At 31.2% G+C, this 107,412-nt stretch carries 111 protein-coding genes, 2 tRNA genes and 1 other RNA gene; 63 read left to right on the top strand and 51 right to left on the bottom strand.

The window, feature by feature from the left end:
- Positions 1–219 precede the first annotated feature (219 nt).
- Positions 220–663 (top strand): hypothetical protein, encoded by a 444-nt coding sequence (locus tag V7P59_RS10965; RefSeq protein ID WP_333810202.1) that lies wholly within the window; start codon positions 220–222, stop codon positions 661–663.
- Between the two features lie 227 nt (positions 664–890).
- On the opposite strand, the gene V7P59_RS10960 is transcribed toward V7P59_RS10965, so the two are convergent.
- Positions 891–1,199 carry a rhodanese-like domain-containing protein gene (locus V7P59_RS10960; protein ID WP_333810201.1) on the bottom strand — a complete coding sequence of 103 codons (309 nt, stop codon included), beginning with the start codon at positions 1,197–1,199 and terminating at the stop codon, positions 891–893.
- A 128-nt stretch (positions 1,200–1,327) separates the two neighbouring features.
- Here V7P59_RS10960 and V7P59_RS10955 point away from each other — a divergent pair, with 128 nt between their 5' ends.
- From V7P59_RS10955 to V7P59_RS10945, 3 genes are read left to right on the top strand one after another with little or no spacing between them, the layout of a single operon-like run.
- The gene (locus V7P59_RS10955; protein WP_333810200.1) at positions 1,328–1,780 is read left to right on the top strand and encodes a MarR family winged helix-turn-helix transcriptional regulator; all 453 of its coding nucleotides are present in this window, start codon (positions 1,328–1,330) and stop codon (positions 1,778–1,780) included.
- A gap of 15 nt (positions 1,781–1,795) precedes the next feature.
- Positions 1,796–2,428, top strand: a complete 633-nt coding sequence (locus tag V7P59_RS10950) for an NAD(P)H-dependent oxidoreductase (protein WP_333810199.1) — start codon at positions 1,796–1,798, stop codon at positions 2,426–2,428.
- Between the two features lie 32 nt (positions 2,429–2,460).
- On the top strand, positions 2,461–3,027 hold the full coding sequence (locus V7P59_RS10945; protein WP_333810198.1) for a YceI family protein: 567 nt from the start codon (positions 2,461–2,463) through the stop codon (positions 3,025–3,027).
- A gap of 69 nt (positions 3,028–3,096) precedes the next feature.
- On the opposite strand, the gene V7P59_RS10940 is transcribed toward V7P59_RS10945, so the two are convergent.
- Both V7P59_RS10940 and V7P59_RS10935 read right to left on the bottom strand, forming a co-directional pair.
- Positions 3,097–3,639, bottom strand: coding sequence for a hypothetical protein (locus V7P59_RS10940; RefSeq protein WP_333810197.1), 543 nt, complete (start codon positions 3,637–3,639; stop codon positions 3,097–3,099).
- Between the two features lie 86 nt (positions 3,640–3,725).
- Entirely contained in the window at positions 3,726–4,625 is a 900-nt protein-coding gene (locus V7P59_RS10935) for a hypothetical protein (RefSeq protein ID WP_333810196.1), read from the bottom strand.
- A 159-nt stretch (positions 4,626–4,784) separates the two neighbouring features.
- Between V7P59_RS10935 and V7P59_RS10930 the strand changes: the two genes are divergently transcribed.
- The gene (locus V7P59_RS10930) at positions 4,785–5,711 is read left to right on the top strand and encodes an SIMPL domain-containing protein (RefSeq protein ID WP_333810195.1); all 927 of its coding nucleotides are present in this window, start codon (positions 4,785–4,787) and stop codon (positions 5,709–5,711) included.
- Between the two features lie 56 nt (positions 5,712–5,767).
- On the opposite strand, the gene V7P59_RS10925 is transcribed toward V7P59_RS10930, so the two are convergent.
- The 4 genes from V7P59_RS10925 to V7P59_RS10910 form a co-directional block, all read right to left on the bottom strand.
- Positions 5,768–5,843, bottom strand: a tRNA-His gene (locus V7P59_RS10925).
- A gap of 98 nt (positions 5,844–5,941) precedes the next feature.
- Entirely contained in the window at positions 5,942–6,658 is a 717-nt protein-coding gene (gene bshB1, locus V7P59_RS10920) for a bacillithiol biosynthesis deacetylase BshB1 (protein ID WP_333810194.1), read from the bottom strand.
- A gap of 30 nt (positions 6,659–6,688) precedes the next feature.
- Entirely contained in the window at positions 6,689–7,723 is a 1,035-nt protein-coding gene (locus V7P59_RS10915; RefSeq protein ID WP_333810193.1) for an isochorismate synthase, read from the bottom strand.
- Positions 7,723–8,148, bottom strand: a complete 426-nt coding sequence (locus V7P59_RS10910; RefSeq protein ID WP_333810192.1) for a hotdog fold thioesterase — start codon at positions 8,146–8,148, stop codon at positions 7,723–7,725. Before V7P59_RS10910 ends, V7P59_RS10915 begins: the two co-directional genes overlap by 1 nt.
- A 191-nt stretch (positions 8,149–8,339) precedes the next feature.
- Here V7P59_RS10910 and V7P59_RS10905 point away from each other — a divergent pair, with 191 nt between their 5' ends.
- The 8 genes from V7P59_RS10905 (at position 8,340) to V7P59_RS10870 (ending at position 22,417) form a co-directional block, all read left to right on the top strand.
- Complete coding sequence (locus V7P59_RS10905; protein WP_333810191.1) at positions 8,340–9,899, top strand: hypothetical protein; 1,560 nt, start codon at positions 8,340–8,342, stop codon at positions 9,897–9,899.
- A gap of 20 nt (positions 9,900–9,919) precedes the next feature.
- Positions 9,920–10,552, top strand: coding sequence for a DUF1579 domain-containing protein (locus V7P59_RS10900; protein WP_333810190.1), 633 nt, complete (start codon positions 9,920–9,922; stop codon positions 10,550–10,552).
- Between the two features lie 137 nt (positions 10,553–10,689).
- The gene (gene purL, locus V7P59_RS10895) at positions 10,690–14,355 is read left to right on the top strand and encodes a phosphoribosylformylglycinamidine synthase (protein WP_333810189.1); all 3,666 of its coding nucleotides are present in this window, start codon (positions 10,690–10,692) and stop codon (positions 14,353–14,355) included.
- A 155-nt stretch (positions 14,356–14,510) separates the two neighbouring features.
- Positions 14,511–16,280, top strand: coding sequence for an AMP-dependent synthetase/ligase (locus V7P59_RS10890; RefSeq protein WP_333810188.1), 1,770 nt, complete (start codon positions 14,511–14,513; stop codon positions 16,278–16,280).
- 126 nt (positions 16,281–16,406) lie between these two features.
- Positions 16,407–16,847: a MarR family winged helix-turn-helix transcriptional regulator gene (locus V7P59_RS10885; RefSeq protein ID WP_333810187.1), complete on the top strand. Its 441-nt coding sequence runs from the start codon at positions 16,407–16,409 to the stop codon at positions 16,845–16,847.
- 18 nt (positions 16,848–16,865) lie between these two features.
- Positions 16,866–19,256 carry a 3-hydroxyacyl-CoA dehydrogenase/enoyl-CoA hydratase family protein gene (locus V7P59_RS10880; protein ID WP_333810186.1) on the top strand — a complete coding sequence of 797 codons (2,391 nt, stop codon included), beginning with the start codon at positions 16,866–16,868 and terminating at the stop codon, positions 19,254–19,256.
- Between the two features lie 43 nt (positions 19,257–19,299).
- A complete protein-coding gene (locus tag V7P59_RS10875) occupies positions 19,300–20,490 on the top strand; it encodes an acetyl-CoA C-acyltransferase (protein ID WP_333810185.1) in 1,191 nt (396 codons plus the stop codon).
- Positions 20,491–20,626: 136 nt separating this feature from the next.
- Positions 20,627–22,417 (top strand): acyl-CoA dehydrogenase family protein, encoded by a 1,791-nt coding sequence (locus V7P59_RS10870; protein ID WP_333810184.1) that lies wholly within the window; start codon positions 20,627–20,629, stop codon positions 22,415–22,417.
- Positions 22,418–22,479: 62 nt separating this feature from the next.
- Here the strand turns inward: V7P59_RS10870 and bcp are convergent, their stop codons facing one another.
- A complete protein-coding gene (bcp, locus tag V7P59_RS10865) occupies positions 22,480–22,932 on the bottom strand; it encodes a thioredoxin-dependent thiol peroxidase (RefSeq protein WP_333810183.1) in 453 nt (150 codons plus the stop codon).
- Positions 22,933–23,042: 110 nt separating this feature from the next.
- Between bcp and V7P59_RS10860 the strand changes: the two genes are divergently transcribed.
- Both V7P59_RS10860 and V7P59_RS10855 read left to right on the top strand, forming a co-directional pair.
- Positions 23,043–23,690 carry an endonuclease III domain-containing protein gene (locus V7P59_RS10860; RefSeq protein ID WP_333810182.1) on the top strand — a complete coding sequence of 216 codons (648 nt, stop codon included), beginning with the start codon at positions 23,043–23,045 and terminating at the stop codon, positions 23,688–23,690.
- The gene (locus V7P59_RS10855; protein ID WP_333810181.1) at positions 23,691–24,041 is read left to right on the top strand and encodes a DUF2200 domain-containing protein; all 351 of its coding nucleotides are present in this window, start codon (positions 23,691–23,693) and stop codon (positions 24,039–24,041) included.
- 32 nt (positions 24,042–24,073) lie between these two features.
- On the opposite strand, the gene V7P59_RS10850 is transcribed toward V7P59_RS10855, so the two are convergent.
- Both V7P59_RS10850 and V7P59_RS10845 read right to left on the bottom strand, forming a co-directional pair.
- Positions 24,074–24,217, bottom strand: a complete 144-nt coding sequence (locus tag V7P59_RS10850; protein ID WP_333810180.1) for a hypothetical protein — start codon at positions 24,215–24,217, stop codon at positions 24,074–24,076.
- A 51-nt stretch (positions 24,218–24,268) separates the two neighbouring features.
- Entirely contained in the window at positions 24,269–24,853 is a 585-nt protein-coding gene (locus V7P59_RS10845) for an RNA polymerase sigma factor (protein WP_333810179.1), read from the bottom strand.
- Between the two features lie 312 nt (positions 24,854–25,165).
- On the opposite strand from V7P59_RS10845, the gene uvrA reads away from it, so the two are divergent.
- Together uvrA and V7P59_RS10835 are read left to right on the top strand one after the other, a co-directional pair.
- Positions 25,166–27,955 (top strand): excinuclease ABC subunit UvrA, encoded by a 2,790-nt coding sequence (gene uvrA / locus V7P59_RS10840; RefSeq protein WP_333810203.1) that lies wholly within the window; start codon positions 25,166–25,168, stop codon positions 27,953–27,955.
- A gap of 3 nt (positions 27,956–27,958) precedes the next feature.
- Positions 27,959–29,155: an LETM1-related biofilm-associated protein gene (locus V7P59_RS10835; protein ID WP_333810178.1), complete on the top strand. Its 1,197-nt coding sequence runs from the start codon at positions 27,959–27,961 to the stop codon at positions 29,153–29,155.
- On the opposite strand, the gene can is transcribed toward V7P59_RS10835, so the two are convergent.
- The 5 genes from can to V7P59_RS10810 form a co-directional block, all read right to left on the bottom strand.
- Positions 29,152–29,787 (bottom strand): carbonate dehydratase, encoded by a 636-nt coding sequence (gene can, locus V7P59_RS10830; RefSeq protein WP_333810177.1) that lies wholly within the window; start codon positions 29,785–29,787, stop codon positions 29,152–29,154. The genes V7P59_RS10835 and can overlap by 4 nt on opposite strands.
- A 103-nt stretch (positions 29,788–29,890) precedes the next feature.
- The gene (locus V7P59_RS10825; protein ID WP_333810176.1) at positions 29,891–30,574 is read right to left on the bottom strand and encodes a carbonic anhydrase family protein; all 684 of its coding nucleotides are present in this window, start codon (positions 30,572–30,574) and stop codon (positions 29,891–29,893) included.
- An 11-nt stretch (positions 30,575–30,585) separates the two neighbouring features.
- Positions 30,586–32,181 (bottom strand): SulP family inorganic anion transporter, encoded by a 1,596-nt coding sequence (locus V7P59_RS10820; RefSeq protein WP_333810175.1) that lies wholly within the window; start codon positions 32,179–32,181, stop codon positions 30,586–30,588.
- Between the two features lie 64 nt (positions 32,182–32,245).
- Positions 32,246–32,527, bottom strand: coding sequence for a hypothetical protein (locus tag V7P59_RS10815; RefSeq protein ID WP_333810174.1), 282 nt, complete (start codon positions 32,525–32,527; stop codon positions 32,246–32,248).
- A gap of 89 nt (positions 32,528–32,616) precedes the next feature.
- Positions 32,617–33,096: a Dps family protein gene (locus V7P59_RS10810; protein WP_333810173.1), complete on the bottom strand. Its 480-nt coding sequence runs from the start codon at positions 33,094–33,096 to the stop codon at positions 32,617–32,619.
- Positions 33,097–33,192: 96 nt separating this feature from the next.
- Here V7P59_RS10810 and V7P59_RS10805 point away from each other — a divergent pair, with 96 nt between their 5' ends.
- Positions 33,193–34,131, top strand: coding sequence for a LysR substrate-binding domain-containing protein (locus V7P59_RS10805; protein WP_333810172.1), 939 nt, complete (start codon positions 33,193–33,195; stop codon positions 34,129–34,131).
- Positions 34,132–34,178: 47 nt separating this feature from the next.
- Here the strand turns inward: V7P59_RS10805 and V7P59_RS10800 are convergent, their stop codons facing one another.
- From V7P59_RS10800 to V7P59_RS10785, 4 genes are all read right to left on the bottom strand, one after another.
- Positions 34,179–34,373: a hypothetical protein gene (locus V7P59_RS10800; protein ID WP_333810171.1), complete on the bottom strand. Its 195-nt coding sequence runs from the start codon at positions 34,371–34,373 to the stop codon at positions 34,179–34,181.
- A 133-nt stretch (positions 34,374–34,506) separates the two neighbouring features.
- Positions 34,507–35,172: a tRNA (5-methylaminomethyl-2-thiouridine)(34)-methyltransferase MnmD gene (gene mnmD, locus V7P59_RS10795; RefSeq protein ID WP_333810170.1), complete on the bottom strand. Its 666-nt coding sequence runs from the start codon at positions 35,170–35,172 to the stop codon at positions 34,507–34,509.
- 38 nt (positions 35,173–35,210) lie between these two features.
- Positions 35,211–35,672, bottom strand: coding sequence for a hypothetical protein (locus V7P59_RS10790; RefSeq protein ID WP_333810169.1), 462 nt, complete (start codon positions 35,670–35,672; stop codon positions 35,211–35,213).
- 3 nt (positions 35,673–35,675) lie between these two features.
- Positions 35,676–36,176: a DUF4920 domain-containing protein gene (locus V7P59_RS10785; RefSeq protein ID WP_333810168.1), complete on the bottom strand. Its 501-nt coding sequence runs from the start codon at positions 36,174–36,176 to the stop codon at positions 35,676–35,678.
- 273 nt (positions 36,177–36,449) lie between these two features.
- Here V7P59_RS10785 and V7P59_RS10780 point away from each other — a divergent pair, with 273 nt between their 5' ends.
- On the top strand, positions 36,450–37,517 hold the full coding sequence (locus V7P59_RS10780) for a branched-chain amino acid aminotransferase (RefSeq protein ID WP_333810167.1): 1,068 nt from the start codon (positions 36,450–36,452) through the stop codon (positions 37,515–37,517).
- A 64-nt stretch (positions 37,518–37,581) separates the two neighbouring features.
- Here V7P59_RS10780 and V7P59_RS10775 read toward each other — a convergent pair whose 3' ends face one another.
- Positions 37,582–37,965, bottom strand: a complete 384-nt coding sequence (locus V7P59_RS10775) for a nucleoside triphosphate pyrophosphohydrolase family protein (RefSeq protein ID WP_333810166.1) — start codon at positions 37,963–37,965, stop codon at positions 37,582–37,584.
- A gap of 298 nt (positions 37,966–38,263) precedes the next feature.
- Between V7P59_RS10775 and V7P59_RS10770 the strand changes: the two genes are divergently transcribed.
- Positions 38,264–39,289 (top strand): GyrI-like domain-containing protein, encoded by a 1,026-nt coding sequence (locus V7P59_RS10770; protein ID WP_333810165.1) that lies wholly within the window; start codon positions 38,264–38,266, stop codon positions 39,287–39,289.
- A gap of 31 nt (positions 39,290–39,320) precedes the next feature.
- Here the strand turns inward: V7P59_RS10770 and V7P59_RS10765 are convergent, their stop codons facing one another.
- From V7P59_RS10765 to V7P59_RS10755, 3 genes are read right to left on the bottom strand one after another with little or no spacing between them, the layout of a single operon-like run.
- Positions 39,321–40,043: a tRNA threonylcarbamoyladenosine dehydratase gene (locus tag V7P59_RS10765; RefSeq protein WP_333810164.1), complete on the bottom strand. Its 723-nt coding sequence runs from the start codon at positions 40,041–40,043 to the stop codon at positions 39,321–39,323.
- A 22-nt stretch (positions 40,044–40,065) separates the two neighbouring features.
- A complete protein-coding gene (locus tag V7P59_RS10760) occupies positions 40,066–40,731 on the bottom strand; it encodes a TatD family hydrolase (protein WP_333810163.1) in 666 nt (221 codons plus the stop codon).
- Positions 40,724–41,314, bottom strand: coding sequence for a DUF1684 domain-containing protein (locus V7P59_RS10755; protein ID WP_333810162.1), 591 nt, complete (start codon positions 41,312–41,314; stop codon positions 40,724–40,726). Before V7P59_RS10755 ends, V7P59_RS10760 begins: the two co-directional genes overlap by 8 nt.
- Positions 41,315–41,492: 178 nt before the next feature.
- Here V7P59_RS10755 and V7P59_RS10750 point away from each other — a divergent pair, with 178 nt between their 5' ends.
- The 5 genes from V7P59_RS10750 (at position 41,493) to V7P59_RS10730 (ending at position 45,686) form a co-directional block, all read left to right on the top strand.
- Positions 41,493–42,719, top strand: coding sequence for an MDR family MFS transporter (locus V7P59_RS10750; protein WP_333810161.1), 1,227 nt, complete (start codon positions 41,493–41,495; stop codon positions 42,717–42,719).
- Between the two features lie 36 nt (positions 42,720–42,755).
- Positions 42,756–43,082, top strand: a complete 327-nt coding sequence (locus V7P59_RS10745) for a hypothetical protein (RefSeq protein WP_333810160.1) — start codon at positions 42,756–42,758, stop codon at positions 43,080–43,082.
- Between the two features lie 97 nt (positions 43,083–43,179).
- Positions 43,180–43,539, top strand: coding sequence for a BlaI/MecI/CopY family transcriptional regulator (locus tag V7P59_RS10740; RefSeq protein ID WP_333810159.1), 360 nt, complete (start codon positions 43,180–43,182; stop codon positions 43,537–43,539).
- Position 43,540: 1 nt separating this feature from the next.
- The gene (locus V7P59_RS10735) at positions 43,541–45,484 is read left to right on the top strand and encodes a M56 family metallopeptidase (RefSeq protein WP_333810158.1); all 1,944 of its coding nucleotides are present in this window, start codon (positions 43,541–43,543) and stop codon (positions 45,482–45,484) included.
- Positions 45,485–45,545: 61 nt separating this feature from the next.
- Positions 45,546–45,686: an SsrA-binding protein gene (locus V7P59_RS10730; RefSeq protein WP_333810157.1), complete on the top strand. Its 141-nt coding sequence runs from the start codon at positions 45,546–45,548 to the stop codon at positions 45,684–45,686.
- Here V7P59_RS10730 and V7P59_RS10725 read toward each other — a convergent pair.
- Complete coding sequence (locus V7P59_RS10725; RefSeq protein ID WP_333810156.1) at positions 45,683–46,195, bottom strand: adenine phosphoribosyltransferase; 513 nt, start codon at positions 46,193–46,195, stop codon at positions 45,683–45,685. The genes V7P59_RS10730 and V7P59_RS10725 overlap by 4 nt on opposite strands.
- A 71-nt stretch (positions 46,196–46,266) precedes the next feature.
- Here V7P59_RS10725 and V7P59_RS10720 point away from each other — a divergent pair.
- Positions 46,267–46,340 (top strand) — tRNA-Arg (locus V7P59_RS10720).
- 27 nt (positions 46,341–46,367) lie between these two features.
- Here V7P59_RS10720 and V7P59_RS10715 read toward each other — a convergent pair.
- Positions 46,368–46,880: an NUDIX hydrolase gene (locus tag V7P59_RS10715; protein ID WP_333810155.1), complete on the bottom strand. Its 513-nt coding sequence runs from the start codon at positions 46,878–46,880 to the stop codon at positions 46,368–46,370.
- 101 nt (positions 46,881–46,981) lie between these two features.
- On the opposite strand from V7P59_RS10715, the gene V7P59_RS10710 reads away from it, so the two are divergent.
- Positions 46,982–48,193 (top strand): glycosyltransferase family 4 protein, encoded by a 1,212-nt coding sequence (locus tag V7P59_RS10710; RefSeq protein ID WP_333810154.1) that lies wholly within the window; start codon positions 46,982–46,984, stop codon positions 48,191–48,193.
- A gap of 59 nt (positions 48,194–48,252) precedes the next feature.
- Here V7P59_RS10710 and V7P59_RS10705 read toward each other — a convergent pair whose 3' ends face one another.
- From V7P59_RS10705 to V7P59_RS10660, 10 genes are all read right to left on the bottom strand, one after another.
- Entirely contained in the window at positions 48,253–48,834 is a 582-nt protein-coding gene (locus V7P59_RS10705) for a tRNA-(ms[2]io[6]A)-hydroxylase (RefSeq protein ID WP_333810153.1), read from the bottom strand.
- 98 nt (positions 48,835–48,932) lie between these two features.
- Entirely contained in the window at positions 48,933–49,982 is a 1,050-nt protein-coding gene (locus V7P59_RS10700; RefSeq protein ID WP_333810152.1) for an o-succinylbenzoate synthase, read from the bottom strand.
- A gap of 50 nt (positions 49,983–50,032) precedes the next feature.
- Positions 50,033–51,229, bottom strand: a complete 1,197-nt coding sequence (locus V7P59_RS10695) for a tetratricopeptide repeat protein (protein WP_333810151.1) — start codon at positions 51,227–51,229, stop codon at positions 50,033–50,035.
- Between the two features lie 140 nt (positions 51,230–51,369).
- On the bottom strand, positions 51,370–52,047 hold the full coding sequence (locus tag V7P59_RS10690; protein ID WP_333810150.1) for a metal-dependent hydrolase: 678 nt from the start codon (positions 52,045–52,047) through the stop codon (positions 51,370–51,372).
- 38 nt (positions 52,048–52,085) lie between these two features.
- On the bottom strand, positions 52,086–52,976 hold the full coding sequence (gene menA, locus V7P59_RS10685) for a 1,4-dihydroxy-2-naphthoate octaprenyltransferase (protein ID WP_333810149.1): 891 nt from the start codon (positions 52,974–52,976) through the stop codon (positions 52,086–52,088).
- A 15-nt stretch (positions 52,977–52,991) separates the two neighbouring features.
- The gene (locus V7P59_RS10680) at positions 52,992–53,402 is read right to left on the bottom strand and encodes a hypothetical protein (protein ID WP_333810148.1); all 411 of its coding nucleotides are present in this window, start codon (positions 53,400–53,402) and stop codon (positions 52,992–52,994) included.
- Positions 53,381–54,883 carry a PH domain-containing protein gene (locus V7P59_RS10675; protein ID WP_333810147.1) on the bottom strand — a complete coding sequence of 501 codons (1,503 nt, stop codon included), beginning with the start codon at positions 54,881–54,883 and terminating at the stop codon, positions 53,381–53,383. Before V7P59_RS10675 ends, V7P59_RS10680 begins: the two co-directional genes overlap by 22 nt.
- Positions 54,876–55,454 (bottom strand): PH domain-containing protein, encoded by a 579-nt coding sequence (locus V7P59_RS10670; protein WP_333810146.1) that lies wholly within the window; start codon positions 55,452–55,454, stop codon positions 54,876–54,878. The genes V7P59_RS10675 and V7P59_RS10670 overlap by 8 nt, the downstream gene beginning before the upstream one ends.
- A 3-nt stretch (positions 55,455–55,457) precedes the next feature.
- Positions 55,458–56,048, bottom strand: coding sequence for an outer membrane beta-barrel protein (locus V7P59_RS10665; protein WP_333810145.1), 591 nt, complete (start codon positions 56,046–56,048; stop codon positions 55,458–55,460).
- Between the two features lie 23 nt (positions 56,049–56,071).
- Positions 56,072–56,911, bottom strand: coding sequence for a 1,4-dihydroxy-2-naphthoyl-CoA synthase (locus V7P59_RS10660; protein ID WP_333810144.1), 840 nt, complete (start codon positions 56,909–56,911; stop codon positions 56,072–56,074).
- A 95-nt stretch (positions 56,912–57,006) separates the two neighbouring features.
- On the opposite strand from V7P59_RS10660, the gene V7P59_RS10655 reads away from it, so the two are divergent.
- The 3 genes from V7P59_RS10655 to V7P59_RS10645 are packed head-to-tail and all read left to right on the top strand — an operon-like array spanning position 57,007 to position 59,744.
- Positions 57,007–58,125, top strand: coding sequence for a C1 family peptidase (locus V7P59_RS10655; protein ID WP_333810143.1), 1,119 nt, complete (start codon positions 57,007–57,009; stop codon positions 58,123–58,125).
- A 1-nt stretch (position 58,126) separates the two neighbouring features.
- On the top strand, positions 58,127–58,573 hold the full coding sequence (locus tag V7P59_RS10650; protein ID WP_333810142.1) for a PH domain-containing protein: 447 nt from the start codon (positions 58,127–58,129) through the stop codon (positions 58,571–58,573).
- Positions 58,563–59,744: a serine hydrolase domain-containing protein gene (locus V7P59_RS10645; RefSeq protein WP_333810141.1), complete on the top strand. Its 1,182-nt coding sequence runs from the start codon at positions 58,563–58,565 to the stop codon at positions 59,742–59,744. Before V7P59_RS10650 ends, V7P59_RS10645 begins: the two co-directional genes overlap by 11 nt.
- Here V7P59_RS10645 and ygiD read toward each other — a convergent pair whose 3' ends face one another.
- From ygiD to V7P59_RS10625, 4 genes are all read right to left on the bottom strand, one after another.
- The gene (gene ygiD / locus V7P59_RS10640; RefSeq protein ID WP_333810140.1) at positions 59,745–60,623 is read right to left on the bottom strand and encodes a 4,5-DOPA dioxygenase extradiol; all 879 of its coding nucleotides are present in this window, start codon (positions 60,621–60,623) and stop codon (positions 59,745–59,747) included.
- Between the two features lie 66 nt (positions 60,624–60,689).
- Positions 60,690–60,974 carry a hypothetical protein gene (locus V7P59_RS10635; protein ID WP_333810139.1) on the bottom strand — a complete coding sequence of 95 codons (285 nt, stop codon included), beginning with the start codon at positions 60,972–60,974 and terminating at the stop codon, positions 60,690–60,692.
- A 1-nt stretch (position 60,975) separates the two neighbouring features.
- Positions 60,976–61,803, bottom strand: coding sequence for a CvfB family protein (locus V7P59_RS10630; RefSeq protein WP_333810138.1), 828 nt, complete (start codon positions 61,801–61,803; stop codon positions 60,976–60,978).
- A 123-nt stretch (positions 61,804–61,926) separates the two neighbouring features.
- Positions 61,927–63,144, bottom strand: coding sequence for a porin (locus tag V7P59_RS10625; RefSeq protein WP_333810137.1), 1,218 nt, complete (start codon positions 63,142–63,144; stop codon positions 61,927–61,929).
- A gap of 91 nt (positions 63,145–63,235) precedes the next feature.
- Between V7P59_RS10625 and prmA the strand changes: the two genes are divergently transcribed.
- Together prmA and V7P59_RS10615 are read left to right on the top strand one after the other, a co-directional pair.
- Positions 63,236–64,069: a 50S ribosomal protein L11 methyltransferase gene (gene prmA / locus V7P59_RS10620; protein WP_333810136.1), complete on the top strand. Its 834-nt coding sequence runs from the start codon at positions 63,236–63,238 to the stop codon at positions 64,067–64,069.
- A 58-nt stretch (positions 64,070–64,127) separates the two neighbouring features.
- The gene (locus tag V7P59_RS10615) at positions 64,128–64,403 is read left to right on the top strand and encodes an ATP-dependent Clp protease adaptor ClpS (protein WP_333810135.1); all 276 of its coding nucleotides are present in this window, start codon (positions 64,128–64,130) and stop codon (positions 64,401–64,403) included.
- 32 nt (positions 64,404–64,435) lie between these two features.
- Here the strand turns inward: V7P59_RS10615 and V7P59_RS10610 are convergent, their stop codons facing one another.
- From V7P59_RS10610 to V7P59_RS10600, 3 genes are all read right to left on the bottom strand, one after another.
- Positions 64,436–64,702 carry a heavy-metal-associated domain-containing protein gene (locus tag V7P59_RS10610; protein ID WP_333810134.1) on the bottom strand — a complete coding sequence of 89 codons (267 nt, stop codon included), beginning with the start codon at positions 64,700–64,702 and terminating at the stop codon, positions 64,436–64,438.
- Positions 64,703–64,778: 76 nt separating this feature from the next.
- On the bottom strand, positions 64,779–65,192 hold the full coding sequence (locus V7P59_RS10605; RefSeq protein ID WP_333810133.1) for a DUF6691 family protein: 414 nt from the start codon (positions 65,190–65,192) through the stop codon (positions 64,779–64,781).
- Between the two features lie 2 nt (positions 65,193–65,194).
- Positions 65,195–65,761: a YeeE/YedE family protein gene (locus tag V7P59_RS10600; protein ID WP_333810132.1), complete on the bottom strand. Its 567-nt coding sequence runs from the start codon at positions 65,759–65,761 to the stop codon at positions 65,195–65,197.
- A 101-nt stretch (positions 65,762–65,862) separates the two neighbouring features.
- Between V7P59_RS10600 and V7P59_RS10595 the strand changes: the two genes are divergently transcribed.
- The 4 genes from V7P59_RS10595 (at position 65,863) to V7P59_RS10580 (ending at position 68,581) form a co-directional block, all read left to right on the top strand.
- A complete protein-coding gene (locus V7P59_RS10595) occupies positions 65,863–66,345 on the top strand; it encodes a DUF4199 domain-containing protein (RefSeq protein ID WP_333810131.1) in 483 nt (160 codons plus the stop codon).
- Position 66,346: 1 nt separating this feature from the next.
- The gene (locus tag V7P59_RS10590) at positions 66,347–66,808 is read left to right on the top strand and encodes a 2-dehydro-3-deoxyphosphooctonate aldolase (protein ID WP_333810130.1); all 462 of its coding nucleotides are present in this window, start codon (positions 66,347–66,349) and stop codon (positions 66,806–66,808) included.
- A gap of 90 nt (positions 66,809–66,898) precedes the next feature.
- Positions 66,899–67,717, top strand: a complete 819-nt coding sequence (kdsA, locus tag V7P59_RS10585; RefSeq protein ID WP_333810129.1) for a 3-deoxy-8-phosphooctulonate synthase — start codon at positions 66,899–66,901, stop codon at positions 67,715–67,717.
- An 18-nt stretch (positions 67,718–67,735) separates the two neighbouring features.
- Positions 67,736–68,581: a hypothetical protein gene (locus V7P59_RS10580; RefSeq protein WP_333810128.1), complete on the top strand. Its 846-nt coding sequence runs from the start codon at positions 67,736–67,738 to the stop codon at positions 68,579–68,581.
- 35 nt (positions 68,582–68,616) lie between these two features.
- Here the strand turns inward: V7P59_RS10580 and V7P59_RS10575 are convergent, their stop codons facing one another.
- Positions 68,617–68,967 carry a DUF1801 domain-containing protein gene (locus V7P59_RS10575; protein ID WP_333810127.1) on the bottom strand — a complete coding sequence of 117 codons (351 nt, stop codon included), beginning with the start codon at positions 68,965–68,967 and terminating at the stop codon, positions 68,617–68,619.
- A gap of 87 nt (positions 68,968–69,054) precedes the next feature.
- Between V7P59_RS10575 and V7P59_RS10570 the strand changes: the two genes are divergently transcribed.
- From V7P59_RS10570 to creD, 6 genes are all read left to right on the top strand, one after another.
- The gene (locus tag V7P59_RS10570; RefSeq protein WP_333810126.1) at positions 69,055–69,678 is read left to right on the top strand and encodes a hypothetical protein; all 624 of its coding nucleotides are present in this window, start codon (positions 69,055–69,057) and stop codon (positions 69,676–69,678) included.
- Positions 69,679–69,768: 90 nt separating this feature from the next.
- Positions 69,769–70,065, top strand: a complete 297-nt coding sequence (locus V7P59_RS10565; RefSeq protein ID WP_026726800.1) for a winged helix-turn-helix domain-containing protein — start codon at positions 69,769–69,771, stop codon at positions 70,063–70,065.
- Between the two features lie 53 nt (positions 70,066–70,118).
- The gene (locus tag V7P59_RS10560; RefSeq protein WP_333810125.1) at positions 70,119–70,574 is read left to right on the top strand and encodes a hypothetical protein; all 456 of its coding nucleotides are present in this window, start codon (positions 70,119–70,121) and stop codon (positions 70,572–70,574) included.
- A gap of 1 nt (position 70,575) precedes the next feature.
- Positions 70,576–70,701 (top strand): hypothetical protein, encoded by a 126-nt coding sequence (locus V7P59_RS10555; RefSeq protein ID WP_333810124.1) that lies wholly within the window; start codon positions 70,576–70,578, stop codon positions 70,699–70,701.
- On the top strand, positions 70,683–70,982 hold the full coding sequence (locus V7P59_RS10550) for a hypothetical protein (RefSeq protein WP_333810123.1): 300 nt from the start codon (positions 70,683–70,685) through the stop codon (positions 70,980–70,982). Before V7P59_RS10555 ends, V7P59_RS10550 begins: the two co-directional genes overlap by 19 nt.
- A 35-nt stretch (positions 70,983–71,017) precedes the next feature.
- Positions 71,018–72,313 carry a cell envelope integrity protein CreD gene (gene creD, locus V7P59_RS10545; protein ID WP_333810122.1) on the top strand — a complete coding sequence of 432 codons (1,296 nt, stop codon included), beginning with the start codon at positions 71,018–71,020 and terminating at the stop codon, positions 72,311–72,313.
- 25 nt (positions 72,314–72,338) lie between these two features.
- On the opposite strand, the gene V7P59_RS10540 is transcribed toward creD, so the two are convergent.
- From V7P59_RS10540 to V7P59_RS10530, 3 genes are all read right to left on the bottom strand, one after another.
- Positions 72,339–73,169, bottom strand: a complete 831-nt coding sequence (locus V7P59_RS10540; RefSeq protein ID WP_333810121.1) for a hypothetical protein — start codon at positions 73,167–73,169, stop codon at positions 72,339–72,341.
- An 84-nt stretch (positions 73,170–73,253) separates the two neighbouring features.
- Positions 73,254–75,032 carry an MFS transporter gene (locus V7P59_RS10535; protein WP_333810120.1) on the bottom strand — a complete coding sequence of 593 codons (1,779 nt, stop codon included), beginning with the start codon at positions 75,030–75,032 and terminating at the stop codon, positions 73,254–73,256.
- A 78-nt stretch (positions 75,033–75,110) separates the two neighbouring features.
- Positions 75,111–76,334, bottom strand: coding sequence for an NAD(P)-dependent oxidoreductase (locus V7P59_RS10530; RefSeq protein ID WP_333810119.1), 1,224 nt, complete (start codon positions 76,332–76,334; stop codon positions 75,111–75,113).
- Between the two features lie 168 nt (positions 76,335–76,502).
- Between V7P59_RS10530 and ssrA the strand changes: the two genes are divergently transcribed.
- From ssrA to V7P59_RS10505, 5 genes are all read left to right on the top strand, one after another.
- Positions 76,503–76,900, top strand: a transfer-messenger RNA (tmRNA) gene (gene ssrA, locus V7P59_RS10525).
- 246 nt (positions 76,901–77,146) lie between these two features.
- Positions 77,147–78,382, top strand: a complete 1,236-nt coding sequence (locus tag V7P59_RS10520) for a site-specific integrase (protein WP_333810118.1) — start codon at positions 77,147–77,149, stop codon at positions 78,380–78,382.
- 108 nt (positions 78,383–78,490) lie between these two features.
- A complete protein-coding gene (locus V7P59_RS10515; protein ID WP_333810117.1) occupies positions 78,491–79,399 on the top strand; it encodes a helix-turn-helix domain-containing protein in 909 nt (302 codons plus the stop codon).
- Positions 79,400–79,496: 97 nt separating this feature from the next.
- Positions 79,497–80,984, top strand: a complete 1,488-nt coding sequence (locus V7P59_RS10510; RefSeq protein ID WP_333810116.1) for a DoxX family protein — start codon at positions 79,497–79,499, stop codon at positions 80,982–80,984.
- Between the two features lie 79 nt (positions 80,985–81,063).
- On the top strand, positions 81,064–81,336 hold the full coding sequence (locus V7P59_RS10505; RefSeq protein ID WP_231843888.1) for a DUF6520 family protein: 273 nt from the start codon (positions 81,064–81,066) through the stop codon (positions 81,334–81,336).
- A 60-nt stretch (positions 81,337–81,396) separates the two neighbouring features.
- Here V7P59_RS10505 and V7P59_RS10500 read toward each other — a convergent pair whose 3' ends face one another.
- The 3 genes from V7P59_RS10500 to V7P59_RS10490 form a co-directional block, all read right to left on the bottom strand.
- Positions 81,397–83,871 (bottom strand): S9 family peptidase, encoded by a 2,475-nt coding sequence (locus V7P59_RS10500; protein ID WP_333810115.1) that lies wholly within the window; start codon positions 83,869–83,871, stop codon positions 81,397–81,399.
- A gap of 198 nt (positions 83,872–84,069) precedes the next feature.
- Positions 84,070–85,461 (bottom strand): RagB/SusD family nutrient uptake outer membrane protein, encoded by a 1,392-nt coding sequence (locus V7P59_RS10495; protein WP_333810114.1) that lies wholly within the window; start codon positions 85,459–85,461, stop codon positions 84,070–84,072.
- Positions 85,462–85,476: 15 nt separating this feature from the next.
- On the bottom strand, positions 85,477–88,488 hold the full coding sequence (locus V7P59_RS10490; RefSeq protein WP_333810113.1) for a SusC/RagA family TonB-linked outer membrane protein: 3,012 nt from the start codon (positions 88,486–88,488) through the stop codon (positions 85,477–85,479).
- Positions 88,489–89,103: 615 nt separating this feature from the next.
- Here V7P59_RS10490 and V7P59_RS10485 point away from each other — a divergent pair.
- From V7P59_RS10485 to V7P59_RS10425, 13 genes are all read left to right on the top strand, one after another.
- On the top strand, positions 89,104–89,343 hold the full coding sequence (locus tag V7P59_RS10485; protein ID WP_333810112.1) for a helix-turn-helix domain-containing protein: 240 nt from the start codon (positions 89,104–89,106) through the stop codon (positions 89,341–89,343).
- 687 nt (positions 89,344–90,030) lie between these two features.
- Positions 90,031–90,810 carry a hypothetical protein gene (locus V7P59_RS10480; protein WP_333810111.1) on the top strand — a complete coding sequence of 260 codons (780 nt, stop codon included), beginning with the start codon at positions 90,031–90,033 and terminating at the stop codon, positions 90,808–90,810.
- Positions 90,811–90,817: 7 nt separating this feature from the next.
- Positions 90,818–91,084, top strand: a complete 267-nt coding sequence (locus tag V7P59_RS10475) for a hypothetical protein (protein ID WP_333810110.1) — start codon at positions 90,818–90,820, stop codon at positions 91,082–91,084.
- 157 nt (positions 91,085–91,241) lie between these two features.
- A complete protein-coding gene (locus V7P59_RS10470; protein ID WP_333810109.1) occupies positions 91,242–91,583 on the top strand; it encodes a hypothetical protein in 342 nt (113 codons plus the stop codon).
- Between the two features lie 148 nt (positions 91,584–91,731).
- Positions 91,732–91,869, top strand: coding sequence for a hypothetical protein (locus V7P59_RS10465; RefSeq protein ID WP_333810108.1), 138 nt, complete (start codon positions 91,732–91,734; stop codon positions 91,867–91,869).
- A gap of 344 nt (positions 91,870–92,213) precedes the next feature.
- On the top strand, positions 92,214–93,029 hold the full coding sequence (locus V7P59_RS10460) for a glycosyltransferase family 32 protein (RefSeq protein ID WP_333810107.1): 816 nt from the start codon (positions 92,214–92,216) through the stop codon (positions 93,027–93,029).
- 5 nt (positions 93,030–93,034) lie between these two features.
- Positions 93,035–95,173: a family 16 glycosylhydrolase gene (locus V7P59_RS10455; RefSeq protein WP_333810106.1), complete on the top strand. Its 2,139-nt coding sequence runs from the start codon at positions 93,035–93,037 to the stop codon at positions 95,171–95,173.
- Positions 95,174–95,434: 261 nt separating this feature from the next.
- The gene (locus tag V7P59_RS10450; protein ID WP_255674417.1) at positions 95,435–95,563 is read left to right on the top strand and encodes a hypothetical protein; all 129 of its coding nucleotides are present in this window, start codon (positions 95,435–95,437) and stop codon (positions 95,561–95,563) included.
- Positions 95,564–95,677: 114 nt separating this feature from the next.
- Complete coding sequence (locus V7P59_RS10445) at positions 95,678–97,699, top strand: PHP domain-containing protein (protein ID WP_333810105.1); 2,022 nt, start codon at positions 95,678–95,680, stop codon at positions 97,697–97,699.
- Entirely contained in the window at positions 97,680–97,988 is a 309-nt protein-coding gene (locus V7P59_RS10440) for a hypothetical protein (protein ID WP_333810104.1), read from the top strand. The genes V7P59_RS10445 and V7P59_RS10440 overlap by 20 nt, the downstream gene beginning before the upstream one ends.
- Before the next feature lie 160 nt (positions 97,989–98,148).
- Positions 98,149–99,303: an AAA family ATPase gene (locus tag V7P59_RS10435; protein WP_333810103.1), complete on the top strand. Its 1,155-nt coding sequence runs from the start codon at positions 98,149–98,151 to the stop codon at positions 99,301–99,303.
- A 3-nt stretch (positions 99,304–99,306) separates the two neighbouring features.
- Positions 99,307–99,921 (top strand): HNH endonuclease, encoded by a 615-nt coding sequence (locus V7P59_RS10430; protein WP_333810102.1) that lies wholly within the window; start codon positions 99,307–99,309, stop codon positions 99,919–99,921.
- Between the two features lie 156 nt (positions 99,922–100,077).
- Positions 100,078–100,521, top strand: coding sequence for a hypothetical protein (locus V7P59_RS10425; RefSeq protein WP_333810101.1), 444 nt, complete (start codon positions 100,078–100,080; stop codon positions 100,519–100,521).
- A 27-nt stretch (positions 100,522–100,548) separates the two neighbouring features.
- Here the strand turns inward: V7P59_RS10425 and V7P59_RS10420 are convergent, their stop codons facing one another.
- Both V7P59_RS10420 and V7P59_RS10415 read right to left on the bottom strand, forming a co-directional pair.
- Complete coding sequence (locus V7P59_RS10420) at positions 100,549–101,052, bottom strand: retroviral-like aspartic protease family protein (RefSeq protein ID WP_333810100.1); 504 nt, start codon at positions 101,050–101,052, stop codon at positions 100,549–100,551.
- Positions 101,042–101,290 (bottom strand): hypothetical protein, encoded by a 249-nt coding sequence (locus V7P59_RS10415; protein ID WP_333810099.1) that lies wholly within the window; start codon positions 101,288–101,290, stop codon positions 101,042–101,044. The genes V7P59_RS10420 and V7P59_RS10415 overlap by 11 nt, the downstream gene beginning before the upstream one ends.
- Before the next feature lie 473 nt (positions 101,291–101,763).
- Here V7P59_RS10415 and cas9 point away from each other — a divergent pair, with 473 nt between their 5' ends.
- The 3 genes from cas9 to cas2 are packed head-to-tail and all read left to right on the top strand — an operon-like array spanning position 101,764 to position 107,046.
- Entirely contained in the window at positions 101,764–105,807 is a 4,044-nt protein-coding gene (cas9, locus tag V7P59_RS10410; protein WP_333810098.1) for a type II CRISPR RNA-guided endonuclease Cas9, read from the top strand.
- A gap of 2 nt (positions 105,808–105,809) precedes the next feature.
- Positions 105,810–106,706 carry a type II CRISPR-associated endonuclease Cas1 gene (gene cas1 / locus V7P59_RS10405; protein ID WP_231843873.1) on the top strand — a complete coding sequence of 299 codons (897 nt, stop codon included), beginning with the start codon at positions 105,810–105,812 and terminating at the stop codon, positions 106,704–106,706.
- Positions 106,699–107,046: a CRISPR-associated endonuclease Cas2 gene (gene cas2, locus V7P59_RS10400; RefSeq protein ID WP_333810097.1), complete on the top strand. Its 348-nt coding sequence runs from the start codon at positions 106,699–106,701 to the stop codon at positions 107,044–107,046. The genes cas1 and cas2 overlap by 8 nt, the downstream gene beginning before the upstream one ends.
- Positions 107,047–107,412 lie beyond the last annotated feature (366 nt).

Below are 107,412 nucleotides of genomic sequence, written 5' to 3'. Positions count from 1 at the left end.
AAATTATCTCTTTTTTATGCAAGTATTTGTATATTTGAGTTGTGCAACAAGCACAACGGTTTGCTTCAATGGCTACTTCCGGATTTTCCTACGGAAAATCCGCTGCTCAATGGAATGTTTTGTTATATTTGTAATGGCTTGGTGCTGTTGCAACGCCACTGAGAGCAAGCCGCAGAACGCCGTTAGCAAACATTATACTAGAATTCACGATAGTTCTTTATGAATAAAAAATATCCATATACAGAAAAATACTCAAGAGAACAACTTGAGAAAGCAAATCCAAATTTGTATGTAAAAAAATCTAAAATAAATCGTAAGAAGTTAATAGCAATAATTTTTGTAGCCCTCGTCATGATATTTGTTATTGGAATATGGAATTATCAAACTGAGAAATATCTAAGAAATGAAGGTGTTCAAGCAAAAGCCAAAATATCTTCTATTAAATCGGAATATAGGAGATTAAATGATATAGAACTTACTCGGGTTCGTACTTATAGTATTGAATATAAATTTCTTTATAGTTCTGATACAGTTTATGGATTGGATATTATCCAAAAAGAAGACCTTAATGAATATTTTGATAAAATGCCAAAGGTTAATGACTCAATAGAAATACTTTATGATGCCCAAAAAAATGAACATAGCAGAATAAAAAAGAAATAACGATTTGCCAATAGCCTTTTGCTTCAATAACTACTTCCGGATTTTCCTACGGAAAATCCGCCGCTCAATTGAATGTTTTGTTATATTTGTAATGGCTTAATGTTAGTGCAACGCCACTGAGAGCAAGCCGCAGAACGTTAAAAAAAAACTAAATAGCTATTTTTGTCTCCTCGCCATTTTTAAAAGTATAAAGAAAGAAAAAAATCCGCTCTTCAGCGGATTTCTTTTTATTCTGTTGGTCCTTCCCAATTAGAAAAACCGCCTATTAAATTAAAGGTATTTTCAAAACCTAATTGTTCCATGGCGTTACAAGCGTTGGCGCTACGTACTCCTGCCGCGCAATACACATAATAGTTTTTCGATTTGTCTAACTCCTCTATTTTATAAATAAATCCTTGTCCTTTATAGATATCAATATTTATAGCACCGGGAATATACCCATCGTTAAATTCATCTTCGGTACGAACATCTACTATTACGCCGTTTGCATCTTGCAAAAACTGGCTCCACCACGTATTTTGATCTAAGTTTGTCATTGTATCTTTTTTTTCCAAAAGTACTATCAAAAAGTGCATTTTAAAAACTTTAACAAAAATTTATCAAACATTTGTACATACAAATAAAATTATTACTACATTTGTACATACAAATTTTACAACATCAAATGAGAATAGAAGAAATCATAAAACCTAACTCGCCAATGGCACTAGAGAAGAAAACATTACTTAATGTAATGTATACTCAAAATGTCATTTCGGAAAAGTTTAATGAGATATTAAAACCATTTGACCTTTCCCCTGAACAATTTAATGTGTTGCGCATTTTACGTGGACAAAAAGGAAAGCCTGCTAATATGTGTATGATACAAGAACGCATGATTGCCAAAACGAGTAACACTACCCGCTTAGTAGACAAATTGTTATTAAAAGAATTAGTGCTTAGAGAAGTTTGCCCCATCAATCGCCGTAAAATGGAAATTACCATTACCGAGAAAGGTTTAGAACTTTTACTACAATTGGATCCTTTAGTAGAAGCACATGAGCGTTCTTTTTCTCAAAATTTGACTGTTGAAGAATTAGAATTATTAAACGAATTGCTAGAAAAATTTAGAAATTAAAACCCAACATTTACTATGAGTCATTTTATAGAAAATCAAAAATGGCGTTATGCCACAAAAAAATTCGATGCTACTAAAAAAGTATCAGCAACAGATTTAGAAACTTTAAAAGAAGCTATCCAATTGAGTACTTCTTCATACGGACTACAGTTATACAAAGTATTCATTATCGAAAACCCTGAAGTAAGAGCTAAATTACAGCCAGCTTCTTGGGGACAATCCCAAATTGTTGATGCTTCTCACCTATTTGTATTTGCAAACATTGTTGATGTTAAAGAAAACCACATTGATGAATATGTTCAAAACATTGCCAATACAAGAGGTTTATCTGTAGAAGATTTAAAAGGATATTCTGATTTTATGAAATCGAAAATTGTTCCTCTACCTGTAGACAAAAAAGCCGTTTGGACCTCAAAGCAAACTTATTTGGCTATGGCAAACTTAATGAATGCTGCTGCCGAATTAAAAATTGATGTAACTCCAATGGAAGGCTTTGAACCAGAGCAATATAATGAAATACTAGGTTTCAATGCTTTAGGATTAAACGCTTCATTAGTAGCTGCTGTTGGATATCGTCATGAAGAAGATGCAACACAACACTATGCTAAAGTTAGAAAACCAAAACATGAATTATTTATTACTATTTAATTATAACTATTAACATTTAAACATTTTTAAACATGAAAAATTTCAAATCAATCGCATTAGCTATTGTAGCTTTCGTATCATTTGCAACTACTGCTCAAACAAGTAAAAAAGTAGATGCTTCAAAAAGTACTATTAACTGGGTTGGTAAAAAAGTAACTGGATCACATGAAGGTACAATTACTCTAAAAGAAGGTACTTTAATTTTTAAAGGAAAAAAATTAGTGGGTGGAAACTTTACAGTTGACATGACTACAATTAATACAACTGATTTAGAAGGTAAAGGAAAAGCAAACTTAGATGGTCACTTAAAATCTGACGATTTCTTTGGTGTTGAAAAATTCCCAACAGCTACTTTAGTTATCAAATCTCTTGGTGAAAAAGGAAATGGAGTTTATGCTGTAACTGCTGATTTAACAATCAAAGGAAAAACAGAATCTATTAAATTTGATTTAGCGGTTGCTGCAAATTCAGCTACAACTACGTTAAAAGTAGATAGAACTAAATATGACATTAAATATGGTTCAGGAAGTTTCTTCTCTGATTTAGGTGACAAAACTATTTATGACGATTTTGATTTAACTGTTAAGTTAGCGTTCTAATTACGTGGGAAATATTGCTATGAAAAACAAAAAAGCCTTGAAGAAATTCAAGGCTTTTTGTTTCACTATTTAAGGCAACGTAATTTCTCCTAAAAATAACGTCCATACTTCTTTTTTTGATGATCCAAAAGTTTTCATTATTGGTTTAAATACTATTTTTTGAAAATATTGAAATTCCATTGGGATTTTATTTTGCGTAACAATAAGTTGATATTGAGTTGTCCAATAATCTGAAGCTACAATGGAACTTTCATAATTTGAAACCGTGAATGTATAATTTTTATTGGCAATTTTATCAATCAAATCAGATAACAAAATAGTATTTTTTTCGGTCGAAGTAAAATCGATAACCATTACTTTTTCACTTTCAAATAGTCTAAAAATACTCGATTTGATTTCTGTTTTTAAAGTTTCAGTTGTCGATTCGTTTGATAATAAAGTCAAATATTGGTAATAATCCTCAATTTTTAATGTAGCACTTTCTTGATACGCTTTTACTGAAGCCGATGTAAAATTAGCCTTTATTGCCGTTGATGCAGGTGTATTTGCATTTTGTCCAAATAGAGAAAATGTAAATAGTAAAAACATAAAAAGGAAACTTCTTCTTATCATAATATTCAGTATAAACCACATAGAAACATAGAAAATAACTTGTTTGAGTTGTTCAAAACAAAACTATGTGTCTATGTGTTTAAAAATTATTCTTGTATAATTCGTATAAATTTAATTTCATTCTTATCATTGCTTTGAATATCAATTACTTTCATTCGTTTCAAAGCAACACTGGGAACAATCAACTTTTCAGAAAACTCTTGCTTGTTGAAATATTCAATACCTAAATCATTTTTCAACATTACTAAAACTTCTAAATCATCAGCTAAAATTTTTTGCAATTGTTCTTTTCGAGTTTCCCAATCTTTTATGTCCGATTTCATGAAACCTTTTAGCATCATCGCATAATCATCAGGCTGTAAAGTAATCGTATTTGCGCTTTCTTTCCCCACCACAATTGTTTTATCTTTATAATACGGACTCTTTAAAACAATTTTAGTGCTTTCTTTTGATGAAATTTGAATTTTTGAATCTACAATCTCAACTGGTGTTTCAATATCATTTTCAATCATTACAGCTTTTACTTCATCACTGTTAATTTGTTCTTCTGTAAAAGCATTCTTAACTTCAATAGTTTGCACTTCTTCCTTACTCAAATAGCGATACATAAAAATTCCGAGTAAAAACAAACCTATAAATCCAATACTAAAAACTACTTTATTATTTCGTTTTGGTTGGGCAACAATTGGAGCAACTTCTTGTTTCCTTTTAAACACATACTCATCCCAGCCCGAATAACCTACCAATTGTGATAAAATATCCAACATATCTTTTCTTGGCAATTTATCGTTGGTTTCGACTTTCAAATGTGTATAAATCCATTTTTCGCTGACCGTTTGTTTCACCTCAAGCGCAATCAAATCGATTAAATTTTGAATGTCTTGCGAACTAAACGTTTTCCAATTTCCCTCAAAATAAGGATACTGCTTCTGATAGGTCAAAAGCACATCATTTTTAAGTTTATGAAATACGTCTATTAGATTCATGTTTATTTGGGTCAAAAATAAGGGTTTGCAAATTTTTATTTACTGTAAAACCACTGTAAATGTAGCGAAAAAACTTTACAGCAACAGGAAAGTGGTTTTGCTAAATATTTTTCTTTTATCGAAAGTACTATTGCAATCAAATCATTAAAATATAAAATTATGAAATCACAAGTATCTTATTTAAACGAAAAAATCAATTGGATTATTGTAGCAGTAGTATTGACATTTGGTGTAGCTCACGCTCAAATTAGTGGCAATCAAGTTTATGGAAATAATCGCTACAACGAATACAACTACAATCAAAACACTTTACCTAATAATGCAGTGGTAACTATCAACGACAATCATTTAACCGTTACCGTAAAAATGCTCCTTAATAAAAAAGCAGATGGATTTGTCATTACATTAGGATTAAATCAAGAAGACGAAACGGTTTCGGGTTGCAGTAAAAAAATAAATGCTCGAATAGATGGCTTTTTAGATAAAATTAAAACGTTCGGAATTAAAAAAGAAAACTACTACATCGATTTTATTTCGCAGACCAAAATTTACGATTTCAATGTTAATTCAGATAACGCTCAGCAAATTGATAAAGGTTTTGAAATCAAAAAAAACATCATTATTACAACTTCCAATGCTAATAGTTTGGAAAAATTAATTGCAATAGCCTCCGATTTTGATATTCACGATATCATAAAAGTCGAATATTTTAATAATGATACCAATGCAATTCACAATTCGCTTTTTGATGAAGCTTTGGTTTTAGCAGAAGCGAAAAAAATCAGATACATGAAATCGTTTGGAAAGCGAGTAATTGGAACACCAAGCGCTACAGAAGAATTTGCGACTGTTTTTCCAAAAACACAATACAAAATGTACCAAGCTTTTGAATCGGGCGAAATTGAAACGAATTACAGCAACCACAATCAGTACTTAAAGAAAATCGCCCGAAAAAACAAAACCTTCTACTACGACGGAATTTCCAGTGCCGGTTTTGACAAAGTCATCAATCCTAATCAAACAGAAGTTGGTATTCAATATGTATTGACACTTACGATGACGTATAAAATTGACACTTCGATTTAAGGAAAGTTTGTTGAATAAAAAAAGCCCTGAATTTCTTCAGGGCTTTCCAATGTTAAGGGTGAAAGACGGGTCTCGAACCCGCGACCTTCGGAACCACAATCCGACGCTCTAACCAACTGAGCTACAATCACCATTTGTTTTGAACAAGAGAATCTTAATTCTTTTGCGAGTGCAAATATAGGCGTTTCCTATAATCTTGCAAAGATTTTTTTTACTTTTTTACGACTATTTTATTTCAAATCACCTAACCTATTGACAGCCAAATATCTTTCGGTTGTAAAACCTTCTGCAAACTCTACTCCTACTAATCTTCCAAGGTCTTGAGCACGGTATTTTATGCTATCTAAAAAGTTCTTTGAGGCAATTGGTGTAACAGGTTCATTCGATTTTGGATCATAAAATTGCGAACTATACGCCATTACCGATTCCATTTTTTGATCTATAAACTCAGAAATATCAACTACAAAATCAGGTTCTATATTTTGCCATTGAATGTAATGATATACCACTTTTGGTCGCCACGCTTCTTGTGCTTCATCATTAAATACCGTTTTAATCTGTCTTAAACCAGACAAAAAACAAGCATCGCTAACCAATTTACTTCCTTTTCCGTGATCGATATGTCTATCTGTAATGGCATTACACAACACAATTTCAGGTTGATAATTGCGAATCATTTCAATTATCTTTATTTGATGTTCTTCATCGTTTACAAAAAAACCATCACGCATATCTAAATTTCTGCGCACAGTAACCCCTAGTATTTGGGATGCCTTAGCCGCTTCTTCATTGCGAATAGCCACAGAACCACGCGTGCCTAATTCACCACGAGTTAAATCAATTATTCCGACTTTCTTACCTAAGCTTATTTCTTTGGCTATAGTGCCGCTGCAACCTAATTCTACATCATCAGGGTGTGCTCCAAAGGCTAATATATCTAATTTCATTTTCAGTTTATAAGTTTATCGTTTAAGAGTTTAAAAGTGTTTCGCAACTAAAACATTTCGCACGGTCATTGACTTATTTTCCGTTTCAATGAACTCCTTTTCAGGATTACTGTCTTTTGTGATGCCACAACCTACGTAAATATTCACAACATCATTTTCCACTTCTAAACAGCGTAAATTTACGAATAAATCGGTTTGGTTGTTTTTGTTATATTCACCTAAAAATCCAGCGTAATATTTTCGATTATAATCTTCATTTTTAAGAATAAAATCGATGGCTTTTTCTTTGGGTAAACCACAAACCGCTGGTGTTGGATGCAATGTTTTTATCAAATCATTCGCTTGAAAATCAGCTGTTAATTCGCCTGAAATAAACGATTTTAAATGAGCTAAATTTCCAGCTTTAACTGTTTTAACATCAGTAACAATAAGTTGTTTTACTTTATCTTTTACTTTATCTAAAATATAATCAGTAACAAATTGCTGTTCTTCAATTTCTTTGATGGACCAACTTACATTTTCTGAATACAATTGCGTTCCTGCCAAAGCTACCGTTTCAAACTGATTCTGATTGATTTTCACCAATTGTTCTGGCGTTGCTCCCATCCATAAACCAATTTTAGGATGAAAAAACAAATAGCGAAAAGCCGTTTGATAAGTCGAAATAAGATTCTCAAAGGTTTCAACTATTGAAATTTGTTGCTTCAAGATAATTTTTCTAGACAAAACTACTTTATCAAATTCGCCTTGTTGAATGGCAGAAACTCCTTTAGAAACTAAATTCTCAAAAGCTTCTTTTTGACTACTGCTTAAAGTGAAGTTTTGAACTTCTTTTTTCTCTGTATTGTCAATTGCGCCTTGTAAAAACGTATTACCTTCAAACGGAACTACAACTTGTTTTCCTTCATGAAAAGGCATAATTACAAATCCAGCTTGATTAGAAAATTCGATAATTTCATCATTTTGTTGAATAAGTAAATTCCAAACTGTTTCATTTGGTTTTACATAGCAAACAAACGGATTTTGTTGCGATAATATAGTCTGTATTTCTTCAAAAACTTGCATTATTGTCTTCTCGATAATACCATATTTGTTAATTTACATAGCGAAATTAACTTTCCTTGTTCGTCAACAATTCTAATTTCCCACAAATGTAAACTTGCACCTTTATGAATAATTTTAGCTGTAGCTGTAACCATTCCTTCGCGCTTACTTTTTAAATGGTTTGCTGAAATTTCGATACCACGAACTTCTTGCTTTTCAGGATTTACAAACATTAATGATGCAGCACTTCCTACACTTTCAGCTAAAGCCACTGTTGCTCCACCATGTAATAATCCCATTGGTTGATGTACTCTTGGATTTACTGGCATAGTAGCAGTTAGAAAATCTTCACCTGCATCGGTGTAAACAATATCTAAGGTATTCATTAAAGTATTTTTGCTCCAATCGTTACACAATTGCAACATTTTTTCTCTATCAAACATCATAACTTTATTTTTGGTAAAATTAAGCATTCCGAATAGAATAATTCATGTTATTTAACGTTTTATAAATATTTATCACATAACTGAAATTGACTCAAACAAAATAATTACTACATAGAATCTATGTGGTTAAAACGAAAAGTTTATTTTCAAAAATTTAAATTAATAATTACATTTACCAAAATTAATTCTACATGCGTCGTTTATTACTTTTATTATTAATAGGGTTTGCCGTTTCATTAACATCTTGTCGAAACGATTTTGATTTTGAATCAAGAACTGGTGGTTTAGAATTTTCTAAAGACACTGTTTATTTAGACACTGTTTTCACTAACATTGGTTCAAGCACTTACACTTTAAAAGTTTACAATAGAAGTGATAAAAATATTTCAATTCCATCTTTAAGACTGAAAAAAGGAACAACATCTAAATACCGATTAATGGTTGACGGAATGGCAGGTCAAGTCTTTGAAAATGTGGAGTTACTTGCAAAAGATAGTATGTATATTTTTATATCAGTAACTGCTGAAGTTGCCGATGCTAATCCTACTGATTTTTTATATACTGATCAAATTCTCTTTGGAGAAGAATCCAATCCAAATCATCAAAAAGTCGAATTAGTTACGCTAATTCAAGACGCTTATTTTATTTATCCAGGAAGAGTTCAAAATCCAGATGATACCTATACTTATGATGAGTTAAATTTAGGAGTTGATGGCAATGGAAATCCCATTACAATTCGTGGTCGATTTTTAGAAGAAACGAATCCAATGAATGGAAACGAATTACATTGGACCAATAATAAACCGTATGTTATTTATGGTTATGCGGCAGTTCCTTCCAACAAAACTTTGGTAGTTGATGCAGGCGCCAGAATTCATTTTCATGCCGAATCAGGTTTAATTGTAGCTAATAATGCTTCTATTCATGTCAACGGAGCTCATTCTACAACAACTGCTTTAGAAAATGAAGTTATATTTGAAGGTGATCGACTCGAACCGGGATTTTCAGAAACGCCTGGTCAGTGGGGAACCATTTGGTTCACGCAAGGTAGTACTAACAATCAAATTTCAAATTTAACAATAAAAAATGCTACTGTTGGTATGCTTGTTACTGGAAATGATGGAACTCCTACACCAACTTTAGACCTTGAAAATATTCAAATTTACAATTGCTCTAATGTGGGGATTTTAGCCCGAACTGGAAATATTGAAGGCCGAAATGTAGTTATTAATAATTGTGGTCAAACTTCATTTGCTGGAAGTTTTGGAGGAAGTTATGAATTTGTACATTGTACTTTCGCTAATTATTGGCCAACACCAAATCAAACAGCAGTTTTATTAGACGATTATGATGGAAGTGTTAGTTATGCGTTAACAAAAGCAAATTTTAAAAACTGTATTATTCACACTTCAAGCAATTTTGGAATTGTATTGAAAAAAACAGGAAGTACATTTGTTTTTAATTTTAATCATTCTTTAATCAAGTTTGCTGATTTTAGTAATCAATTTATAAACAATCCATTGTATGCTTTTTCAAATAATGCTCTATATACTAACTGTTTGATAGCTACGAATTCAACCGTAAACAAACCTGATTTTAAAGATGCTAGAAAAAATAAATTAATTATTGGACAAAATTCAGCTGCTAAAGGAACTGCAAATATTACCTATTCTACTTTCAATGATATTTTAAACAATCCAAGAAATGGAGCAACAGATATGGGTGCTTACAATTGGACTACTTTTGACTAATCAATTAAAACTATACAATTATGAAAAATCTCTCTTTATCTCTTTTAATTATTGGTTTAACATTTATTTCTTGTAAAAAAGAAGAAACTCAAAAACCAGAAGAAACCGTTTCAAAAGAAGAAATTGCATCAGAAACAAAACCAGATTCTGCAACCGTTGCTAAAGCTTGGGCAGATTATGCAACTCCATCAAAAGCTCACGAAATGCTTGCAAAAGATACTGGAACATGGGATGCAGATATGACTTTTTGGATGGAGGGAAATCCTGAACCACAAAAAGCAAAATCGGTAGCCGTTTACAGAATGATTCTGGATGGTAAATACCAAGAAGGAATTTACAAAGGTGATATGTGGGGAATGCCTTTTGAAGGTAGAGGCATGACTGCTTATGACAATGCTTCTAAAGAATATATTGCCACATGGGTGGACAATATGGGAACTGGAATGTTAGTTTCTCGTGGAAAATATGACGAAGCAACTAAAACGTTAACCTTTAATGGTGCTATGGTTGACCCAGTTACTGGGAAAGAAAAAATGATAAAAGAAATTATCACTTACATTGACGAAAACACACAAAAAATGGAAATGTTTGATATCGATGCAAATAAAAAAGAATTTAAAACTATGGAAATTCTTTCAAAAAGAAGAAAATAAAATTAAAAAACTCCTTACAAACTGCCATTTACTAGTGGCAGTTTTTTTTTGTCTTAAACTTTATTATTAATGCTTTTGAAATTCTAACTTTTTAGAATAAATTTGCACTTTCAACAACACACAAACAACAACACACAATGATTCATTTCTTCGGAAACCAATCCAACACCGTATTTGCGGTTCAAACGCAAAACGAATTATCGACTGAAGACATCAACAAATTAAATTGGCTTTTTGGCAACGCACATAAAATAGAAAAATCCGTATTGTCGGATTTTTTTGTTGGACCACGTGCCGCTATGATTACGCCTTGGAGTACAAATGCGGTAGAAATTACTCAAAACATGGGAATTTCTGGTATTATTAGAATTGAAGAATTCCAAAAAGTAAGTGCTGATTTTAATGATTTCGACCCAATGCTTTCGCAAAAGTATTCGGAATTAAACCAAGAAATTTACACGATTAATATCCAACCTGAACCTATTTTAGATATTGAAGATATTGACGCTTACAATAAATCAGAAGGTTTAGCATTAAGTCCTGAAGAAGTGGACTATTTGAACAACCTTTCTACAAAATTAGGAAGAAAATTAACCGATTCTGAAATTTTCGCTTTCTCTCAAGCGAATTCAGAACACTGTCGTCACAAAATTTTCAACGGAACTTTTGTGATTGATGGCGAAGAAAAACCAACTTCTTTATTCAAATTAATTAAGAAAACATCGGAAACCAATCCAAACGATATTGTTTCGGCATATAAAGATAACGTAGCTTTTATTAAAGGTCCGAAAGTAACACAATTCGCTCCAAAAAGCGCTGATAAACCTGATTTCTACCAAGAAAAGGAATTTGATTCGGTACTTTCCTTAAAAGCAGAAACACATAATTTCCCAACCACAGTTGAGCCTTTCAACGGAGCTGCAACTGGTTCTGGAGGAGAAATTCGTGACCGTTTAGCAGGTGGACAAGGTTCGTTACCATTGGCAGGAACTGCTGTTTACATGACATCGTATTCTCGTTTGGCAGAAGAACGTCCTTGGGAAAACGGAATGGCTGAAAGACCATGGTTGTATCAAACACCAATGGATATTTTGATTAAAGCTTCAAACGGAGCTTCTGATTTTGGAAATAAATTTGGGCAACCTTTAATTACGGGTTCTATTCTGACTTTCGAACATGAAGAAAACAACCGTAAAATTGGTTACGATAAAGTTATCATGCAAGCGGGTGGAATTGGTTACGGAAAATTAGATCAAGCGATAAAAAAGAAACCTACAGCTGGCGATAAAATCGTTATTTTAGGTGGAGAAAATTATAGAATTGGAATGGGTGGAGCTGCGGTTTCATCAGCAGATACAGGAGCTTTTGGTTCAGGAATTGAATTAAATGCTATTCAACGTTCCAATCCTGAAATGCAAAAACGTGCTGCTAATGCTATTCGTGGTTTGGTTGAAAGTGATAACAATCCAATTGTTTCTATTCACGATCATGGTGCAGGTGGACATTTGAATTGTTTATCGGAATTAGTTGAAGAAACTGGAGGATTAATTGATTTAGATAAATTACCTGTTGGTGACCCAACACTTTCAGCTAAAGAAATCATCGGAAACGAATCGCAAGAAAGAATGGGATTGGTTATTGGTGAAAAAGATATCGAAACCTTACAAAGAATTGCAGACAGAGAGCGTTCTCCAATGTATCAAGTGGGTGACGTAACTAACGACCATAGATTTACATTCGAATCAAAATCGACTGGTGTAAAACCAATGGATTATGCTTTGGAAGATTTCTTTGGAAGTTCACCAAAAACTATCATGACGGATAAAACCGTTGCTACAAACTATTCAGATTTAGAATATAACAAAGAAAATATTGGAAGCTACTTAAGTCAGGTTTTACAATTAGAAGCAGTAGCTTGTAAAGATTGGTTAACAAATAAAGTAGACCGTTGTGTAGGCGGACGTGTAGCAAAACAACAATGCGTGGGTCCATTACAATTACCGTTGAACAATGTCGGAGTTATGGCATTGGATTTCAAAGGAAAAGAAGGTATTGCCACTTCACTTGGACACTCGCCTATTTCGGCTTTAGTAAATCCTGTTGCGGGTTCAAGAACTGCTATTGCTGAGGCGTTATCAAATATCGTTTGGGCTCCGTTAAAAGACGGTTTACAATCAGTTTCATTATCTGCCAACTGGATGTGGGCTTGTAAAAACGAAGGAGAAGACGCTCGTTTATATGAAGCTGTAAAAGGTTGTTCTGATTTTGCTATTGAATTGGGAATCAATATTCCAACCGGAAAAGATTCGCTTTCGATGAAACAAAAATATCCAAATGATGAAGTAATTGCACCAGGAACGGTAATTATTTCAGCTGCTGGAAATTGTTCGAACATTACGAAAGTCGTAGAACCTGTTTTACAAAGAAACGGCGGAAATATTTACTACATCAATTTATCGCAAGATTCCTTTAAATTAGGTGGAAGTTCATTTGCTCAGGTGTTGAATAAAATTGGAAATGACGTTCCAACGATTCAAAATTCAGAATTCTTCAAAAAAGCGTTCAACGTTTTACAAGATTTAATCAAAGACAGAAAAATTAAAGCAGGACACGATATTGGAAGTGGTGGTTTAATCACTACTCTATTAGAAATGTGTTTTGCAGATGATAAATTAGGTGCGTTAATCGACTTGACTTCATTAGGAGAAAAAGATACGGTTAAAGCCTTATTTAATGAAAATATCGGTGTTGTTTTCCAAGCGAGTGCTGAAGTGGAAGCGACTTTCGCCAAACATAACATTGAAATTTTCAAAATTGGTTCGGCTATCGATGGTGATGCGTTTACAGTTATCAATGGTGAAGATAGTTTGACATTCAGTGTTGCAACATTAAGAGATACTTGGTACAAAACATCTTTCCTTTTAGATTCCAAACAATCTAAAAACGGAATGGCGCAAGCACGTTTTGACAATTACAAAAACCAAAAATTACAATTCACTTTCCCATCGCATTTTACAGGTAAATTACCTGTGATTGATGCTTCAAAACCAAAACCAAAAGCAGCTATCATTCGTGAAAAAGGAAGTAATTCTGAACGTGAAATGGCAAATGCTATGTTCTTGGCAGGATTTGATGTAAAAGATGTTCACATGACCGATTTAATTTCGGGAAGAGAAACATTGGAAGACATTCAATTCATTGGAGCAGTTGGAGGATTCTCAAATTCGGATGTTTTAGGTTCGGCTAAAGGTTGGGCTGGAGCGTTTTTATACAACGAAAAAGCGAACACCGCTTTGAAAAACTTCTTCAAACGCGAAGACACACTTTCAGTTGGAATATGTAATGGATGTCAGTTATTAATGGAATTGGAATTAATTAATCCAGAACATGAAGTTCACGGAAAAATGCATCATAATACTTCAAACAAACACGAGAGTGGATTTACTTCGGTAACGATTCAGAAGAATAATTCGGTAATGTTATCAACATTAGAAGGAACTACTTTAGGCGTTTGGATTTCACATGGTGAAGGAAAATTCAAATTACCATATTCAGAAGATAAATATAATATTGTAGCAAAATACGCTTACGAAGGTTATCCAGCCAATCCAAATGGTTCTGATTTCAACACTGCTATGATGTGTGATGCTACTGGAAGACATCTAGTAATGATGCCACACATAGAGCGTTCGACTTTCCCTTGGAACTGGGCACATTACCCAGAAAGAGAACAAAAAGATGAAGTTTCGCCATGGTTAGAAGCTTTTGTGAATGCCAGAAAATGGATTGAAAGCAGAAAATAAATACACGGAAAGCCTTCTTAACAGAAGGCTTTTTTTATTATGCAAGCATAATAGTTTCATTTTCAAAAACTTACAAATAACATTTTGTCAATTCAATAAAAAATTGGTTAATTAATTATATTTTCTTAATTTGCAACATTATAAAACTGTAAATTATGAATCAAATTACTCGTTTATTTGAATTTCCTTATTATCAATTAGAAAAATACAATCTAAAAGATGCCTTAGTAACCAAATATGGCGATACATGGGTGAAAACTTCAACCCAGGAATATTTAGATAAAGCCAATGCTTTTTCGAGAGGTTTAATTAGATTAGGTGTTAATAAAAATGATAAAATTGCTATCATTTCTTCTAACAATCGAACAGAATGGCATATTACAGATATTGGAACATTACAAACTGGTGCTCAAACCGTTCCCATGTATCCAACTATTTCAGCTGAAGATTACGAATACATTTTAAATCATTCTGAATCACAATATGTATTTGTATCAGATTCGGAAGTTTACGATAAATTACAAAGCATTAAAAACAATGTTCCAACACTAAAAGATATATATTCGTTTAACGATATTAGTGGATGCAAAAGTTGGAAAGAAATCTTAGAACTTGGTGCAGATGAATCCAATCAAGATGTTGTTGAAGATAGAAAAAACAATGTAAACACTACAGATCTAGCAACAATTATCTATACTTCTGGAACTACAGGAAGACCAAAAGGGGTAATGTTAAGTCACCAAAATATTGTTTCAGATGTTCTTATGAGTGCTCCAAGAGTTCCATTAAGAGCTGGAGATACAAGAGCTTTAAGCTTCTTACCTATTTGTCATATTTTCGAAAGAATGTTGACGTATTTATACCAATATTATGGCATATCAATTTACTTCGCTGAAAGTATTGAGAAAATTTCAGATAACTTAAAAGAAGTAAAACCTCATGTGATGTCGGTTGTACCTCGTTTATTAGAAAAAGTTTACGATAAAATTTATGCTAAAGGAGCCGATTTAACAGGAATTAAAAAAGCACTTTTCTTTTGGGCATTAAATTTAGGTATGGAATACAAACCATATAAACAAAATGGAGCTTTCTACGAATTCAAATTAAAAATAGCTCGCAAATTAATCTTCTCTAAATGGCAAGAAGGTTTAGGAGGTGAATTAGAACTATTAGTTTCTGGTAGTGCTGCTTTACAATCTCGTTTAACTCGAGTTTTCTGTGCCGCTAATATTCCTGTTATGGAAGGTTATGGTTTAACCGAAACTTCTCCAGTAATTTCAGTAAATGATATGAGAAACGGTGGATTCAGAGTAGGAACTGTCGGAAAAGTATTAAACGGTGTTGAAGTTAAAATTGCTGAAGACGGAGAGATTTTATGTAAAGGTCCAAATGTTATGATTGGGTATTACAAAGACGAAACTCAAACTGCTGAAGTATTAAAAGATGGTTATTTCCACACTGGAGATATTGGTGAAATTGATGCCGATGGTTTCTTAAAGATTACTGATCGTAAAAAAGAAATGTTTAAAACATCTGGAGGAAAATATGTTGCGCCTCAAATTTTAGAAAATGCATTTAAGCAATCGCGTTTCATTGAACAAATTATGGTAATTGGAGATGGCGAAAAAATGCCTGCTGCTTTTATTCAACCTAATTTTGAGTTTGTAAGTGAATGGGCTTCTAGACACAATCTAAAATTTAATACAAATGAAGAATTGTGTTCTAATAAAATGGTTATCGATAGAATTCAAGAAGAAATTGATATTGCAAATGAAAAGTTTGGAAATTGGGAAAAGGTAAAACGTTTTGAACTTACTCCTGATGTTTGGTCTATTGATGCCGGACACCTTACTCCTACTATGAAGTTAAAACGTAAAATCATTAAAGAAAAATATTCTGATTTATATCAAAAAATTTATGGATAAAAACGGTAAAGCCCACATTTCGTGGGTTTTGCTATTTATAAATGTTAAATTTTATAAAAAATGTTAAAAATACTATGCGTGCATAGTATTTTTTTTTATATTTGAAAAAGTTTAGATTCAACTTATATGAAAGATAAAACTATAGACTATATATTAAGAGCTACATGGCAAGCTGTAGCAAGAATGTACAACGAAGAAGCCGCAAAATACAATGCAACTATGGCAACTGGGTTTGCACTATTGAGTATTGATAAAGAAAAAGGATCACCTTCAACTACATTAGGACCGAAAATGGGAATGGAAGCTACAAGCTTAACAAGAACCTTAAAATCAATGGAAGAACGAGGTTTAATTACTCGCAAAAAGAATCCGACTGATGGTAGAGGTGTTATCATTCAATTAACTAAAGAAGGAAAAGAAAAGAGAGAACTTTCTAAAGAAACTGTTCTTCGTTTTAATGAGGCGGTAAAACAACATGTTAGTGAAGAAAAACTACAACATTTCATGGAAGTAGCCGAAATTATAAACGAATTGATTGCCGATAAAAAAATCTATAACGACAAATAAAACAACAAACCTATCAACATGAAACGTAATATTAAAAAAGTTGCTGTTATTGGTTCCGGAATTATGGGAAGCGGTATTGCTTGTCATTTTGCCAATATTGGTGTTGAAGTCTTACTTTTAGACATTGCTCCAAATGAACTAACGGAAGCCGAACAGAAAAAAGGATTAACTTTAGAAAGTAAAGCCGTTAGAAACCGATTAGTTAATGATCATTTAGCTAACGCTTTAAAATCAAAACCTTCTCCTATTTATCATCCAAGTTTTGCTTCAAGAATAACTACTGGAAACACAACCGATGATATATCTAAAATTGCAACTGCTGATTGGATTATCGAAGTAGTTGTGGAACGATTAGACATCAAGAAAATTGTTTTTGAACAAGTTGATAAATATAGAAAACCAGGAACTTTAGTAACTTCGAATACTTCTGGTATTCCCATTCAGTTCATGAGCGAAGGAAGAAGCGAAGATTTCCAAAAACATTTCTGTGGTACACACTTTTTCAATCCAGCACGTTACTTAAAATTATTTGAAATTATTCCTGGTCCAAAAACATCACAAGAAGTATTGGATTTCTTAAACGGTTATGGCGAAAAATTCTTAGGAAAAACTTCAGTTGTTGCTAAAGATACTCCGGCTTTTATCGGAAATAGAATTGGAATCTTTGGAATTCAAAGTTTATTCCATCAAGTAAAAGAAATGGGATTAACGGTTGAAGAAGTAGATAAATTAACCGGACCAGTTATTGGTCGTCCAAAATCAGCTACTTTTAGAACGGTTGATGTTGTAGGATTAGATACTTTAGTTCATGTGGCTAACGGAATTTATGAAAATTGTCCAAATGACGAAGCGCATGAATTATTCAAACTTCCTGAATTTGTAAACAAAATGATGGAAAACAAATGGTTGGGAAGTAAAACTGGACAAGGTTTCTACAAAAAAGAAGGAAAAGATATTCTAACTTTAGATTTAGATACTTTGACTTATAGACCAAATAAAAAAGCATCTTTCGCCACTTTAGAATTAACCAAAACAATTGAAAAACCAATCGATAGATTCAAAGTTTTAGTTACTGGAAAAGACAAAGCAGGTGATTTTTATAGAAAAAACTTCGCTTCGATGTTCCAATATTGTTCCAATAGAATTCCTGAAATTACAGATGCGTTTTACAAAATCGACGATGCAATGAAAGCTGGTTTCGGTTGGGAAAACGGTCCATTCGAAATTTGGGATGCTATCGGAGTTGAAAAAGGAATCGAATTAATGAAAGCGGAAGGTTACCAACCTGCTTCTTGGGTAACCGATATGTTAGCATCTGGAAATACTTCTTTTTATTCGATTAAAGATGGAGCAACACACTTCTACTCTATCACGAATAAAAAAGTAGAGAAAGTTCCTGGTCAGGATGCTTTCATTATCTTAAATAACATTCGCGAAAGCAAAAAAATATGGAACAACAGCGATTCAATCATTACCGATTTAGGTGATGGAATCATCAATTTAGAATTTACTTCCAAAATGAATTCAATTGGCGCTGGTGTTTTACAAGGAATTAATAAAGCAATTGATATTGCTGAAAAAGATTATAACGGTTTAGTAATTGGTAATCAAGGAGCTAATTTCTCTGTTGGAGCGAACTTAGGAATGATTTTCATGATGGCTGTTGAGCAAGAATATGACGAATTAAATATTGCTATCAAAATGTTCCAAGACACGATGATGCGTTGTCGTTATTCAGCAATCCCAGTTATCGCTGCTCCTCACGGTATGACTCTTGGTGGTGGTTGCGAATTAGTAATGCATTCAGACAGAGCGGTTGCCGCAGCAGAGACATACATCGGTTTAGTAGAATTTGGTGTTGGAGTAATTCCTGGTGGTGGTGGTTCTAAAGAAATGGCTTTGAGAGCTTCTGATTTATTCCGCAAAAACGATGTAGAATTGAATGTTTTGCAAGAATATTTCTTAACCGTGGGAATGGCAAAAGTAGCTACTTCAGCTTACGAAGGTTTCGATACCGGAGTTTTACAAAAAGGAAGAGATATTGTTGTGGTAAACAAAGACCGCCAAATTGCAACAGCTAAACAAGTAGCCTTACAAATGGCAGAACAAGGTTACACCCAACCAGTGAGAAGAAAAGACATCAAAGTATTAGGTAAACAAGCTTTAGGTATGTTCTTAGTTGGAACTGACCAAATGGAAGCTGGTAAATACATTTCTGAACACGATAAGAAAATTGCCAATAAATTAGCTTACGTTATGGCGGGTGGTGATTTATCAGAAGCAACTTTAGTTTCTGAACAATATTTATTGGATTTAGAAAGAGAAGCCTTTTTATCTCTAACAGGAGAAAGAAAATCTCTTGAGAGAATTCAATATATGCTAACTAAGGGTAAACCTTTACGTAATTAATAGCCTCGTAGAGGCGAAATATTGGTAGAAAAATATATTAGATATGAAAAATACAACCGCATATATAGTTTCGGGTTACCGAACCGCAGTAGGAAAAGCTCCAAAAGGGGTATTCCGATTCAAAAGACCTGACGAATTAGCAGCAGAAACCATCGAACACATGATGATGGATTTGCCTGATTTCGACAAAGCACGTATTGATGATGTGATGGTAGGAAACGCCATGCCAGAAGCAGAACAAGGTTTGAACGTTGGGCGTTTAATTTCATTAATGGGATTAAAAATCACCGATGTTCCTGGAGTTACAGTAAATAGATATTGTGCTTCTGGAGTTGAAACTATTGCAATGGCAACGGCTAAAATTCAATCTGGAATGGCAGATTGTATTATCGCTGGTGGCTCCGAAAGTATGAGTTATATTCCAATGGGAGGTTACAAACCAACACCAGATTACAAAGTTGCCGCTGCAGGTCATGAAGATTATTACTGGGGAATGGGATTAACGGCTGAAGCAGTTGCAAAACAATTCAACGTTTCGCGTGAAGATCAAGATGAATTTGCTTACCATTCACATATGAAAGCCTTAAAAGCACAAGCAGAAGGTAAATTCGATAAACAAATTGCTCCTATCACAGTGGAACAAACGTTTATCAATGAAAATGGTAAAAAAGAAACAAAATCTTACGTTGTAAATAAAGACGAAGGTCCTAGAGCTGGAACTTCGGTAGAAGCTTTAGCTGGATTACGACCAGTATTCGCTGCTGATGGTTCGGTTACAGCTGGAAACTCTTCGCAAATGAGTGATGGAGCGGCTTTCGTTTTAATTATGAGCGAAGAAATGGTAAAAGAATTAAACTTAGAACCAATTGCAAGAATGGTTAGCTACGCTGCTTCAGGAGTAGAACCAAGAATCATGGGAATTGGACCAGTTACCGCAATTCCAAAAGCATTAAAACAAGCAGGATTAAAACAAGACCAAATCGATTTAATTGAATTAAACGAAGCTTTCGCAGCACAATCTTTAGCAGTTGTGAGAGAATTAGGTTTAAATCCTGAAATCGTAAACGTAAATGGTGGGGCTATCGCTTTAGGTCACCCACTAGGTTGTACAGGAGCTAAACTATCCGTTCAATTGTTTGATGAAATGCGCCTGAGAAACAGCAAATACGGAATCGTTTCGATGTGTGTTGGAACTGGTCAAGGTGCAGCCGGAATTTTTGAATTTTTGAAGTAAAGCCCCCTAACCCCCAAAGGGGGAATATGGATTGTGGTTATACATTATACTGAAATACTATAAAAAAATTATATTGTAAAATTTAAACCCTATTGACCCCTAATAGGTTCCCCCTTTGGGGGATAGGGGGCTAATTATGTCAGATATCATCAGAGGAGGACAATTCCTTGTAAAAGAAACAAAATGCGAAGACATCTTCACACCAGAAGATTTCAATGAAGAGCAAATTATGATGCGTGATTCGGTAATTGAGTTCGTAGACAAAGAAATTTGGCCAAATAAAGAGCGCTTCGAAAAGAAAGATTACGCTTTAACCGAAGAAATCATGCGTAAAGCTGGTGAATTGGGTTATTTAAGTGTTGCCGTTCCTGCTGCTTACGGTGGTATGGAAATGGGATTCGTAAACACGGTTTTAGTATGTGATTATATTTCAGGAGCGACAGGTTCATTTTCAACAGCTTTTGGTGCACACACCGGAATTGGAACGATGCCAATTACTTTATACGGAACGGAAGAACAAAAACAAAAATATGTACCAAAATTAGCTTCTGGCGAATGGTTTGGTGCTTACTGTTTAACAGAACCAGGTGCAGGATCTGATGCAAATTCAGGAAAAACAAAAGCCGTTCTTTCTGAAGATGGAACACATTATAAAATCACTGGTGGAAAAATGTGGATTTCAAATGCTGGATTCTGTAATGTATTTATCGTTTTTGCTCGTATCGAAGATGATAAAAACATCACAGGTTTCATCGTTGAGAATGATCCATCAAACGGAATTTCTTTAGGAGATGAAGAACACAAATTAGGTATTCGTTCCTCTTCTACTCGTCAGGTTTTCTTTAATGAAACGAAAGTACCAGTAGAGAATATGTTAGCAGGTCGTGGCGAAGGATTCAAAATTGCAATGAATGCTTTGAATGTTGGACGTATTAAATTAGCAGCAGCTTGTTTAGAAGCACAACGTAGAACGATTTCTGGCGCAGTTCAATATGCAAATGAAAGAGTTCAGTTTAAAACCCCTATTTCAAGTTTTGGGGCAATTCAAGCTAAAATTGCTGAAATGGCAACAAATGCATATGCTGGAGAAAGTGCAACTTACAGAGCGGCTGCAGATATTGAAAACAGAATCAATATTAGAGTAAGTGAAGGAAATTCACACCAAGAAGCTGAATTAAAAGGTGTTGAAGAATTCGCTATCGAATGTTCTATCTTAAAAGTAGCTGTTTCAGAAGATGTTCAAAACTGTACGGATGAAGGAATTCAAATTTTTGGTGGAATGGGATTCTCTGAAGATGCACCAATGGAAAGTGCTTGGAGAGATGCTCGTATTGCCAGAATTTACGAAGGAACTAACGAAATCAACAGAATGTTATCAGTTGGTATGTTAGTGAAAAAAGCAATGAAAGGACATGTTGATTTATTAGGACCAGCAATGGCTGTGGCTGAAGAATTAATGGGAATTCCTTCTTTCGATATTCCTGATTATTCTGAATTGTTTGCTGAAGAAAAGGAAATGATTGCCAAATTGAAAAAAGTATTCTTAATGGTAGCAGGTGCTGCTGTTCAAAAATATGGACCCGAATTGGAATCACACCAACAATTGTTAATGGCTGCTGCTGATATCTTAATCGAAATCTATATGGCAGAAAGTACTATTCTTAGAACGGAGAAATTAGCTAAAAAAGTTGGTGAAGATAATGCACAAGAGCAAATTGCAATGGCAAAATTATACTTATATCATGCAGTAGATATCGTGAACCAAAAAGGAAAAGAAGGAATCGTTTCTTTCTCTGAAGGTGATGAACAACGCATGATGTTAATGGGATTAAAACGATTTACAAAATATACGAACATGCCAAATGTGGTAGCGCTTCGTGAAAAAATTGCTGCCAAAATTATTAGCGAAAACAAATACGCTTTTTAATACAGCAATTAATTGGTTTAGTTTGTTTAAAAAAACCATTCGCCTTGGCGAATGGTTTTTTATTATTTTAAAATCTGAGCAGCATGTGCTTTTGTTTTTACATCCGAAATTACTTCTTCGATAACTCCGTTTTCATCAATTACAAAAGTGGTTCTGTGAATACCATCGTATTCTTTTCCCATGAATTTCTTTGGCCCCCAAACACCAAAGGCTTGTATCACTGATTTATCTTCATCAGCTAATAGCGGAAATGGTAAATCATATTTTTCAATGAATTTTGCTTGCGCTTTTGCACTATCGGCACTTACACCTAATAAGGCATAATTATTTGCTTCAAAACGAGCATAATTATCTCTTAAATCACAAGCTTCTGCAGTACAACCGGGTGTACTTGCCTTTGGATAAAAGAAAACTACAAGCTTTTTCCCTTTGTAATCTGATAATGTATGTGTAATTCCATTTTGATCTAAACCTGAGAAATTAGGAGCTTTATCTCCTGCTTTTAATGTTGTCATTTACTTATAGTTTTAAAATTAATTAGTCATAAGGTTAAAAAACGGATGATACAATGAATTTTGATATTGTACTTTTACTTTATAACTTTACGAATCAAATTTAGTTAAAAATGACCAAAAGCGAGAAAGTAACATTTGTTATAAATACGTTAAATGAATTATATCCAGAAATTCCAATACCGTTAGACCATAAAGATCCCTACACTCTACTAATTGCTGTGTTACTCTCTGCACAATGTACGGATGTACGTGTAAATCAAATTACCCCTCTATTATTTGCAAAAGCAGATAATCCTTATGACATGGTTAAAATGTCGATAGAAGAAATTAAAGAAATCATTCGTCCGTGCGGATTATCGCCAATGAAATCGAAAGGAATTCACGGTTTATCCGAAATTTTAATTGAAAAATATAACGGAGAAGTACCACAAAGTTTTGAAGCTTTGGAATCCCTGCCCGCTGTTGGACACAAAACAGCGAGTGTGGTTATGAGTCAAGCTTTTGGGGTACCCGCTTTTCCTGTAGATACACACATTCATAGATTGATGTATCGTTGGGGATTTACTGATGGAAAAAACGTCCAACAAACCGAAAAAGATGCCAAAAGAATTTTTCCTAAAGAATGTTGGAACGACTTACACTTACAAATTATTTGGTACGGACGTGAGTATTCTCCAGCGCGTGGCTGGAATTTAGAAAAAGATATTATTACGAGAACAATTGGAAGAAAAAGTGTTATTAATGAAATTAAAAAATAAATGGCATCAAGAAGTATAAATCATATGATCTTTGCTGGAGTTTATCCTCATTACATAAACAAAGCAGAGAAAAAAAATCGCACGAAAGCTGAAGTCGATGAAATTATTTGTTGGTTAACTGGTTATACATTGGAAAACCTTCAAAAACAAATTGATACAAAAGTTGATTTCGAAACTTTTTTTAACCAAGCACCACAATTAAACGAAAACGTTTCTAAAATTACAGGAGTAATTTGCGGTTATCGCATCGAAGAAATTGAAGATCCTTTGATGAGAAAAGTACGTTATTTGGACAAACTAATTGACGAGTTAGCGAAAGGAAAAGCGATGGAAAAAATTTTACGAAAATAAAAAATGCCTCAAATCTCTTTGAGGCATTTTTCTTAATTAGCGATAATTTCAAAATTTGAATTTCCCACTTTATAGATACTCAATGCTTTTGAGTAATTGAGTAAAAACGAAATCGTTTCTTTTTTAGGTTTCATTTTTTGAGATGCTAATTTTTTCTTAGAGTAAAGTTTTGCCATTTATTAGGTTTTGGTTTATAAATCAATAACGGCAAAATATTACGTTTAGTATTAATTAGTTAAAATTATTTGATTTTTTTCTATAATTTTTCTCAAATTCAATAAAGCATAACGCATTCTGCCTAAAGCTGTATTGATACTAACCCCTGTTAAATCAGCAATTTCCTTAAAACTAAGATCTTGATACATACGCATTATCAACACTTCTTTTTGATCTAAAGGAAGCTCTTCTAACAACTTAGCCAAATCTGATTCTACTTGAGCTGTAATTATTTGCCCTTCAATATTCAAACTATTGTCGGTCATATAATTAAATATTGAATACTCTTCTGTTTCACGTTGAAAAGGCATTTTTTTTGCTTTTCTAAAATGGTCAACCACCAAATTGTGAGCAATACGCATTACCCAAGGCAAAAATTTCCCTTCTTCATTATATGATTGAGATTTTAAAGTTTTTATAACCTTAATAAAAGTGTCTTGAAAAATATCATCAGATAAATCCCTATCATTTATTTTTGAATAAATAAAACCATAGATTTTAGATTGATGTCTTTCAATTAGGGAAGCTAAAGCAGATTCATCACCACTTATATAATTCTTCACTAAAACTGCGTCAGGGAGTACAAGATTAGCCATAACAATACCTTTTAGTTAATTTTAAGATTCGGGGTCTAAAAAGTAATGGTGTGTTATAGGCAAATGAGTTTTAAAGATTAAAGTCCAAATTTAACATAAAATTTATTTAATATCCAAATAATTCTTCAAAAAAATCTTTTTATCATTAAAAATAAATTGAATTATTACATTAAAATCTCAAATAATCGCAATATTTGGCTTTATCTATTAAATAATTTTAAGTTAAATATTTAGTTATTGAGATTAAAGGCAAAAGGAATAGGAGTAAATAAATTTACAATTATTATCTTTGCGAATCTTTTAAAAACAACCATGACACAACCCGATTTTTCTACTTTAGAACCAAAAAAAAATATCTTGATTAAAGGGGCACAATTGCATAACCTTAAAAATTTAGATGTTGCTATTCCTAGAAACAAATTAGTTGTGATTACTGGACTTTCAGGTTCAGGGAAATCGAGTTTAGCATTTGATACTTTATATGCCGAAGGGCAACGTCGTTACGTAGAAAGTTTATCATCATACGCTCGTCAATTTTTAGGAAGATTAGATAAACCAAAAGTAGAATACATAAAAGGAATTGCTCCTGCTATTGCCATCGAGCAAAAAGTAAATACAAGCAATGCGCGTTCAACTGTTGGAACTTCAACCGAAATTTACGATTATCTAAAATTGTTATTTGCCCGTATTGGAAAAACCTACTCGCCTATTTCAGGAAAAGAAGTCAAAAAAGATACGGTTTCTGATGTTATTAATGACATTAAAACATTTTCAATTGACAGCAAATGGTTACTCCTTGCTCCTATTCATTTAGAGGACGGAAGAGCTTTAGAAGACAAATTAAAAGTTTTATTGCAACAAGGTTTTGCTCGTATACTTGTTGATAACGAAATGGTTCGTTTAGATACCATAGACCAACATAAATTAGACAATAAAGACATTCTACTTATCGTTGACCGAATTGTAGTTAAAGATGAAGAAGAATTCTATAATCGATTAGCAGATGCTGTTCAAACTGCTTTTTATGAAGGAAAAGGTATTTGTTATTTACAAGAAGTCGATTCACAAAAACGTTTAGAATTCAGTTCTAATTTTGAATTGGATGGCATTACTTTTTTAGAGCCGAATATTCACTTATTTAGCTTTAACAATCCTTACGGAGCTTGTCCTACTTGCGAAGGCTACGGAAGTGTTATTGGAATAGATGAAGATTTAGTAATTCCAAATACTGCTTTATCGGTTTATGAAAATGCGATTTTCCCTTGGAGAGGTGAAAGCATGGGTTGGTATCGCGACCAATTGGTAAACAACGCTTATAAATTCGATTTCCCTATTCACAAACCGTTTTTCGAACTTTCAGACGAACAAAAACAACTGATTTGGGATGGAAATTCGTATTTCACTGGTTTACATGATTTCTTCGCAGAATTAGAAGAGAAAAATTATAAAATTCAAAACCGCGTTTTACTTTCAAGATATCGCGGAAAAACAAAATGTACCACTTGTAAAGGAAAACGCCTACGATACGAAGCGAATTTCATTAAAGTGGGTGGAAAAACAATTTCTGACTTAGTCGATTTACCAATTGTAAACTTAATCGAATTCTTCAAAAAATTAGAATTAAACGAATATGATGCTAAAGTTGCCAAACGTTTATTAATCGAAATCAACAATCGTTTAGACTTTTTATTTAACGTTGGATTGAGTTATTTGACTTTAAATCGTAATTCTAATACGCTTTCTGGTGGTGAATCCCAACGTATTAACTTAGCAACTTCATTAGGAAGTAGTTTGGTAGGTTCGATGTATATTTTAGACGAACCAAGCATTGGATTACATCCAAAAGATACCGAACGCTTAATAGATGTTTTAAAAAATCTTAGAGACTTAGGTAACACTGTTATTGTAGTAGAGCACGACGAAGACATCATGAAAGCTGCCGATATGATTATCGATATTGGTCCAGAAGCAGGAACACATGGTGGTGAATTAGTAGCTCAAGGAACGTATGATGAAATCCTTAAAGCCGATTCATTAACAGCTAAATATCTGAATGGAAAAGAAGAAATTTCGGTTCCAAAAAAAAGAAGAAAATATAAAAATCATATCGAAGTTATTGGTGCGAGAGAAAATAACTTGAAAAATGAAAATTTCACTTTCCCATTAGAATGTTTGACTGTGATAACTGGTGTTTCGGGAAGTGGAAAAAGCACATTGGTAAAGAAAATTTTGTTTCCAGCCATTCAAAAGAAGCTAGAAGGTGTTGGTGAAAAAGCGGGTCAGTTTACTGAATTATCTGGAAGCTTTTCTCACATCAAACATATCGAATACGTAGACCAAAACCCGATTGGAAGAAGTTCACGTTCGAATCCTGTTACGTATATTAAAGCTTATGATGATATTCGGGATTTATTTGCGAAACAAAACGTTTCTAAACTACGAAATTATCAAGCAAAACATTTCTCTTTCAACGTAGATGGCGGAAGATGTGAAGTATGTAAAGGTGATGGTGAAGTAACCATCGAAATGCAATTCATGGCAGATGTTCACTTAGAATGTGAAGCTTGTAACGGAAAACGTTTCAAAAAAGAAGTCTTAGAAGTTACTTTCGAAAACAAAAACATCGATGACATTCTAAAAATGACCATTGATGAAGCTTTGTTATTCTTTACCGAACAAAAACAGACAAAAATCACGCAAAAATTACAACCCTTACAAGATGTTGGATTAGGTTATGTGCAATTAGGACAATCCTCTTCTACCCTTTCTGGTGGCGAGGCACAACGAATTAAATTGGCTTCATTTTTAGTAAAAGGCACTATTAAAGACCGAGCTTTGTTTGTGTTTGACGAACCAACAACCGGCTTGCATTTTCACGATATCAAAAAATTATTAGCTTCGTTTGATGCTTTGTTGGAAAAAGGTCATTCAATTATCGTGATTGAACACAATTTGGATTTAATCAAATGTGCAGATTACATTTTAGATATTGGTCCAGAAGGTGGTGAAAATGGTGGAAAATTAATTGCTTTTGGAACACCTGAAGAAGTGGCCAAAAATAAAAACTCGGTAACAGGAAAATACTTAAAAGAGAAATTATAGAAAATGATAAACCCTTCTGCAAACGGTTGGATTGACAAGTTTTTTGCTGAAAACAATGAGAATTTCATTGATTTTCAAGGCAATACTTTGTCTTTTTATGAAGATTGCAGAGCAACTGGTTTTATTTATGGTTATGTAGTACGTTACCAGCTTAAAAATCAAATCAATACTTCAAAATGGTCGTATGATGAAGTGACGAAAGTTGGGTTTTTAAACACACTTTTTTCATTATATCGAATTGAAAAATCGAATGGAACTAAAGAAGACTTTATCAATTCTGTTTACCAATTCTATAAAATCATTCAGCCTGAAAACCTGAATTTCATCAAAAAATTACTTCCGGAAGGCTCATATAGTTCGCGTTTAGAAAAAATTATTGATGACCGAATTCAAACCAATAACAATACTATTAGCAAGAATTTCTCGCATATAATTACCAATGCATTATTATTTATTGATATTTTGGCATTCGAACATTATTTGAAAAATGAAACACTTCCTGCTGATTATTTAAAAAATGTAGAATCGGATTGTATTAAAATTGTATCATTAGCTCTAAAAATAAAAGAACGAAAGTCGAAATATGATAAATTATTGGTGAAATTGTTTGAAAATTCGATTCGTTATACCAAATTCAATACCATTGAAAACATTGAATTATCAGAAATCAAATTGATGCGACATACTTCGCTATTGGAAAAATTGTATTTATTGGATATTGCCCAAATGGCGCTTTGGAGCGATGAAAAATTAGAATCAAATGAAGAAGTTTTTCTGAAACAATTGAGCCTCGATTTGGAATTAGATTCATCATTACTAGAAAAAAGCGCTAATGAAATTAATCTTTTCATAGAAAAATATAAATCAGAGATTCCATTTTTTAACTATTCTAACCCAATAAAACATTTCTATGATCAAGCCAATAAAAATGTAACCAAACTCATCATTCGCAACAAAGACAGATTAACCAAAGAAATCAAAGAAAGTGGCGAATTAATGCAACTTCTGGCTAAATCTACTACTAAAGATTTAAGCAAAGAAGAAAAAAAGAAAGTAAAAAAACAATTGCTCGATATCTGTAAAACAGTTCCTTCGCTAACTATTTTTTTACTTCCTGGTGGTGGTTTGTTATTACCTATTTTGATTAAATTTATTCCGCAATTATTGCCTTCAGCATTTAATGAAAATTTAGAGGATTAAAACTTCAACTGATACACATCATCCAAATCTTTATCACAAGTAAAGTTGACTCCTAAATCAGTTACATAACCATCATTAAGACCATAAACCCAACCGTGTAAAGACAATTCTTGACCGCTTTTCCAAGCATTTTGAACAATAGAAGTTTTAGCTAAATCCATTACTTGTTCTTTCACATTGATTTCAACAAATTTATTGAAACGCTCATTTTCATCAACAATTGCATCTAATTCTTCATGATGAAAACGATATACATCTTTAATATGACGAATCCAATTATCAATAATTCCAATTGAAGTATTTCCCATAGCAGCTCTTACTCCTCCACAACCATAATGACCACAAACAATAACGTGTTTTACTTTTAAAGCATTAACTGCATAATCTAAAACGCTCAACATATTCATATCTGTATGTAAAACCATGTTGGCAATGTTTCGATGTACAAAAACTTCGCCCGGTTCTGCACCTATAATTTCATTTGCAGGAACACGACTATCAGAACACCCAATCCAAAGCAAAGGTGGCTCTTGACCTACAGCTAACTTTTTAAAGTAGTTAGGACTTATAGCCAGTTTTTCTTCAACCCATTTTTTATTATTGTCAAGTATCTTTTTGTAAAAATCGCTCATTATCATGTGGAATAGAATTTCAAATTTAAAACAAAAAAGCTATCAATACCTTTATTTTAAGTGAAATGATAGCTTTTTAAAATTCATTTTTATAAATATTAAATTAGTGTCTTAATGCAGCTACTGTAAATTCAGGATTAAAATCGTCTTTAATATACATGACATCATCATAAAAAGTTACGACACCAGTTTCAATATCATGCATTGCTCCTACAATTCCAATTTGTCCGTTTTCTAACATTTGCTCTAGAACAAAACTTCTTTCAATAATGTTTTTTACACTTCTTTTAACGTTAATTGCTGCTACATTTTCAACAAATTCGTTATTCTTTGAACTTCTTTCTTCTTTAGTATCTTTCTCCTCATAAACAGCAGGTTGAATTTTAGATAACAATTCTGTTAAATTCCCCATTTCAACATGATCACAAGCACCTTTTACAGCACCACATTTAGAATGTCCTAGAACAACAATTAATTTTGAACCTGCTACTTTACAAGCAAATTCCATACTTCCTAGAATATCTGTATTAACAATATTTCCGGCTATTCTTACTGAAAAAATATCGCCTAATCCTTGGTCAAAAATTAATTCTGCCGAAGTTCTACTGTCAATACAACTTAAAATAGTAGCAAAAGGCCATTGACCATCTCTAGTTTCATTAACTTGCTCTAATAAATTACGATTGGCTTTTAAATTATTTATAAAACGGTCATTACCCTCTTGCAAAAATTGCAATGCTTTGCGAGGAGTCATTTGCGCTTGTGTTTCTTTATTATGTGCTTTCATATTTAGTTAAGTTATTTAGTTTCTTCTTTAGAATCCTTAATTTTGACGTGTTTAAATTCTGTATTTTCTAAGTTATATTGTTCTTTAAAACCTTTCAAGGTTAAATCTATTTCTTTGTCTTCTGCTTTAACATTTCTAAAGTCTTTGATCAATTCTACTACGTCAAAATCAATATATTTTGTGTTAGAAGCATCAATAACTAACTTAGAACCTCTAGGAATATTCGCTAAAGTATTTTTAATTGCCGCTTTATTTAAGAAAGAAACTTCTTGTGCTAATTTGATTGTAATTATATCGCCATCTTTAAAAGATTCTTTTTTAAATGAGTAAGCAATTTTTAAATTTTGATACAAAATGAAAACAATACTTGTGGCTAAACCAATTCCAACCCCTTTTAATAAATCAATGCGAACTACTGCTATTACCGTTACTATAAAAGGAACGAACTGGGAATAACCATTGTTCCATAAATGCACAAAAACACTTGGTTTTGCCAATTTATACCCAACCATCAATAACACAGCAGCCAAAGCAGCTAAAGGAATTTTGTTTAAGATAAAAGGAATTGAAAGTGCGAAAGTGAATAAAAGCAAGCCATGAAAAATGGTAGACAATTTTGTTTTACCTCCTGAATTTATATTTGCAGAAGAGCGAACTACAACCGAAGTCATAGGCAAACCTCCTAACATTCCACTTAACATATTTCCGATACCTTGCGCTTTTAATTCGCGATTTGTATCTGTAAAACGTTTGTATGGATCTAATTTATCGGTAGCTTCAATGCATAATAAGGTTTCGATAGAAGCAACAACAGCTATTGTAACTGCTACTATCCAAACTTTTTCATTGGTTAGAGCAGAAAAATTGGGTAACGCAAATCCGTTTTTAATTTCTGTAAAAGAAGGAAGATTTACCAAGTGATTTTGAGTTACAATTGCTAAACTAGAACCCGTTTGGATAAATAACTCATTCAATAAAATACTTACCACAACCACAACTAAGGCACCGGGAATTACTTTAATATTTTTTAATGCGGGAACTTTTTCCCAAGTAATCAAAATAGCCAAGGAAAGTAATGCCACTATTAATGCACCAGTATGCATAAAATTAATAGTTTCAATTAAAGTGTCAAAAGTTGTATGTCCCGACTTTTCTATATAGAAAAAATCACCTTCATTATCAATATCATGACCAAAAGCATGAGGAATTTGCTTCAAAATGATTATAATTCCAATTGCTGCTAACATTCCTTCAATTACACTTGTGGGAAAATAATTTGAAAAACTTCCTGCTCTTAAAAAACCTAATGCAATCTGTATTAATCCAGACAAAATTACAGCTACTAAAAAAATGTCAAATCCACCTAAATCGGTAATCGCAGCTAATACTATAGCGGTTAATCCAGCTGCAGGACCGGTAACACTTAATGCTGAATTACTAAAAAAACCAACAACTACTCCTCCTATAACACCTGATACAATACCCGAAAACAAGGGTGCTCCAGAAGCTAGAGCTATACCCAAACACAAAGGCAATGCTACTAAAAACACAACTAATCCAGATGCTAGATCACCTCTAACATTGGAAAAAACAGAATGATTATTCATGAATTTTTTATAATACATTAATACTACATTCAAATAAAATGAATGCTAAAAACTAAGAAATGTACTATGCGAAATTGGGTGGTGGTGAAAAGATTTGATGAGATAAAGTTGTAAAGCTTAAATTATGTACAATTAACACATTAAGCTTTTTTAATTTATGAAGCGGTAAATTAATTATTGAATAATTAAGAATAGGCACAGACTTAATTTCATTAAAAGGCGCATGATTCTCTTCTTCTTCACTTACATTATAAAAGTACGAAGTATCTGCTTCTTCATCAACAATACCTATAATAGTAGGAGTCGCTAAAAAAGTTATGAAAACAAATAAGAATATGTTTACCAATAATTTCATAGTGCGAATATACTATTTCAAACTGAAACAATTCTTAATTTTTTCAAAAAAAAAACACCTAAAAAGGTGTTATTCTTTAATTATATTTCCTCTTCCATCCATGCTTTAAGCATCCAAATAGTTTTTTCTTGCTCGGTAATAAAATCGCTCATCATAGAATTTGTTCCTTCGTCATTTATATCGCCCGATTTATTTAAAATCACTCGCTCTATTTGCAATAAAACACTCAAAGAATCTAATATTAATTGAATGGCTTCAACATCTTTAGAAATTCCTTTTCCAACTTTCAATTTACTATTTGCGATGTAATCTGAAAAAGTATGAAGAGGTGTTCCACCTAGTGTTAAAACACGTTCAGCAATTAAATCAATTTTAATTTGACTATCGTTATATAATTCTTCAAACTTTAAATGCAAATCAAAAAAACGTTTTCCACGAATATTCCAATGCAAACCTCGTAAATTTTGATAATATATTTGAAAGTTAGATAACAATCCGTTTAGTTCATTTACTAATTCATCTGATTGTTCGACTGGTAAACCTAAACTATTTAATTTCATGATTTTTTATTTTATTTACTCAAATTTACATTTTTTTACTCACATTATTAATAAGTTAAATTGATAGTTTTTATATTTGCATCAAATTTATCAATAATGACAATTACACAACTATATTACGTTTTAGCTGTAGCCGAATATAAAAATTTCACATTAGCAGCTGAAAAGTGCTTTGTAACACAGCCAACTTTAAGTATGCAAATTCAAAAATTAGAGGATGAATTAGATATTTTAATTTTTGATAGAAGTAAAAAACCTATTCTATTAACCGAAGTTGGTGAAAAAATTGTAAATCAAGCTAAGAATATTGTTAACGAAGCAGGAAGAATTAAAGACATTGTTGACCAGCAAAAAGGATATATTGGAGGTGAATTTAAAGTAGGTATAATTCCAACAATTATGCCAACGCTACTTCCTATGTTTTTGAATAATTTTATCAAAAAATATCCAAAAGTTAATTTGATTATTGAAGAACAAACTACAGAAGAAATTATTAAAAAATTAAAAAATGGTCATTTAGATTGTGCCATTGCAGCTACTCCTTTAGAAGAAGAAAATTTAAAGGAAATTGTACTATACTATGAGCCTTTTGTAGCATATGTTCCGTCCAATCACCATTCCATCAATAAAAAAGAGATCGAAATTGCTGATTTAGATTTAGATAAAATTTTACTATTACAAGACGGACATTGTTTTAGAAACGGAATTCTTAATTTGTGTAAAAACAATAAATACATTGCCGATAGCCATTTTCAATTAGAAAGTGGAAGTTTTGAAACATTAATTAAATTGGCCGATGAAGGATTAGGAACTACGCTTTTACCTTATTTACATACTTTAGATTTAAATGAAAAAAGTAAAGAAAAATTAAAACCTTTTAAAGATCCAAAACCAGCAAGAGAAGTAAGTTTAATTTATCCTAAGAATGAACTAAAAATACATATTATTAATGCACTAAGAGACACTATATCTGGTGTTGTTCGTGGAGCTATAGCCTTTAGCGATGTTGAAATTATTAGTCCAAAATCTAAATAAGATATTTTTAATAATACAAAAGTCCCGTTTAGCGGGACTTTTTATTTTTAGTTAATGTAGATTAAACATTGCCTTAGTTCAGGCTTTTCTTTAGTAAATTGAAGTAACCACTCTCTTAATTGATCAATTTCATAAGGAAGCAGTACTCGCATTGCCTTTTCTAATTCTTTGCAAAATAATTTTGCGTCAAAACTTACTCGTTCTAAAATAGACTTAGTGTAAGAAAACATAGGTCTTGACATATTTTTTCTAGTTTTATTGGTTAGACTAGGGGTAAGAACTTGTTGTAAAGATAATTAAAAAAATGTTTTAAAAATAAAATAGTTAATAAAAAAAATGCTAAAATTTTATTAAATTCATAGTTTATGAAAAAAATCATTCATTTTTTGTAGCTCGTAACATTTCACGTTTTCCTGGAGCTCCAGGTAGTTTTTCAATTGAAAACCCGGCACTTAGCATCGCATTTTTAATTGATGAACGACAAGCATATGTAACCAAAGTTCCTTTTGACAAAAGTGCCTCATACATTTTCTTAAAAATAATTTCACTCCACAATTCAGGTTGTAATGGAAAACCAAAAGCATCAAAATATATTAAATCGTATTGATTTACATCTTCGATATCTTGAAAAAACTGTTTTCTTTTGGTTAAGTAAAAATTGTGAGAAATAGTTTGTATGTTTTCCCAATCGCAAGAATGCATTTTATCAAAAATAGTTTGATGTTTTTCAGCTTTTAATTCTGAAACGTAATTCATTAAAGCAATTTCTTCACTGGAAACAGGATATGCTTCTACTCCAACGTAATTTACTTTTTCTTTATCGATAGTTTCTAAAAAAGTAATAAATGCATTCAAACCTGTACCAAAGCCAATTTCTAAAATAGAAATGGAGTTTTTGTTTTGAAATAAATCCAATCCATTTTTAATAAAAACATGTTTTGCTTCTTGAATTGCACCATGTGTAGAATGATAGTTCTCATCCCAATCTGGGATTCGAATTGTAGTAGAACCGTCGTTAGTGATAATTATTTCGCGCTTCATAACATAAAAAAAGGGTTAAAAAATCAACCCTTTATTTCTTATTTAATATATAACTTTTTAATCCTTGGAATTGGACCACTACATTTTACTTGATGACACTGAATACAAGCGTCAACTCCGTTATTAAAATGCTTTTTAGCATTTTTTGGATCTTGATAAATCAATTCCTGAGCTTTGATAAATTTAGCAGCTTGTTCATCAAAAAAAGCATCTTTATCATGCTCATCAGTCATCACAGCTTTATGAATTTTAATAAAATGTTGTGGAAACTTACCAATTGTATCTCCTTTTATGATTCGATCTTTTAAACGTTGATTATCCACATACATTTGCTCCATAAGCGCCGCCATTTCTGACATTTCGTACATTTCAAATTCGTCATTTTTTGTAGAATCCACTGATTTTTCAACCACATTCTCTTTGATTTCAACTTGTTCTTTGTTTTGACAAGCGACTATTCCAAAGAAAATAAATAATAAAAATATTTTGGATAATTTCATCTGTTATTTTTTTACATATACTCCAGTTGAAGTAAATGAATACGTTGTTTCAGGCTTAGTGATTTTTGCTATTTCTTCCTTTGATTTTCCTGCATCTTTAGCAAAATGTTTTAATTCCTCTACTGTAACTACATCAACAAAAGCGTATCCTTTTACAATAACTTCTTTACCATCTGCATTTAGTGGAACAAAAAAACCGTAATCTTTAAATTTAACAAATGATGATTCTCCTTTACCCAAATCTAATTTCATCCAACAACCCTTTTTCTTGCAAACCGAATTAATTGTTGATTTAAATTGTACTGGAATAGAATCTCCTTTTTTAAGATTCTTATACTTTTTCAACATTTCTTCTTTAGACAATACTTTTGTAACAGTAAATTTTTCTCCAAACAAAGCATATCCAGATAAGTCCTGAGTATTAGATTTTGAAGTTTTTTGAGCTACAATTTGAAGTGAAAACAAGATAACAAGAATTGATAAATAGGGTTTTATTTTTCTCATGATTTTAATTATTAAGCAACAAATTTAAACATTTTTTTTAAAGTCATGAATGAAATAAAATCACAAGTATGGAAAAAAAAATTAAATGTAAATTATTGATAAAAAAAATATATCAAAGGAAATCAATATTTTACTATCAAATTTAGTGTTAATAATTATTTTTTAAAACATAATTAGATAGGCTATTTTTTATTAAATTTGCAACCATTACGTAAAAATCAACACAAATTTTGTTGATTATACAAAATCATAAATTATAACAGTTTGACCATAATGGAATTAAAAACTTTAAGCGAAATTGAAATTATTTCGGCTCCTCATTCAAAAATCAACGAGGTTGATTTTGAAAACCTAACTTTTGGTAACGTTTTTACAGACCACATGTTGGTATGTGATTATGTAGATGGAGCATGGCAAAAACCTGTTATAGAACCTTATGCTCCTTTCATGATTGATCCTTCTGCTAAAGTATTTCATTATGGACAAGCCATTTTTGAAGGCATGAAAGCATATAAAGATCAACAAGATGATGTTTGGTTATTTAGACCTGATGAAAACTTTCACCGTTTTAACAAAAGTGCAACCAGAATGGCAATGCCAGAAGTTCCAGAAGACATTTTCTTGGGAGGTTTGCACCGTTTGTTAGAAATTGAAAAAGAATGGGTTAAAAAAGGAAAAGGAAATACTTTATACATCCGTCCTTTTATGATTGCAACTGGACATGGTGTAATTGCTGCTCCATCCCAAGAATATCGTTTCATGATTATTTTATCTCCTGCTCGTGCTTATTATTCTGGAGAAGTAAAAGTAATTATTGCAGAACATTACAGTAGAGCCGCTAACGGAGGAATTGGTGCCGCAAAAGCTGCAGGAAATTATTCAGCTCAATTTTACCCAACTAAATTAGCTAACGAGCAAGGTTTCCAACAAATCATTTGGACAGATGACGCTACACATACCAAACTTGAAGAAGCAGGAACTATGAATGTTTTCTTCAGAATTAATGATACTTTATATACAGCGCCTACAAGTGAAAGAATCTTAGACGGAGTAACACGTAAAAGTGTTATTGAGTTAGCAAAAAGAGAAAATATCAACGTAGAAGTTCGTCCTGTTTTAGTTGAAGAAATTGTAGAAGCTGCTAAAAATGGTTCGTTAAAAGAAATTTTTGGAGCAGGAACAGCAGCGGTGATTAATCCTATTGTAGGATTTTCATTCCAAGACCATTATTATGAATTACCTAAATTAGAAAATTCTATGGCATTGGAAATCAAAGAAAAATTGACTAACATTCAATATAAATTAGCCGAAGATACTTTCGGTTGGACGGTTAAGATATAATATACAGTTGCAGTCGCAGTTATCAGTAAAATCATATACCGATAACTGTGACTGGGAATTGTGACTATTTTAATATCTCTTCAAAATTAGGCTTGAAATAATTTGGTCCTTTCATTACCTTTCCGTCTTCTCTGTAAATAGGTTTTCCATCTTCTCCTAGTTTGCTCATATTAGAACGCTGGATTTCATCAAAAACCTCTTCAATTTTATGTTGCAAACCATGTTCTAAAATTGTTCCACACAATATATACAACATATCGCCTAAAGCATCAGCAACTTCAATAATATCATTATTTTGAACCGCTTCTAAATATTCCTCATTTTCTTCTTTCATTAAATTAAAACGAAGTTCATTTTTTAAAGCCCCTAAATCGGCTTTCATTTCTTCACTAACACCTAATCCATAAGTTTCGTGAAATATTCTTACTGCTTTTAATTGTTTTTGCATAACTTATATTATAAATTTGAATAAATTTAAAAAATTAGATAGTATTAAATTATTACTTTTGTAAAAATTTTCAATATGTTTTCAACAGGTCAAATTTATTTTGCTATTTTCTTTGTTATCGCTTTTGTAACCACAATGATATTGGTATACCGTAAAGATTTAAAACAAATGAAACCATTTTATAAAGGAACATATTGGGTTTTCATTTGTTTTTTAGTGTTTATTGGATTACTCTTTGTAATTAAAGTGCTTATGAAAGATTAATTTTCTTACTTTTGATAATCAAATTCAAGCCTCAATGAGAATTTTAAAATACATACTTCTTTTATTACTTCTATTTAGCGTGGCATTTGTAGTTTTTGTTGCCACACAACAGAGTGATTATAAAATTGTTCGTACAAAAGAAATAAATGCTTCTAAGGATATTGTTTTTAACTTTGTTTCAGATAGTACTTCTCTTGAAGATTGGAATCCTTGGGATAAAACCAATACCATTTTTAGTGATAAAAAAACAATAGCTTCTGATACTATTTTTCAAACCATATCGATTTCGGGAGAGAAAAATGAATCTTTTATGCGTTTTCAAAAAACAAAAAAAGGAGCTTTGGTAACTTGGGAGTTAAAAGGAAAACTCGATTTTAATTTAAAAATGCTTAGTGTTATTCAAGGAGGGGTTGATAAAGTTATTGGTAACAAACTAGATGAAGGTTTAAATAACATTGATTCTTACTTAGTAAAAGAATTAACCACTTATAAAATCACAATTAGTGGATTGGTAACCAAACACGCAACCAATTATATTCAACAAATTGATACTTGCTCATTAACCGATTTTCACAGAGTATCAAAGAATATGCTACAAAACATGATGGCATTTGTTGATAAAAACGAAATCAAAATTGTGGGTTTACCTTTTATTACTTATGAAAGCATTAGCGACAATGAGAAAGAAATTATTTTTGCCATGTGTGTTCCTGTAGAAGAAGAAATTTTAACGACGTCTGGAAGTGAGATTTCAGGTGGCCATTTTGATGAATTCTTAGCAGCAAAAGTTGTTTTAAAAGGAGATTATTCACATAGAAAAGAAGCTTGGGAAAAAGCTCGAAAATATGTAAAACAAAAAAGATTAACGGAAGACAACATCAATGGAAAATTTGTTGAAGTATATAAAGTAAGTTTACCAAAAGAACGTAAACCATCTAACTGGGTAACTGAAATTTATGTTCCTGTTAAGAAAAAAGTTGTGGTATCTAAACCTAAAACAGAAACTACAGAAGAAAGAACAACAACTTCAACCGAAAACAAAACTAAACCCACTGAATAAAAAATATCCCGACTTTCAATCGGGATATTTTTTATTTATGTTTTCCTATCAAATGTTTTACAACGGTTTCTGCCGCATGCAAACCAAATAATGCGGGCATCCAACTGTTCGTTCCGTAGAATGACTTTTTAAAGTTTGACCCATCTGTCATTTTTACACTATCATAATCAGGTCGTTCATAAGAGTAAACTACTTTAACCCCACTCGAAATACCTTCTAATTTTAAACGCTTTCTTACTTGTTTTGCTAAAGGACAATAATCGGTTTTACTGATGTCTTTTACACGTACTTTTTCTGCTTCAAACTTTCCTCCTGCACCCATATTACTTATCACTTTCACTTTTTTGCGTTTGCAAGCTACAATCAAATTAATTTTTGGTGTTAAACTATCAATACAATCTAAAACATAATCAAAGTCAGGAGTAACTAATTCAAAAGCACGTTCTGGTGATAAAAATTCTTGGATTCGCGTTAATTTTAAATCGGGATTAATATCCATCAATCGATCACCCACAATTTTTACTTTTGGCTCCCCTACAGTACTGTGTAAAGCTGGTAATTGACGATTAATATTCGTAATATCTACCACATCACCATCTACAATTGTCATTTTTCCTACTCCTGCGCGTGCTAAAAATTCGGCAGCAAAACTTCCTACTCCGCCTAATCCAACTACCAAAACATTTGCGTTTTCTAATCGTTGAATCCCTTCTTCTTTAAATAACAATACTGCTCTTTCTTTCCACTTTGCCATTGTAAATGTTTTTTTTAGTTTATTATTTAGGATTAAAAACTGTTGAAAAATTATTGAAAATAATCGCCTTCATTTCATCAACCGAAATTCCTTTTACTGAAGCAGCTTTTTCATACACTTGATAAATAGATTCTTCAATAGTATCGGTTTCCAATAAAATTTGATTTTCGGGTGCAAAGGTAAATACTTTTTCTAAATCTGTCCCGAAGTTTCGGGATCGAAGTAAGTATTTTCCAAACGACAAGTAAAAACCGTTTTTAAATAACGATTGTGCTACTTGCTCATTTTTAGAAAATCCGTGAATAATCATTGGATTCTTTATTTTCATTTCTTTTTTTATCGCAATCACTTCGTCATATGCGGCTACACAATGCAAAACAATGGGTTTATTAGATTGCATTACCAATTCTAGTTGCTTTTTGAAAACGGATATTTGCAACTCGATTGAAATTTCTATTCTCTTATCTAAACCACATTCGCCCAAAGCTAAACACTCCTTTAATTGCAGTTTTTGTTTAATAATTTCTAAGTCAGTTTCCAAACGATTTTCATCAATGTACCAAGGATGAATTCCGATAGAATAGCTTGGGATATTTTCATCAAATTCCCACGGATATTGATTGACAACTTCAATAACATCAGAGAGATTGGAATAATGGTGTGTATGTAAGTTGATGAATTTAGTCATGAAATTTCTTTACTCCAGCTAAGATTTCGATATCCAAATCATTTTCTAATGGGACAATCGGACACGAATATTTGTAATTATAAGCACAATACGGATTGTAAGCTTTATTGAAATCGATAATCCATTTTTTGCCTTTTTGAATTCTCATATCAACATATCTTCCGCCAATATAACTTTCTTTCCCACAAGTTAAATCAGAAAAAGGTAAAAACAAATAATCTTTATAGCCAGGTTTAGTTGATAGATCGATATTCTTATAAACGTTTAATTTGAATTCTTTACCGTCTATTGAAAAGATAAGTTCACCATATTTTACATATAATGGAGTTCTTGATGTTGTAGTTTTCATGGCAAAAGATTTTTCTCTCTTAGTTCTAACAAAAGTAGCTTCTACAATAAACTTCTCATTCAGAGGAAAGAAATCTAAACCCTTAAAATCTTTAAAATCCTCTTTCATTAAAGGACTTTTTAATGAATCTGAAAAACTTTGATTTAGTTCCGCTTGAAATTTTTCAGCTGAAGTCAAGTCTTTTTGAGCAAACGTAATAGCCGAACAGAATAAAAAAATCAAAAGTTGTTTCATATGTTTAAATTTTATTTTTTAGCGGTAACATATGGTATCGCCTTTTTATTATTGGTGTTTGCTTACGCAAACTTTTAATTAGTGGCGATTTCATGTGATTCATTTTTTACAAAAATATATAATTTCTATAACATTTTATTGGTGAAACCTTTCGTAATTTTGCTTCAGATATTGAATCATGTTAAAACGCGCTTTCCACAAATATATCGATAATTTCAGAGGATTTTCTCGCGAAATTTGGATACTTACTTTAATAACTTTCATTAATCGTGCCGGAACAATGGTACTTCCTTTCTTGTCGAAATACTTGAAAGAAGATTTGCATTTTTCTTATAGCCAAGTAGGATGGATTATGGTAAGTTTTGGATTTGGTTCTATTTTAGGTTCGTGGTTAGGCGGAAAATTATCAGACAAAATCGGATTTTATAAAATCATGATTTTTAGCTTACTAACGAGTGGAGTAGCTTTTTTTGGATTACAGTTTGTAACAAGTTTTGAAGGTTTACTCGTTGCCATGTTCTTGATTATGGTAGTGGCCGATATGTTTAGACCAGCTATGTTTGTTTCATTAGGCGCTTATGCAAAACCTGAAAATAGAACACGCGCTTTAACATTAGTTAGATTAGCCATTAATTTAGGATTCGCTGCTGGTCCGGCTCTTGGTGGATTGTTAATTATGAGCGTAGGCTATAAAGGTTTATTTTGGGTGGATGGCGCCACTTGTATCTTAGCCATTTTAATATTCTGGATCAAGGTAAAAGAAAAGAAAAAATCAAAATTTATTGACAAAGAAAATCCTGGAGAAGTTTTAACCCATTCTGTTTTTAAAGATAAACCGTTTTGGATTTTCTTAACTGGTACTTTAATCACAGGAATTTTATTCTTCCAATTATTTACAACCATTCCATTATATCACAAAGAGCAATTCAATTTATCCGAATTTCAAACGGGTTTATTACTTACTCTAAACGGTGTTTTGGTTTTCTTTTTAGAAATGCCAATTGTTAGTTATATTGAAAAACATAAAATCAATAAATTAAAAATTATCACCTATGGTTGCTTGGCAATGGCAATTAGTTTGTACTTGCTCTTAATAAATAATTGGGCTGGAATTTTAATTATCATGATGATTTTCATGACGTTTGCTGAAATGTTTGCTTTTCCTTTCTCTAACTCTTTTGCTATGAGTCGTGCTCCTATAGGTCATGAAGGACGTTACATGGCAATTTTTACTATGAGCTATAGTTTGGCTCATATTTTAAGTGCAAAAACAGGAATGGAAATTATTGATTTATTCAACTATCAAACCAATTGGTTTTTTATGGGAACACTCGGTGTTATCGGAGTACTACTTTTTGTTTGGGTAATTAAATTAGTTGAAAAAGAACCCGTTAGAGAATTGTAAATAAAAGTTATTATATTTACAATAAAGTATTTACTTATGAAAAAATATATTGTATTATTCTTATTTATCTCAATTGTAAGTTTCGGGCAAGAAAAAGAAATCAAGACTTTATCTACTGGAGAGGAAACTATCATTTTAAAGCTCAAGAATCAATATCGTTATGTTATTAATCAAAAATACATCAAAATACCTAACTACGCTAGTTCACCTTTAAGTAATTTAATCGTTGAATTTGATGGTGAAATTGTAAAAAATAATTACAGTTTTTTCAAAAACATGAAAGTTAATTCAATCCATAGTATTTTAGTTTTGTCAGCTAACAATAGTATTGTTACAAGAATTAAAGTAGTAAAAAACAAATAATTAAATATTTAAAAACTAAAAATTTAGTTAAATAACTATAAAAATAGTTGTATAACTAAAAAAATAGTTTATCTTTGATTTATCAAAACGATAAGTCATGCAAAAACTCACTAATAAAGAAGAAGAAATCATGCATATTTTATGGAAGCTTAAAAAAGCTTTTGTAAAAGACATCATGGAAGAAATAACAGACGAAAAACCTCATTACAATACACTTTCAACTATTGTTCGTAATTTAGAAGAGAAAGGTTATGTTGGATACAATGCGTACGGAAAAACCCATCAGTACTATCCAATTGTAAAAATTGAAGAGTATAGAAAAGCATTTATGAATACCGCTATTGACAATTATTTCAATAGTTCGTACAAAAATTTGGTTTCTTTTTTTGCTGAAGAAGAAAAAATTTCGGCAGATGAACTTCGAGAAATTTTAGCCCTAATTGAAAAAAAGAAATAGTATGGAAAATCTACTATTATATTTTATAAAAGCAAACGGACTGATCATTTTGTTTTATTTGATGTACGTTATTTTTCTAAGAAAAGAAACTTTTTTTACTTCAAATCGATGGTATTTGATAAGCGGATTATTAATATCACTGATATTACCCTTAATTACTTTTACAAAAATCATTTGGGTAGAACCTGCTCCTATTCCAGAGTTTTACGATGAAATTACTCCTATTACCCACAATACGGTTACGGTTACATTTGAGGAAAATCCCTTAGATTGGTCATTAATTGCAACTACTGCTTACTTAGTAATTTCATTGATAATTGTAGTGAAGATTATTTTTGAATTGATTTCGTTTTTCAATAGAATTAAGTTGCATCACAAACAAAAAGAATCGGATTTTGTTTTAATTCATTCTACTACTACCGAAAATCCATTTTCGTTCTTTCACTATATTGTAATTAATCCAAATCGGTTTTCTAATGAAGAATTCCAGCATATTCTAACACATGAAAGCATACATGTGAAGCAAAAACATTCATTAGATGTATTGTTAGGAAAACTATTTTGTGCTTTCTTTTGGGTAAACCCAATTATTTGGTTGTACCGAAAAGCCATGCTTCAAAACTTAGAATTCATTGCCGACAATGAAACCTTTCAACAAATCGAAAATAAATACGAATATCAAAAAACCTTATTAAAAGTTGTGACTCATCAACACGACTTAAGTATTACTAATCAATTTTATCAATCATTAATCAAAAAACGAATCGTTATGTTACACACAAATCAATCCAACAAAAAGAATGTTTGGAAGTATGCTACCATTCTTCCGTTATTAGTAGTTTTTATGCTATTATTTCAAATTGAAACGGTAGCGCAAGTGAAAGAAGTGGCTATATCAAGATCAATTGCCAATAAAATAATTCAATTTGTAATTGATAAAAATACAACTGATACGCAAATAAAAGAAGAAACTGAAGCCTTAAAAAAAGAGCATAATATCGACTTAAAAATTTCAAAAATTAAACGAAATGCAAAAAAAGAAATCATTGCATTAGAAGCTAAATTTGAAGATAGTGATAAAACAACAGGAAAGATTTCAATTAAAGGAGATCAAGCTATTGAACCAATTCGTTTTTTTAAAGAAATGAATGAAAACGGAAAAGGAAATATTGGTTTTGATAGAAATAACGTTTCCACTGTTTTTGCAAAAATGAATGCAAATCAGCTAGAATGGAGCGATGCTCAAACTATCGAAATCAAAAAATCAGATAATGAAGAAGCAATTTACATCGTTAATGGAAAAGAATATTCTAAAGGGGAAATGAAAGATAAAATCGTGGAATTAGACGGAGCTATCGAAATGAACGAAGATGAAAAAAGCGGAAAAAAAATCATTATTTTCAAAGGAAATTCTATTATTTCAGACGAACCTAAAACTATTGTGTATCTTGATGAAAAGATAATTTCTGAAGATGAAATGAAAAAAATAGATGCCAAAATAATCAAATCGGTAGATGTCAAAAAGGGCGATATCAAAAAAGAAATTAAAATTGTAACTAAAAATTCTTCTGGATTACCTGAAAATACAGAAATTTACATTAATGGTAAAAAAGCAACAAAAGAAGAATTAGACCAAGTTGAAAGAGAAGAAATTGAATCAGTAAACGTTAATAACAATAACGGTAAAAAATCAATTGAAATTCAAAAGCGAAATTTCAAAACTATCCAAGATGGTTCATGGAAAGAAGTTGAAAAAGAAATTGAAATGAGTAAAGCTGAAATGAAGAAAGCGAGAGCGGAAATGAAAGCGGAAATGCAAAAAGCAAAAGCCGAAATGGAAAAAGCTAAAGTCGAAATGAAAGCGGAAATGGAAAAGGCAAAAGCTGAAATGGAAAAAGCCAAGGCCGAAATGGAAAAAACAAAATCAAAAGGAAATATGAAATAACAAAAAAATCCCGAGTGAATCGGGATTTTTTATTTTTATATCTTTGCCAAAAATTTAAAAGATGTTCAAACTATTAGCCAAGCTAAATAAAGCGCTTTTACCGAGTTTCACCAAACAAGGATTAGATCCTATCAAAGCCAAAAAATGGCAAAAAGCGATTATTGCTTATCGTTATTGGGTAACGGTTAATTCTTTGGGTTAATAAGTCAAAGCAGCAAAAATTTCCTTGCCTTTCAACTTCTCTCTTCCATTTAAAAACGACAATTCCATTAGGAAATTCATTTGCACAATTTCGCCACCTAATTGTTCTACTAGTTCACAAACGGCTTTTGCGGTTCCTCCTGTCGCTAAAACGTCATCGTGAATTAAAATTTTATCACCAGGTTGAATTGCATCCACATGCATTTCTAAAGTATCAGTACCATATTCCAATTCATAAGAAGCGCTAATGGTGTCAAAAGGTAATTTTTTAGGTTTTCGAACCGGAATAAAACCAGCATTTAATTTTTGCGCCAACAAAATTCCAAAGAAAAAACCACGACTCTCTACTCCTATTACCTTATCTATTTTTTGATTTTGCAACGAATTAACCAATGTTTCTAAGCAGAAAGCAGTAGCTTCTGGTGAAATTAATAAAGGAGTTATATCTTTAAAGCCAATTCCTGGTTTTGGAAAATCTTGAATATCACGGATATAGTTTTGTAAGTTCATTTTTATTTACTTTTTTTCTTGTTAGGGTTTGCAATTTACACAAATATATCTATATTTGCACTCACAAAATCGGCGTCGTGGCGCAACTGAATAGCGCATCTGATTACGGCTCAGAAGGTTACAGGTTTGAATCCTGTCGACGTCACAAAAGCTCTGCAAATGCAGAGCTTTTTTATTTCAAATACTTTTCTCCTATCACTTTTCTGATTGAAACAAAACCAATTTGATTCAAATCAATTTCTGAACGTTTGACCCAAATTAATTCCTGAATTTCGTCTTCTGCTTCCACTTTGATAATATCGGAAGTTAATTCACATTCGTAAAAAATATCCATCGTTCTGTAAGGCACGTTTTTGTACAAATAATTATTTGGTGAAGTCGTAATATACTTTAAATCCGAAGCCTGCAAATTCAATCCCAACTCCTCTCTAATCTCTCTACAAGCCGCTTCTTCAGCCGTTTCATTTGGATCGATAAATCCACCGGGTAAATCCCATTTTCCCTTGTCTGGGTCTACATTCCTTACTGTAAACAAAACTTTGTCTTCAAAAGTAAAAACAATTGCAACAGCAGCTGCAATGTTATGATAATACGTAAAACCACAATCTTCACAGTAAAATCTGCGATTATCAGGAAATGTAAAATGAGTTGAAGCACAACTTGGGCAAAATTTAAAAAAAGTCATTTTTAAATGATTAGTTATTAGTGATTAGTGCAAATTTACTTCTAAATTTTCAATTTGAACTTGAAACTTGAAACCTAAAACTATATAACTATCTTTGTTCTATGAAGCATTTAGTAATCATTGGAGCCGTTTGGCCAGAACCCAATTCAACAGCAGCAGGAAGCAGAATGTTACAAATCATTTCGCTATTCCAAAAGCAAGAGTATGTAATTACGTTTTTGTGTTCTGCTTCAAAGTCCGATTTTTCCTTTGATTTGAGTTTGATATCGGTTCAAACCAAAACTATCCAACTAAATGATAGCAGTTTTGATAAAGAAATTACAGCGTTAAATCCAGATGTGGTGCTTTTTGACCGATTTATGATTGAAGAACAATTTGGCTGGCGTGTAATGGAAAATTGCCCAAATACTTTACGAATTTTAGATACCGAAGATTTACATTTTTTGAGAAAAGCACGAGAAATAGCCTTCAAACAAAATCGTGAATTAGTATTTGACGATTATATTTCTGATGTTTTCAAACGAGAATTGGCTTCAATTTACAGATGCGATTTAACATTATTGATTTCAGAATTTGAGATGCAATTGGCTACTGAAACCTTCAAAATTGACTTTTCTCTTTTACATTATTTACCATTTTTATCGGAAGAAATTAAAACAAATGTTCCTTCATTTGAAGAACGAAATCATTTTGTGAGTATAGGCAATTTTTTACATGAACCTAATTGGCAAACTGTTTTACAATTGAAGCAATACTGGAAATCAATAAAAAAACAACTTCCCGAAGCCGAAATTCATATTTATGGTGCTTATGTTTCGGAAAAAGCTAAGCAATTGCACAACGAGAAAGAAGGTTTCTTAATTAAAGGAAGAGCTGAAAGTGTTGTAGATGTATATTCGAAAGCAAGAGTTTTATTAGCACCTATTCCTTACGGAGCAGGATTGAAAGGCAAATTATTTGAAGCTATGCAATTGGGATTACCTTCTGTAACTACAAAAATGGGCGCCGAAGGAATGAATGGAAGTTTAGATTGGAACGGATTTATCTCTGATGAAAATGACTTTGTAGAAAAAGCGGTCAGATTGTATAACGATAAATCGCTTTGGGAAACTGCTCAAAAAAACGGTTATGAAATCATTGAAAACCGTTTCAAAAAAGAATTATTTGAAAGTGATTTCATGAATCAAGTAGCAAATCTTCAAGAAAATTTGAAAACACACAGAAACCAAAATTTCTTTGGGCAAATTTTACAACATCAAAGTTTACAGAGTACGAAGTATATGAGTAAATGGATTGAAGCGAAGAATAGTTGACAGTCGCAGTTTTTAGTCGCAGTATGTCAATGAACACTGAGACTGTAAACTGTAAACTTTTATCCATGAATCGTCTCTGATTTCCCATAGCTTGCAATTACCTTTGCTTCAAATTCTAACCACTCTTCCCAACGTTTTTTAACGTCGTAACCTTCTTCAGCTAATTCGTGAGCAAATTGCAAAAATGACGTATAATGATTGGCTTCTGAAATCATTAATTCTCTGTAAAATTTCGCTAATTCTTCGTCTTTTATATTATCAGAAAGCACTTTAAAACGTTCGCAGCTTCTGGCTTCAATCATGGCGGCGAATAACATACGCTCCACAATCAAATGCTTTCGATTTCCAGGTTTCATAAACTTGAATAAGTCGTTTACATAACTGTCTTTTCGTTCTCGCCCTAATACCCAACCACGCGCTTTGATAATCTCATGTACTTGCTCAAAATGATCCATTTCTTCTTTCGCGATTTTTGTTAACTCTGTAGTAATTTCTGTGAACTCAGGCAACATATTGATTAACATAATGGCATTAGAAGACGCTTTCAATTCACACCAAGCGTGATCAGTAAGAATTTCTTCTAAATTTCCTTCTGCTATGTTGGCCCATCTTGGGTCGGTTGGTAATTTTAAACGAAACATATTTTTAAGTAAAAAGTGAAAAGTGAAAAGTAAAAATTTGATTGTGAGAACTTTAAAACTATTCCTTTAACCAAATTAATAGTGCAAAATTATTGTATTTATAGTGAAATTCCTAAATTGGATATATCCCATTTTTTATCGATATTAAACTGGATATGTCCATTTTCAATTTCCAATGGACAATCGAAATTATTCGTATACAAACTACCTGTTCCTAAACCTTGTGGCATAGGATTATGTAAGGTGAATGTAAATTGGGTAATTGCGTTTAATCCAATGTTGCTTTCTAATGCGGAAGTTATCCACCAACCTATATTTAAACTCTCTGCAATCGAAATCCATTCTAAAGTTCCTTTGAAGCCACCAACTAAACTTGGCTTTAATATGATGTATTGGGGTTGAATTTCTTCTAATAATTTTCGTTTCTTTTCTATACCAAAAACACCAATTAACTCTTCGTCTAAAGCAATAGGAAGAGGTGTTTGTTGACAAAGCAATTTCATTTCTTGGAGTTGATTAGTTTTTATTGGTTGCTCAATGCTATGTAATTCAAATTCATTTAATTGCTTTAATTTATTTAAAGCTTCATTTGAATTAAAAGCACCATTCGCATCTACTCGAATTTCGATGGTTTTGGAATCAAAATTTTGACGAATGAATCGCAACAAACCTAATTCTTTTTCAAAATCGATTGCACCAATTTTCAACTTAATACATGAAAATCCTTGTGCCAACTTTTCTTCGATTTGAGTTTTCATGAAGTGCTCCTCGCCCATCCAAATCAAACCGTTGATTAACATATTTTTTTTACCAGTTGTAAATTCCGAAGGAAATAAATCGAAAGGTGTTTTCGACTGCAACGACAAAAAAGCCATTTCTACTCCAAATTGAATCGAAGGAAACTCTATCAATTCATCCCACAATTTATCTTTTCCTAAATGAATGTTATGACAAACCCATTGCAATTTTTCTTCATAATCAGGTCTATCGTCAATGGAAAGCGTTCGTAAAATACCACACTCTCCTATTCCAATTTTTCCATTTTCTTCTAAGATTAAAAACCAAGTTTCTTTCTCCGTCATTATGCCGCGAGAAGTGCCACTTGGACGTTTGAAATTGAGGATGTATTTTTTGTAGGTTGCTTTCAATGTAAGGTTAAAAGTTTAGGCGTTTATTAGTTTAAAAGTTTGAATTGGAATTATTCTAAGATTCTCAAGATTTTCTTGAAGTTGTCGGTTGGTAATCTGTGTTTTTCGAATTCTTTGAAATCAGATTTTGTCTGTATTACCCATGTTTTTCCATTAGATAAGCTTTCGTGAGTAAATTTTTTATGAATGGTTTTAGCTTCTGAAATTCTATCTGTGAACAAATAAACATGTGCTAAATTCAATTGAAAATGAATTTCAGATGGGTTTAATTTTATGCCTTTGTTATACGTTTCCTCAGCTTTTGTGAATTGTTTTGAATACAGATAATAATCTCCTAAGATACGATAATCGATAGGAGTAGCTTTGTTTTTAGCAAACATTTCTGTTGAAATGATGGAAATGGCTTCTTCGTAATTTCCTTTTTGAAAAGCTGCATTTGATTTCTCTCTAATGATATCGTAATAAGCTTTTACTTCACCTGTTTCTTTTAAACTTTCCTCGGTAATTCTTTCAACAGCACCATTCTTCTCTACCGTCAACATTTGATTAAACTCACGGTTAGTATATTTTTTGGTTAAATTTTCGATAAAAGCAGCGTAAAATTGATCTTTTTTAGTCAATTTTGAAGTTACTGGAAGTTTTTTTGCTATAGCTAAAATTTCATTTTTAGCCGTTTTATCCCAACCTCTACTAGCTTTATAATCGACCCAAGGCACCACTTCTAAAATAATTTTTTGATTCATAACCCAATTCTGACTTTCAAATCCGAACCATAAATTAGGTAAATTGGTCAAACATAACGAGGAAGACGAGATTAACTTGGCATCTTTATTGACCTTTTCTTTTTGTTCCCAACACGCTCTTTCCGTTTTACCTTCTTTTAAAAATAAATTAGCAGCATTACCTTCTTGAAACAAAGCATACGTACACTTATCATCACCTGAAATAGCCGAAGTTAAATGAATGGCACCAGCAGTACCTTGACTAATTCCGGTAGGATCCGGAATGGCTTTCAACACCGAAACCAAACTAGAAGTTAATTTTTGAGTTTCATCTAAAATCGTAATGCGATAGACGAATTCGGTAGTTCCAACAGGCAAATCTTCTGTTTTAATTAAAGCGCGTTTTCCGGCTGAAAGTGTTATTTCTTTTGTGGTTGCTCGTTCTTTATCCCAAAAACCATCTTTTTGAGCTAAAATTGAACTTGAAAACAATACGGCAGATACTAAATATAATAATTTGTTCATTTTATTTTTTTTAAAACACATAGAATCATAGTTCTACTTTGTGTACTTTTTTTTAGGGAGTTATACTTTACATAGAAAACATAGGCTAAAAATACTATGTGCCTATTGTGTTTAATAACCATTCAATTTTTGTACCAAATTTACAATTCAATACTTTCACCAATTTCTAATAACATCAAATCTTTTCCTTTGTCGAAAAATTTGCGTTTTGCTTCTTCGTGATTGATTTCTATGTAACCAAATGTATCAAAATGATAGCCTAAAATTTTATCACATTGTATAAAATCAGAAGCAATAATGGCATCTTCCACATCCATAGTAAAGTTGCTTCCAATTGGCAAAATTGCTAAATCTAATTTAGTTCGCATTGGAATGAGTTTCATATCCATAGTTAAAGCGGTATCTCCAGCTATGTAGATATTTTTGTGTTCGCCCTCGATTACAAATCCACCAGGTTGACCTCCGTAGCTTCCATCAGGAAAAGAAGAGGTATGATGGGCAATTACATATTTTACCATTCCAAACTCAAAATCCCAACTTCCTCCATGATTCATCGGATGGTAATTGAACCCTTTATTTCCGTAGTGAGAGGCAATTTCATAGTTAGAAACAATAACAGCTTCAGTACGTTTTGCAATTGCTTCCACATCTAAAATATGGTCTTGATGCGCGTGCGTTAACAATATATAATCCGCTTTTAATGTATTGATATCAATATGAGAAGCCTTTGGATTTCCTGAAATGAAGGGGTCCACTAAAATGTGAACGTCATTTACTTCAATTCCGATACAAGCGTGTCCGTAAAATGTGATTTTCATAGTTTTTATTTTAGTGAAAAGTGAATAGTAAATAGTGATTAGTTTAGAAAGACTAAAGTTAACCAAAATAACATACTTAATGCAAATGTACTTAAAGCAACTTTTTTCAACTCTGGATCGAAGTCTTCGTATTTATTTGATTTTTTTATCGTTTTTAAATGGACTGCAAGTATAAAAAAAACAAGTATCATGGCATAAAAACTCAATTTTATGACTAATGAAAATAGTATCATCAAAACAAAAGGAGTTAATATTAAAAATTCATGATACTTTTTCGCATTCTCCAATCCCATCTTTACTACCAAGGTATTCTTTCCTGCAATTTTATCGTTTTCAATGTCGCGCATATTATTTAAATTCAGTACCGCTACACTTAATAATCCGATGGCGGTTGCGGGTAAGAATAATTTCCAATCGATAAAATGGGTAAACAAAAAGTTAGAACCAACAACCGAAACCAATCCGAAGAAAACAAATACAAACACATCACCAAAACCGCTATAACCGTAAGCGCTTTTTCCAACGGTATATTTAATAGCTGCTCCGATAGAACCGATTCCTAATAAGATAAATATCAAACTCAATGCGAAATTCTCTTTTCCAAAAGCTACATAAATCAATAACAGAGCAATAATGAAAGTCAGAACTGTTGTAATAATTACAGCTTTTTTCATTTGCTCGGCTGTGATAACTCCAGATGCTACTAGGCGTTTCTCTCCGATTCGATTCGAATCTGTTCCTTTTACGCCGTCACCATAATCGTTAGCATAATTGGACAACACTTGTAATCCTAACGTAGTTAACAACGCCAAAACCACAATTCTCCAATCGGAAAATCCTTGATGATAGGCATAAGCGCTTCCCACGATAATTCCAGAAACAGAAAGTGGTAAGGTTCGTAATCGTGCAGCTTGTATCCAGTGTTTCATTATATATATATATTGTTATTTAAAAATTGCCAACAGTATCAAAATTCCAAAACCTATTGAAAATGGAGCGCAAATTCTCAAGTATATTGGTTTTAATGTCTCAGCAGCCTTTGTTGAAAATTTATGATGCGTTTTCATTGGTATAAGCATCAAAATTACTGCAGAAATGATTAAAAAGTAACCAAAAATGGTGAAATATTGCTCATAAGTATTCGTTTTAGATGTAATGACAAAACTTATTCCTAATAATAAACGAATAATCAATTCTCCATAATTAATTGCAAATGTACTTCCGGCTTTACCAATTACAGTTCTCGCTTTTTCAGGATTAAAAAACATCAGAAATCCAGAGTATATTAAAAACAACCCAAAACAAATGATGATATATTTTGAAACTAAGTACATCACATCCAATTCTTTTCCCAAGTTTCAACTTCGTACAACCAATAATTCACCAGTTGCTTAATTTCAGAATAATTTCCTGTAGTAAAACTAACAGTTCCTCCTGCTGTTGATAAGGTTACCGAACCAATATTTGTTGCTTTTTGCCAAAAAAATTGTTGGGTTTCAATGGCTTGAATTTTATACGGTTCTATAATAGTAGTATCGATATCCCATGCACCATTTTGTTTGATGATGAAATCATTAGAAACAAAAAGTCTATAATTTTTGAATGAAAACCACAACATAATAAGAGCAAAAATGGAAAAAAATGACGTGTAAATTAGCCAATCGTTCCAAGTTACAAATTCTGTTTGGTAATTTAAAAATAGCGTTATCAAAATGGGAACAACTAATAAGAAAAACGTATTTACTGCTAATTTTCTCCAATTAGGCAAAAACATTGTTCCTTTTTGGGGTAATTGCCCTAATAACAATTTAAGAATAGCATCGCGTTCGTTTTCAGTACAACCAGGAACTTCAATTTGATCTTTTTCTTTTACTTTTTCTACGTCACTAGAAGCTTGATGAATTCCAATTGTGGTAACATCTAACTTCTTTTGAAAATAGTTTTGTGTGACTTTTATTTTCTGAACTTTATTCGGATTTAACAGCGTGTTTTTGGTAGAAATAAGTCCATAAGATAAAATAATGGATTGCTTACTTTTTTGAATGGTGAAATCAAAATACTTGAGAATTGTTCGAAATAGGTTCACTACTAAAATAAGTCCAATAAAAAAGCCTATTACTATTAAAACCGAAGTGATAATGGGTAAAGTATCCAAATACTTTGTTACCTTATCTTCATCTATAACTTCTGTGTTTAACTGTTGTAAATTTTCAATAATGGTAGAGAAGAATAGAAATATTAATGCAAAACTTTTTATGTAGTTTGAAGTAAATCCAATTTTAATTAAACTTGGTAATCCTATTTTTATGAAAGAGATTGGAGTTACTTCTTCTATTATTTTTTCTTCATTCTCAGTTGTCTCTAATTGCGAATGATTGATTAACCTTTCTTTTAATATGGTTGCTAAACTATGAGAAATGGCACTAATAGAGGCTTCTTTTTTGTCACTTCCGGCGGTATCAATCTCTAATTTATGTACACCAACCAAACGTTGAATTAAACTTTGATTGATATTAACCTGTTGAATTTTATGCAATTGAATTGTAATTCGGGTTTTATTCAACACTCCTTTTTGAATTACAAATTCTGCGTTTTCTTCGTCAATATGAAAGGTAAAAAATAGATATTGTAAATACGAAATAATACCTATCAAAACCACTACACCTGCAACACTTCCAAAAAAAACAAATTTGTTTAAAGAATCAAATTTTACCAACCATATTAACAACATGGGCCACAAAGCACGAACAGTTTTTTGTAAGGAATTAGCAAACATGACTAAAATCCCTGGAAGCGATTGACGTTGCGGCTGAGAAAAATCAATTGATTTATTCATGTTCTTCAGTTAATGGAGTTTCTGTTGGTGCTATTTCAATTGGCTCGACTTGTTTAGGCGGATTGATTTTTTGAGAAACCAAATTTTTAATAATCTGTGCATCAGACAAAAGCAAACCTGGAATTTCTAAATCGGAGCTACTACCACCCGCAGTAAATAATTCGATTGAAGCCAAACCTAATTTTCGGGAGATAAATCCTTGATGTAAAGCCACATGCTGCACTCTATTAAAAGGAATAATTGTAGTTGTTTCTGAAATTAATCCCGATTTATAAATAGCATCATGCTCTCTAAAAGCGTAACCTTTTTTATGAAAACTCAATTTAGCAAAAACCACCAATCCAGCTAAAACCAATACAATTCCAACTAAAATTGCTATCCAAATAATATTCGAAAAAGCATCTTGTTTTAAATAAAATAAAGTTGAAAAACCAACAATTACAAATATTAAAATCAAAGAAAAATTAAAAAGTAAAACCGTTATGTATTTCGGATTCAAACCTTTTAATTGTACTTCTTCAAATTTTGGAAGTTGGGTAATATCGATTGTGTTATTGGTAAATTCGTTCATAAATTAAAATTTAAATCCGAAACCTAAGTTGATAAAATGTGTATTTGCTTTTCCATCAATATCACTAGAATTTACTGGGAAATATTTATAACTTCCCTCTATAAAAAGTAAATCTGAAATATGATATTTCAAGCCAGGATTAATTGTAAATCCATTAAAATTTAATTTTTTCTCTCTTACAGTGATAGCTGGATCCATTGGATCTAACAAACCTGTTGTATATTTAAAATTATTAGAGAAAAAAGCATAACCCACTCCAAAGAAAGGCTTTAATTTCCCTTTGAAAACGTCTATTTCAATACTTGTATTAGGATTCCAAATGAGAATATCATTTTGCAAAAAGTAATCTCTCGTTTGCAAATAATCAACATTTAACCCTCCAAAAATCGAAACCTTTTCGTCTTGGTAAATTGCGTAATTAGCGGAAATTCCAACAACTCCATTAAAACCATCACTGATGATGTTTTCATTTCGGAGATTTCCAACATAGTGAACTCCTACTTGAAATTTTGTTTCTTTTTTAACGTCTTTATTTTCTTGAGCTAATGATACATTACCCAACAATACTAGTAAGCCGAATGCGATTTTTTTCATGAATCTTTGTTCTATTCTCTTAGTTATGGCAAATATTTCTTCTCAAAATTCGGTTTACGTTTTTCTAAAAACGCATCTCTTCCTTCTTTTGCTTCGTCTGTCATATAAGCTAAACGAGTGGCTTCACCAGCAAAAACTTGTTGGCCTACCATTCCATCATCTGTTAAATTCATTGCGAATTTTAGCATTTTGATTGAGGTTGGTGATTTAGCTAAAATTTCTTGTGCCCACTCATAAGCCGTATCTTCTAACTCAGCGTGAGGAATAACCGCATTTACCATTCCCATTTCATAAGCTTCTTGAGCCGAGTAATTTCTACCTAAGAAGAAAATTTCTCTCGCTTTCTTTTGTCCCACCATTTTAGCTAGATAAGCTGAACCGTAACCACCATCGAAACTAGTTACATCGGCATCGGTTTGTTTGAAAATAGCATGTTCTTTACTCGCTAAAGTCAAATCACAAACTACGTGAAGCGAATGTCCGCCACCAACTGCCCAACCTGGAACTACACAAATTACAGCTTTTGGCATAAAACGAATCATACGCTGTACTTCTAAAATATTCAATCTGTGGTAACCATCTTCGCCAACATAACCTTGGTGTCCACGTGCTTTTTGGTCGCCACCACTACAAAAACTCCAAATGCCATCTTTAGAACTTGGACCTTCTGCAGAAAGCAAAACTACTCCTATTGAAGTGTCTTCTTGTGCATCGTAAAATGCCTGAATCAGTTCAGAAGTTGTTTTTGGACGAAAGGCATTTCTAACATCAGGCCTATTAAAAGCAATTCTGGCTACAGCATTGCATTTTTTATACGTAATATCTTCAAATTCTCTAACGGTTTTCCATTCAATTTTATTCATCTTTTCAAATATTTAAGTAGATCTTGTTAAATGTAAATTTCCGTAAAAATAATTCATTTTTTGCATTATATTGCAAGTTCAAAATAATAAGTCGCATGAAAAAAATATATGTAGGATTTCTGTTAAGTGCATCTTTTTTAACAGCAACGGCTCAAAACTATGAATTTCAGAAAGTTAATGATGTAGAATGTTTACCGGTCATCTCTCAAGATATCACGGGAACGTGTTGGAGTTTCTCTACTTCTTCGTTTTTAGAATCAGAAATTATTCGTTTAACGGGTAAGAAAATAGACCTTTCTGAGATGTATCAAGCGAGAACAACTTATCCTTTAAAAGCAGAAAATTATGTTTTACGACAAGGAAAAGCCAATTTTAGTGAAGGTGCTTTGGCTCACGATGTAATTAATAGTGTAACAAAATATGGATTGGTACCCAATAGTGTTTATGATGGATTAGATGTTAATACAACAAAACACAATCATACAGAAATGGTAGCGGTTTTAGAAGCCATGTTGAAGACTTATGTAACCAATCCCGCAGGAAAATTATCTTCAAATTGGAAACAAGCAATTAGTGCTGTTTTGGATATTTATTTAGGTAGTATTCCAACCAAATTTGAATATGAAGGTAAAAATTACACGCCAAAATCATTTGCAGAATTTACTAAAATTAAACCCGAAAATTATGTTACTTTGACTTCGTTTACGCACGAAGCAAATTACAAACCATTCATTTTGAATATTCCTGATAACTTCTCAAATGGAAGTATGTACAATTTACCTTTGGATGAATTCATTTCAGTTATTGATAATGCTTTAGGAAACGGTTATTCACTTTCATTAGATTGTGATGTTTCAGAACCTACTTTTTCAGGAAAATATGGTGTGGCTTTCATCCCTGAAAAAGAAGAAGATACCAAAACTGGTTTAGCGGAAATTGTAGAAGAAAAGAAAATTACTCCTGAATTTCGTCAACAAGAATTTGAAAACCTATCTACTACTGACGACCATTTGATGCATATAGTTGGAAAAGTAAAAGACCAAAAAGGAAACGTATATTACAAAGTAAAAAATTCTTGGGGAAGCGACGAAAAGAAAGTAGCTCATGGTGGTTATGTGTATATGAGTGTAGCGTATATGAGATTAAAAGCGATTTCTGTGATGGTTCATAAAGATGGAATTTCAAAAGAAACTAAGAAAAAATTAGGATTGTAACATGATTTTTAAATCGGCAGTAAGTAAATTAAATAAGTATATTTATATTGGAGTAATATTGTTTTTATTGCTCTTAACAATTCCTGCATTTTTTGAGGATTCTTACGAACCATTCTTAGTACTATTTTCGATACATTTTTTAGTGATTTTATTCCTAATTTGGACCTACAAAACTACTTTTTACAAGATTGAAAACACGGATTTATATTGGAAATCGGGTCCATTCCAAGGTAAAATTGATATAACTAAAATCAATAAAATTGAATATCACAAAGGAATTTATGTACCAACTCTTTGGAAACCAGCATTGAGTCATATTGGTTTAATTATTACCTATAATAAATATGATGATATTTACATTTCGCCTGAAAAACAAGAAGAATTTATTGCTACATTGCAACGCCTAAATCAAAATATTACGTTTAAGAATACGCCTTATGTTGAATAAAATAGTACTTGTAAGTTTAAGTTTACTACTTTTTAATTGCCAAAATAAACCCGACGAAAACAAAGAATCTACCTTAAAAGATAAAGAAGGTAATGTATCTGAGTTTGCAGTCAACTTCTCTCCTTTGACTACCATTTATAAAAAAAGAATGGGAAATGAAATGGAAGCATTTTACGATAAAAAATTCAATTCAAAAGATTTTAGTGGATCGTTTTTAGTAGCTAAAAATGGGGAGATTTTGTATGAGAATTACAGTGGTTTTGCTTATAAAGAAAAAGGTGATTCTATAAAACAAGATACACCTCTTCATATTGCATCTGTTAGCAAAGTTATAACAGCAGTAACTGTTTTAAAATTAGTAGATCAAAAGAAACTGGAATTAGATGCTACTGTAAAATCAATTTTACCTGAATTTCCGTATGAAGAAACGACAGTGAGAATGTTATTAAATCATAGAAGTGGTTTAAGAAATTATGCTTATTTTACAGATGATAAAGGCGTTTGGGATAAGAAAAAAACACTTACTAATGAAGATGTATTAACGCTTTTGGCTACTAAAAATATTGGATTAGAATCAAAGCCTGGAACTCGTTTTGGCTATTGCAATACGAATTATGCTTTATTGGCTTTAATCATTGAAAAAGTGACTAATAAAACATATCCAAAAGTGCTTCAAGAAATGATTTTTGATCCTTTAGGGATGAAAAATACTTTTGTTTTTGACGATTTAAACAAGAAAGACGAAGTGAGTCAATCTTATAAAAATAATTATTTGCGTTTGGCTTTTGAATTTTTGGATCAAGTTTATGGTGATAAAAACATTTATTCTACTCCACGAGATTTGTTAAAATTTGATTTGGCCTTATATTCTGATAAATTCTTAAGTGCCAAAATGAAAGAAGAAATGTACAAAGGTTACAGTTACGAGCGAAAAGGTACTAAAAATTATGGGTTAGGCATCCGTATGCTAGAATTTGAAACAGGTCAGCAATACTTTTTTCACAATGGCTGGTGGCATGGAAATACCTCTTCTTTAGTTACACTTCACAAAGATTCTGTAACTATCATTGCTTTGTCTAATAAATTTACACGTAAAACGTATCAAACAAAACGTTTGGCACCTAAATTTGGTGATTATCCATTTAAATTTAATGAGGAAGAAGGGGAATAATTAACCAATTTTAACCGAAGTCATTGTTAACGAACCTCCAACAGCTTTATCATTGAAAAATTCCACTTTATCATTACTAGTTTGAAGTGCTAAAATGTACAACAAAGGATAATAGTGGTCTGGTGTTGGTATAGCTAAAGTAGCTGCTTTATGAAGTTTTTCATACTGAATTAACTCTTTATGAAATCCGTTTAAGATTTTATTTTTAAAGATATCATTCATTTCTAATGCCCAATCAAATCCGTATTCGGGTTCGTTGAGCTTATCCCAAGCTACCATTCGTAAATTATGTACCATGTTACCACTTCCGATGATTAAAACACCTTTTTTACGAAGTGAAAGCAATTGCTTTGCCAATTCATAATGATAAGTTGCTGGTTTGTAATAATCAATACTCAATTGTAAAACCGGAATATCCGCATCAGGATACATATGTTTTACTACCGACCAAGTGCCATGATCTAACCCCCAATCGTGGTCTAATTCCACTGCAGGATTGGTTATTAATTTCTGAATTTCAGTGGCCAATTCAGGACTTCCAGGTGCTGGATATTGCATATCAAATAACGCTTGTGGAAAGCCTCCAAAGTCATGAATCGTTTTCGGATTTGGCATAGCTGTAACTTGAGTTCCTTTTGTTAACCAGTGGGCAGAAACGACAACAACAGCTTTTGGAGTTGGAATTTCTTTTCCCATTTTTTGCCAACGTTTTGAAAACTCGTTGTCTTCAATAGCATTCATAGGCGAACCGTGCCCTATAAATAATACCGGCATCTTCTCCTCCTCTTCTCCTAATCCTTTTGTCCAATCATAGAACGGTTGTATACTTGCCATTGCGATTCCTCCTGAAAGTAATGTTATGAAATTCTTGCGATTCATAAATTAATATTTGTATATACAAATATAATAATAAAAAGTCATTAAAAATAGTATTTTATAAAAAAATTAAGGAAGTAATTCTAGTTTAAAATATCTTATTATGTAGAAAATAGAAATTAAATTTATTATTAGAGCTAACCAATAATATTTATTATAATCATCTGTATTTATAGAAATTTCGTAAAGATTTAAAAGTGGTAAAATTACAACAGCTATCCAAATAGGAATCCAAATAATTTCAGTTTCAAAACCAATGAAGTTTATGGTTTCAAAATTTTGAAAAATAGCAACAATGGTCATTAATAAAACGACAATACTAAGAATAAGATATATTTTGTTTTTTGATGACATATTATATCAAGTAGATTCCGTCTTCTTTGATTTCAATTAATTTTTGTTTGTATAAATTTCCAACGGCTTTTTTAAAGTTCTTTTTACTCATTTTCAACACCGTTTTAATATCTTCCGGATGCGAATTATCAGTTAATCGTAAAAAACCACGATTCGCTTTTAACTCATCTAAAATCACTTGAGAAGAAGGTTCGATTGCCTCTACTCCTATTTTACGAAGTAAAACATCAATTTTGCCATCAGGGCGAATAGTTTTAATGTAACCTTTGGTTTTCATTCCAGGTTTCACATCGTCATACACTTCGTTTTTATACGCTAAACCTTTGTGTTTTTGATTGATGATAACGTTAATTCCAGCTTCTGTAATATGCGAAATTAAAATATCAACTTCTTCATTACGTTGTAGGTCTAAATTTTCATTGCTTAAAAACTGATTCGTTTTACTTGAAGCTACTAAACGATTGGTTTTTTCATCAATAAACATGTAAACTAAATAACGTTTGCCTTCTTCCATAGGACGCGCTTGTTCTTTAAATGGAACAAACAAATCTTTCTCTAAACCCCAATCTAAAAAAGCGCCAAATTTATTGATGTAGTTTACTTTCAAATGCGCAAATTCATTTAACTTAATATATGGTTTCAAAGTAGTCGCAACAGGTCGTTCTTCATGGTCTAAATAAACAAAAACGGTAATATCGTCTCCAATAAAAAAATCTTTAGGTACATATTTTTTGGGTAACAAAATCGCTTCGTTTTCATCACCTAAATATAACCCAACTTTTGTATCTCTTAAAATTCGTAACGTATTGTAATCACCTATTTGTATCATGAAATCTGTAAATAAAGTACAAAGGTAAACATTTTAAAATTTAGATATCAGAAATAAAAACCTTGAAAAAACAAAAAACCACAAATCCTAATGACTTGTGGTTTTAATAATATTATACTCTAATTAAATTCCCATCTCAATTTGGAAACGAACATACCAATTTTGTTTGTTGGTTCCATTGAAGTAATCTAAATCGCTTAATGTAACTTCTCCCTGCAATTTAAAAGCATGTTCCCATAAATACTTGGTTAAACCTAAAGAATATTGTTTTGAATCAGGTGTTAAAGCCTTGATATCTTTATGCATGTTTTGATTAGAAAAACGACCAATTATTTCGTAATTTGAACGAAAAACATAGCTTAATTGGTAATCCATTCCATTACCAACTGGCACATAATTAAATTTTGTTATATCCGCAGGATTATATGCAATTGGATCTTTAGCAGAACGAGACATATAACTTGACATAAATGCCCAACCGTTATATTTTAACATAGCATCTAATAAAACAGATTTCATGGTCTTTTGTTCATATAAATCATTTCCAAGTTGTCCTTGAGTTCTTCTGGCTAAGTTATTTTGATGAAAAGCACCAGATAGCAATAATCTTGGTTTTTCTTCACGAGCAACATCCCCTTCAAAATTTGTTCCATCTTTTTTGAATGAACCAAACGGCATTAATTCTAATTTCCCAGTTAAAGCAACTCCATCATCAGCTGATTTTGTCCAATTTCTTCCCTCTCCTGTAGTTATTGCCGTTTTAACATTATATGAAAATTGGTTTTTATTTTCATTCAAATAATAAGCTTGGAATCCAAAATCTCTATCAATATTAAATCTTGCATTGTTAATGCTTCTATCTGTCATTTGCAATGCTCCTGAAGAATTAACACGTTGACGATTTCCAGGTAATTTAGTTTGTCCAAAAAGGAAACTCCAATGCTTATTAGGTCGATAAAAAACTGCAGCATCACGAATAATATTGATATTTTCACCTTCTTGAATTTCACCTACATCACCAGGAGCAAAAGAAAGTTGAATTACATATAAAAAGTGAGGATTACCCACGTAACCATCAAATCGTAAGCGTAAACGTCTAATTTCTCCAGAATATGCAGCATTATCTCCTTCATTTTGAATGAAAGTAACGCGATTTTGCATTCTAAAACGAATATTTAATTGAAATAAACTATCTGGCGATGTTATTCCAAGTCCTTTTCCATAATTGTAATATGGAAGAGCTGCCAACTTTAAATCATTGTCTTTTAAAGGTATTTTTACTTCTTGAGCACTTGAAAATAAGGTAGTTACTAAAAGTAAAAATGTAATTAATTTTTTCATTTGTTATGTTGTTGTATATTTTCTGCAAACTTAACATCATTTCAATGTTAAGTATGTTAAGTTAATATTACCTTTGCAAAAAATTAATGTTATGTCAAATATTTACATCGGATATCATTTTACGATTGCACCATTAGAGTTAGGAAGTGAAATTTTAATTGCTGAATTAGGAGAAAAAGCCTTTGAGAGCTTTATTGAAACTGAAACTGGAATTTCTGCTTATGTGCAAAAAGACTTATGGAATGAGGACATTTTAGAAGATATTCAAATATTAACAAATCCTGAATTTAAAATTGAATATACCTTTGAAGAAATAGAACAAGTGAATTGGAACGAAGAATGGGAAAAAAACTTTGAACCAATAGATGTAGATGGAAAATGTCACGTAAGAGCACCTTTTCACGAAAAAACGAATGCTGAATTTGACATAGTAATAGAACCAAAAATGAGTTTTGGAACGGGTCATCATGAAACCACACACATGATGATTCAACATTTATTAGAAACCGATGTTAAAGGCAAAAAAACCTTAGATATGGGTTGTGGAACAGCTATTTTAGCGATTTTAGCTGAAATGAAAGGTGCCCAACCTATTGATGCTATTGATATTGATAATTGGTGTTATTTAAACTCTATTGAAAATGCTGAACGTAATAATTGCAAGTATATTTCGGTTTACGAAGGTGATGCTTCTTTATTAGTTGGAAAAAAATATGATGTAATTATTGCAAACATCAATCGTAACATTCTTTTAAACGATATGCAACAATATGTAGATTGTTTAAACCAAAACGGAATTTTATTCTTAAGTGGTTTTTATACTGAAGATATTCCTGCTATTTCAGAGAGTTGTACATCAAAAGGATTAAAATATGTAAAGCAATTTGAAAGAAACAATTGGGTGGCATTGAAGTTTGTGAAATAGCATTTTGAATTTTATAAATTAAATTCTAAATTTGTTATTCAACTGATAATAAATGATTATGAGTACTATAGAAAAAGTTAAAGAAGAAATTTTAGTTGAAGAAGCTATTGGTTTAAATCATGAAATTGTATTACACAATGATGATGTTAATACTTTTGATCATGTAATTGATACTTTAATACGAGTATGTAATCACGATGATTTACAAGCGGAACAATGCGCAATCTTAGTTCATTACAAAGGGAAATGTACAGTTAAAACAGGTTCTCTAGAAGAGTTAAAACCACAATGTTCTGCTTTATTAGATGCAGGCTTAAGTGCTGAATTGATATAAAAAAAGTCCAGATGTAAATCGGGACTTTTTGTTTAACTCATTTTTCCTATAGCACAACTTACATAGGATTTAGCTTTAGATCCGAGACTATTTGCTTCACCATATTCTGGATAACCCAGTGACTTAAGTTTAGTTTTGACTTCGATTAATTTTTCATCCATTTCATAATCAAATGTAACGGAACTATCTTCTACGTTTACATGAACATTTTTAACGGTTTCAATATCGTTTAATCCTTTTGTAATGGTATTTGCGCAACCACCACATTTTAAGTTTTGTATATAAATTGTCGTTTGCATAACTTTAAATTTTGATTACTCAAATTTACAAAAAATAGCAACAACATATCGTAACACTTGTTACTTTAACTTAACTTTAATGAGGTAATTTGTCTTTTAACAAACCATAAATATAAGTTCCTAATAAAGCACCTATTAATACTACAGCAATAGCATAAGTACCTGTTCCTAATAGAATAAATATAGGACCTGGGCAACTTCCAACTAAGGCCCAACCTAATCCAAATAAAATTCCTCCAATAACATATCTCCAAAAACCTCTTTCCTTTTCAATAATATGGATTGGAAGACCTTTATAATCTTTAATTTTATATCTTTTTATGATTTGGAGGCCAACAATACCTGTGAATAATGCCATACCAATAATTCCATACATATGGAATGATTGAAAATGAAACATTTCATATATACGATACCAAGAAACAGCTTCCGCTTTGGTTAAAACAATTCCGAATAGTATTCCGGTTAAAAAGAATCTCGCTAATTTCATGATTATGTAGTCTTAAAAATTATTGGTAAAATAAAATGCGCCATAGCTAATCCGCCAATAAAGAAACCTATTACAGCTACTAATGATGGTAATTGGAAATTACTCAATCCAGAGATAGCATGTCCAGAAGTACAACCTCCAGCATAACGTGTTCCAAATCCAATTAACAAACCGCCCAACATTAGAATCGTAAATCCTTTTGGAGATTGTAACGTTTCAACACTAAAAATGGCATTAGGCATTAGCTTGCCGTTAGGAGCATCAATTCCAAGTGTTTGCAATTGAGAAATAGTATCTGTATTTAAGTTAACACCTGTTCCATTTGATATAAAATGATAAGCAATAAATCCACCAACAATTGCCCCTAAAACAACTGCTAAACTCCATTTCTGCTCACGCCAATCCATTTTAAAGAAATCGCTAAATTTTCCAGCTCCTGCCATAGAACACATTGTTCTAAGATTAGATGACATTCCAAAAGATTTTCCAAAATAAGTAAGAAGAAGCATGATCATTCCAATTAAAAACCCAGAAATACTCCAATGCCATGTTCCAAAAATTAAATCCATAGTAAGTTACAATTTTCCACAAAAATAGAAATTCAATTTGGTATTTGTAACTTTTGATACAATTTATAGTAAATTTGAAGCCTTAAACAAAAGCATATCAGATGAAAAAGTTTTCAATCGAATTCAAATGGGCTATTATCACTACAATCATTTTTTTAGCTTGGATGACTTTAGAAAAACAATTGGGTTTTCATACAGAAAAAATAAAATGGGAACCTTTATTCAATATTTTGTACATCTTCCCTTTATTTCTGCTTTATTTTTTAGCCTTAAGAGAAAAGAAATTTAAATTCTATAATAGCAAAATGAATTGGAAACAAGGTATTATTTCTGCTATCGTTATCTCTTTTATCATTGTTGTTTTTAGCCCGATAACACAGTTTATTCTTCATGAATTCATAAGTCCTAATTTTTTAACTAATACTATCAACTATACGGTTGAAAGCAAAAAACTATCACTAGAAGAAGCTAAAGAATATACAACCTTATCAAGTTCTATATGGAAAAATATTTCAGATAGTTTATCATTTGGTGTAGTAATTGGCGCGATTGTTGCGTATATTTTAAAATCAAAAAACGAATAAAATGAAATACTTATTTTCTCTATTAGTAATTTTTTTATTAACGGGATGTGTTAGCACAAAATCTACTCTAAAAAATGTTGATCCCAAGGCTATTCGACCTGCCATTAAAGATAAAGCTTACGTTATAACTGAGTATGCTACTGATTCAAAATATGCTTATGATCAAGATTACCCAATAAATATTGGAAACATTAGAGAAAATCAGGAAAATATTAATATTGAATATTTTTTCAATGGTTTAGAGGGGCCAAATGGAGAAAAAATCTATTATAGAAAAGTAGATACGTGTTGCCCTTTTCCAACAGAAAACAGCCTGATGGGAGCCGGAACACTTAGCATTTATGAAGTAACATTTGAAGGGAGTAATAAAAAAATCACTTTGTATTTTAATATTTATGAAAAAGGAAAAATCCTTTGCCCAAAAGGTTTTTCAATAAAACAGTTTCCGGCAAGAGAGAAATAATTTTTTTATACTCTGTAACATAAGTAACCTTTTCTACTGCTGTAGGAAAGGTTTTTCTTTTTATCTTTGCATCTTCAAAATCAACACAAAATGAATTTAAAAAACATTCCACAAATAAAACATACAGAAAGTAGTAATTTCTTTTTGTTAGCAGGACCGTGTGCCATAGAAGGTGAAGAAATGGCAATGCGTATTGCAGAAAAACTAGTTTCTGTTACCAATAAATTAGAAATTCCTTTTGTTTTTAAAGGTTCTTTCAAAAAAGCCAACCGTTCTAGAGTAGATAGTTTTACTGGAATTGGTGATGAAAAAGCATTAAAAATTCTTCAAAAAGTGTCTAAAGAATTTGGTGTACCCACCATTACTGATATCCACACCAACGAAGATGCAGTTATGGCTGCAGAATATGTAGATGTATTACAAATACCTGCGTTCTTAGTGCGTCAAACTGATTTAGTTGTTGCGGCAGCTAACACAGGAAAAACTGTAAATTTGAAAAAAGGTCAATTTATGAGTCCTGAAAGCATGAAACATGCCGTTCAAAAAGTATTGGATAGTAACAATGAAAATGTAATGGTTACCGATAGAGGAACTATGTTTGGATATCAAGACATGATTGTAGATTTTAGAGGAATTCCTACAATGCAACAATATGCCACAACTGTTTTGGATGTTACCCATTCGTTACAACAACCTAATCAAACTATTGGAGTAACTGGTGGTCGTCCAGATATGATTGAAACTATTGCAAAAGCAGGAATTGCTGTTGGTGTTGATGGAATTTTCATTGAAACACACTTTGATCCAGCTAATGCTAAAAGCGACGGAGCTAACATGTTACACTTAGATTATTTTGAGGGATTAATGACAAAACTCGTAGCTATTCGTAAAACCGTAAATCAATTTTAATTTTTTTTATAACTTTAAATGAAACATCCATTTTTAATGGCTGTACTAACTTTTTGTGTTTTTTCACAGTACACCTTTTCGCAAGAATCTGTCGAAAATCCTGAAAAATACACGAGCAAAAACAAAGGAAAATTCTATATTTTCTGGGGAGGAAACCGAGAATCTTATACAAAATCTGATATTCACTTTAAAGGTGCTGATTATGATTTTACCATATATAATGTCTCGGCTCACGACAAACCAAAAGGATGGCATTGCGATTATTTTAATCCAGCACGAATGACCGTACCACAAACAAATTTAAGAATAGGTTATTTCATTAGCAATCATTACAATATTTCTATTGGAGTAGATCATATGAAATATGTAATGTACAATCACAGAAGAGTTAATTATTCTGGTTATTATCCAAATGCTGGTACTTATAATGAGAATCCTGCAAATGGCCAATTAACACTTGATGAAGACTTTTTATTATTTGAACACACTGATGGATTGAACTACATAAATTCAGAAATTTCAAGAGTTGATGACATTTCAAATTTATTTAAATTACCTAATACCGACAAATTTCAGATTAATATAACAGAAGGAGTTGGTGGCGGCTTTTTATATCCAAAAACTAATACTACCTTGTTAGGAAAAGAACGCCATGATGACTTCAACATAGCGGGTTATGGAATTTCTGCAAAAGCCGGCTTAAATTTTACCTTCTTTAAACATTTTTTCATTCAAACCGAGTTAAAAGGAGGTTACATAGAAATGAATAATATTAGAACTACTAAAAGTAGTGCGGATTCTGCAGAACAACATTTTTGGTTCTTGCAACGAATTGTAGCCGTTGGAGGAACTTTTAGTATTTAATAATAAAAGCCACGTTTCAAATTGATTACGTGGCTTTATTTATATAAACATTTTGCTTCTTTAATAACATCAATTAAAACCTCATTATCAATTTCATCAATAGAAAAATAGCGAAGTGATTTCACGGTATTCCGATTTTCGTCAACCAAAACTTCTTGGTTTCTTTTGAGTTCAAAACCTTTGGCAAAACCAACATCTAAAAACCCTTTTTTATGATTAGGAGCCAAATAACAAAATGGTTTCTTTTTGAAATAAATATAAGGAATACCCCATTTGAAAAGTAATTCAGATTGCGAAAGCTCCTGCTCTACTACAGCTAACACATGCAACATCATAGCTTGATACTGTTCGGGTTGACGGAGTATATATGCTTCTGTGGGTTTCATTTAAAAAACATTTTTTCAAAAATAATGTAAAAATTGTTTGGTCAACAAATTATTTCTTATTTACTTTGTATTTCAAAGTACTTTAAAATGGAAAACGAGAAATATCTAAATGACATTAGCGAAATTAAAAATTTGATGAATAAATCATCACGTTTTATTTCATTAAGTGGGTTGTCGGGAATTTTGGCTGGCGTTTATGCATTGGTTGGCGCTTGGATGGCATATAAAACGATTTACTTTGATACTTCAACCATGGGAGCCTATCGAGATTTAGTAATTTCGGAAGAAGACGTGATTCGTTTATTAGTAATTGCAGCTACTGTTTTAATTTTGTCAATAGTAACAGGAATCGGATTGAGCATTCGAAAAGCCAGAAAGAGTAATGAAAATGTTTGGAATACAGCCTCGAAAAGATTAGTAATTAACTTTATGATTCCATTAACAACAGGTGGATTTTTCATTATCTTTTTAATCGAAAAAAACATGTTTGGACTTATCGCTCCTCTAACCTTAATATTTTACGGATTAGCTTGTGTAAATGCAAGTAAATATACGATTGGAGATGTTCGTTATTTAGGAATAACCATGATCGCTTTAGGTTTATTATCTACTTGGTTCTTAGGATATGGTTTATTATTCTGGGCATTAGGCTTTGGAGGTTGTCATATTTTATATGGAAGTTTAATGTACTTTAAATACGAGAGAAAGTAAATAACTTTTAAACTTTAAACTTTAAACTTTAAACTTTTAACCTTAAACTTTTAACCTTAACCTTTAAACCTTAAACTTTTAAACTAAATCATGCTCAACATCATCCAAAATATCAACAAAGCTTTTGATCACCGAATCCGTTTGGGGATTATGTCGATATTGATGGTAAATGAAAGTGCCGATTTTAATATGTTAAAGGAACTTTTAGGTGTAACTGATGGTAACTTAGCTTCGCATACTAAAGCTTTGGAGGCTGAAAATTACATTCAAATTGAAAAACAATTTATTGGAAAGAAACCCAATACGAAATACAGCGCTACAAAAGAAGGTCGTGATGCTTTTACTGCCCATATTGAAGCGCTTGAAAAATTAATCAAGAAAAGCTAAACCTATTTTTTTATCTATTTACTTTGAAATTCAAAGTACTTTTAATTCAGATTATGAGAGACTTATTTATCGAAAAAATGTACGAAATCAGTAAGAAACCTTATCAAAAATTCTTTAAGCAAGGTAAGGCTTGGGATGTTGAAATAAATCAGTTGATACAACTTCCTAATGATAGCTTGGGATTTCAATTAGGTTGTTTTTTATTAAAATACAATTTTGAAATCCAGCCTAAATTGGAAGACCATGACATTATTCACGTATTGACCAATACCGGAATTTCAGTTGTTGACGAAATAGGCATGCAATACTATTTGTATGGAAACGGAAAACGAAGTTTGTATTTATGGATGGTAATTCTTTCAGGAACACTCTTCTATCCTACTCGATTTTCGTATTTCAAACAACAATATCAAAGAGGAAAAGCTGCACATGAATTCTATGGACTAGATTTTTTAAACATGCTTTCGGTTCCTCTCTCAAACATTCAACAAACTTTTAACATCAAATAACATGAACAAACTCATTAACATCAGCATGACCATTGGAATTTTATTCTTTATCGGAATGGAAATTATCAAAAACCTATCATCAGAAACCAAAACAAAACTCATGACCACATGGAAAAAGATTTTTTAAAATTGCCGCTATCCACCCAAATGGCGATTGTTTCATTTGGAATTGGTTCACTATTATTACTACTTCATTTCGTATTTAAAGATTCAGATATAATAATACCAATTGGAATTTATTATGTATTGATTGCATTTCTAGTAAATGGATTAATGCTTCTAAAACTCATAATTGATTGGATTATCGAACCTCTAAATAGATCTAAAATTGAACGACAAGCATTAATTCTATTTGCTAATGTTCCTATTTCTTTCGTTTATTTTTTAATTGTAATCTATACATTATAAACACATTAACTTAATAAAACTATAAATCAAACATCATGGAAACACAATTTCAACAAGAACCAAAAGTACCATTCTTTCAAACCACAACCGCAAAAATGATTATGGTTGGAATTCTAACTTTAGTATTAATCATTCCACTTGCTTTAGTACAAGAATTAATCGTTGAAAGAAGCCAACGTCAAAAAGAAGTTATTACTGAAACCACTGCAAAATGGGGAAATTCAGTTTATTTTTATGGTCCTATTTTAAAAGTACCTTATAAAGACCCAATGTCGGGCGCCAATAATTACGCTTATTTCTTTCCAGAAACTTTGAACAACAAAACCGAAGTTACGATGGTAAAACCTTTAGAAAGAAGTATTTACAAATCGAATGTATTTACGACCAAAATGCAATTTGATGGGAATTATACCAATCCAAATTTCGCTTCAAAAGGAATTCCTGCTGAAAACATTTACTGGAATCGTGCTAAAATTTTAATTCGAACCACCAACTTAAAAAGTCTTAAAGACGAAGTAAAAATGAAAATCGGAAATCATAATTTGGCTTTTGAATCGGTTGCGAATAGTACAAATGATAGTATTGAAAGCCTTGAGACCAATTATTTTGATTACCAAAGTCTTCAAAACGATGCGAAATTCAACTTTACCATTTCCTTCAACGGAAGCAAGCAAGTAAAAATGGTTCCGATTGGAAAAACTACGGATGCCAAAATAACTTCTAATTGGAATTCACCCAACTTTAATGGCAACTTCTCACCTATTTCAAGAGAAATTACCGATAACGGTTTTGAAGCGAATTGGAAAGTATTACATTTCAACCGTCCGTTTGCCCAAAACTATTTTGAGGTGTTACCTGAATTAGGAAAATACGCTTTTGCAGTAGATTTTATTACGCCAGTTGACGAATATCAGCAAAACGAACGCGCTTCTAAATATGGCTTTTTGGTTATTGGATTGACGTTTTTAATCTTCTTTTTAATTCAATCGATAAGTAAAATTAACATTCATATATTTCAATATTCGATGATTGGAATTGCTTTAATCATGTTTTACACTTTATTGATTTCAATTACAGAACATAGTACGTTTTCATTCGCATATTTAATAGCTGGAGCTTCCGTTATCATTATGATTTCACTTTATTCGATTTCGATTTTAAAGGATAAAAAATTCCCGATGTTCATTGGTGCTTCATTGAGTGTTTTATATACTTTTATTTATGTGATTATTCAATTAGAAGATTATGCGCTATTAGTAGGAAGTATTGGATTGTTCTTGATACTAGCAGCCGTGATGTATTTCTCGAGAAAGATTGAATGGAATAAATAAAGGCAAAACCTCCGATTGAAGATTTTCAATCGGAGGTTTTTAATGAGTTTAATAATTTTATCATATTCTCGCAAGAAGCTACATTCATCATCCTAATTATAATATTTGAATTATAAATCTCGATTTCTAAATCAAAACTTGAATTTAAACTTTTAAAATAATCAATTATAACTTTCTCTTGAGTAGATTTTTTTATTATCTCAGTTTTATATCCTTTAATTATTTCAGGATTATCATCAATAAATACATTTACAATATTTTGAATTATAGGCTTTTTAATAAAACAATAATGTCCTGAAAATTTGAAATCCTTAATCCAAAAAACAATATTTGTATTCTCATTTCTAGAGTGATACTTACTACTAATAGCTTTTGAAGTTGTATTAGCTATAAAAAAAGACAGATTATCATTATGATACATATCTGTACAAGTCCAATCTTCAAAACTTGTAAATGTTATAGAATTTTCTAAAAAATAAATTTCAGATTCGGAGAAGATTTTAAAATTAAATCCATTATCTAATAAATAATTTTTAATTAAGATAAACTCTCTTTCTAAATCACCATCTTCTGTATAGTATTTATTCAAAACATGTTCGGATGTTCTCCTATTTTCATTGTAAAAGATAATTTCATCAGGTATTTCATCAGAATATTCATATTCATTCTGAGTTTCGCTTACTTTCATTTTTTCTCCAGTTAAAGGATCATCTAAAAGAGCAATAATTTCTTTATTTGATAGTGGCTTTTCTTCTTTTTTTGCTAATCTTCTTTTTTGATCAATTTTAAGAACCCACAGACTAATTACAAAAACAAAAAAAGCAACTGAAAAAAGTACAATAAAACGTGTTTCCATAGAAATGAAATAAAAAAACTCCAAATGAAATTAGTTTTAATTGGAGTTTTTTATTTTTATTATGAGTTAATTACTTTTCACTAATTAGTGACTTCCTTCCACTTCAATAGCATCTACATCAATGTTTTGTTTTTTCAAAATACCTTTTACTAATACTGCAAATAAAGTCAAGTAAGCAAAACAAACCACCGCAACAATATAAGATTGGTGAATTCCGATGATATCTGATAATTTTCCTTGTAATGGAGGAATAATTCCACCACCTAAAATCATCATAACCAAGAAAGCGGAACCTTGAGAAGTATATTTTCCTAATCCAATTATCGACAAACTAAAAATAGCTGGCCACATGATACTACAAGCTAATCCTCCAGATAAAAACGCATAAATAGCTACAGTTCCTGAAGACATTAATCCGATTAACATTGCAACTATACCAAACGTTCCAAAAATCATTAAGGTTCTTGCTGGTTTATCTTTGCTCCAAAAGAAAGCTGCAATTTGTAATACCACGCAAATGATATAGTAATACAATGGCTTCATATCTTTCCCTGAAACAATATTAATTCCTAAAATGATAAAAAATGCAATTAATGGAACCACTATTAAAGCAATCGTTTTCTTAGTACCTTGTAAATTAAATGCGCTAATAGCTCCAGCCCAACGTCCAATCATTAAACTTCCCCAATACATGGAAACATAAGGTGCAATATCTGACGATTGTAAACTTCCAAATTCTTCTAATTTTAGCAATTCTCCTAAATTACTTCCAATCGCTACTTCTACCCCAACGTATGTAAAAATAGCTAACATTCCTAAAACCAATTGTGGATATTGCATTGCTCCCCAACCTTCCGATTTTTTTTGAGCAGCTGTATAGGAAAATAACAATCCTCCAACAACAACTAATAACGCTCCTGTTAACCAATACATTCGATATTGTTCAATATCTTTTTTCAATGAAGTTACTTCAGCTTGTTTTTTCTCTAAATCTAACTTGTAACTTGCAATTTGATCTCCAGTAAAATCTTTTAATTTATTAATCACTTTAGGTGTTTTTGCAACACTTAAATCATATTCTAACGTTTCTATTTTCTTAGCTTCAGGGCTTTTATAACTATTAAAAACAGGTGTGAACATTACAGCTAATAATAGTGTCATTATAACTAAAGTTCGTAATGCTTTGTTGGCCTTTTCAATAGGTTCATTTGCAACGCCAGTAGGTACTTTTTTAGAAAAATAAAATAAAGCTGCTGCTGCAATAAATAACAATCCAACACCAATATAAAGTAAAACTACTTTGTCTAATCCTAACGATTTGATTTTGTCATCTGACACTGTTTTAGCTGAACCAAATAAGGCTAAAGCCACAATAATTGGGCCGATTGTAGTTCCTAGAGAATTTATTCCACCTCCTAAATTTACTCGACTTGCACCCGTTTTAGGATCCCCTAACAAAATGGCAAACGGATTGGCTGCAGTTTGCTGTAATGAAAATCCAAGAGCTACGATAAATAAACCTACTAGCATTCCTGCGTACAAATTAGCTTCAACAGCTACAATCATTGCTCCAGCTCCTAATGCCGAAAATAATAATCCATAAACAATACTTTTTTTATACCCCCATTTTCCAACAACATCTTTACCAGAAGCATTTCCTAAGGCAAAAAGCAATAAAGCTCCTACATAATAAGCTGTGTAAAATGCAAAATCGACTAATTGAGATTGAAATTGGTCTAAAGAAAAATAACTCTTACAAAATGGAATAAAAATATTATTTCCAGCTGCGATAAATCCCCAAAAGAAAAACACTGTTATAAGCGTATACAATGCAGGATAATTAGTTTTAATTTGATTGTTCATTAGTTTTGGATTAGTTTCAACAAATATATATGTTTTATTATTAAAACAAAAAACCCGATGTAAACATCGGGCTTGTTCTTATTTAGTTGCTATGGCTTCTTGTTTTTCGTCAACGTAATCTTGTAGATATTTGAAACGTTCTGTAAGTTTCCCATTTTCTGTGATTTTGGCTCTATGTAAAATTCCATCTTTATCACCATTAAAGAAAGCTGGAATTACGTGTTGCATAAACATTTCACCAAAACCTTCACTAGCATCTTTAGGCAATTCACAAGGTAAGTTATCAACAGACATCACCATAATTGAAGCTGGGTGTGTGTATGGAACTTCTTTATGTTCGCTTGGTAAGTATCCAAAAAATGGATCTGCAATAGTTGATGCTTTAATTGTACAAGCAACTGGTCCATCAACATCGCAAGAAATATCAGCTACTACTTGAATTTTATTATCAGACGCACGAAGCATATCACGAGTTAAAATATCAGGCGAACCATTACCATGAAAATGTCCTGCAATATACATGTCGGCTACTTTTGTAAAACGCTCAAAATCTGAAACGTAATCTTGAGGGTTATTGTAAAAATCGTTATTATCTAATACCTGACCATCTTTGCGTTTGTTGTAATCCAATACGTCGATTTGGGTGTAAACAGGCTCTGTGTATTTTTTATTCAAAAAGTCGTCAACACTTACTTGTTTGATTTTAATTCCGTCTAAAATCTCTTTAGCTCCCATTCCTACTTTACCATGACCAGTAAGAACAATTTTAATATTTGGTAGAGTTTGACGTTTTAAACGTGCAATTAAATCATCTTTTCCACTTAACGTTTCTGCTTTTGGCAAAGTAAACAAATCGTATTTAATTCCAAAACCTCTAAAACCATTGTAAGCACCTACCAATCCTGCATAACGACCAAAACCAATTAATCTATGGTTAGTAGCATCAACTATAGTTTCATGATCATATAATTCGATGTTTTTTGCTAAAATTGCTTGTAATAATTTACGATTGTATGGTTGCTTTTTTATCGTATGAGAAAAGAAAAAATATTTTTTGTTAGGAATTAAGGCGTCAATAGGTACTTCTTTCACTCCAAAAAGTACATCACAATCTGACATTTCAGTAGTGACATTTAGTCCTAAATTACGGTATTGCTCATCAGAAAAAATTCGTATATCTGAACTTTCCACCAAAATTTCAGCTTCTGGATATGCTGATTGTAAACGTAATAACTCTTCTGGTGTAAAAACAACTCTTCTATCGGGTGGATTTTTTCTTTCTTTAATAATACCAAACTTCATAGCTAATAATAATTATAACTGAATGTAGATTTAATGTTACAAATATAACTTTAAAGAAGCGACTATGCAAAGTTTTTTTAATTGAAAAAAAGAATGTAATTTTGGCTCACTTTTTGATTATATATAAAGGTCTGCAAACTGAAAAATGCGACTGATCACTCATAAAATGGGGTCGACTGGTTTTGACAGCGAGTGGAATTGATTAGTAAGCACGTCGAGCATTGTATGTTTAGCTCGTAAATCCAAATGTACGAACTTATAAACGGCGAAAATAATTACGCTTTAGCTGCTTAATCCGAATTATAGTACGATTTGCCTAGTCCCGACAAGGTCGGGAAGCTAGATTCTCCTCAAAAGCCTTGGTTTATGGCGGTTGGTTTAGGAGAACCGTAAAAGTAAACCTAGGAACGGTAATGCTTTAAATCCGTTCTGACATTGATAAAGCTAAGCAAAGAGTGGCGGTTTCTAGCCTTGCTCTTTGTCGAAAATCCAAGATGAAACTAAGCGTGTAGAAAGCTACTTGATTGCTTGTTTGGACGAGAGTTCGATTCTCTCCGACTCCACTAAAACAAATTCAAAACAGACTAAAAGCCTGTAAATCGTATGATTTACAGGCTTTTTTGTTTTTGGTACTATTCAAATTATCTATTAAATCTCAAACCATTGGTGGTAAAATCGGTTACCCGAAAAAAATTAAAATTAGGGTAACCGAATTTCTCACAAAACCAATGATAGCAAGCAGTTCAAAAGATGAACATCTTGACAAATAAGGATTAAATAATTAATTTGAATAACATTAAAGTCACCACAAAATGAAACACAAAATGTCTATACTTTTCTACGTGAAAAGTTCTAAAGCTTCAAAAAATGGCTTACTTCCCATTTATCAAAGAATAACAATTAACGGCACTCGTATTGAATTAAGTACATCAAAGTTTGTAGAAAAAACAAAATGGAATACTGCAGCAGGTAAAATAAAAGGTAATTCTGAAGAAGCTAGACTAATTAATAGTTACCTAGACATTTTAAATGCAAGAGCATATGAAACTGAGAAATGGATGGTAAACAATAACCTGGAAATTAATGCTCAAACCTTCAAAAATAAATTTTTAGGTATTGAAGAAAGACAACGCAAACTTATCGTGATTTTTGAAGACCATAACAAACGAATGAAAGAACTAGTTGGAAAAGAATTCTCTATTAACACTTATAAGAAGTATGAAACAGCGTTAAGCCACACTAAAGAGTTTTTAAAATATCAATATAACCTTAATGATATTTCTATAAAACAAGTAGATATTGCTTTCATCAACGATTTTGATTTCTACTTGAGAAACACTAAAAACTGCAATAACAATTCAACCATAAAATACATTAGAAACTTTGGCAAAATTGTAAAACAATGCTATGTAAATGGATGGATAGAAAAAGACCCATTTCTTAATTATAAAGGCAAAGTAAAAGAAATTGAAAGAACTTATTTATCAGAAGATGAAATTGAATCTTTGCTTAATAAAGAATTTAAAATAAAACGATTAGAGTTAGTTCGCGATATGTTTATTTTTTCATGTTTCACTGGTCTTGCGTATATTGATGTCTTCAATTTAACAAAATCTAATATTGTAATTGGCATAGATGGTGAAAAATGGATTTCAACTCACAGACAAAAGACAGAATCAGCTTCAAAAATTCCGATCCTTCCGGTTACTCAAATGATTATTGATAAATACGAAAATCATCCACTATGTATTAACGAAAATCGACTTATACCTATTTTATCAAATCAAAAAATGAATGCATATCTCAAAGAACTGGCAGATATTTGTGAAATTGATAAAGAGCTAACTTTTCATATTGCCAGACATACATTCGCTACTACGGTAACACTTACTAATGGAGTTCCAATAGAAAGTGTGAGCAAAATGCTAGGTCACAAAAACTTAAGAACAACTCAACATTACGCTAAAGTTTTAGACAGAAAAGTAAGTGAAGACATGAAAATTTTAAAAGAGAAATTTTCGAACAAATTAAAATTAAAAAGCTCTTAATTCATTCAATAACATTCTAATAAGTTTAGTATTCAATTCAAGAATTGAACACTAAACTATTTGATTCCTTTTAAAAGCTTATATAGTTTTGTTACAGAAAAATAAATCATGTCAGAGCAAAATAAGCAAGAACGAATTAGAAAAATATACCAAATGCTATTTGAAATGGCTTCTGGAAATCTTCAATTTCAAATTGCTAATTTAGATGAAGAAGATGAAATTGATCAAATCGCTCTTAAGTTAAATGAAATTTCAAGTAATATAAAAAATACCTTCCTTAAACTCGGTCATGTAATTCCTCAATTTACATATCAAAACTTAGTACAGCATACTTTCATTCTAGATAAAGAATTTTACATTTTGAGCTTTTCATCGAGTGTACTAGACACTTTAAAGTTAAGTCAGCAAGAGCTTTCAAAACTTAAATTTTCAAAAATAATTGCAAAACAATCTATTAATGATTGGAAAACAATAGAAAATGAAATTGTTACTAACAACATATTTCATATTACACTTCAATTACACTTATTAGATAAAAACAATCAAATCTACCCCTCCTATTTTACAATTTCATCTTTATTAAACTCTAACAAAATTGTAATTTCTGGAATCAGTACAAATATTGAAGATTATACAAATTATAATATTGCTAATAATAATTTAGCATCCTCAAAAAAAATTGATAGTAATACTATAGTTCAAAATGTTTATAATTATATAATGAATCATCTTGAAGAACCTCTACCTTCTGTAAATGAACTAGCAAAAATGTTTGGAACAAACGATTTTAGACTAAAAGCTGAATTTAGAAAGCATTTCAATATTAGTATTTATAAATGTTATACAAATGAACGATTAAAAAGAGCAACTTATCTCATTAAAAGAACGAACATTCCATTGAAAGAAATTGCTTTTATAAGCGGATTCAATGATTACAATAATTTTTCCAAAGCATTCAAAAAAAAGTACAATTATGTGCCTAGTGAATTGCAAAGAAGTCTACATGAAGAAGATTAGCATTTATTAAGCCATACTTTTTCAACTAAACTAAATCCCGATTTAACTACTTACAATTATTTGTTTTTCAAAACTTTACACAACAAAAAAAAGTATTATGAAGAACAAATTAAAAAATATCTTAGTCATCATCATCAGTTACCTATATGTCTTTTTATTTGTGTATGCTGCAATTAGCAAACTACTTGATTTCGAAACATTTATTGTCCAATTGGGACAATCACCATTGTTAAGTGCCTATGCAAAATGGATTGGAATCCTAGTCCCAACAATTGAAATAGTAATTTCGATTCTACTATTAGTTCCTAGAATTAGATATATTGGACTATTTCTAGCCTTTGGATTAATGATGATGTTTTCCACCTACATAATCATAATTTTAAATTATAGTGATTTTATTCCATGTGCCTGCGGCGGTGTACTCTCGGAAATGGATTGGAACGAACATCTTATTTTTAATTTTACTTTCGTTGCTATTGGTGGAATAGGAATTATTCTCGATACGCATTTAAAATTTTCAATAAAAAAGCAATTCGTTCAATTAATGAGTGTAAGCCTTTTAAGTGCTTTTTCTGTTACGGGATTATATCTTTTATCAGAGAATGAAATGCATAGAAACAATAGCTTCGTAAGAAGATATCCTCATCATCCTGTTGACGATTTAAAAGGAATTCCTTTAAAATACAATTCCTACTATATTGCAGGATTTGACAAAGGAAAAATAATTCTTGGAAATAGTACTGCGCCTTTACATTTGCTAGAAATTGATACCACATTAAAAAGTATCAAGGAGGTAAAAATAACTATTTCTGACAATAAAGATTTTCAGTTCTCATCTATTCAATTAAAAATAAAATCACCTAACTTTTATCTGGTAGATGGATCAGTCCCAATAATTTATAAAGGCGTTACTTCAAATTGGAATGCCAAAATATTAACTAACAAATCCAGCAATTTTTCTCTTTTAGAACCTATTACGCCTATCGACTTCATAATAAGAGGAAGTCATTCAAAATCGGGTGAACATATATTAGGACAATTAAGTAAATCCAAAAATTACAAAATAATTGAAACAAATAATGTATTAGAAAAAAGAATAGACGGCATATTTGATACAGATGGTTTACTACTTTACAATGAACAGCTTAATAAAATTATTTACACTTATTACTATAGAAATCAATTCATCATCACAGATTATCATTTAAACAAAACTAAAACAATTAAAACAATCGATACTGTGAGTCAATCCAATCTTGAATTTGCCTACACCAAGGAAAACACAGAAAAAAAATTAGCAAAGCAACCAAATACAATTAACATATACGCTGCAACATCTGGGAAATACATATTTATCAAATCTGACAGACTTGGAAAGTATGAATCCGAAATCATTGCCAAACAAGCTAGTATTATAGATGTATATGATATTGAAAAAGGAACTTACGAATTGAGTTTTTACTTCTACCACTACAACAATGAAGAAATAAAAACATTTAAAATTTATAATAACCTCCTAATTGGTTTAACTAATAAGCATCTTGTTGTTACAAAATTAAAACCGAAATACTTCAAAGTAAAATAATAAAAACATACTGGGCCAGTTTCAGGGGAAGATCGAAAACCTGTTAACAGAGTAGATCACAACTATAATTTTATACATTATGAGAACTAAGTTTTTAAAATTCGGTTTGCCAATAGCTGTTTTTGCTTTGGCAATTGTGGGAGCTTTTGCATCGCAAAAAGCAGACAACAAAGTTTTAGCTCCTGAAACAGGTTGGATTAATTATCCAACACCTTGTAATGTTTCAGTTTCTTGTAGAACTGAAATAGGACCTGTGTGCACAATGTTCCACTTAGGACAAGAAAGACAAGCGTATGGAAAAGTAAATCCAAACGATCTTACTTGTTCTAAGGTACTTTACAAAATACCTTAATCATTAATAAAGGTGTCGCAAAAGCGACACCTTTACCTTAACAAACATCAAGTAAAACACCTACTCCATCCAGCTCGCTTTACTTTTACCTTTCAAATAATAATCCAACCAATCCTTGACTTTATTTGACAAATCTTCTTGATTCTTTTTATCCGCTAATACATGACCTTCATCCGGATATAGTAGTAAAGTACTCTTTTTATCCAAACGCCATAATGCATTATGCAATTTCATTCCATTTTTCCAATCCAATTGTAAATCACCACTACCCGTCCAAGTTAGAATGGGAGAAGAAATATGCTGCACATTTTTTAAAGGCGAATTCCTTTCAAATTCATTACTATAAAAAGGTACAGACATTCGCATTTGATCATGCTCAAAACGCCACATATTAGATTTTCCATGACCATCAATTGTCAAATAATGATCGAGCAAATCAATAAGAGGAGCCCCTATAACTGCTGTTTTAAAAAGTTTCGATTTTCCCACAATGTAAGCCGTTTCATATCCCCCAAAAGAATGACCTAGCAATGCTATAGCATCAGAAGCTATAGGATATTGTTGTACCACAGAATTAACAGCAGCACTAACACAATCCAATGCATCATCACCTGGAGAATTTAACCCATAAGCTATATCTGGTAATAATACAAAATAGCCCGAACTCACGTAATTAGAAATAGTAAAACCCCAATCACTTAAAACCGTCGGGTATGAATAATCAAAAACCTCTTTCGATTTTTTCTCATATATAACTACCAACAATGGATATTTTTTTTCGGCATCATAATTTTCAGGATAAAACAAAGCTCCTTTCAATGGTTTTTCTTTTGAATTGGTATAGGTTACTAATCTTGATTTACCCCATTCAAATGTCTCTTGTTGTATATTCGATTGATGTATTAATTGTTCACTTCCATCACTATTCACAACAAACAACCTTGGTGGTAAACTGAAATTTTGCTCTAAAAACAAAAAAGATGTAAAATACTTTGTTGTTGATACTAAATGAAATTTACTCTCTCGTTTAAACAATGTTTTAATAACACCGTTTGGATACAATAAGGCAAAACCTTGTGCAAAGGTTTCTTCGTCTACAGTTTGTAATAAAAGTGGACGCTTAAGGTCATGAACTGTTGACAAAAAACCAAAAGAATAGTAATTAGGTGAAGCAGGTGAATACGGCTCATAAACGCGATAAATAGTTTTTGTAACTGCACCATTTGTCAAACGCTTTTTGGAAGTACCATTTGGCGCTATCAACCAAACATCATATTGGTCATGTATAATAACTTTAGAACCATCCATTGTCCACGATGTCCTATATGTTGGAGGAAACTGCCCAGCACGATCATAGGTAATTTGATGAACGGGGTAAGATAAATTACATGTTAAACACAAATGTATTTTTTTATAAATGTCATAAATCCACCAAGCCTTGTCTTTAAAATAAGTAATGTATTTTCCCGTAGGTGAAATAAGAACCTGATTTTCTAATGTGGTCTGATGGTCAGATAATAAATCTTTCTCTCCAGTAGCTATATTTTTTACATATAGTGCCACCAACTCATTACTACATTTATAAATGGGTGCCAACTCATCAGGATGGTATACCAAAGCATGTTTTGTGTCACCAGTCAATATAGAATTGGGATGTGCAGAATCTTCAACTGAATATACCCTATTCGACTTGATATCCCATTTGTACCACTTCAACGAACGATAATAAGCATTATTATTACTTTTTGGCGGAATTGTCAAATCTCCCGACTTCCATATTTGAACCTCTTGATTGGATACTGTTGCTAAATTTTCAAGTGGTTGCTGTAAGGTAAACAAAACAACATCACTTTGTTCTGGCAAATACAAGTTTATAGTGGTCAAATCATAACCCTTAGGTAGCAAAGTCTCCGAAGCTTCTAAAGTAAATTTACTAACCTTTTTATCGAATCCTGTACTCCAACAAATCGCAACAGGTTTTTTCAAATCATCAGATAGATTTCGTTCAAATTTAAAAAAAGCCAAGCGAGTTCCTGAAACATCCCAAGTGAGAAAACTATATAAATAAGAAAAATCATTTACAACTGTTACTTCATCAAGGGTTGATTTCAATGCAACAACTTTAACGCTTTGTGTTGAGCCTTCTTTAGTAACTAGAGCAATGCGTTTGGCATTAGGACTTACTTTATAAGAAACTATATCATGAATGTAAACCGAACTTTGGTTTTTCAAGTTTAATATCCGCAAATTAATAGTCGCATCTTCTTTTTTAAAAACTAACAAATAATTACCATCACCAGAATACAAATAATCAACAATCATTTTATCTATAAATAGCTTTCGTTCCTGTTTTAAATCAAACAAGTACAAACTATCCTTTTCATAATAGGAAAACCAATCACTTTTAGATGAAAAAGTAGCCCAATTTGCCTTTGGAAAACAAAACGATTTTTTGAAAGTAGTATTTTTTAAAAAAAGGGTATCAGTTTTTTCATATTCCAACCCATAACTTACCCAACGACCATCTAAACTCATTAAAGTTTGATTAAACTTACTCCACAAACTATAATCCGTTTCTGTTAATTGTTTTTTATGCTGCGAAAATACGGTCGTTATCAACATAAAAAATAATAATATAAAATACCGCATAATTATTATTTTAAAATTCCCCTAACCCACCCCTTTTTACCTTTTACATACCAGCCCCCTTAATTATCTAAGGTAGTAACTGCATTAATAACCTGGATTTTGTGGTAATAAATTGGAATTCAATAGTAGTTCTGAAGCGGGTAAAGGCCAAAGTAAATCTTTTGCATCCCAACCCGGTTTAACACTCAAAACACTAGATGCAAATCCAGTACGCTTCAAATCAAACCAACGATGTCCTAATTCGGTAAAAAATTCTCTATTTCGCTCTTCCAAAATTGCATTCAATAAAGTTGCTTGAGTAACAGCTGTTGTGTTAGGTAGTCCTGCTCTATTTCGTATCACATTCAAATCATCCTGCGCTCCTACTAAATCACCCAATTGCGCTTTAGCTTCGGCACGAATTAAATAAAGCTCCTCTATTCGAAATAAAATTGAGTATTCAACTGAAGAACCTGTATTGCCTTGTTCTTTGTATTTATTAGCATAATACCAACTATCTGCCCCATCGGTAACCGTTCCAATCCAATTCGCACGACGCAAATCACCTGTTTCAAACGATGCAAGTAATGATGAAGTCAACGCAAAAGAAGGTGGCGGACCACTACTAAATATAAATGTTTGGGCTTCTAAAGTGTTGGAACCTGAAAATTGGGGCAATAACTGCCACAAAGTCCCAGCACTATTCTTTAAGAAAACAGAATTCAAATCGGTTTCAATTGTATAAAGCGAAGTATTATTTAAAACCTCATCTGCATACAAAACTGCTTGTGACCAATTCTCACTGTAAAGTTTTATTCGCGATAACAAAGCGTAAGCTACACTTCTGTTAGGTCTAATTCGCTCAGGTACAAAATAGGATTCTGGTAACAAAGTCACAGCCTGTTGCAAATCGGTAGTCAATGCAGCATAAACATCCATTATAGCTAGTTTTCTAATATCACTATTTGACTGATAATCAGTTGTTAAAACATGAGGTATCTCACCATATAAATTAACTAAATAAAAATGCAAATAAGCCCTAATAAAATAGGCCTCTCCTAATAAACGCTCTTTAGAATTCAAACTAATTCCTGTTGAATTAGAAACTCCTTCAATAATAGAATTAGTTGCATAAATCAAATTATAAGTAGCATTCCATGTGAGCGTTACTGTTGAATTAGATGGAAGTAAATTATTCTGATAAAATTCAAATGCGGGCAAACCTCCTATTCCATAATAATCCAATTCATCTGCATAATTCCCTAGTAAACAACTTAATCCATTAGACGTTCCCGTAACTAACTGCTCACTTCGTAACTTGGTGTAAATGTGAATCAAAGCTGCATCAGCAGTAGCTTCATCTTCAAAAACTATAGGCCCAGTCAATTGATTCGATGGCAAATCCACAGCTACAAATTCTTCACAACTTTGCGAAGCAAATCCTAGTAAAAGGATACAAAACCAAAAGGCTAATTTATTTTGAATATATATTTTCATAATCGTTTTTTTAAATTAAAAAGTCAATTGCATCCCTAAAGTCAATACACATAATGTAGGTAACTGACCTCTAGATTGATTTTCAGGGTCTGCTCCGTTAAATCGTGTGAAAGTCAATAAATTCTGTCCTTGAAAGTAAAGTTTACATTTAAAATTTTTCAAAATAGAATTTGGCAATGTATACGAAAAGGATAGATTTTTCAAACGTACATAAGAAGCATCACTATAAGCCGCATCACTTCGTGTATAATAAGAATAAAAAGCATTTACAGCCGCACCATTAAAACCAGCAGTGTATAGTTGTGTGGGTCCTGTATCGCCTACTTGTTGCCAATGATTCAATACAGAGTTAGGCATATTACTTGAAGACCCTGGTAAAGCAGAAATTGCATTGCTATTAACTCCAATCTGTTTTACAAACTGAAATAGAAAATCCAATTCCCAGTTTTTATAACGCAAATTATTTTGAAATCCTCCAAAATAATCGGGTGAAGTATCTACAATCTTTTGACGATCTTCTAAATCGGTCAATAATCCATCACCATTAAAATCTGTAAATTCATAAATTCCAGTAGTTGGGTTAACTCCAGTAAATTCATAGACCTTATAAATTCCTAAAGGCTGACCTATAACGTATTGATTCGCATAGACCGAGCCTTCCAAATCTGGAAAAGCTATCAACTCATTCTTAGGTAGTGTTAAATTGACAGAAGTAGTCCAATTGAAATTTTTCTTTGAAAAATTTACACTTCGAAAAGTCAACTCTAAACCTCTATTTTCGACAGTGGCATCTAAATTAGCTTGCATAGAATTAAAACCTGTTGTACCGGGTAAAGGAATCCCAACTAACTGATTCGAAGAACGATTTTTAAAATAAGCTGCAGTTATAAAAATAGCGTCATTTAAAAATCCAGTTTCTAATGCTACTTCAAATTTTTTATTTACTTCCCAACTAAAATTAGGATTAAACAAACGGTCAGGTATCAAACCTATTACACCATTATAACCAATACCACTAGGTGTATAAGTGTTTAAAAACTGATAATCCCCTATCTGGTCACTTCCTGTAGTACCATAACTAGTTCGCAATTTTCCAAAACTTATAAACGGTAATTTGTTTTCAAAAAATGATATTTTACTAAATAACCATGCCACTCCAACTGCTCCAAAAGTAGCAAAACGATTACCAGGTCCAAATCGGCTTGAACCATCTCTACGCCCTGTTAAATTCAAAAAATATTTGTCTTGTAAGCTATAATTCAAACGACCAAACAATGCCATATAACGGTAATTGATTTCGGAATCATTCATGATTTGAGTAAATGAAGCCGCCGACAAATTGTCTAACAGAGCATTACTCGAAAATCCTGCACCATACACCGCTAACTGAGCTGCAATACGCTCTTGAAATGTGCTCCCAAGCAGCATACTGACTTTTCCTTTACCAATAGTTTTTTGCCAATGCAGTTGAGGTTCTAGACTCCAAGAATTTTGTTGGGATTGATTAACCATAGTAGACGAAATAACACTAGTTAATCCATATGCGGGATTATAAATAGTCGACGGACTTGTACTAGATTCTGCTACTCGGGTATCACTATAACCAAAAGAAGATTTTAATTCTAAATCAGGAAGTACAGCATAAGAAAGGGTACTTCCAACGGTTAAACCTTTAGTAGTTGTGAAGTATCTTCCATTCAACAAACTCAAGGGATTATCCCAAGTGCCGTTTTCCCAATTCAAATTCCCATTGGCATCATATAAAGCAGGTGCGTTGGGTGCTAAAGTTGTTGCCAATCGAGTCAAATCGGTACTAAATAAGTTGTTTTTATCCGCAACATAATTACCCGACATATTCATTTGAAACTTTTGGTTATCCGACTGATGGGCAATATTGAAATGAACGGCACTTTTACCATAACTAAAATCTCCCGGAAACACCGTTGTTTCATTAAAGTATGTCCCTCTAACCATAAATTGAGTATTGCCTGTTCCTCCTGAAACACCTAACGAAATATTTCTCGTTAAAGCAGTTCCTCCTATCAATTCTTTTTGCCAATCCGTATATCGGTTACGATCCCAAGTACCATTAATATCATAAGCCCAAAACGGATAACTACTTATACCATCATTTTCAAATGCTTCTTCACGCATGGTTAAATATTGCGAGGTATTCAGTAAATCCAGTCTCCTAGTAATAGTACCTGCTCCAGTATAAGTGTCAACAGTAAATTGTGTCTTGCCTTTTTTTCCTTTCTTAGTCGTAATCAGCACTACTCCATTAGCTCCTCTAGAACCATAAATAGCAGTAGCATCAGCATCTTTTAATACTTCAACGCTCTCAATATCGGAAGGATTAATAGCATTCAAAGGATTTAAAACTCCTCCCATAATAGAACCTGATATAGCAGCATTTCCCAAACTCTCAGTTGAAAAGGGCATACCATCAACCAAATACAAAGGCTGATTCCCTTCGGTTCGAATACTATTCACACCGCGTATTTGTATACCAAATCCACCTCCAGGTACTCCTGTAGCCTGTGTGATATTTACCCCAGCCATTCTACCTTGTAGTGTAGCCAATACATTAGTTACGGGTTGTTGTTCAATAGTAGCTGCTTTCACGGTTGTAATACTACCAGTACGCTCTTTGTCTTTAACTGTATAATAACCAGCATTTACAATCACTTCTTTAAGTGTTGTTGTGTCTTCTTGTAGATTAATTTTAATTATAGTTCTATTATTAATGGGTACTTCTTGTGTTTGATATCCTAAATAAGAAAACACTAAGATATCACTGGGTTGAGCCGAAATTTGAAAGTTACCATCAATATCGGTTAACGTTCCGGTTGTTGTTCCTTTGATAATAACAGTAACTCCTGAAAGCGCACCCACGTTATCGGAGACAGTTCCTTTGATAACCGTATCTTGTGCTTGTAGTATAGCTGTTGAAAAGACAGCTAGTGAGAGAATAAGTTTGGGCAATAGTTGTGATGCCCAATACCTAAAGAATGCATTTTTATTCATACATTTGTTTTGGTTAAATGAAACGTTAGTTTTGTTAATCCTGGTCCTCTATTCAACCGCCAAGAAGAGTTAGAGGGCCTTTTTTTGTCATTGCAAAGATAAAATCCGAAGCAACTTGTCATCTCGAGCGAAGTCGAGAGAGATAACGATTTAGTACACCATAGGCATTACTTTTAAAAGATTAATAAAAAGAAGATACACTGCCGCAATTATGTACAATCAAATCTAAGCAGTGCCCTTCCAAACTAACTAAAATGTTAAATGAGTTATTTGCGAAACTTAATTAAAAGCAGTGCTAAGAATGAATGTTGAGTGTTGACTTTTGAGCATAAAAAAAGGCATGGAACTCAGCTTAAACGTTTCAGAGGTACTGGTATACCCTACACACGAATAAGTGAGCCCACGCCCATAGACGTGAGCATCTTACTTATCATCTCGTGTGTTAAAAATTACCAGTTTTCTGAAACGAGATTCTAAGCGAATGCTTCAATATTTTATTTGAAGAATCGCAAATTTATTAATAATAATTACAAATATAAGCAAAAAATTAAATGTGGTTTTAAAAACCTACAATATTTTTATAAAATCTAATGAAATTGCCATTAAAAATGAGTAATGATTGATAAAAATGAATTTCTAATTCTTTTTGGAAAGATTATAGAAAAGCACAGAATTGAACAAAATCTAAGTTACAGACAATTAGCTCAAAGATGTGATATTGATCATAGTAACATTAGCAAGATTGAAAAGGGAGAAATCAATATTACCTTAAGCACTCTTCTTGAATTATCAAAAGGATTAAAATTGCAACCAAAGCAACTATTTGATTTCAAAATTGATTTAGACAACCCATAGTATTCAATTCTAGAATTAAATATATTATTGATTTAACTTACTCTAAAAAATAAAATCTCAATCAAATATATGAAATGGTATGAAATAATTTTAGGAATACTTATATTCATTTTCGCTATTTACCTAGGAATAAAAGCCAAAGATTTTAATAAAAATAAATATCATAATGATAGTTGGAAGAATAGAAATAAGTAGTCATACTAATGAAAAAAATGGATAGTTCAAGAACTTATGCTTTAATTATGTTTATTGGTTTTATTCTTCTGATTTTACAATTGGTATATATCTATTTTGAAATTAATGGTTGAGATGCTTAGGCATCTTTTTTATTTAAATCAAATTCAAAAATGAGTATTTATACGTATTGATATGTTGATTTAAATAACTTATTTTAGTCTTTTTTAAAACACTTAAATTACAAAAATCTGTAACCGGTTAAAATTAAATAGTATGGCACTCAAACCCGGACCATAAAGAATTGCTGATTCAACAGGAAAACCAGACCGAAGACAACGAGAGAATAAAAATAGACCTAGAAATACATCTTCATTAAAATCATCTGCACCAAAAAAGAAATAACAAAACAAAAAAGAATGTACAAGCATTTTTTTATTAACACAAATATCATTAAAAAGATAAATACATTTGATGATATTTTCTAATTATGTATAATTTTCCCAAATAACAATGCAAATCACTGAAGAAAATATTAAAGATTTGATATCCTTAAATGAATTTTATGAAAAAGGATATCAATATACAATAATGTACATAGCAAGGATTCATTCTCAAGCAGAGTTCTTATTTTCTAAAGTAATTTTGTTAGAAGATAAATTATACTCAAAATACGAAATATCAGAAATTATTGAAGCTTTTACTATAAAATCAATTTGTGATTGGGAATGGTATATTGAAAGAATGTTATGTGAAACATTGAAAAATGATACAACTAAATTATCTGAAACTTTAGACTTAGTTTTACCAAAAAAAATTTCTACAGACGAATGTTTCGTATATTTAAATGGACTAAATTACTTCGATTTAAAAAATGCTTCTAACCTAAAAGATATATCAAAAAAAATTCTTGTAGACGATTACAATCCATATTTAAAAATTAGTAATGAGGCTAAAAATAAAATTGATGAATTTTATATTATAAGAAATTATGTAGCTCATAAAAGCAAAAAGTCTAAAAAATCACTTATGAACATTTATAAAAAATATGACATATTAGAATTCAGAGATGCTGGAGAGTTTCTATTGTCAAAAGGAAATGAAAATTCAAAAACCATTATGGTTCAAGATTATGGTTCAGCATTTTGGTTGTCAGCATTTAATATTTTAGAGTTTTTGTATCCAAAAATTTATAAATGGATAGTTACAGAAGAAAAAATATACAATGAAAAATGTCATTTAAGATTAGATTACTTAATGCATTTAAGCTCAAAAAAAACAAAAATAACTTAGAGAAAATATGAACTTAGAAGAAATAAAAAAAGAAATTCAAATAATAGAATCTCATTTAACAGAAAAAGAGTTAAATAAAGATTTAATCGAAGTACAAAATGATGAATTGATTAAGTATCTAGAAACAATAGGTGCTAGAGAAATTCGATATAAAACTGGAAATCAACCACAATTAGGCAAGTTTACAGAATTAGGTGGTGTTACTAATTTATGGTATAAGGACGACAATGATATTTGGCTTATTAAAAATTATGAAATAAAGCGTTTCTTCTAATAAAACTAAACCTAGCGTTTAGCAAGATTGCGAATTTTGTGGCAAATTCACGTTTACATTTCGCAAGAAATTTTATCTTTAACAGAAAATAATCGGTTCCGAAGCTCTCAACCTAGCCAAGCGCTAGAGCGTTTGGCAACATATTACGAAAACAGAAATGAACGAGAAAATTTGGTTTGAATTGGTTGACAAAAAGTACGGTGAAATATACTTAACAAAGTATCTTTCGTTACAACGTGCTTTAAAAAAAACTTTTACCATTTTGACTCTTTTAATTTCTGTTAGCGGAATATTAGGTTGGAAATATTTCGAGGATTATGCTTGGATTGCTTTTATTCTTATTTCAATAATGCAACTTTTCACGTTAATTGAAAATCAACTTATTCGTTCTGAAAAAGAAATTGAAGAAATAAGTAATTTAAGAATGATGTACACAAAGTATTTTCATAAACTTGAACAACTTTATACTGAATTTTACTTCAACAGAATAACAGAATAAAACGCAACAATTCAATTTTTTGAATTAAGAAAAACTGATTGAGAAAAAATTGAAGAACTTGATTGCAAACTTGATATTAAAAAATTTAATCGTTTAATGAATAAAGCCGATATTGAAACTAATCAATATCTTAATAAATACCATAATTATGAGCAAAGAACGTAATTCAACACCGCCACAAAAACCAAGTGGAACTCCAACAAATAATCCAGGAGAAAATAATGGAGAAGCGAAAGGACAAGTTCCAACAATGAGAAATCCACCACCACCACCAAAAAAAGATTAAGGAGAAATTAAGGTTTTTGAATTTTAGACATTCTTAGAACACCTAACTCCGAAAAGTATCGGGTGCATTTTCTTTTTTCTGTTCTACAACCGAATAGAAAGTAGAAAATAGGTCGCCAACAGCAGTTACACAAGATTTGGGTTTTAGGATTAATTTAAACATAGCTTTGTGCTTTTAGAGTTGGTCTTTAATAGAAAGTTAGGCATACTTAATCCCAAACCTCGTGTAACTGCGGAACGTTATATGCTAATTGTGTATAAATGACATAGTTAAAAAAAATTAAAATATCAGTAGTTATATTTTACTTAAATAATATAATTATGTGTAATAACCAATAAATGTAAATGAATAAAAAAAATACCATATCAATAGCTGAAGATGATAATGCTCGTTCAAAATTCATTTATGATTTTCTACAAAAAGAAAAAAACACTACAGTTAATAAGGTTCCTATTCCTAAGGTAATTATGCAATATTGGCACTCGTCAAAAGAGATACCAAAGGATGTTTTAGAATGTATTGAAAGCTGGAAAGTCCTTATAAAAAAAGGATTTAGGTTTGATTTCTTTGATGACGAATCAGCAAAATGTTTTATAAAAAAGTACTTAAAAAAAGAACATATAGACTCATATTTAAAATGTCAACACCCAGCAATGAGATGTGATTATTTTAGACTATGTTACTTATATGTATCTGGTGGATTTTATGTTGATTCAGATGAATTGCTTTTAAATACTGAAATTGATTTCCTATTTGAGAATAATAACATTAAAATTCAACCTCTCTGTTATTCCTTAAAAGAAGAAAAAATGGTTGATAATAAAGATTTCTTACATTGCCCATATGACGAAACAAATATCTATTACTTCAATAATAATCCAATCATATCACCTCCAAATCATCACTTGATTACTATTGCTCTCAAAAGAGCAACTTATAAGTTAATTGGTAATGAAAACATTTTTGATATTCAAGCAACTACAGGACCAGGAAACCTTAGTGCGTCCTTGGTTAATTATTTGATAAATGGTGGGAATGATGTAGAGTATATTGATGACTGGAATTCAATATCAACAAGCGTCTGGGCATTAAGTTATCGGAATGACAATCGAAATTGGAGACTCTACAATGAAAATGAAAACAAATGGTTTAATGAATAATTAATATGAATATAATAACTGGAAATCGTAACTTTCTATTTCTAAAATATAGGTTAAAAAAATTATTAAGATTTTTAATAAATCAAGAAAAATTAAACACATTTGGTGATGGTGAAAATCAAATAAATAAGGTTTTTATTATCAATCTTGACAGGCAAAAAGAAAGATGGAGGTTAATTCAAGAAGAATTAACGAGAATAAAGATTCCGAATAAAAACACCCTTCTAAGTTTTACAGAAAGATTCTCAGCTATTGATGCGAAAAACCAATCAATAAAGACAAATAAAATCAACTCTTCTTATACATTAGAAGACCAATATTTTGTAGACCCAAATCCAGAATTATTAAATATTATTCGAGAAAAAGAAATAATTATTGACCTTACAAAACAAGAAATCGCTGTCGCATTATCCCATCTTTCCATTTGGGATAAAATTATAGATGAAAATATACATAGCGGACTTATTTTGGAGGATGATATTTATTTTGAAAATAAATTCTCAAATAAATTAAACTCATTATGGAAAGAAATTGTTGAGTCTAAAATTGAATTTGACATTATTTATCTTTCGTATAAAAAAGTTGAACACGCCCCAGACTTAACACGAATATCAAATAATCTTTCCATACCTAATAGAGGTATATGGTGGTTATCAGGATATATCTTATCAAATAAAGGAGCAAGAAAACTTCAAGAAAAACTTCCAATAACTGGCCCTGTTGACCTATGGATTAATCATAAATTTAACGAGCTCGATGTTTATACATGTAATGACTCAATAATTAGTCAAAAACTTTTTATAACCTCAGATAATAATTATTCTATACTCCCAATTTTATCGCAAATAGGTATTAAATCTAACAAAACATTTATTGATTTAGATAAATTGAAAGGTCGTAACCCTGTTTTTATGTTTGATTTAAGTTCTAATAAATCAAATCTTTTGAAACTTGAAATACTATTAAGTTTAAATAGTTATCGAACTCATTTCATGAAATCTGATAGAGAATTAGATCACATAAAGAACTTAATTAATAGAAAAGAAACATTACTATTTGATGCATATATTGGGTTTAATTCATTAATTGAAATGATACCATCATTAATAAGTTTTTATCCGAATGTTATAATCATTATTCTTTCAAAGGATAATGATTCAATTCCTCAAGCCTGCTCTTCATATATCGGTAAAAATATATTTTGCGTTAATCCTAAAAGGAATATTACAAAGGAGGTTTCAAAGTTACTTAAAATCAAAAATTGGGATCTTGATAGTGATGATATACTAAAAATAAATCCCGAAATAAATGAAAAAGTAATACAAATAAGTATTCCTAATGATTACAAATATTTAGAACATGATGTTACCCCTTGGATACTACCTATTGAAAATATTAAAAAATACTTACCATATGATTTTAATAAAAATGAAATAATCCCAATTGCTAAACACGTTGAAAATAGAATAGATTACTTTGAAGAATTTGACGTTAATTTTTGGGGTATTTTAGAAGATACTTTTCCTTCAAATCAATCTCGATTTTCAAAAGAAAACTTCAGTCTATCTAGTGAACTAGATTCTGGATTTCAATTAGAAATAACTAACAGTGTTCAAGGAGAAAAAAAATATTCATCTTCATCAATAGTTTCTATAGAAAAATTTATACATGGTAGTTTTGAAATTTCAATGAAGCCTATAAAAGGAGAAGGGATTGTTTCTGCTTTTTTCTTGCATAGAAATGATCCGTGGCAAGAAATTGACATTGAATTTTTAGGACATGATACAACTAAAATATTATTAAATGTTTATTATAATCCTGGTATCGTAAATACAAAATATAATTTTGGATTAAGAGGAACTCCTGTATTAATAGACTTAGGTTTTGATGCCTCTGAAGATTTTCACGATTATAGGATAGAGTGGGAATATCATGAGATTAGATGGTATGTTGACAATGAAATTATACATGTCAGAAAAGCGTGGATGCCAACACCTATTCCAAACCTTCCTATGGTAGTCTATGTAAATGCATGGATTACTAATTCCGAAGAGTTAGCAGGTAAATTTGAAGAAAGTTTACTTCCCAAAACTTCATTTATTAGATATATAAAAATGTATAATTTTGACTATACAAAAAACTAAATACACATAACAGTATTTTTAATGCATAGCACCCTGCGGGATGCTACAAAATCATACACCCCTAGCTGGTCGCGAATCCTTTCGCGTACCATGAACTCAAGATAAACAATAATAAAACTGAGGAAGGTGCTTGGGTATCTTTTTCATTCAAATCAAATTAAAAAATGAGTATTTATACGTATTGACAAGTTGATTTGAACAATTTAATTTAGTATCTATTTAAAATTTTAAAAATCCGTAATCAATTAAATTTAAAATACTATGGCACTTAAACCCGGACCAAAAAGAATTGCTACTTCTACAGGACAGCCTGATAAAAGACAACGTGATAATAAAAATACTCCTGGCAATACCCCTTCGCTAAAACCTCCTGTACCAAAAAAGAAATGATTAATGATATACTGATTAATATGTTAAACTAAATACCATAAATAAGTTGTATCTATTTTATCATATTTACTAGTTGGTTATAATTATCCAAAAAATCGTAGAAATCAAGAAACTATGAAAAAAATAGACTTACATATACATACAATTGCTTCTGTCAGTGACAAATCTTTTGAATTTGACCTGTCGAAATTAAAAGAGTATACTGAAAGATTAGAAATTGACGCAATAGCTATAACCAATCACAACTTATTTAATTTTAAGCAGTATAATGAAATTGTTAAAGAACTTGATATAATTGTTTTTCCTGGAATTGAGATTGATTTAGAACGTGGACATTTATTGTTAATTACTGATAATAAAGATTTATCTGAAATTAATGATTTTTCAAAAAAATGTGATAGAGTAAGTTCCCTGATAAATACTAAAGACGACTACTTAACATTAGAACAATTTAATGATATTTTCACCACACTAGATAAATATTTACTTATTCCTCATTATCAAAAAAATCCAATCATTTCAAGTGAGATTATAAGCGAAATAAATACTTTAATTAGTGCAGGAGAAGTCTCTAGCTACAAAAAATTTAAAACATGTATAAAGGATTCTGAAAGTTTAGTTCCTGTAATTTTTAGTGATTCAAGATACTTTTCTTCGATGAAAAATTTTTCAACACAACAAACTTTTGTTGATTTAGAAGAAATTACCTTAAAAGGCATAAAATCGTGTCTAACTGATAAACAAAAAGTCTTTCTTACTAAAGAAGAAGGAAACGATTTTTTTCAAGCTACTGATGACGGATTGATGTTATCAACTGGATTAAACGTCATTTTAGGTGAACGTTCAACAGGTAAAACAGTAACTTTAAAAAAAATATTTCATAATCATGAAAACGTAAAATTCATTGAACAATTTTCATTATTACAAAATGACGAACAGAAATTTGAAGAGTTACTTTCTCGAAGACACAGTACTGTTTCTGAGGAATTTTTGAATGAATTTAAACAAGTTATTAATTCTGTAAAAAATATTGATGAAAAGCAGAATGAAATTGAAATTGAAAATTATTTAAATTCTTTACTAAAATATGCATCAGACAACGAAAAAGCTGATGCTTTTTCCAATACTAAGTTATTTAGTGAAAACCTTTTTACTAAAAAAGAGTTGCTCGGATTAAAAAATTTAATTTCTGCTGCTAAAACTTTAAAAGAAAACTCGGAATACAAAAATATAATTGGAAAACACGTAACGTATCAATCTCTAGAATCATTAGAAATTGATTTAATGAAAGAATATTTAAGAGTTGAAGAAATTAACTTAAAAAAGGATTGGGTTAACACTCTAATTTCAAAAATAAAAGACGAATTACGTTTTAGAACATCTTCAACTGTACCAGAAGATGTAGACTTTTATAGAATATTGATTGAAAAAGAGAAAGTTAAAAAATTTAATAAGATTGTAAATGACTTAAAAATAGAAAGAGAAATCGATAGAAAAGAAATAAGAGGTTTCAAAATTGTTGCTATCGCAAAAGTTTTTACAAGTGCTACACACTTGAAAAAGTTTTACAGAAGGCAAACCTCTTTAACTGGTGCTTTTGCAAATTATCATTTACCTTTTAAATTTCTAAAATCTTTACAAAGTATGGATATTGAGGAAACTGAACTCTATAAATTTTTTATTGATATTGAGTATAAAACTTTGAACAAACTTGGGTTTGAAGTATCTGGAGGCGAACGTTCAGAATTCAATTTACTGCATGAGATAAACGATGCTTTAAAACATGAAATGTTGTTAATCGATGAACCTGAATCTTCTTTTGATAATATTTTTTTAAAAAATGAAGTAAATGCATTATTAAGAGATATATCAAAATCAATACCTGTAATAATTGTTACACACAATAGCACAGTTGGAGCTTCAATAAAACCAAATTATATTGTGTGTACAAAGAGAGAAATTGAGAATAATGAAATAGTTTATAAAACTTTTTCAGGACATCCAGCTGATAAACATTTGAAATCCGTAAATGGGGAAATCATTGATAATTATGATGTAATGCTAAATTGTTTAGAGGCAGGAAATGATGAATATAACAAACGAAGAACCGAGACTTATGAAATACTTAAAAATTAAAGACAATAAAGGTTACTTTCTTAAACAAGAAAAAGAACAGCCTGACCAATGGATTGAAATTGATAAAATTTCCAAAGAAGATTTAATAAATTTACTTGAATCTGCTATATCAACTGATTTTGAGATTGACGAATATATTGAAGAAAATATTGGACATAAAGCTCACCAAATTGTATATAAGAGTATATTCGAAAAATTTACAGATTTGATAAATAATAAGAAATCATTTATTGATGAATGCGACTCACAATTTAGGAGCGCAATTGAAAAATATGAGTCACTAGAATAAAATAATTACCATCAACACACTTTGACGCAATTGTGAATTTTATGGTAAATTCACGTTCACATTTCGCAAGAAATTTTATCTCTAACAGAAAGTTCTCAACTGACGTGAAGCGTGGTAACGCTAGCCGTAAGCATAAACAATACTGGCAATAGAAAATTAAATGGAAAATATAAACAATTTACCTAACGATATATTATCAAGACAAAGACTACCAAATGATATTAGCGTTCTTATTGGAGAAAATGGTAGTGGAAAAAGTACATTACTAAACTTACTTTCAAAGTATTTTCTTAGAACAAGTGATAATGTAATTGCATTAGCTAATTCAATTCACGACAAGTTTGATAGTAAAAGTAGAAATTTCAAAACACTCAGGGGACGTTCAGGAAGACGACAAACAAGAAATATTTTAAAAAAAGCTCTTGAAGTTTCAGCAAAAGGTGACATTACACAAAATTTAAAAAACATATCAAGAGTATTGACCTATGTTAAATTTGACCCAATGATTGGTTTTAAAGTCGAAGGTTTAAAAACAGAATTCAATGATAGAATTCAAGAGTTAGATATAAACCATAGGGACAAGGAACAAATTATATTTCTGTTTGAAAGACTACAACAAGAAAACAGAGAAAACGATATTATTTGGATACAACTAGAAGAATATAACTTCAGAGACTTTCAAAAATCAATACTTATTCAACTCTTTTCATTTGAAAGCTTACTCAGACGAAACAAATTAATAAACCATATAGAAGTTTATCTGAAAAAAAATGGTAAAGAAATATCAATGTTAAATGCAAGTTCAGGGGAACTTGCGTTAATTACTTCAATAATTTACCTATCAACTATCATTAACGAAAACACTGTAATTTTAATTGACGAACCTGAAAACAGCTTACATCCCAAGTGGCAAAAAGAATATGTTCAAATATTGTTTGATATTTTTTTCTACTATCAACCAAAAATCATAATTGCAACCCATTCACCATTGATTGTTAATGGAGCTGAATTATTTACAGATGATCCGAAAATATATAAGGCACATAATTTTACACTTAAATTACAGAAGAAAGAGCCTTTGAATTTAGAAGAAACTTACTTTAGGTTTTTCAATATATCAACTCCTCAAAACAGATTTCTTTCTGAACAAGTAATCAGACTACTAAACATATTAGCTGCTAAGAAAATAACGCTCGAATATTTTAACAATGAAATAAATAGAATAAATAATACCGCATACGACCCTGAACAAATTAAAGCATTAAATGCAGTTAAAGGACTTGCAACAATAATTGCAGAACAATTAAGAAATTAATCTATGAACATTAACCAAACAGACATAGCGAATATTCAAGCAGCAATTAGTCAAAAAGATACAATTGCCATTTGGGATAATCAATTGATTAAACCATTTAAAAGGAAAATTAAAGACCATTTCAGATCAATCAAAAATGAGTGTTGTTATTGTAAAAAAAACTTTACAGGTGAATTTAATATGGTAATTGATATAGAGCATATACTTCCTAAAAGCAGATTCGAAGATTTAATGTTTACTATATTCAATTTGAATATTGCTTGTAAGAGATGTAATATGAATGTCAAAAACGAAAAAGTAGATTTTCTTGTTGACTTAGCATTAACTAGGGCAAATCCTCAAGATCCTTCACTTTACAGATTCATTCACCCGAACTTTGACATTTACGACCAACATTTAAATTACATTTTCAACATAGACAATCAAAAGAAGGTAATTAAGTATATTGTTGTTGGAGAAAGTAAGAAAGGAAAGTTTACTTATGACTACTTTAGATTAAATGAGTTAGAAATAGACACATTAAATCAATCTCAAGGAACCAAGAAAAAAGAAGAATTAACAGACCAAATAGACCCCGAAATAAAAAGCCAACTTGAAAATATATTTAAACAACTTTAGAACAAGAATACCAGGAGCTAACAAGCGTTTACTTAATTACGAGTCAAGAGATTAATTAATATTCTACCTCGATTCAACTTTTGTGGTGTATTGACAGTTTTATGCTCAGATATCCTCCACAAAAGATTAGTAAGAACCTCTAAAAAACTGAAATATATGATAAATAAATGGACATCTGAATTGAAAAATGCAGTTAAAAAATTACAAATAAATTATTCTCTTGATAATAGTACAATAATTAACGACGATGATTTAAAATTTGGTATCATACAAAATCTTCATAATGTTTCAGAAGAAAATAATATGTTGATTAAACCGAAAATTCCATGGTATGAAGAAAGTTCTGAAAAAAAACAAGTTAAATTCTATTTTGATCTAGCAATATTAAAAAAATCAATTTTTAATTTAGAATTCAGAAATGCAACAATGAATAATAAAGGTTATTATTATAATGACATTTCACTAGCCATAATGTTGAAATTTGCAAAGCCTAATTTTAATCTTTCAGAAATAGGTGAAGATTTAAATAAACTTAAATTGTTTTCTATTCAAACTGCTAATGATGCTGAAAAACAGAAACCAGTTTTAGTAATAGGATAATAGATAAAGCCACTTTATAAAGTGGCTTTATCGTCTTTTATTAGTGTATTTGTTTTTTATTTTTGGTAAATTTTTAATCGGTGTTGCTCCATAATTTGGATTTGTAACATAGTCTATTTCGTGACCTGAAGGAACTCTAAAAGACATACAAGTTTTTCCATTATGATTTGTGATTGAGAAATCCCCTAAAGTTATAATATCCATTCCTATTAATGCTTCACAACCACCACTTAACCCATCAACTTCTGTTACGGTAATACCTTGAATTATCACCCCGTTTGGTAACCCTACATCAACTGTAAATGTGTTTTGGTTTGCAATTCCGTTAGCTGTATTTACTTGTGCAAATCCTGTAGGTATTAGATTTAATGCTTTTGATACATTTTTTGTTATAACAGAACTAGTTGCTCCTGTGTCCCAGATTGCCTTTAATTTTGCCCCGTTTGTTGTGTTTGGAATAAAGATATGTGCCTCTGTATGTAAAACACGAGCAATTCCACTAACTTTTAATGTAAGCGCTCTACCTACCAATTGAATGAATTATTACTTGTGAATGAAATGTTTGAGTATAACTTTGTTCTCCTTCTATACAATGTTGTATTAAAAAAGTTCCAAGCTCGTTTTCTTTCAAAGAATTATTGTAAGCCTCTGAATGAGAATTGTAGACACCAATAATTGAATTATTTTTAATAACTATAAATTTTCCATTATATTTTTCAACCAATTCTTTTTGATTGTCAAGATAAAACTGAAATTCTTTTTCTAACATTTTTTTTGATTTAAAAGTCTGCAAATGTACAAATTATATTTAAAGATAATTAAATTTCATGACATACAATTTATTTTTAACTTTAAATTTGTGTAAACTTGTATATAGTTACCAAAATTAAAATAGGTATTTATACGTAATTGTAATTTAAATTATTAAAGCTAAATTAGCTATTGAAATAGCTTTTCCTTAAATTCCTTCTTGCTATAGTAATTTGAAATTCTATTTTTAAAATAAACAAAAGAATAATCAAACTCTAACGAAAATAATTTAATAAACATGAAACTGTTTTAAATAAAAAAAGCGACAACTTATGGATGCCGCTTTGAATGTTTTCACAACGGAATAATCCTTATTGTGAATTGCTTCAAAATTGTAATGCAATATTACAAAATAATTTTTAATATCCCAATACGGTTTTCCGTAAAATAAACTATTTTATTTTAATTAAGTTTAAAACCAAAATAAATAGAATGAAAAAAATATTAGGTCTAGATTTAGGTACTACATCAATAGGATGGGCTTTTATTAATGAAGCCGAAACAGATAATGAAACATCAAAAATAATAAGTGCTGGAGTTAGAATTGTTCCTCTTACTACTGATGAAGAAGCGGATTTTAAAAAAGGAAATACAATTTCAATAAATGCAAACAGAACTTTAAAGCGTGGCGCTAGAAGAGGCCTACAACGTTTTAAACAAAGACGAAGTGCATTATTGCAAACATTTAGAGAAGTAAATTTTATTTCATCAAATTATGTTTATGCAGAAACAGGCAAGAAATCCACTTTTTCATCTTATCAGTTAAGAGCCAAAGCTGCTGTAGAAAAAGTAACCAAAGAAGAACTTATTCGAGTCTTATTAATGCTTAATAAAAAAAGAGGTTATAAAAGTAGTAGAAAAGCAAAAACAGCCGATGAAGGTGATGCTATCGACGGAATGAAAATTGCAAAAGAAATTTTCGAGAACAATCTCACTCCTGGCCAATGGATTTATAATTCTTTACTTAAGGGTAAAAAATTTGTTCCAAATTTTTATCGTTCTGATTTACAAAAAGAACTAGAAAGAATAATTAAATTTCAAAATAAATTTTATCCTGAAATTTGTAATGAAAAGTTATTAAATGAAATTAAAGACAAATCTAGAACAGTCACATCACAATATTTTTCAAAAACTTTAAATATACCTCTAGCTGAAAACAAAGGAACTAGAGATGAAACCAAATTACAACATTATAAATGGAGAAATGAAGCTTTAAACAATAAAATAGACTTTAACGCTTTAGCCTTTATTATTACCGAAATCAACAATCAAATAAACCAATCTAGTGGATATCTAGGCGCTATTAGTGACCGAAGTAAAGAATTATACTTTAATCAAGAAACGGTTGGACAGTTTTTATACAAACAGCTACAAGATAATGCACATACCAAACTTAAAAACCAAGTGTTTTACCGTCAAGATTATTTAGATGAATTCGAAAAAATTTGGGAAGTGCAATCAAAATTTCACCCTGAATTGAATGATAAACTTAAATCAGATATCAAAGATATTACGATTTTCTATCAAAGAAAATTAAAATCACAAAAACACTTAATAAGTAATTGTGAATTTGAAAAAGGTCATAAAGCTATTCCCAAATCTTCTCCTCTATTTCAGGAGTTTAGAATTTGGCAAAATTTAAATAATATTGTTATTAAAAACGAGATAACAAAAGAAACTTTTTTATTAGGGGATGAACTAAAACAGCAAATTGCAGATGAGCTTCAGTTTAATGATAATTTAACTGATATTCAATTAATGAATTTTTGTAAACTAAAAAAAGGGAGCCATTCTGTGAATTTTAAAAAAATAGAAGGAAACAGAACGAATACAGCGCTCTATAAAGCTTTTGAAAAAATTATTGAAATTGAAGGTTATGACTTGAATTTTTCTAAAATGAATGCATCTGAAATTAAAGAGAGTACTTCCAAAATTTTTGAAGCTACAGGTATAAATCCTGATATTTTAGAATTTAATCCAACTATTCAAGGAAATAATTTTGACAAACAACCCTATTATCAATTATGGCATTTACTTTATTCTGCAGAAGAAGATGAAAGCCTAAAAAAAAGCTTGATGACCAAATTTGGTTTTAAAGAAAGTCACATACCTTTTCTTTTAAACCTCAGCTTACAAGCTGATTATGGAAACCTAAGTGCAAAAGCTATCAAAAAAGTCTTACCTCATTTGATGGACGGCCATATTTATAATAAGGCTTGTACTTTGGTAGGTTATAATCATTCATCATCATTATCAGTAGAACAAAATAACGATAGAGTACTAAAAGATTCTCTTGAATTATTGAAGAAAAACAGCCTCAGAAATCCTGTTGTCGAAAAAATTCTCAATCAACTGATTAATGTTATTAATGCTATTATATCAGATCCCACCATGGGGAAACCTGATGAAATTCGCATTGAGTTAGCACGTGAATTAAAAAATAACAATGAGCAACGTAGTGAACTGACTAAAGCTATTAATAAAAGTACATCTGAACATGAACAAATAAGAAAATTACTTCATAGTGAATTTGGAATAGCTAGAGTAACAAAAAACGATATTATCCGATATAAACTTTGGAAAGAAACTGATGGTATTTCTTTATATACTGGAAAACCAATAGAACCTTCATTATTATTTACTAAAGATTACGACATTGAACATATAATTCCAAAATCGAGATTGTTTGATGATAGCTTTTCTAATAAAACATTGTGTGAAAGACAATTCAATATTGAGAAGAGTAACCGAACTGCGTTCTCATATTGTGAAGAAAGATTAAATAAATTTGAATTTGAACAATATGAAAATCGTGTAAAGGATTTTTTCAAAACTGGAAAAATAAAGTACACCAAATACAAAAAACTCTTAATGAAAGACAATGAAATTCCTGAAGATTTTATTGAACGTCAGTTAAAAGAAACACAATACATTGCAAAAAAAGCGAAAGAAATCCTATTGGAAGTTTCAAGAAATGTAACAACTACCATTGGAAGTGTAACAGACAAATTACGCGAAGATTGGGAATTGATCGATGTGATGAAAGAACTCAATTGGGATAAATACGATAAATTAGGCTTGACTTATATTGAAGAAGGTAAAAATGGAGAACGTTTGTACAAAATTAAAGATTGGACGAAACGAAACGACCATCGCCATCACGCTATGGATGCAATAACTGTTGCTTTTACTAAACCTGCTTATATTCAATATTTAAATAACTTGAATGCCCGATCTAATAACGATAAAAAAGGAAATTCGATCATTGGAATTGAAAACAAATACTTAAAAAGAGATAAAAATAATAAGCTTCGATTTATCGAACCATTGCCCAATTTTAGAGAAGAGACAAAAAAACAACTTGAACGTATTTTGATTTCCTATAAAGCAAAAAATAAAGTAGTTACCAAAAACAAAAATGTGACTAAAAAAAGTGGCGGAACAAATCAGAAAATTCAATTGACACCAAGAGGACAATTGCACAAAGAAACGGTTTATGGGAAATTGCAACAATATGCCACCAAAGAAGAAAAGGTAAATGCCAATTTCACTAAAGAAATTATTCAAAAAGTGGCTAAAAAAGAATATCGAGAAGCTCTTTTGAAACGATTGGCAGAAAATGATAATGACCCTAAAAAAGCCTTTACAGGAAAGAATGCTTTAAATAAAACGCCTATTTATATTAGTTTAAAAGACAATATTATAGTTCCTGAAAAAGTAAAAATAGTTTGGTTAGAATCTGATTATACCATTCGAAAAGATATTACACCCGATTTAAAAATTGACAAAGTAATTGATATTGGTTTAAAAATAACACTTCAAAATCGCTTAAATGAATTTGATGGAGATCCCAAAAAAGCATTCGTCAATCTAGACGAAAATCCAATTTGGCAAAACAAAGAAAAAGGTATCGCTATAAAAAGAGTGACAATAAGTGGTGTGAGTAATGCGCAAGCTTTACACACTAAAAAAGACCATTTTGGCAATGAAATTTTAGACGAAAACGAAAATCCAATTCCTGTAGATTTTGTTAGTACGGGTAACAATCATCACGTAGCAATCTACAGAGATGCAAAAGGAAATTTACAAGAAGAGGTAGTTTCATTTTATGATGCTGTAGTTCGAAAGAATCTTGGTTTATCGATAATTAATAAATCTCACGAAAAAGGCTGGGAATTCTTATTTACTATGAAACAAAACGAATATTTTGTTTTCCCTTCGGATAGTTTTAATCCGCAAGAAATGGATTTATTGAATCCCGAAAATTATCATTTGATTAGTCCTAATATGTTTAGGGTTCAGAAGTTAGGCTCAAAAGATTACACCTTTAGACATCATTTGGAAACGCAATTATTAGATGATAATCAATTAAATAATATAGCTTATAAGAGAATAAGAAGTCCAAAAGAATTATCAATGTTATTAAAAATCCGCATCAATCATTTAGGTCAAATTGTTCAACTAGGCGAATATTAGCTATGATAAAAAGAACTCTTTTTTTTGGCAATCCCGCTTATTTGAGTACCAAAAATGAGCAAATTGTAATCTCTTATCCCGACAAGGAACAAGAAACAAAAACCGTCGCTATTGAAGATATTGGAGTAATTGTTTTAGAAAATCAACAAATCACTATTACAAATGGTTTGTTAGAAAAACTGACCAATAATAATGTAGCCTTAATCAATTGTGATCAATATCATTTGCCTATTGGTTTATTGATGCCTTTAAGCGGACATACCGAACAAACAGAGCGTTTTAAAAATCAAATTAATGCTTCTGTTCCGCTGAAAAAGAATTTGTGGCAACAAACTATTAGTTCTAAAATCAGTAACCAAGCTGGACTATTAAAAGAAAAAGGAATTCCCTGCCGTAAAATGGAAATTTGGGCAAAAGAAGTAACATCAGGAGATGCACTCAATCACGAATCGAGAGCAGCGGTTTTTTATTGGCAAAACCTCATCCAGATAGAAAATTTTACCCGAGGACAAAAAGGAATCCCTCCCAATAATTTATTGAATTATGGTTATGCCATTCTTAGGGCGATTACCGCAAGAGCAATTGTTAGTTCCGGAATGTTACCCACTTTAGGCATTTTTCATCGCAACAAATACAATGCGTATTGTTTGGCAGATGACATTATGGAGCCTTATCGTCCTTATGTGGATTTGATTGTTTGTCACATTATGCAAACCGAGGATAATTATGACGAATTAACAATCGAAATCAAAAAACAGTTATTAAGCATTGCAACCATAGATGTGTATATAGACGGAAAGAATAGTCCTTTGATGGTTGCGATGAGCAGAACTACACATTCTTTACACGAATGTTTTGAAGGAAAAGCAAGGAAAATTTTATACCCTATTTATGTATGACGAACATTATACCCGTTTAAATCAATATAGGAGTTTGTGGATATTAGTATTTTTTGATTTACCAACCGAAACACGCAAAGAGCGTAAAATTGCCAGTACATTTCGCAAGAACTTATTGGACGATGGCTTTTCTATGTTCCAATTTTCAATTTATATGCGATTTTGTGCTAGTAAAGAAAATGCAGAAGTACATACCAAACGAATAAAAAATAAATTACCCGAACATGGCAAAATTGGCGTAATGCAAATCACCGACAAGCAATTTGGAATGATGGAGCTTTTCTATGGAAAAAAACAAATAGAAACAGATAAACCTTCTCAACAATTGGAATTATTTTAGTCATCAGGATTAAAAAAACTCATAACCACTTAATTACCAACACATAAAACCTACTCTTTTTTAATTTCAAAAAAAACTCATAACTACCAACATATCAAACGATTATATCGCGGTATGTTGGGAATTATAAGTAAAAATACAATTTTGAAAGCAATTCACAACATGAACCTTTTGTAACTTTAACTTTATATGTTGGGAATTATAAGTAAAAATACAATTTTGAAAGCAATTCACAACTCACACGATATACAATTTTTTCCTTTATCTGTTGGGAATTATAAGTAAAAATACAATTTTGAAAGCAATTCACAACACGCTCCTCAAATTTGGATTCCAAATGAAGTTGGGAATTATAAGTAAAAATAC

It is taken from the genome of Flavobacterium sp. (assembly GCF_036782315.1).
Taxonomy (GTDB): Bacteria; Bacteroidota; Bacteroidia; order Flavobacteriales; family Flavobacteriaceae; genus Flavobacterium.
This window is presented reverse-complemented; position numbering and strand designations above follow the sequence as displayed.

Excerpts from the sequence above, each read along its gene's own strand:
- can (WP_333810177.1), bottom strand. The coding sequence starts at position 29,787 with ATGAGCGATTTTTACAAAAAGATACTTGACAATAATAAAAAATGGGTT.
- V7P59_RS10770 (WP_333810165.1), top strand. The coding sequence starts at position 38,264 with ATGAGAATTTTAAAATACATACTTCTTTTATTACTTCTATTTAGCGTG.
- V7P59_RS10520 (WP_333810118.1), top strand. The coding sequence starts at position 77,147 with ATGAAACACAAAATGTCTATACTTTTCTACGTGAAAAGTTCTAAAGCT.
- V7P59_RS10965 (WP_333810202.1), top strand. The coding sequence starts at position 220 with ATGAATAAAAAATATCCATATACAGAAAAATACTCAAGAGAACAACTT.
- creD (WP_333810122.1), top strand. The coding sequence starts at position 71,018 with ATGGAAACACAATTTCAACAAGAACCAAAAGTACCATTCTTTCAAACC.
- V7P59_RS10755 (WP_333810162.1), bottom strand. The coding sequence starts at position 41,314 with ATGAAACAACTTTTGATTTTTTTATTCTGTTCGGCTATTACGTTTGCT.
- V7P59_RS10800 (WP_333810171.1), bottom strand. The coding sequence starts at position 34,373 with ATGTCAAGACCTATGTTTTCTTACACTAAGTCTATTTTAGAACGAGTA.
- V7P59_RS10465 (WP_333810108.1), top strand. The coding sequence starts at position 91,732 with ATGAGCAAAGAACGTAATTCAACACCGCCACAAAAACCAAGTGGAACT.
- V7P59_RS10595 (WP_333810131.1), top strand. The coding sequence starts at position 65,863 with ATGAAAAAGTTTTCAATCGAATTCAAATGGGCTATTATCACTACAATC.
- V7P59_RS10460 (WP_333810107.1), top strand. The coding sequence starts at position 92,214 with ATGAATAAAAAAAATACCATATCAATAGCTGAAGATGATAATGCTCGT.
- V7P59_RS10850 (WP_333810180.1), bottom strand. The coding sequence starts at position 24,217 with ATGGCAAAACTTTACTCTAAGAAAAAATTAGCATCTCAAAAAATGAAA.
- V7P59_RS10470 (WP_333810109.1), top strand. The coding sequence starts at position 91,242 with ATGAACGAGAAAATTTGGTTTGAATTGGTTGACAAAAAGTACGGTGAA.
- V7P59_RS10900 (WP_333810190.1), top strand. The coding sequence starts at position 9,920 with ATGAAAAATCTCTCTTTATCTCTTTTAATTATTGGTTTAACATTTATT.
- V7P59_RS10760 (WP_333810163.1), bottom strand. The coding sequence starts at position 40,731 with ATGACTAAATTCATCAACTTACATACACACCATTATTCCAATCTCTCT.
- V7P59_RS10675 (WP_333810147.1), bottom strand. The coding sequence starts at position 54,883 with ATGAATAAATCAATTGATTTTTCTCAGCCGCAACGTCAATCGCTTCCA.
- V7P59_RS10455 (WP_333810106.1), top strand. The coding sequence starts at position 93,035 with ATGAATATAATAACTGGAAATCGTAACTTTCTATTTCTAAAATATAGG.
- V7P59_RS10480 (WP_333810111.1), top strand. The coding sequence starts at position 90,031 with ATGCAAATCACTGAAGAAAATATTAAAGATTTGATATCCTTAAATGAA.
- V7P59_RS10860 (WP_333810182.1), top strand. The coding sequence starts at position 23,043 with ATGACCAAAAGCGAGAAAGTAACATTTGTTATAAATACGTTAAATGAA.
- V7P59_RS10485 (WP_333810112.1), top strand. The coding sequence starts at position 89,104 with ATGATTGATAAAAATGAATTTCTAATTCTTTTTGGAAAGATTATAGAA.
- V7P59_RS10780 (WP_333810167.1), top strand. The coding sequence starts at position 36,450 with ATGGAATTAAAAACTTTAAGCGAAATTGAAATTATTTCGGCTCCTCAT.
- V7P59_RS10950 (WP_333810199.1), top strand. The coding sequence starts at position 1,796 with ATGAGTCATTTTATAGAAAATCAAAAATGGCGTTATGCCACAAAAAAA.
- V7P59_RS10650 (WP_333810142.1), top strand. The coding sequence starts at position 58,127 with ATGATTTTTAAATCGGCAGTAAGTAAATTAAATAAGTATATTTATATT.
- V7P59_RS10775 (WP_333810166.1), bottom strand. The coding sequence starts at position 37,965 with ATGCAAAAACAATTAAAAGCAGTAAGAATATTTCACGAAACTTATGGA.
- V7P59_RS10540 (WP_333810121.1), bottom strand. The coding sequence starts at position 73,169 with ATGGAAACACGTTTTATTGTACTTTTTTCAGTTGCTTTTTTTGTTTTT.
- V7P59_RS10695 (WP_333810151.1), bottom strand. The coding sequence starts at position 51,229 with ATGAACAAATTATTATATTTAGTATCTGCCGTATTGTTTTCAAGTTCA.
- V7P59_RS10515 (WP_333810117.1), top strand. The coding sequence starts at position 78,491 with ATGTCAGAGCAAAATAAGCAAGAACGAATTAGAAAAATATACCAAATG.
- V7P59_RS10645 (WP_333810141.1), top strand. The coding sequence starts at position 58,563 with ATGTTGAATAAAATAGTACTTGTAAGTTTAAGTTTACTACTTTTTAAT.
- V7P59_RS10505 (WP_231843888.1), top strand. The coding sequence starts at position 81,064 with ATGAGAACTAAGTTTTTAAAATTCGGTTTGCCAATAGCTGTTTTTGCT.
- V7P59_RS10450 (WP_255674417.1), top strand. The coding sequence starts at position 95,435 with ATGGCACTTAAACCCGGACCAAAAAGAATTGCTACTTCTACAGGACAG.
- V7P59_RS10785 (WP_333810168.1), bottom strand. The coding sequence starts at position 36,176 with ATGAGAAAAATAAAACCCTATTTATCAATTCTTGTTATCTTGTTTTCA.
- V7P59_RS10955 (WP_333810200.1), top strand. The coding sequence starts at position 1,328 with ATGAGAATAGAAGAAATCATAAAACCTAACTCGCCAATGGCACTAGAG.
- V7P59_RS10555 (WP_333810124.1), top strand. The coding sequence starts at position 70,576 with ATGAACAAACTCATTAACATCAGCATGACCATTGGAATTTTATTCTTT.
- V7P59_RS10605 (WP_333810133.1), bottom strand. The coding sequence starts at position 65,192 with ATGAAATTAGCGAGATTCTTTTTAACCGGAATACTATTCGGAATTGTT.
- V7P59_RS10870 (WP_333810184.1), top strand. The coding sequence starts at position 20,627 with ATGTCAGATATCATCAGAGGAGGACAATTCCTTGTAAAAGAAACAAAA.
- V7P59_RS10590 (WP_333810130.1), top strand. The coding sequence starts at position 66,347 with ATGAAATACTTATTTTCTCTATTAGTAATTTTTTTATTAACGGGATGT.
- V7P59_RS10440 (WP_333810104.1), top strand. The coding sequence starts at position 97,680 with ATGAAATACTTAAAAATTAAAGACAATAAAGGTTACTTTCTTAAACAA.
- cas1 (WP_231843873.1), top strand. The coding sequence starts at position 105,810 with ATGATAAAAAGAACTCTTTTTTTTGGCAATCCCGCTTATTTGAGTACC.
- V7P59_RS10560 (WP_333810125.1), top strand. The coding sequence starts at position 70,119 with ATGAGAGACTTATTTATCGAAAAAATGTACGAAATCAGTAAGAAACCT.
- V7P59_RS10445 (WP_333810105.1), top strand. The coding sequence starts at position 95,678 with ATGAAAAAAATAGACTTACATATACATACAATTGCTTCTGTCAGTGAC.
- V7P59_RS10425 (WP_333810101.1), top strand. The coding sequence starts at position 100,078 with ATGATAAATAAATGGACATCTGAATTGAAAAATGCAGTTAAAAAATTA.
- V7P59_RS10745 (WP_333810160.1), top strand. The coding sequence starts at position 42,756 with ATGAAAAAATATATTGTATTATTCTTATTTATCTCAATTGTAAGTTTC.
- V7P59_RS10790 (WP_333810169.1), bottom strand. The coding sequence starts at position 35,672 with ATGAAATTATCCAAAATATTTTTATTATTTATTTTCTTTGGAATAGTC.
- bcp (WP_333810183.1), bottom strand. The coding sequence starts at position 22,932 with ATGACAACATTAAAAGCAGGAGATAAAGCTCCTAATTTCTCAGGTTTA.
- V7P59_RS10575 (WP_333810127.1), bottom strand. The coding sequence starts at position 68,967 with ATGAAACCCACAGAAGCATATATACTCCGTCAACCCGAACAGTATCAA.
- V7P59_RS10750 (WP_333810161.1), top strand. The coding sequence starts at position 41,493 with ATGTTAAAACGCGCTTTCCACAAATATATCGATAATTTCAGAGGATTT.
- V7P59_RS10905 (WP_333810191.1), top strand. The coding sequence starts at position 8,340 with ATGCGTCGTTTATTACTTTTATTATTAATAGGGTTTGCCGTTTCATTA.
- V7P59_RS10600 (WP_333810132.1), bottom strand. The coding sequence starts at position 65,761 with ATGGATTTAATTTTTGGAACATGGCATTGGAGTATTTCTGGGTTTTTA.
- V7P59_RS10670 (WP_333810146.1), bottom strand. The coding sequence starts at position 55,454 with ATGAACGAATTTACCAATAACACAATCGATATTACCCAACTTCCAAAA.
- V7P59_RS10430 (WP_333810102.1), top strand. The coding sequence starts at position 99,307 with ATGAACATTAACCAAACAGACATAGCGAATATTCAAGCAGCAATTAGT.
- V7P59_RS10765 (WP_333810164.1), bottom strand. The coding sequence starts at position 40,043 with ATGGCAAAGTGGAAAGAAAGAGCAGTATTGTTATTTAAAGAAGAAGGG.
- V7P59_RS10690 (WP_333810150.1), bottom strand. The coding sequence starts at position 52,047 with ATGAAAATCACATTTTACGGACACGCTTGTATCGGAATTGAAGTAAAT.
- V7P59_RS10610 (WP_333810134.1), bottom strand. The coding sequence starts at position 64,702 with ATGCAAACGACAATTTATATACAAAACTTAAAATGTGGTGGTTGCGCA.
- V7P59_RS10665 (WP_333810145.1), bottom strand. The coding sequence starts at position 56,048 with ATGAAAAAAATCGCATTCGGCTTACTAGTATTGTTGGGTAATGTATCA.
- menA (WP_333810149.1), bottom strand. The coding sequence starts at position 52,976 with ATGAAACACTGGATACAAGCTGCACGATTACGAACCTTACCACTTTCT.
- V7P59_RS10535 (WP_333810120.1), bottom strand. The coding sequence starts at position 75,032 with ATGAACAATCAAATTAAAACTAATTATCCTGCATTGTATACGCTTATA.
- V7P59_RS10910 (WP_333810192.1), bottom strand. The coding sequence starts at position 8,148 with ATGATGTTTGATAGAGAAAAAATGTTGCAATTGTGTAACGATTGGAGC.
- V7P59_RS10705 (WP_333810153.1), bottom strand. The coding sequence starts at position 48,834 with ATGTTTCGTTTAAAATTACCAACCGACCCAAGATGGGCCAACATAGCA.
- V7P59_RS10580 (WP_333810128.1), top strand. The coding sequence starts at position 67,736 with ATGAAACATCCATTTTTAATGGCTGTACTAACTTTTTGTGTTTTTTCA.
- V7P59_RS10835 (WP_333810178.1), top strand. The coding sequence starts at position 27,959 with ATGATAAACCCTTCTGCAAACGGTTGGATTGACAAGTTTTTTGCTGAA.
- V7P59_RS10625 (WP_333810137.1), bottom strand. The coding sequence starts at position 63,144 with ATGAAAAAATTAATTACATTTTTACTTTTAGTAACTACCTTATTTTCA.
- V7P59_RS10530 (WP_333810119.1), bottom strand. The coding sequence starts at position 76,334 with ATGAAGTTTGGTATTATTAAAGAAAGAAAAAATCCACCCGATAGAAGA.
- V7P59_RS10655 (WP_333810143.1), top strand. The coding sequence starts at position 57,007 with ATGAAAAAAATATATGTAGGATTTCTGTTAAGTGCATCTTTTTTAACA.
- V7P59_RS10915 (WP_333810193.1), bottom strand. The coding sequence starts at position 7,723 with ATGCAAGTTTTTGAAGAAATACAGACTATATTATCGCAACAAAATCCG.
- V7P59_RS10495 (WP_333810114.1), bottom strand. The coding sequence starts at position 85,461 with ATGAAAATATATATTCAAAATAAATTAGCCTTTTGGTTTTGTATCCTT.
- V7P59_RS10435 (WP_333810103.1), top strand. The coding sequence starts at position 98,149 with ATGGAAAATATAAACAATTTACCTAACGATATATTATCAAGACAAAGA.
- V7P59_RS10635 (WP_333810139.1), bottom strand. The coding sequence starts at position 60,974 with ATGTCATCAAAAAACAAAATATATCTTATTCTTAGTATTGTCGTTTTA.
- V7P59_RS10710 (WP_333810154.1), top strand. The coding sequence starts at position 46,982 with ATGAAGCATTTAGTAATCATTGGAGCCGTTTGGCCAGAACCCAATTCA.
- V7P59_RS10570 (WP_333810126.1), top strand. The coding sequence starts at position 69,055 with ATGGAAAACGAGAAATATCTAAATGACATTAGCGAAATTAAAAATTTG.
- V7P59_RS10475 (WP_333810110.1), top strand. The coding sequence starts at position 90,818 with ATGAACTTAGAAGAAATAAAAAAAGAAATTCAAATAATAGAATCTCAT.
- V7P59_RS10940 (WP_333810197.1), bottom strand. The coding sequence starts at position 3,639 with ATGATAAGAAGAAGTTTCCTTTTTATGTTTTTACTATTTACATTTTCT.
- V7P59_RS10810 (WP_333810173.1), bottom strand. The coding sequence starts at position 33,096 with ATGAAATTAAATAGTTTAGGTTTACCAGTCGAACAATCAGATGAATTA.
- V7P59_RS10565 (WP_026726800.1), top strand. The coding sequence starts at position 69,769 with ATGCTCAACATCATCCAAAATATCAACAAAGCTTTTGATCACCGAATC.
- ygiD (WP_333810140.1), bottom strand. The coding sequence starts at position 60,623 with ATGAATCGCAAGAATTTCATAACATTACTTTCAGGAGGAATCGCAATG.
- bshB1 (WP_333810194.1), bottom strand. The coding sequence starts at position 6,658 with ATGAAATTAGATATATTAGCCTTTGGAGCACACCCTGATGATGTAGAA.
- V7P59_RS10510 (WP_333810116.1), top strand. The coding sequence starts at position 79,497 with ATGAAGAACAAATTAAAAAATATCTTAGTCATCATCATCAGTTACCTA.
- V7P59_RS10890 (WP_333810188.1), top strand. The coding sequence starts at position 14,511 with ATGAATCAAATTACTCGTTTATTTGAATTTCCTTATTATCAATTAGAA.
- V7P59_RS10935 (WP_333810196.1), bottom strand. The coding sequence starts at position 4,625 with ATGAATCTAATAGACGTATTTCATAAACTTAAAAATGATGTGCTTTTG.
- V7P59_RS10960 (WP_333810201.1), bottom strand. The coding sequence starts at position 1,199 with ATGACAAACTTAGATCAAAATACGTGGTGGAGCCAGTTTTTGCAAGAT.
- V7P59_RS10885 (WP_333810187.1), top strand. The coding sequence starts at position 16,407 with ATGAAAGATAAAACTATAGACTATATATTAAGAGCTACATGGCAAGCT.
- V7P59_RS10490 (WP_333810113.1), bottom strand. The coding sequence starts at position 88,488 with ATGAATAAAAATGCATTCTTTAGGTATTGGGCATCACAACTATTGCCC.
- V7P59_RS10730 (WP_333810157.1), top strand. The coding sequence starts at position 45,546 with ATGTTCAAACTATTAGCCAAGCTAAATAAAGCGCTTTTACCGAGTTTC.
- prmA (WP_333810136.1), top strand. The coding sequence starts at position 63,236 with ATGTCAAATATTTACATCGGATATCATTTTACGATTGCACCATTAGAG.
- V7P59_RS10875 (WP_333810185.1), top strand. The coding sequence starts at position 19,300 with ATGAAAAATACAACCGCATATATAGTTTCGGGTTACCGAACCGCAGTA.
- kdsA (WP_333810129.1), top strand. The coding sequence starts at position 66,899 with ATGAATTTAAAAAACATTCCACAAATAAAACATACAGAAAGTAGTAAT.
- uvrA (WP_333810203.1), top strand. The coding sequence starts at position 25,166 with ATGACACAACCCGATTTTTCTACTTTAGAACCAAAAAAAAATATCTTG.
- V7P59_RS10500 (WP_333810115.1), bottom strand. The coding sequence starts at position 83,871 with ATGAGTTTAGATGGTCGTTGGGTAAGTTATGGGTTGGAATATGAAAAA.
- V7P59_RS10825 (WP_333810176.1), bottom strand. The coding sequence starts at position 30,574 with ATGAAAGCACATAATAAAGAAACACAAGCGCAAATGACTCCTCGCAAA.
- V7P59_RS10715 (WP_333810155.1), bottom strand. The coding sequence starts at position 46,880 with ATGACTTTTTTTAAATTTTGCCCAAGTTGTGCTTCAACTCATTTTACA.
- V7P59_RS10725 (WP_333810156.1), bottom strand. The coding sequence starts at position 46,195 with ATGAACTTACAAAACTATATCCGTGATATTCAAGATTTTCCAAAACCA.
- V7P59_RS10945 (WP_333810198.1), top strand. The coding sequence starts at position 2,461 with ATGAAAAATTTCAAATCAATCGCATTAGCTATTGTAGCTTTCGTATCA.
- purL (WP_333810189.1), top strand. The coding sequence starts at position 10,690 with ATGATTCATTTCTTCGGAAACCAATCCAACACCGTATTTGCGGTTCAA.
- V7P59_RS10930 (WP_333810195.1), top strand. The coding sequence starts at position 4,785 with ATGAAATCACAAGTATCTTATTTAAACGAAAAAATCAATTGGATTATT.
- V7P59_RS10845 (WP_333810179.1), bottom strand. The coding sequence starts at position 24,853 with ATGGCTAATCTTGTACTCCCTGACGCAGTTTTAGTGAAGAATTATATA.
- V7P59_RS10415 (WP_333810099.1), bottom strand. The coding sequence starts at position 101,290 with ATGTTAGAAAAAGAATTTCAGTTTTATCTTGACAATCAAAAAGAATTG.
- V7P59_RS10735 (WP_333810158.1), top strand. The coding sequence starts at position 43,541 with ATGGAAAATCTACTATTATATTTTATAAAAGCAAACGGACTGATCATT.
- cas9 (WP_333810098.1), top strand. The coding sequence starts at position 101,764 with ATGAAAAAAATATTAGGTCTAGATTTAGGTACTACATCAATAGGATGG.
- cas2 (WP_333810097.1), top strand. The coding sequence starts at position 106,699 with ATGTATGACGAACATTATACCCGTTTAAATCAATATAGGAGTTTGTGG.
- V7P59_RS10740 (WP_333810159.1), top strand. The coding sequence starts at position 43,180 with ATGCAAAAACTCACTAATAAAGAAGAAGAAATCATGCATATTTTATGG.
- V7P59_RS10615 (WP_333810135.1), top strand. The coding sequence starts at position 64,128 with ATGAGTACTATAGAAAAAGTTAAAGAAGAAATTTTAGTTGAAGAAGCT.
- V7P59_RS10805 (WP_333810172.1), top strand. The coding sequence starts at position 33,193 with ATGACAATTACACAACTATATTACGTTTTAGCTGTAGCCGAATATAAA.
- mnmD (WP_333810170.1), bottom strand. The coding sequence starts at position 35,172 with ATGAAGCGCGAAATAATTATCACTAACGACGGTTCTACTACAATTCGA.
- V7P59_RS10550 (WP_333810123.1), top strand. The coding sequence starts at position 70,683 with ATGGAAAAAGATTTTTTAAAATTGCCGCTATCCACCCAAATGGCGATT.
- V7P59_RS10820 (WP_333810175.1), bottom strand. The coding sequence starts at position 32,181 with ATGAATAATCATTCTGTTTTTTCCAATGTTAGAGGTGATCTAGCATCT.
- V7P59_RS10880 (WP_333810186.1), top strand. The coding sequence starts at position 16,866 with ATGAAACGTAATATTAAAAAAGTTGCTGTTATTGGTTCCGGAATTATG.
- V7P59_RS10855 (WP_333810181.1), top strand. The coding sequence starts at position 23,691 with ATGGCATCAAGAAGTATAAATCATATGATCTTTGCTGGAGTTTATCCT.
- V7P59_RS10630 (WP_333810138.1), bottom strand. The coding sequence starts at position 61,803 with ATGATACAAATAGGTGATTACAATACGTTACGAATTTTAAGAGATACA.
- V7P59_RS10660 (WP_333810144.1), bottom strand. The coding sequence starts at position 56,911 with ATGAATAAAATTGAATGGAAAACCGTTAGAGAATTTGAAGATATTACG.